Below are 115,343 nucleotides of genomic sequence, written 5' to 3'. Positions count from 1 at the left end.
CGGGCTTTTCCGACCGCACGGCCCACCAGCGACGGGTGGACAATGCGATGGCCGAGCCGAGAGCGGCACCGGCGATGACGTCCGTCGGCCAATGCACCCCGACGTGGACCCGGGAATAACACACCGCGGCCGCGACTGGTGCCAGCAGCGCGCCCGCCACCGGGGATTCGATCGCCACCGCCGTGACGAACGCAGCCGCCGACGCCGAATGCCCGGAGGGAAACGACGACGACACCGGCGGAGCCAGGACCTGGCGCAGGACGGGAACCGATTCGGAATCGGGACGAGTCCGCGGGAACAGCGGTTTGAGCAGCCCGTTCGCCACCGAGCTCGCACCCGCCAGCGCCACGAGACCCCGAACGCCGCCGCGTCGGGCCGGGCCACCTGCAGCCACGAGAAGTGCGGCCGCGCCGAGCCACAGACGACCGTGGTCGGCGGCGTTACTCAGTGCGCGCAGGCCGCCGTCAGCTCTGCTCTGCCGCAGGGCGGCACTTCGAGCGACCAGGGACAGATCCCACGCATGAACGGTCGTCGAGATCGAGGTGCGCGTGGAAGTCATGACGCCCAGCCTAGGCACGTGCGACGGCATCCTCACGGACGGACGACATCGGGGCGCTCCGACACATCGTTTCGAGGGTTGCGTTGTAGTGTCGAAGTGTGCAGCGACGAATTATGGGCATCGAGACAGAGTTCGGTGTCACATGTACTTTCCACGGACATCGACGGCTGAGTCCGGACGAAGTGGCTCGCTATCTGTTTCGCCGAGTCGTCTCGTGGGGTCGCAGCTCGAATGTGTTCCTTCGCAACGGTGCCCGCCTGTACCTCGACGTGGGCTCGCACCCCGAGTACGCCACCGCCGAGTGCGACAGTCTGTTGCAGTTGGTCACCCATGACCGCGCCGGCGAGCGGGTCTTGGAAGACCTGCTCATAGACGCCGAGCAGCGCCTGGCAGAAGAGGGCATCGGGGGCGATATCTATCTGTTCAAGAACAACACCGACTCGGCGGGAAACTCCTACGGCTGCCACGAGAACTTCCTCGTCCAGCGTGCCGGTGAGTTCTCCCGAATCTCGGACGTGCTGCTGCCGTTCCTGGTCACGCGCCAGTTGATCTGTGGCGCAGGCAAGGTACTCCAGACGCCGAAGGCTGCGACGTTCTGCCTGTCGCAGCGCGCCGAGCACATCTGGGAAGGCGTCTCCTCGGCAACCACTCGTTCCCGGCCGATCATCAACACTCGCGACGAACCGCACGCCGACGCCGAGAAGTACCGCCGCCTGCACGTCATCGTGGGCGACTCGAACATGGCCGAGACGTCGACGATGCTCAAGGTCGGAACGGCAGCCCTCGTTCTCGAAATGATTGAGGCGGGTGTGTCCTTCCGAGATTTCGCATTGGACAATCCGATTCGCGCCATCCGCGAGGTCAGTCACGATCTCACCGGACGGCGTCCCGTTCGACTGGCCGGGGGACGACAGGCCAGCGCCCTCGACATTCAGCGCGAGTACTACGCACGAGCCGTCGAGCACCTCAAGACGCGCGAGCCGAACACTCAGGTGGAACAGGTCGTCGACCTGTGGGGACGAACGCTCGACGCCATCGAGACCCAGGATTTCGCGAAGGTGGACACCGAGATCGACTGGGTCATCAAGCGCAAACTGTTCCAGCGTTACCAAGACCGGTACTCGATGGAGCTGTCCGATCCCAAGATCGCTCAGTTGGACCTGGCTTACCACGACATCAAGCGCGGCCGGGGAGTGTTCGACCTGTTGCAGCGCAAAGGGTTGGCCAAGCGCGTCACCGAGGACGAACAGATCGACGAGGCCGTGGACCTGCCGCCCCAGACCACCCGAGCCAAGCTGCGCGGAGAATTCATCACGGCCGCCCAGGAGGCAGGTCGCGACTTCACGGTCGACTGGGTGCACCTCAAGCTCAACGATCAGGCTCAGCGAACCGTGCTCTGCAAGGATCCGTTCCGCTCGGTCGACGAGCGAGTGGAGAGGCTGATCGCGTCGATGTAGTGCCCGACGCAGTCGGGTCGTTACCGCTGCGGCCACCCACGAGCAACTAGGCTCGACTGTCGTGGCCACCACCAAAGTCGAACGCCTGATGAATCTGGTCATCTGTCTGCTGTCGACACGTCAGTTCCTCACCGCGGAGTGGATCCGCGAGAGCGTTGCCGGATACGACGACTCCACCAGCCACGAAGCGTTCAGCAGGATGTTCGAGCGGGACAAGAACGAACTGCGTGACCTCGGTGTCCCGTTGGAGACCGGTACCGCCACCAGATTCGGTGGCGTCGAGGGCTATCGCATCAACCGCGATGCCTACGAACTGCCCGACATCGACCTCACCAGCGAGGAATCGGCCGCCGTCGCGGTCGCCGTCAAGCTGTGGGAGTCGCCCGAACTCACCTCCGCGGCACAGAGTGCGTTGCTCAAACTCCGAGCCGCGGGAATTCAGGTCGACCAGAACGAGTCCGCCGCGTCGGTGACCGCGGTTCCCGCACGCACTCGCGGCTCCGAACCTGCGCTGGGTGCCTTGCTGGCCGCGATCGACGACGGCAAGTCGGTGCGGTTCCAACACCGCCCGTCGTTGACCGAGCCGTTCACCACCAGAACCGTCCAGCCCTGGGGTGTCGTGACGTTTCGCGGTCGCTGGTATCTGGTGGGACACGACGTGGACCGCAACGACACCCGCACGTTTCGCCTCTCCCGAATCGGCGACGAGGTCAAGTCGTTCGGCACCCCGCAGAGCGTCCGCAGGCCCGACGGCGTCGATCTGCAGGACATCGTCCGTCGAGTCGCGGGTACGTCCTCGGTATCGGGCACGGCCCTGGTATGGCTGCACGACGGAAGGGCGCTGGAATTGCGCAGGATGGGAACGGTGGTCGGCGTGCAGAGCCTCGGTACCCGCAGCGGCACTGTCGTCGAGGTGCCCGTGCGGTCCTGGGATTGGATCTCGCGGTTGATCGCAGGTCACGGAGCGGATGCGGTGGTACTCGAACCCGCCGAGCTGCGCGCAGACGTGATCTCGACCCTGCAGACAGCGGCCGACGTGGAGAACGAGCGATGAGCGCGCGACTGTCGGTTCGGCTGGCCAGGTTGCTCAACATGGTGCCGTTCTTCATGGCGAATCCCGGGTTGAGCGCCGAGGAGGCCGCGCGGGAGCTGGGGGTGTCGACGGCGACGCTGATGGCCGATCTCAATCAGCTCTGGATGTGCGGTCTACCCGGCTACGGCCCGGGTGATCTGATCGATCTGTCGTTCTCCGAGGAGAGCATCGACGTGACGTTCTCGGCCGGGATCGATCGACCGCTACGCCTGACGTCGACCGAGGCGACGGCTCTGTTGGTTGCGCTTCGATCTCTGACGTCGATGCCCGGCATGGTCGACCCGTCCGCCGCTCAGCGAGCGATCGCGAAGATCGAGACCGCAGCAGGCTCGGCGGCGGCCAACGTGCCACTTTCGTCCGATCACGACGGAGCAGGTGCAGAGGAGGGGCCGGTCTCGAGTACCGTCCGATCTGCCCTGCGTCACCGGCACGCGTTGGAACTGACCTACTACTCCGCGTCGCGGGATGTCGTCACCGAGCGAACCGTCGACCCGATCAGGACGGTGGTCGTCGACGACCACAGCTACGTGCAGGCGTGGTGCCGAAGCGCCGAGGGAGTTCGACTGTTCCGGTTCGACCGCATCGACTCGGCCACCGAGCTCGACGAACCGGCCGCGCCGCCGGAATCGGTGCAGGACGAGGACGCCTTCGAGATCTTCAACGACGATCCCTCGCTGTCGCAGGCGCGGCTGAAGGTGTCGCCTACCTTCACCTGGATCCTGGACTACTACCCGATGACACAGGTCGCTGCGGATGCGGACGGGTCGATAGTGGTCACGATGCGGTTCGCGACGCTGCAGTGGATGACTCGGTTGACGTTGGGCTTCGGCGGCGGCGTCACGGTACTGGCACCTGAATCCTTGGTGAACTCCGTCCGCGACCGAGCGCGTTCGGCCCTGGATGCGTACGCCGAGCTCGACGCCACCGGCGCGGACGGCACCGTCGCCACATGAACGCGGGGCAAACCCGCGGCCGCCGCTGCCGGAGGCGGTACCCGCGGTCGGGTACGCTCGATTCATCTGATCTGTAGGAGGTTCGCATGGGATTCACCAGTCCCTGGCACTGGGCCATCGTTGCGGTGGTCGTCATCATTCTGTTCGGTTCCAAGAAGCTGCCCGAGGCTGCTCGCGGACTCGGCCGGTCGTTGCGCATCTTCAAGAGCGAGGTGAAGGAGATGCAGAACGACGGCAAGTCGGACGCCGACACTGCGACGGCACAGCAGCCGACCGCTCCCGCACAGCTGCCCTCGCCTGCGCCCGTCGTGCAGCCGAACAGCGAGACCCAGCACGACGCCAAGTCTGCCTGAGCGCACGGCCGCTCAGCACACCTTCGGTGCCAAGTGGCACCGAAGGTTCACTGCTGTCGGTGACGGCCCTCCGCCGCCGTCCGACCGAAGAAGGCTGACCGTAGAACACCATGCGCATTCCGTTCGATCCGCGGCGTAGCAAGCGCCGAGTCAATCCCGACGGCACCATGTCGTTGGTCGATCACCTGTACGAGCTGCGAACCCGGCTCCTGTGGTCGTTGGTAGCAGTTGCAGTGACGACTGCTTTCGGGTTCTTCTGGTACTCGCACACCATCTTCGGCGTCGAGAGCCTCGGCGACCTCCTACGGGGTCCCTACTGCACGCTCGATCCCAGCCTTCGCGCGAATCTGAGCAACGACGACCAATGTCGTCTGTTGGCGACCGGACCGTTCGATCAGTTCCTGTTGCGATTCAAGGTCGCGTTCACCGCCGGTGTCGTGCTGGCCTGCCCCATCTGGCTGTATCAGATCTGGGCCTTCATCACTCCCGGCCTGTACGCCAACGAACGTCGACACGCGGTGTCGTTCGTCTCCGCAGCGGCAGCGCTGTTCGTCGCCGGAGCCGTCCTGGCCTACTTCGTGGTCGCCAAAGGCCTGCACTTCCTGCTCTCCATCGGTGACAACGTGCAGATCACTGCCCTGAGCGGCGATCAGTACTTCGGATTCCTGATCAACCTCCTCATCATCTTCGGCGTCAGTTTCGAGATTCCGTTGCTGGTCGTCGCCCTGAATTTTGTCGGCGTACTCACCTACGAGCGACTCAAGGCATGGCGTCGAGGTCTCATCTTCGGGCTGTTCGTCTTCGCGGCCATCGCAACTCCGGGGCAGGACCCGTTCTCGATGCTGGCCTTGGCCTTGGCGTTGACGGTTCTCTTCGAGATGGCAGTGCAGATTGCGCGGATTCACGACAAGCGTAAGTTGCGCAAGAGAAGAGACGAATGGGGTGATGTGTCAGATGACGAAGCAACACGTATCGAAGGCGCAAGTACGATCGAGTCCCCACACGCTGTCGCTCCGACACCGCCGCCCAGCGGATTCGGTGCTGCGACCCGCACCCAGTCACAGTACGACGACACCATCTGATTCCGGCCGCTTCGTTGGGACCAGCGCATGACGGAGACTACGGCGGACGTCCAGCTGAGTCCGAAACCTACTCAGCTGCAACGCTTCTCGGCCGAACTCGGTTTCCCGCTCGATCGGTTCCAGGTCGATGCATGTACTGCTCTGGAGAACGGCCACGGCGTTCTGGTCTGTGCCCCCACCGGTGCCGGCAAGACCGTCATCGGCGAGTTCGCGGTGCACCTGGCGCTCGCCGCGGGACGTAAGTGCTTCTACACCACCCCGATCAAGGCGCTGAGCAACCAGAAGTTCGCCGAGCTGACCGCGCGGTACGGGCGCGACACGGTCGGGCTGCTGACCGGAGACTCGTCGATCAACCCCGATGCCCCCATCGTCATCATGACGACCGAAGTGCTGCGCAACATGCTCTACGCATCATCGGACGCGTTGCGGGGCCTCTCGCACGTCGTCATGGACGAGGTGCACTACCTGGCCGACCGTTTCCGAGGCGCGGTGTGGGAAGAGGTCATCCTGCACCTGTCCGACGACGTTCGACTGGTCAGCCTGTCGGCAACGGTGAGCAACGCCGAGGAGTTCGGTGCCTGGATGAGCACGGTTCGCGGTGACACCTCCGTCGTGGTGGACGAGAACCGCCCGGTGCCCCTCTCGCAGCACATCATGGTGGGCCGCCGATTGTTCGATCTGTTCGACACGCGAGCCCAGTCTGCCGACGGCAGCCAGAAGATCGTCGTCGATCGGGAACTCGTCCGGCACGTCAAACAGCGTCAGTCCCTCGACTCGATGGACCGCTGGCACGCTCCACACAGCAGAGGCCGCGGCGGTCGGTCAGGCGGCGGCGGTCGAGGTGGCGGCCATGGCAGTGGCGCGAACAACCGCCCGCTGGCCCGTCCCGATGTGATAGCCAAGCTCGACGAAGAGGGTCTGCTCCCTGCGATCACCTTCATCTTCAGCCGCGCCGGGTGCGACGGCGCTCTGACCCAGTGCATGCGTTCGCGGCTGGTGCTGACCACGCCCGAGCAGGCGGAGGAGATTCGGTACATCGTCGAGAAGCACACCTCGGAGCTGCCGCGCGAGGACCTGGAGGTTCTGGGTTTCTGGGAGTGGCGCGACGCACTCGAGCGCGGATTCGCCGCCCATCACGCCGGGATGTTGCCGGTCTTCCGGCACACCGTCGAGGAGTTGTTCGTCAAGGGCCTGGTCCGGGCGGTGTTCGCCACCGAGACGTTGGCTCTCGGGATCAACATGCCTGCCCGAACCGTCGTGCTCGAGAAGCTGGTCAAGTTCAACGGTGAGACACACGCCGAGTTGACGCCGGGGGAGTACACCCAGCTGACCGGCCGGGCCGGACGCCGCGGCATCGATGTCGAAGGACATGCCGTCGTGCTGTGGCAGCCGGGCACGGAGCCGACCGAGGTCGCGGGTCTGGCGTCGACCCGTACGTTCCCGCTGCGCAGTTCGTTCGCGCCGGCGTACAACATGTCGATCAACCTGATCGAGCAGTTCGGTGCAGCCGATTCACGTCTGTTGCTCGAAAGGTCGTTCGCACAGTTCCAGGCCGACCGCTCCGTCGTCGGGATGGTTCGCGGTATCGAGAAGAACATGCAGACGCTGGAGGCGCTCGGTGCACGCCTCGGCGGCCCCGACGGGGAGTACTTCGAGTATGCGCGGCTGCGCGAACGACTGAAGGACCGCGAGAAGACCCTCGAACGCCAGAACAGATCCGATCGGCGAGACAAGGCAGTCGATTCGCTGCGCGCACTGCGCCGCGGCGATGTGATCTCGGTGCCGACCGGTCGCCGCAGCGGCCTTGCCGTGGTTCTCGAGCCCGATGACGACCGAGCCGATCCGCGTCCGCTCGTACTGACCGAGGACAAGTGGGCCGGCCGACTCTCGGCAGCGGACTTCCCTTCTCCTGCCACACCTCTGGGCACCATGCGGCTGCCCCGTTTTGTCGACCATCGCACGGCGAAGACCAGGCGAGACCTCGCAACCGCCCTGGTGACGCGCGGAATCTCGCAGCCGTCGGACCGCATCCGACGCAAATCGACCGCAGCGGACGACAAGGAACTGGCCACCCTTCGACGAGCCATCCGATCGCATCCGGTGCACGCGCGCCCCGACCGCGACGAGCTCGGCCGCACCGGTGAGCGATACAACCGGTTGGCGCGAGAGACCGAAACGATGCGGCAGAAGGTATCGGCGACGACGAACTCCCTCGCCCGGACCTTCGACCGCATCCTGGCCTTGCTCGCCGACCGCGGCTACGTGACGGCAGGCAAGGATCCGAAGGTGACCGACGACGGCGCGCGGCTGAGTCGGATCTATTCCGAGTCCGATCTGCTGGTCGCCGAGTGCTTGCGCGGCGGCCTGTGGCAGGGCCTTTCTCCGGCGGAGCTGGCGGCCGTGGTCTCGGCTGTGGTCTACGAGTCCAGGTCGGAGGGTGACATCACTCCGCACGGTCCGACGGGTCCGATTCGACACGCGCTGACCGAGACCGTGCGGGTGTGGCACGAGCTGCGGTCCGACGAAGTTCGGCACAAGCTTCCCCCGACGAGAGAACCCGACATGGGCTTCGTGAAGGCGATCTACAAGTGGGCGTCGAACCATTCGTTGGTCGATGCTCTCGTCACAGCGGGTGACAACGGCAAAGCACTCTCGGGTGGAGACTTCGTGCGTTGGTGTCGGCAGGTGATCGACCTGTTGGATCAGGTTCGGCTCGCTGCCCCGGAGCCGGAACTGTCGCGAACTGCGGCGCGGGCGATCGCAGCTCTCCGCCGCGGCGTGGTCGCGGTCGATGCCGCATGACGGGACCGAATCCGACTGCCGGGTCGGTACAGCGGCGAGTCGTACGGGCGGGTTACTGTACCCCCGACGAATCCGAATTTTCAGTGGAGGCGAGATGAGCGGCCCATACGGTCCGAACGATCCGGACAACAGCTGGTCGCGCAAGCCCGATCAGCAGGACGGCGCCGCGAAAGACACGCCGGAGACGCAGCCTGGTGGTTCTTCGGCCGAGTCACAGACTCCGACGCCTTCGGCGTGGGGTCAGTACGGACAGCCGCCGGCCGCGCCCTACGGCGAACCCGGCCAGACGGCGTACGGGCAGAGCCCACAGCAGCCCGGCGGCCAGTACCCTCAGGGCCAATACCCTCAGGGGCAGTACCCCCAAGGGCAATACCCTCAGGGCCAATACCCCCAAGGCCAATACCCACCCGCCGGCTATCCGCAGGGGCAGTACCCCCAGGCCCCGAACGCGCAGGGCGGCTATCCCCAGGGACAGAACCCCACCGCGCAGTACCCCGCCGGTCAGCAGTACGGCGCACCCTATCCCGGTGCCGGCGCGCCTGCATCGGGCAATGCGGCATACCAGAACCCCTACGCACCACAGCAATTCGGTAGTGGGCAATACGGGCCAGGGCAATACGGTCAGCAACCACAGCAGCCTTGGAATCCCAACCCGCAATATCCGAATCAGCAGGGGCCCGGGCAGCCCGGGGCCAAGTCGAAGACGCCCCTGATCATCGCTGGTGCCGTGGTCGCGGTGATCGCGGTGATCGCTGTGGTGTCGTTCTTCGCGTTCGGACGCACGACCACCCTCGATACTGCGGCGGCAGAGGAGGGCATTCGCACGGTCGTCACCGAGTCCTACGGTGCGTCCGACGTCTCCGGTGTGTCCTGTCCCCAGGACATCGAGGTCAAGGCCCGGACCAGTGTCGATTGCACCCTGACGGTCGACGGTGCTTTCAAGACGGTGACGTTGACCTTCCTCGACGACGACGCCAACTACGAGGTCTCTCTACCCAAGTAGACCCGTTTCGGTCACTCGGTCAGGTCGTCGACGCCGTGGCCGCCATCGCAGCGACGAGGCGGGCCACGGCGTTCTCGATACCGAGGGTCTCTGCGAGCGTGTTCAGCGCGTCGAGATCGGCGGGCTCGGCCGGAATCTCGTCGGACTTCGACAGGACCACATCGGCGTCGGTGACAACCCGGACGACGGGCAGCGCCGCGTCCAGGTAGTCGCCGGCATTGGCCAGCTTCGCTCGGATGCCCTTGGCCATGTCCGACGACGGGTCGAGTGCCGCAGCGCGCAACGCAGCGACGGATTCGTAGGTCATCATCAGGCTCGATGCCGTCTTCTCCCCGATACCTTTGACGCCGGGCAGGCCGTCGGAGGCATCGCCGCGCAGCAAGGCGAGTTCCGCGTACGCCGCACCCGCTCGATGAAGCGGCACCCCGTAGCGCTCGGAAACCAGTGCGGGATCGAACAATTCGGCTTTGGCCAGCCCACGTCCCACGTACAGAACGCGCACCTCGTTCGGCTCGTCGGCGGCAACCTGAAGCAGGTCTCTGTCTCCACTGACCACGACCACGGGGTCCTGACGCTCGCGCGCGGCCAGGGTCCCCAGCACGTCGTCGGCTTCGAGACCGTCTGCGCCCGCGGTCGCGATCCCCAATGCGGCGAGCACATCCATGATCATGTCCACCTGCGGTGTCAGCGTTTCCGGAACTTCTTCGCTCTCGGCGACCTCCGGGGCAGCCTCGGCCACACGGTGCGCCTTGTAGGACGGCACGAGATCGACGCGGAACTGTGGCCGCCAGTCCAGATCGAGACACACGGCCAGTCGGCTGGGTTCGGTGCGCGCGATCAACGCCGAGATCATGTCGAGGAAGCCGCGAACGGCATTGACGGGTCGCCCGTCTGGGGCCGTAATCGACTCGGGCAGTGCGTAGTAAGCCCTGAACCACAGGCTCGCACCGTCGAGGAGCAGCAACGGAGACTTTCCGGGGGCGGTCATGGCGCTCATCTTGCCGTACGGCATTAGCCTGAAGGTATGAGTGTCGATTCTTCGGTCAGTTCCTCACGTTTCTCCAGCGATGTCTATGCGTCCAGGCTCGCCCGCGCGGCTCGCCTGACGTCGGAAGCGGGCTTGGATGCCCTGTTGATCACGCCGGGTCCGGATCTGCGGTACCTGATCGGCTCGAAGGCCAGCTCGTTCGAGCGTCTCATCGCTCTGGTGGTTCCGGCGGACGGCAGCACCCCCACGGTCGTCGTTCCGCGGCTCGAGCTCGCCGCGCTGGGTGATTCCGCGGCTCAAGAGCTGTCTCTGACGCTCGTCGACTGGGTCGACGGTGTGGATCCGTACGCACTGGTGTCGGCCGCTGTTCCCGGCGGAACGAGAACAGCCGTCGCCGACGCAATGCCCGCCCTGCATTTCGTGCCGCTGGCCGGTGTCTTCGGCACGGTCCCTGTACTGGCCACGGACGTGCTGCGCGAACTTCGTATGGTCAAGGATGCAGCCGAGATCGACGCGTTGCGGCGCGCCGGTCACGCCATCGACCGCGTGCACGCCCGGATGGGTGAATGGCTTCGAGTAGGCCGCACGGAAGCTCAGATCGCGTCGGACATCGCGGCCGCGATCGTCGAAGAAGGCCACACAGCACCGGAATTCATCATCGTCGGATCCGGGCCTCACGGTGCCGATCCGCATCACGAGGTATCCGATCGAGTCGTCGAGGCGGGCGACATCGTGGTGATCGACATCGGGGGACCCGTCGCACCGGGATACAACTCCGACTCGACCCGGACCTACAGTCTCGGCGAGCCGCAGGCGGAGATCGCCGAGCAGTACGCGGTACTGGAGCGGGCCCAGCAGGCAGCTGTCGATGCGGTGGTGCCCGGTGTCACGGCGCAGTCCATCGATGCGGCCGCCCGCGACGTCCTGGTCGACGCCGGTCTGGGGGAGGCGTTCCTCCACCGCACCGGTCACGGAATCGGCCTGTCGGTACACGAGGAGCCGTACATCGTTGCGGGTAACGACATCACGCTGACCGAAGGGATGGCGTTCAGCATCGAGCCGGGAATCTACTTCCGCGGACGGTGGGGTGCACGCATCGAGGACATCGTCGTGGTCACCGCAGACGGGTGCGAGTCGGTCAACCTCAGGCCGCACGGTCTGGCCGTCCTGCCGGTGTGACGCCACCGGACGAGACCGACTTCGTCTCGATCGTTCGATCCAATCCCGCTGTCGGCGAGATTCTTCGACGCGCACCGCAGCTCGGGCTGCCCGGGTGGTATCTGACGGCGGGTGGCCTCTTCCAGACGGTGTGGAATCACCTGGCCGGTCGGGATCTTCGTGCGGGTATCCGGGACTACGACTTTTTCTACTTCGACGACTCCGATCTGTCCTACGAAGCGGAGAACGAGGTGATCGAGTCCGCGGCCTCGGTGTTCGCCGACCTCGGTGTGGACGTCGAAGTACGCAACGAGGCGCGCGTACACCTGTGGTACGAGCAGCATTTCGGCTCTGCGATCGCGCCGTACCGAAGTACCGAGGATGCGATCGATCATTTCGTCTCCACCACGTGCTGCTTCGGCATCACCACCGACGAGGGCGGAACGGACGTCGTGTACGCACCGCACGGATTCGACGATCTCTTCGCGGGAATCGTGCGGCCGAACCCGCGGTTACCGATGCAGCACGTGTACGAGGCGAAGGCTGCTCGGTGGATCACCGAATGGCCGAACCTGACCGTCCTACCCTGGGCGTGAGGGTCGAGGAGGTGGCTCTCGTCAGCGATTCAGCAGCGAACGGCTACCCAGCACGCGCTGCACCTGTATCTCGATGACGACCCGGGTGGGGTTCTCCCTGGGTACGCGGTAGCGCTGCGCATAGCGGTTCTCCGCATCGACGACCGATTCACGGTCGTTTCGCACCGACGCGGGCCCCTCCAACGTCAGCCAGCGGGCGCCGTCGATCTGAGTGACCGCGGCGTAGGCGCCGCGACCGGCGTTGATCGCCTTCTGCGACACGTCGTTGGTGATGACCCGAGCACATCGGGATTCGGCATCGTAGGTGAAGCCGACGGCGACGACGTGCGGAGTTCCGTCGGGTCGCAGTGTCGTCAGAGTGGCCAGGTGCCGCTCGGCAAGGAATTCGAATGCGTCGTCGGCGAGGGCAGTCGCGTCTGCGGGGATTGCGGCCATGCCCCGACTGTAGTGAATACGATTTCATCGGCAAGACTGGTCGGCGTGAGCAGACGAGGAGAACCCGCGGCCGGAACGCTGTTGCTGTTGGGCGGTCGCAGCGAGATCGGACTCGAGGTCGCTACCCGACTCGCGTCGGGGCGCACCGTCGTACTGGCCGCTCGGCGCAGCACCGACCTCGATGCCCAGCAACGACGAGTGCAGCAGGCGGGCGCGGACGCCGTCCACACCGTCGAGTTCGACGCGAACGCGATGGACACTCACGCCGAGCTTCTCGGCCGGGTTGCCGAGCGACACGGTCCTATCGGGATCGTGGTGCTGGCGTTCGGGATCCTCGGGGATCAAGCGCGTGCCGAGGACGACGCGCAGCACGCTCTCGACGTCATCACCACCGACTTCCTGGCTCAGGTTTCGGTGCTGACACACGCCTCGAAACTGCTGCGAGCACAGGGGAGTGGCGACCTGGTCGTGTTCTCGTCGGTCGCGGGCGTTCGAGTGCGACGCGCCAACTACGTGTACGGATCCGCGAAGGCCGGTCTCGACGGGTTCGCCAGCGGACTGAGTGACTCACTGCACGGCAGCGGGGTGCATCTCCTGCTCGCACGTCCCGGATTCGTCATCGGTTCCATGACCGAGGGGATGACACCGGCACCCATGTCGAGTACGCCGGATCAGGTCGCCGAAAGCGTCGTCGCGGCGCTGCGCAAGCGTCGGGCCAGCGTGTGGATACCTGGGACTCTGCGACCGGTGTTCTTCGCCATGCGTCTACTGCCGCAATGGCTCTGGCGCAGAATGCCGCGCTGATGGTGGCACCCGAGCCCGCTCCGATCGTGGTCGTGGGAATCGGAGCGGACGGTTGGGACGGACTGTCTCTCGGTTCCCGCACGGCCGTCGAGCAAGCAGATGTGGTGTTCGGCTCCGCTCGCCAGGTCGCGGGGGTACGGGAGCACTGCACCGAGACCAGGACATGGCCCAGTCCGTTGGTGCCGAATCTGCGGCCGATGATCGACGCCTGCGCAGGTTCTCGCGTGTGCGTGCTGGCCAGCGGGGATCCGATGTTCCATGGCATCGGAGTGACGCTGGCGCGGGAGTTCGGTGCCGAGCGCTTGAGGGTGCATCCGGCCCCGTCCTCGGTGTCGTTGGCGTGTGCCCGGTTGGGCTGGGCGCTCCACCACACCACGACGGTGTCACTGGTGAACAGTCCGGCCGAGACGGTGTTGCCCGAATTGGCCGACGGTCGTCGGATACTGGTGTTGAGCCGGGGCAGCAGCACGCCGGGTGAGATCGCGGTGGTGCTGTCCGCCAACGGTTTCGGAGCGAGCGAGATGACGGTCCTCGAACAGCTCGGCGGACCGGCCGAGCGCATCGTCGGCGGGATTGCGCGAGAGTCGACGTTCGAGAGCGTCGACCCACTCAATGTCGTTGCACTGCTGTGCGTCCGAGATCCCGACGCTGCCCGCCACACCCGCATTCCCGGCCTGGCCGATTCCGCGTACACCGGGGACGGTCAGATGACCAAGCGGGAAGTTCGAGCACTGACACTCAGCGCGTTGGCGCCAGGGCCCGGAGAGCTGTTGTGGGACATCGGGGGCGGATCGGGAACAATTGCCATCGAATGGATGCGGACCGACGAATCCTGTCGTGCAGTGACGTTCGAGAGTTCGCAGGCGCGCCGTGAGCAGATCGAGACCAATGCACTGCATCTGGGAGTTCCGAGCCTCGTGGTGCACGGCGGTGCCCCGGAGAGTTTCGCGGTGGTCGCGGACGCAGACCCGGCACCGGATGCGGTGTTCATCGGTGGTGGGTTGACCGGCGCCGACATGCTCGAAGCGTGTTGGGCCGCGGTGCGCACCGGCGGACGAGTGGTAGCCAATTCGGTGACCGCCGAATCGGATTCGTTGTTGCTGACCGCTGCCGCGAAGTACGGCGGAGAGCTCCGCAGGTTCCAGATCTATCGTGGTGAACCGCTGGGCGCGTTCACGACGTGGAGACCGCAGCTGCCGGTCACACAATGGAGTGCGACCAAACGGTGAAAGTCCTGATTCTCGGTGGTACGACGGAGTCGCGGGCACTCGCGGCCGCTCTGGGCACGGTGCAGGGGATCGAGACGATCACCTCGCTGGCCGGCCGGGTCGCCGAGCCGATACTGCCCGTCGGGCCGACGCGAATCGGCGGCTTCGGGGGTCCGGATGCCCTTGCAGTGTGGCTGCGAGACAACACGATCGACGTGGTGGTGGACGCGACACACCCGTTCGCCTCCACCATCGCAGCGCACGCCGAACAGGCCACTCGGGCAGCGTCGGTCGCGCTCCTGGTGCTGACGCGGCCACCGTGGACCGCGGGGGAGGGTGATCGATGGACCTCGGTTGCCTCGTTGCCCGACGCGGCGTCGGCGATCACCCCCGGCAGCCGGGTGTTCCTCACGACAGGAAGGCAGGGTGTTCACCATTTCGCGAGTGTCGATCACTCGTGGTTTCTGGTCAGGGCGATCGACCCTCCGACCGGTCCGGTGCCGCCGCACATGTCACTGCAACTGAGCCGTGGGCCCTTCGACGTCCACCACGAGTCGATGATGCTCGCAGACAACCGAATCGACCTGTTGATCACCAAGAACAGCGGCGGCGACATGACGCGAGCCAAACTCGATGCGGCACGTGCAGCCTCGATCCCGGTGCTGATGGTCGACCGTCCAGCATCACCTACTGCGGCACCGACCGTGCACGCGGTCGCCGCGGCCGTGGACTGGTTGACGAATCGCTATGCGCTGCCTGCTGATGGGTAGCGCCTGGAGGTGAACACCTTCGGCCCGCTTCCCGTCTCCACCACCGTCGTCATCGACGATCCGATGATGAGCAGGCACCGCATGTCGATCGACTCCGGGTCGAGTTCGCCGAGCGTCACGGTACGAACGGATTCCTGCGGGCTGCCCACTGCGCGTCCGATGACCACGGGGGTGTGCGGCGAACGGTGCTCGAGCAGAAGCTCTTTCATTGCCGCAACCTGCCAGGTCCGTGACTTGGACGCCGGGTTGTAGATCGCGATCGCCATGTCGGCTCCGGCGACAGCCGAGAGCCGCGCTGCGACGACGTCCCAGGGCTTGAGGCGGTCGGAGAGGGAGACGACCGCGTAGTCGTGACCCAGTGGTGCACCCACTCGACTGGCGACGGCGTTGGCGGCCGTCATTCCGGGCACCACCCGCACCGGTACCGAGTTCCACTGCTGCTCGGCTGCCACTTCGATCACGGCGGTGGCCATCGCGAACACACCCGGATCGCCCGAGGAGACCACCGCTACGCGTCGGCCCTGCTTGGCGAGATCGAGTGCGAACGCCGCTCGTTCGGACTCGACCTTGTTGTCACTGGCGTGCCGAATCTGCCCGGGCCTCCGCGGTACCCGATCGATGTAGGTGACATAGCCGACCAGATCGGTGGCGGCGGCGAGTTCGGCGCGCACCTCGTCGGTCGTCCATGCGTAGTCGCCGGGGCCGAGGCCGACGACGACCACTTCTCCGGTGCCGATGGGTGTTTCGGCTCGGTTGGACGGGCTCGGCACGACGATCATCGAGAAGTACGGCACGTTGTCGGCATCGGCGGCGTCGAGTATTCGCTGCTGGGGCGTGCTGGCGCGTTCCACGTAGCGCGCCTCGTCGAGGCGGCCGGAACGCTCGAGTGCCTCGAGCACCGTCGGGTAGGTCCGGCCCAGTTTCATGATGACGGCCGCGTCGGTGCCGCGCAGTCGACGCGTGAGTTCGTCTGCGGGCAGTGTGCCGGGAAGCACGGTGAACACTTCGTCTCGCTCCACGAGCGGAGTTGCCAGCGCGGCCGAGGCCGCGCTGACAGACGTCACGCCGGGCACGACCTCGACCTCGAAGCGGTCGGCCAACCGTTTGTGCATGTGCATGTAGGAGCTGTAGAACAGCGGATCGCCCTCGGCGAGAAGTACTACGGAGCGTCCGGCGTCCAGATGGGTTGCCAGCCGTGCGGCAGCGGATTCGTAGAACTCGTCGATCGCACCCTGATATCCGCCGGGATGCGCCGTGGCCTCTGTGGTCACCGGATAGACGAGATGTTCCTCGATCTGCCCGTCCCGCATGTACCCGGCCGCCAGTCCGCGGGAGATGCTGCGACCGTGCTGTGCACTGTGGAAAGCAACCACATCGGCCTCGGCGATCACGCGAGCGGCCTTGACGGTCAACAATTCCGGATCGCCGGGACCGACGCCGACTCCCCACAGTTTTCCGGTGCCGGTCATTCTTGTTCGCTCGCAATGGCATTGACCGCGGCGACGGTGATGGGGCTGCCACCACGTCTGCCTCGAACGACCAGGTACTCCACGCCGAGGTCGGCAGCGATCAGATCTTCCTTGGACTCCGCTGCTCCGATGAAACCGACCGGGCCGCCGACGATGGCCGCAGGCTTCGGCGCTCCGGCAGCCAGCATTTCCATGAGGTGAAAGAGCGCCGTCGGTGCGTTTCCGATAGCGACGACGGCACCGTCGAGCTTGTCGCCCCACAACTCCAGCGCCGCAGCGGTTCTCGTGGTGCCCATCCTTTTCGCCAAATCCGGTACCCGAGGATCGGACAGCGTGCACAGCACCTCGTTGTCGGCGGGCAGTCGGCGACGAGTGATGCCTGCGGCGACCATGTTGGCGTCGCACAGAATCGGCGCGCCCGCGTTCAGTGCCGCGCGAGCGGAGGTCACGACTGCTGGGGTGTACCCGATGGTCTCGGTCAGATCGATCTCTCCGACCGCGTGAATCATGCGCACGACGACCTGTGCAACGTCCGGTGCGAATCGAGACAGATCTGCTTCGGCTCGGATGGTCGCGAACGATTGTCGGTAGATCTCCGCGCCGTCGCGGACGTAGTCGTGCATGCGTTTCACGATAGGGGAGAGGGACCCCTCAGCAGAAAGCCGGTCTTACCTGCGGCCGAGGCACCCACTCAGGACACGCGGTAGCCGATTCCTGTCGCGATGACGTCGGTCACTTCGCCCTTGGGTCGTCCGCACCGCCGTTCGCACCCGGACCAGTGTTGCCGCTCGTCGGGCGGAGTCATCCGGGCATCGACGGCCGCGGAGAGGTCGGCTCGTACGTCGGCCAACGACTTCTCGCACCCCGGCGATCCGGTGCACGAGCTGACGCGAATCCACGGTGATCCCGCGTCGAAGATCAGTCCCATCGGGGCGAGTACGCGGACGACCTGTTCGGCCGGTTCCTCGTCCAGATCACACACGATCAGCGATCGCCACGGAGTCATGATCAGCGGGCGGTCGATGGCCGCGAGGAACTCGGCGAGCCGCGCTCCGAGCACGCCGTTCGCCAATCCCGCAGCCAGCGCCACCAGGCCGTCGTCCTGGTCGAGCCATCCGATCGGTGGCACCTCCACGGGCGCGGGCATCGACACCACGGGGCCGGCCGAGAGCCCGAGGCGGTCGACGATCCGGGCCGGTCCGTCGTCCAATTCGGCCACCCGCCACTGGGACTGCCGCAGCTCCACGAAGGCACCTGCGCAGTCCAGCAGCGTCGACACGACGCGGTCGCGGTCCACGCGAACGCCGCTGTCCCGGCCCGCCAACAGCACCGCGTAGGCCCCGTCGGACTGGGCGTAGGCACCGAAATCCGGTTCCAGTCCGCACAGGTCGCCTCGGCCGTCGTCGAGAGCGAACAGCGTCCTACCCGGCAGGTTTGCCAGATCGGGTCGCGCACGCAGGCCCTCGTCCAGCCCACCGACCAGGGCACGCACATCGGTGAGACCGCCCACCCGGCCCGACAGTGGGGAGGCGAGGATGTTGCGCACTCGCTCGTGAGTCGACGACGGAAGCAGCCCTGCATCGGCCAACCTGGTCGCGAAGTCGTCCGGGTCCGACACCGCGCGGACCTGGATGTTGCCCCGCGAGGTCAGCTCCAACGTGCCGTCACCCAACTCCGCGGCGGCCTGTGCCAACACCTGCATCTGCCCCGGCAGCAAAACCCCGCCCGGCAGGCGGACCCGCGCCAGCGGACCGTCCGCGGCCAGATGCGTCGTCAGCGCTCCGGGGCAGCCGTCGGGCACCGACCTCTCTGGCGAACTCATGGTCACCAGGCTACAAGCGCAACGGGTGGCCCGATTCCACGCTCGCCCCGGTAGCATTCGATGTCCACGGCTCCGGCCGAGAGGAAACCGGCGAGAATCCGGTACGGTCGCGCCACTGTGACGGCCTTCGATCCTTCGGGTCGGGGCTGGAGTCAGACCCTCTCGCCGACGAGTCGAAGAGCAGTTTTCACCGATTTTCAGGGGCGCGAAACCCCCGAGGAGGGCGTTACCCGTGTTCTTGTTGCTGTCCACGTCGGACACCGATCTGCTCAGCGCCCGTGCCAGCGGAGCAGACTTCACCTGGGGCAACCCTTCCCGGCTGCTCGCCGAGGACATCCCGGCGATGGCCGAGTCGGCCGAGTTGATCATCGTGCGCATCCTGGGCTCGCGACGGTCGTGGGAGTCGGGCATCGAAGCGGTTCTGGCGACCGGGCTGCCGGTCGTCGTGCTCGGCGGTGAACAGACACCCGACGCGGACCTGATGGAGATCTCGACGGTGCCCGCCAACGTTGCCGCGCAGGCGCACAACTACTTGGCCGAGGGCGGATCCGACAATCTCGAGCAGCTCTACAACTTCCTCTCCGACACCGTGTTGCTGACCGGCCACGGTTTCGACGCTCCGCGGCACATGCCGACATGGGGCCACCTCGAACGATCGTCCGCTCCGCACTCCGCGGGTCCGACGGTGGCGATCCTGTACTACCGCGCCCAGCATCTGGCCGGAAACACCAGGTACATCGATGCCCTCGCCACTGCAGTGGAGAACGCCGGAGCCACCGCGCTCCCGATCTACTGCGCCTCACTGCGCACGGCCGAACCCGACCTGCTCGACACTCTGAAGTCGGCGGACGCCCTGATCGTGACCGTGCTGGCCGCAGGTGGCACCAAACCGGCCGGAGCGTCGGCCGGAGGCGACGACGAGGCCTGGGACGTCGCCGAGCTGGCCGCACTCGACGTACCGATCCTGCAGGGTCTGTGTCTGACGAGTTCTCGCGCGACGTGGGCCGAGAACGACGACGGACTCTCCCCATTGGACGTGGCAACGCAGGTCGCCGTCCCGGAGTTCGACGGCCGACTCATCACGGTCCCGTTCTCGTTCAAGGAGATCGACGACGACGGCTTGACCACGTACGTCCCGGACCACGAGCGTGCCGCTCGGGTGGCAGGCATCGCAGTACGGCACGCGCGGCTGCGGCACATTCCGGCTGCCGATCGCCGTATCGCCCTGATGTTCTCGGCCTACCCCACCAAGCATGCGCGGATCGGAAACGCCGTCGGCCTCGATACTCCGGCGAGCGCGATCGCGTTGATGTCGGACATGCGCACCGCCGGCTACGACCTCGGACCGCTCGACGGCCCGGATTCGGTGCCGGGTCTGGCTGCTCGCGACGGTGACGCCCTCATCCATGCGCTCATTGCCCGTGGCGGCCAGGATCCCAACTGGCTCACCGATGCCCAGCTCGAGGGCAATCCCATTCGCATCTCGGCCGCGCAGTACGGCCGATGGTTCGAGCAGCTGCCCGCGGATCTGCGCGACGGCGTGATCGAGCATTGGGGCCCGGCACCGGGTGATCTCTACGTGGATCGGTCTGCCGATCCGGACGGTGAGATCGTCATCGCTGCAATGCAATTCGGCAACGTGGTGATCATGGTGCAACCACCGCGCGGATTCGGCGAGAAGCCGGTTGCGATCTATCACGACCCGGACCTGCCGCCGAGCCATCACTATCTGGCGGCCTACCGGTGGATCTCGGCCACGCAGGCCGACGGCGGCTTCGGCGCGGACGCCATGGTGCACCTGGGCAAGCACGGCAACCTGGAATGGCTGCCGGGCAAGACACTCGGTATGTCCGCTTCCTGCGGAACCGATGCGGCACTGGGAGACCTGCCGTTGATCTACCCGTTCCTCGTCAACGATCCAGGTGAGGGCACGCAGGCCAAGCGGAGAGCGCACGCCACTCTCGTGGATCACCTGATTCCGCCGATGGCGCGCGCGGAGAGCTACGGCGACATCTCCCGGCTCGAGCAACTACTCGACGAGCACGCCAACATCTCGGCACTGGACCCGGCAAAGCTGCCCGCGATCCGACAGCAGATCTGGACGCTGATGACGGCAGCGCAGATGCACAAGGACCTCGGGCTCGAGGAGCGCCCCGACGAAGAAGTGTTCGACGACATGCTGCTGAACGTCGACGGGTGGCTGTGCGAGATCAAGGACGTACAGATCCGCGACGGACTGCACATCCTGGGCCAGGAACCCGTCGGAGACGCCGAGGTCGAGCTGGTGCTCGCGATGCTCCGAGCCCGGCAGATGTGGGGCGGAGAGCAGACTGTCCCCGGCCTGCGAGAAGCACTGGGACTCAGCGAGGACGGCGACGAGGACCGTACCCGCGTCGACGCTGTGGAGGCCGTGGCCCACGGGTTGGTCGCTGCGATGCAGGCAGCGCAGTGGGATCCCGCCGCGGCCGCGCAAGTGGCGGGTGAGCACGGCGGCGTGGTCACACAGATTCTCGAGTTCGCCGCAGCCGAGGTCGTTCCGCGTCTGCGCGGGACCTCACGCGAGATCGCCCAGGTGCTGCACGCGCTCGACGGCGGTTTCATCGCGGCGGGTCCGAGCGGTTCACCGTTGCGCGGACTCATCAACGTGCTGCCCACCGGCCGCAACTTCTACTCCGTCGATCCGAAGGCCGTGCCCTCGAAGTTGGCGTGGGAGACCGGGCAGGCGATGGCGGAGTCGCTGCTCGCTCGCTACCGCCAGGATCACGGCGAGTGGCCGAAATCCGTCGGGCTGTCGGTGTGGGGTACGTCGGCCATGCGGACCTCCGGCGACGACATCGCCGAAGTGTTCGCGCTGCTCGGAGTCTCTCCGGTGTGGGACGAGGCGTCGCGAAGGGTGACGCGACTCGAGGTGATCGACCTCGTCGAGCTCGGCCGTCCCCGCATCGACGTGACGGTCCGCATCAGCGGCTTCTTTCGCGACGCGTTTCCCCATGTACTGGCCCTGCTCGACGATGCGGTCCGGATGGTCGCCGCGTTGGACGAGCTGGACGAGCAGAACTACGTGCGAGCGCATGCGCAGGCCGATCTTGCCGAGCACGGCGACGAACGACGTTCCACGACGCGGATTTTCGGATCGAAGCCGGGTACCTACGGCGCCGGGTTGCTTCAGCTGATCGACAGCAAGACCTGGCGCAGCGACGACGACCTGGCGCAGGTCTACACCACCTGGGGCGGATTCGCGTACGGACGTGGTCTCGACGGCGTTCCGGCCTCGGACGACATGCGCACCGCCTACAAGCGCATTGCCGTCGCCGCCAAGAACACCGACACGCGTGAGCACGACATCGCCGATTCGGACGACTACTTCCAGTACCACGGCGGCATGGTCGCAACCGTGCGTGCGTTGACCGGAAAATCGCCCGAGGCCTACATCGGTGACAGCACACGGCCGGAATCGGTTCGCACGCGCACACTGTCGGAAGAGACCGCGCGGGTGTTCCGCGCCCGGGTGGTGAACCCGCGGTGGCTCGAGGCCATGCGCAGGCACGGCTACAAAGGCGCGTTCGAGATGGCGGCGACCGTGGACTACCTGTTCGGTTACGACGCGACGACCGACGTGGTGCAGGACTGGATGTACGAGAAGCTGGCCGAGACGTACGTGCTCGATGAGCAGAACAAGAAGTTCATGCAACAGTCCAATCCGTGGGCCCTGCACGGTATCGCGGAGCGGCTGCTCGAAGCGGCCGAGCGAAAGATGTGGGCCGAGCCGAACAAGCAGGTTCTCGACGGCTTGCGCCAGGTGTATCTGGAAACCGAGGGCGAGCTCGAAGGGGAGTAGCGACGTACTCTGAGCGGTATGGCTGCCACCTTCGAAGACATTGCCAAGGGCAAGTACGTACTGCTGACGACGTTCAAGAAGGACGGCACCGGGGTGCCGACCCCGCTGTGGGGTGCTCTCGACGGGGATCGGCTGCTGGTGTGGACGGTGGCCGATTCGTGGAAGGTCAAGCGGATTCGCCGCAACCCGGCAGTCACCCTGGCACCGTGCGACATGCGCGGTAACCCCCAGGGCGATGCGGTCGACGCACGGGCCGAGATACTCGACGCGGCCCAGACGGAGAAGGCACGTGCAGCCATCGCGTCGAAGTACGGCATTCTCGGATGGCTCACCGTCAAGGGCAGCGTGCTCCGCCGGGGCAAGAGTGGTTCCGTCGGGCTGGCGATCACCGCCGCCTGAGAAGAACTCGGCACCATCGCTCGTATGCGCAGTTCCGAATGCTTCGTGAGGCAGCTTCCCCTGCTGCCGGAATGGAGCACCACGTGCCTATCGCAGTGACCGATTACAACCATGTTCGCCTCACCGTCAGCGACATCGACCGGTCCCGGTCGTTCTACGACTCGGTGTTCGGTTTCGACGTCGCCTACGCCTGGGATCCCGACGCGGACGAAGAGACCAAGAAGGCCCTCTGGTTCCTCTTCGGTGGAGTCATCTACAAATTCGGCGGCGGCCTGCTCGGTCTGCGCCCGGTCGCACCGAACGACGACACGTTCGCCGAAGACCGTTGCGGGCTCGATCACCTCAGCTTCACCGTCGACACCCGTGCAGCGCTGGAAGACGCCGTGAAGACGCTCGACGAGTTGGGCATCGCACACGAGGGCATCAAGGACGCAGGGCCCGGCATGTCCATCGTCGAGTTCAGGGATCCGGACAATATCGCTCTCGAGCTCACCGGACCCGACAAGTAGTTCGGACCGGCCTTACTGGGCGGCGCTGACCGACGACATGTGAAAGTCGGGAATGCGCAGCGGCGGCATAGCCGTGCGAGTGAACCAGTCCTTCCACTCGCGCGGCAGTGTCGCCTCCGTTGCGCCCGCCTCGGTGACGCGGCGTAGCAAATCCAGCGGGCTCTCGTTGAAGCGAAAATTGTTCACCGCACCGGTGATTCGACCGTTCTCGATGGCATAGACGCCGTCCCTGGTCAGCCCGGTGAGCAGCAGCGATGTCGGATCGACCTCACGGATGTACCAGAGCGTCGTCAGGAGCAGCCCGCGTTCTGTGTCGGCAACCATCTGATCGAGGCCGACGTCCGTGCCGCCCGTCAGAACGAGGTTCTCGCCCGGGACCGCGACGGGAGCTCCGAACTTCTGCGCCGATGCACGTGGGTACGAGAGGGCGGATACCGATCCGTCGCGGATCCAGTCGACGCGCTCGATGTCCATACCGTTGTCGAACACCGACACCGAATCACTCGACGACCCGGCCACCACGAACGGCGCGTACTCGAGTCCGGATGCGTGTGGATCGGAGAACAGGGTGAGCGGCAGGTCGGTGAGTTTCTCGCCCACTCGCGTTCCACCTGCCCGCGAGAGTGCGGTGCGGCCTTCCTGCGCTCCGCGGCCTTCCATGGTCCACATCAGGTAGATCATCAGGTCGGCCACCGCCGACGGGGGCAGCAGAGTCTGATAGCGACCGGCGGGAAGTTCGACGGTGTTCCGGGCCCAGCCGAGTCGGGTGGACAGCTCCGCCAACATCGCCTCGGCCGACACGTCCTGGAAGTCGGTGGTTCCGGTGCCCACCCAGGCGCTCGCCCCGGAGCGCTTGCCGTTGATCTCGACCGATCCGGTGGGCTGCGTGAAGGTACGACGCACACCGGTCGAGGTTCCGAGCCAGACGTTGTCGACGGTGTGCTGCGCGAATCCGTACAACGTGTCCTCGCCGTCGAAACCGACGTTCAATTCCCTTGCCAGCGAGCCGAACACGTCGATCGACGTGTGTTGTGCTCGGCGGTCCCAGTCTCGCGGGTCCGAGGCCGACTCTCGAGGCAGCAAGGGCATCGCGTCGTCGGCGGGTTCAGCCGATCGCGCGGCCGCTTCGCTCGCACGTACCACGGCCTCGATGTCGTCCGGATCGACGCTCGTCGAAGACACGGTGCCGACTCGAACGGTGTCGGCCTCTCGCACGATCGAGATCACCTCCCAGCGCCGGGAGGTGGCAATTCCGTTGGTGGTCATGGAGTTTCCGGCCCACCGCAGTGTTGCGTCGCTGGAGTCGGTGACGATCACGATGGTGTCGTCGACACTCGCGCAGGCGAGTGCACGTTCGATCACGAGCTGCGGCGCGATCATCGACCTGCCTCCGATCGGGTGTTGAGGACGTTGACGCCGCGGAACAACGCGACGGGGCAGCCGTGACTGACGGCGGCCACCTGGCCGGGTTGGGCCTTGCCGCAGTTGAATGCGCCGCCGAGTCGCCACGTGGACGGCCCGCCGAGCAGTTCCATCGAGCCCCAGAATTCGGTGGTCGTCGCCTGGTACGCCACGTCACGCACCTGGCCGTCGAGCACGCCGTTGCGGATTCTGTAGAAGCGTTGACCGGTGAACTGGAAGTTGTAGCGTTGCATGTCGATCGACCAGGATTTGTCGCCGACGACGTAGATGCCGTCCTCCACCTCCCCGATGACGTCGGCGGTCGATCGATCGGTCTCGGGGTCGGCCTGCAGCGACACGTTCGCCATCCGCTGGATCGGTACGTGATGCGGAGAATCGGCGTACGAGCACCCGTTGGACCGCTCGAGACCGAGTTTCGGGGCGAACACTCGATCGAGTTGGTACCCGACGAGTGTCCCGTCGCGTACCAGGTCCCATCTCTGCGACGCGACTCCGTCGTCGTCCCAGCCGATGCTGGCCAGGCCGTTGATCTCGGTCCGGTCGGCGGTGACGTGCATGATGGGCGATCCGTAGCGCAACGTCCCCAACTGGTCCGGGGTCGCGAACGAAGTGCCGGCGTAGGCGGCCTCGTAGCCGATGGCACGGTCGTATTCCGTTGCGTGCCCGATCGACTCGTGAATGGTGAGCCACAGGTTGGTCGGATCGATGACGAGATCGGTAGGTCCTGCCACGACGGACGGTGCCTTCACCTTCTCGGCCAGCCACTCGGGGATCCGGGCCAGCTCGTCGGCCCAGTCCCACGTGCTGTGCTCACCCAGGTACTCCCAACCTCGTCCGACGGGTGGCGCGAGGGTGCGCATGGTCTCGAATGCACCAGCGGATCGATCAACCGTGGTGGCCTCGAACTGGGGATGCAGTCGCACCCGCTGCTGCGTGATGCTGCTACCGGCCAGATCCGCGTAGAACGACTGCTCCTTGACCTGCAGAACCGAGGCGGTGACGTGATCGACGCCGTCCGACGCCGCCAGCCGGGACGAATACTCCGCCAGCAGTGCCACCTTCTCGGCGGTGGGTACCTCGAACGGGTCGATGTCGTACTCCGACACCCACGTCGCATTCGAGTACACCGGCTCGGAGGCGAGTTCGACGCGTTCGCGATTGAGCGTGCGCAGCGCTGTGGCCACCTCGACCGCACTGCGGGCCGTGGCTGCGGCTGCGTCGGTGCCGAGTTCGGCGTGCGATGCGAAACCCCAGGTGCCGTCGACCACGACCCGCACGGCGAGGCCGATCTCACCGGCGTCGATTGCGGATTGAACGGAGCCGTCGCGCAGCGATATGGACTGAGTCGTCAAGCGCTGCACGCGAACATCGGCGTGCGTTGCCCCGGCCGAGCGGGCGGCGCTCAGGGCGGCGTCCGCGAGGGCCTGCAGGGGCAGAGCAAGGAAGTCGGCGTCGACCGATCGATCCGATTGTCTCGTCACGCCTGAAGACGCTAGCCGAATTGTTGCCATCCGAGTCGGATCACCATGCCCACGACCACGACGAGCAGGACGATTCTCACGAATCCGGCACCGCGCGCGACCGCTGTCCTCGACCCGAGGACGGCACCGAACACGTTGCACACCGCCATGGCTGCTCCGAGCTGCCAGTAGACACTGCCGGTGACGGCGAAGAAGGTGAGGGCACCGACGTTGGACCCGACGTTGATCACCTTGGCCATCGCGGCGCTGCGAACGAACTCGGTTCCGAGCATCGTGGCGAAGACGATGATCAGGAACGTTCCGGTACCGGGCCCGAGAATGCCGTCGTAGAAGCCGATTCCGGCGGCTGCGCACCCGATGACGATCAGAACTTTGCGATGGGTGGGCGGCGACGATGCCGCGCTCAGACCGATGGTCGGACGGCAGGTGACCAGTACGGCCACACCCACGAGAACGACCATGATGATCGGGATGAACAGCTCGCGGTCGATCAACGACACCGCAGCTGCGCCTGCCGCCGAAGCCACGGCGGCGAGGACGCCGGCCGGAATCAGCACCGCCCAGTCGAGCGAGACCTTCCGCGCGAAGGTGACGACGGCGGCGACGGTACCGAATACGGCCGTCGCCTTGTTCGTCGCCAGTGCTGCCTGCTGCGTGAGCTGAGGTGCCACGAGAAGAATCGCCGGCAGCAAGATGAGGCCACCTCCGCCCACCACTGCGTCGACCCAACCGGCGGTCGTGGCAGCGACCATCAGCAATCCCCAGTCGGCAGCAGTCATACGGCAAACTCAATCACATGCGTCGATTCAGTCTGTGGCTCCGTGGGCAGCCGTTCGTGGCCGATGCCCTGCTGGCGGTCGGGCTGTTCGTCGTCGACATTCTGGTGTTCGTCAGCTCGGTCGACGGTCTGAACGGACCGTTGTTCCTGGTCTTCTCGGTCGTGCTGACGATTCCCGTCGCGTGGCGGCGGCGTCTGCCTCGCTCGATCGCAGCACTCACTCTCGTCACCACACTCGGCTCCGACATAGCGGGCAGCCTCGTGGGCGATGCCTACAACGGTCACCCGGCCGCCCTGGCGCTACCGATCATGCTCTACACGCTGGTTGCGTACGTCGGTCGAGTTCAGGGCGGCATCTATGCCGCCGCCCTCGCTGCGTACACCGCCGCGAACCTGTACCTGTTCACCCAACCGGTGATCACGACGCTGTTGTTCAGCGCGCTGATGTATGCGCTGTAGTGGGTTGCGGCGGAATTTCTCGGTGCCCGCAGGGCATACGACGAAGCGACGCAGGCCCGTCTCGTCGTGGCCGAGTACGACAGGGATCGCCGTGCCGAAGAGGCCGTGATCACCGAGCGCACGCGTATCGCGCGCGAACTGCACGACGTCATCGCCCACAGCGTCAGTGTCATGGTGGTCCAGGCCGACGGCGCCTCGTACGCCATCAGGCGCAACCCCGATCGCGCGGAGCAGGCCGTTGCCAACATCTCCGCCACGGGCCGATCGGCGCTGGCGGAGTTACGTCGAACGGTCGCATTGTTGCGGACGTCTCCCGATTCGGACGACATGCCCCAGTACGGGACCGCAGGCCTGGCCCGTGTCGTCGAGATGATGGGTCGCGCCGGCTTGAACGTCGAGCTCGAACAGACGGGAAACCTGGACGACATCAGCCCGGCGATCAGCCTCGGAGTGCACCGGTTGGTCCAGGAATCGCTGACCAATGTCCTACGGCACGCCGGACATGCGCCGCGCGCGGTCGTGAAAGTGGTTCGCGCAGAAGAGGAGGTGAGCGTCGAGATTTCCGACAACGGCACCGGCTCCGGCACCCCGACGTCGGCGGACGGCGGTGGACACGGATTGCTCGGGATGCGCGAGCGAGTAGCGGTGCTTCGAGGCACCCTGCACGCGGGTCGGACGCCACACGGCAATTGGCTCGTGCGGGCAACGCTGCCGATCGAGTGAGGGTTAGGTTGGGTCGGTGCCGATCACCGTTGTCGTCGTGGACGACCAGGAACTCATGCGCATGGGATTGAACATGGTGCTCGAGGCGCAGGACGACATCGAGGTGGTGGGGGAGGCCTCCGACGGGGCCGGTGCCGTCGAGGCCGTGGCCAGACTGGAACCGGCAGTGGTGCTGATGGACGTCCGCATGCCCGGCGTCGACGGCGTGGCCGCCACCCGCACCATCACCGAATCGGGTTCGGACGCCAAGGTTCTGGTGATGACGACCTTCGATCTCGACGAGCACGTCCTCGGTGCGCTCAGGGCGGGGGCCAGTGGATTCCTGCTCAAGGACACTCCACCGGAGGACCTGGTCTCCGCGATTCGCAGCGTGGCTGCAGGCGATGCCGTCGTCTCACCGAAGGTCACCAAGCGTTTGCTCTCGAGGTTCGTCGCACAGACTCCGTCGACCACCGATGCCTCTGTTCTCGACTCACTCACCGGCCGTGAACGCGAGGTGCTGGTGCACTTGGCGACCGGCTTGTCCAATGCCGAGATAGCGGCCGTTCTGCATCTGTCCGAGGCGACGGTCAAGACCCATATCGGTCGAATCCTGACGAAGTTGGACATCCGCGATCGAGTCCAGGCGGTCGTGCTGGCGTACGAAACCGGCCTCGTCCGACCGGGTTCCTGAGAATTTCCCGGCAAACCGGTCACCCGGGAGCGATTTCGATGCCCCGCGCGTTGTACCGGTGAAGCGAAGAAAGGAACGTCATGCTCGCTCTGTTCGTACTCTATGTCGTGGTCGAGGTCGCAGCGCTGGTCGCCGTGGGAAGCGCACTCGGTGTGCTCTGGACCGTCGTACTGCTGATCGGCGGATCGCTGGTCGGGTCGTTGCTGGTGCGATCGCAGGGCAGACGTGTGCTGGACGGTCTGCAGCGGGCATCCCGAGGCGAGCGATCGGCCGGTGGTGCCGTGGCCGATGGCGCCCTCTTCGCCGCGGGGTCGGTCGCAATGTTCGTGCCGGGACTGGTGACCACGGTGATCGGGTTGCTGTTGTTGATCCCGCCGACCAGGTGGCTGCTGCGCCCGGCAGTGATGTGGGCCGCCGCACGCTGGTTGCCGCAGGTTGCGACCGCGACCCGGCGCATGCGCCCCACCGTCATCGACGGTGAGATCCTCGACGATCATGTCGACGACGCCAGCCGAGCACCGAATGCATCCGGTTCTGCATTGATCCTCGAGGGACAGGTGATCGAGGCCGATCGATTCGATCCCGCCGCCGGGGATTTCCGGAAGCCACACCGGTAGGGGCAGACTGGTCGTTCGTGACCACCGAATTGTTCTGCGGCGGACGGATCTACAGTCCGATGGCGTCGGACGCCACCGCCATGGCCGTGACCGATGGAATCGTCAGTTGGATCGGTGAGGATCGCACCGGGCGAGCGCTCCATCCAGGAGTCCGCGTCACCGACCTGGCGGGGGCCTTCGTGGCACCGGCGTTCGTCGACACTCACGTGCACGTCACCGATCTGGGTCTGTCGTCGATCGGACTCGATCTGTCCGGCTGTACCTCGCTCGAACACTGCATGCGGGTGCTCGCCGAGCACGCATCGTCGTCCTCGGACGCACTGATCTGGGGACACGGCTGGGACGAGAGCTCGTGGCCCGAACATCGCGCACCGTCGACGGTCGACCTCGACGCGGCAGCGCCGGGACGCCCGGTGTACCTCACACGCATCGATTCGCATTCGGCTGCCGTCTCGACGCCGTTGCGCGTCGCCGCGACCGGAATGGAATCCGCCACCGGCTTCTCCGGGCAGTCCCCTCTCACAGCTGCCGCGCACCACCTCGCGCGGCTGACGGCGCGGTCGATGATCACGCCCGGTACCCGGGATCGGGCTCGAACGGCTGCGCTCGACAGCGCTGCGGCGCAGGGAATCGTCGCAGTCCACGAATGTGCCGGTCCGATCGTGTCGGGTATCGACGACTTCCGTGAACTGATGGCCACCGAACACGGTGTGGAGGTTCGCGGATACTGGGGCGAGCTGGTCGAGACGGCCGAGCAGGCGCGGCAGCTGCTCGGCGAGACCGGCGCTCATGGGCTGGCCGGTGACATCTTCGTCGACGGCTCGCTGGGATCGCGGACCGCGTGGTTGTCGTCGCCGTATGCGGACGACTCCGGATCGGGCGTGCCGTACGAGGACGTCGATGCGATCGCTGCACACATCTCGGCGTGCACGTCCGCCGGAGTTCAGGCGGGGTTCCACGTCATCGGTGACGCTGCGATCTCGGCTGCCGTCACCGCATTCGAGCGGGTGGTGACCGAGCTGGGAACTCCAGCCGTCGCCGCGTGCGGGCATCGGCTCGAACATCTGGCAATGGTCACGCCCGAGCAGGCCGACAAACTGGCCTCGTGGGGGGTGATAGCCAGCATGCAACCGATGTTCGACGCCCTGTGGGGCGGTTCGGGAGGGTTGTATTCGGCACGGCTCGGCGCAGACCGTGCATCGGCGCTCCATCCGTTCGCGCGCTTGGCATCGGCGGGGGTGGCGCTGGCATTCGGTTCGGATGCGCCGGTCACCCGACTCGATCCCTGGGCGACGGTCAGAGCCGCGGTCAATCACCACACGCCGGGCAGTGCCATCTCGCCTCGGGCCGCTTTCTCGGCCGGTACCCGCGGAGCCTGGCGAGCGGGCGGAGTTCGCGACGGATTGGCGGGGACGTTGGTGCCGGGAGCGCCCGCGTCCTTCGCGGTGTGGGAGGTCGACGAACTCGTCGTCCGAGCACCCAAGGACAGCGTGCAACGATGGTCGACGGACCCACGCGCAGGAGTATCTCCCTTGCCCGGTCTGGACCCGTCGTCCACGAGCCCACAGTGCTCGATGACCGTGCACCGCGGACAGGTCATCCATGAGAACTGAGTCCGCTTCGGGTGTCGGGACGGTGGCCTCGTCAGCGGAGCGGCTGCGCCGGACCGCGATGTCGACGGCGCTATCCGTCGCCGGTGGCGCACTGATATTCGCGAGCTTCCCTCCGCGAACCCTGTGGTTTCTGGCCCCGCTGGGTATCGCGCTGCTGGTCCTCGTCCTGACCGGCTTCGGCGGCCGGAGGTCGGTATCGCTGAAAGGGGGATTCGGCTACGGCTGTGCCGCCGGACTCGGATTCTTCGTTCCGCTCCTCCCGTGGATCGGTGTGTACGTAGGACCGATGCCGTGGCTGGCGCTCGCCGCCGCCGAGTCCGTCTTCGTCGGCTTGTTCGGAGTGCTCGGTGTGTTGTCGGCACGGAGCGCATGGTGGCCGCTGTCGATGGCATTGGCCTGGAGCCTGACCGAATGGCTCAGATCCAGTGTTCCCTTCGGTGGCTTTCCGTGGGGCAGATTGGCATTCGGACAACCCGAGGGCTGGTTGCTTCCCTTGGCGAGCGTCGGCGGTGCACCGTTGCTCAGTTTCGGTGTGGCACTGACCGGAACCGGAACGGCGGCGCTGCTGGTCGCGGGCAGTCGACGAGACGGAGCGCGTTCGTTCCTCGGACCGGTCGCCGCAACGACGATCGCGTCCATCGTGGCGCTGGGGTTGCTACCGACGCTGCACGGCAACGACGCGCCGGAGGGCGACGAACGGACAGTGACGATCGCGGCCGTCCAGGGAAGCGTTCCGCGGCTGGGTCTGGATTTCAACGCACAGCGCCGCGCGGTGTTGGACAATCACGTCCGAGAGACCATGACATTGGCCGCCGACGTCGAGGCCGGCAGGCAACCTGCCCCGGATCTCGTCGTGTGGCCCGAGAACGCGTCCGATATCGATCCGTTGAGAAATACCGACGCTGCGACTCTCATCACACAGGCGTCGGTGGCTGTGGGGGCCCCGATTCTCGTCGGCACCGTACTCGTCAATGCCGATGGTACGAACACGAATTCGGTGATTGCGTGGAACGGTACGGACGGGCCCGGTGAGCGGCACGACAAGAAGATAATTCAACCGTTCGGCGAATACTTGCCATTCCGAAGTTTTTTTCGATTGTTTTCGGAATATGCCGACCGAGCGGGTTATTTCGTCCCCGGTAGCGGAAACGGAGTGGTGCACGCTGGGGGAATAGCGGCCGGAATAGCAACGTGCTACGAAGTCGCATTCGATCGCGCACTCGAGGAATCGGTCCGGTCGGGCGCGGAGTTCATCGCCATACCCACCAACAACGCGACCTTCGGCGACACCGAAATGACCTACCAACAACTGGCGATGTCCAGAGTGCGAGCCGTCGAGCACGGACGAACGGTTGTGGTGGCCGCTACGAGTGGCGTCAGCGCAATCGTGTCGCCCGACGGTGACGTCCTTCAGCAGACGCCGCTCTTCAGCCCGGACGTGCTGGTGTCCAGTGTTGTACTGCGACAATCCCTGACCGTCGCGACTCGAATCGGCTTCGGATCGGAACTGATGCTGTGTCTGGCAGCTGTCGGAGCGCTCGGCGCGACGCTTCTGACCGGACGTCGCCGCTCCGACTCCTGAAACAAACGCCGAGTCGGTAAACAGTGGGTTTATCGCATCGCCGAGTCGGATACGAACGAAATAATGCCGAGCGATGTGTCGTGCGGAGTCATTCGTTCGACCGAATAGCATCCGCTCGGGTAGCACTCTCGGTCACTTCTGTAACAGGCTGGAGGCAGTGATCGATGGTTCTTATGATTACTGCACAAAAGAACCGTGCCGATGTTGTATCTTTGTAAGCCGTTGGGGTGCTCGACACGGAATTTTCAGGTCGGCTTTCAGCGGATGACCGACGGTTTCGCGTTGGTATGTGAGCGCAGTATCGACGCCGACATTGTCGAACGTGTCGTACGCCTGGCGGGGAGGGGAGTTCATGTCGTACAGGACGATGAATTCGAGAGTCACCACACACTCGTTCACTGAACTCACGGTTTGTTCCATTCGGTAGAACCGGGTTCTCTCCCTGTTTCAATCCGGTCGCCCGATCGCGCCGAATTGATACAGAGCCATATCACCACCGAACGTGTGTGAATCGACACGAACGCAGACCAGAACGGAAGCCAGAATTGCTCAATCGCGCGCACAGGCCGCCGCGGCTCGACAGTCCGAACCGAACCGAGGGCTCCGGGTCGATCCACCCGACGTCGGCCTTCGCCGCCGTGACCGTGCCGCCGAAGGGCAAGTGAATGCGCGCAGCAATTACCGGTGGGTCTCAGACGCCCCCGACCGGCCCCGGCTTCGAAAACGGATTCCCGCTGTCGTCCGCTCAGCGTGGCATGTGGTTCGCTCAGCAACTGGCCCCTGACGTCCCGGTCTGTATCGCACAGTATGTAGACCTCCGCGGCAACCTCGACATCGCCGTTCTCCAGGATGCGACGGCTCTCGCGGCGCACGAATTCCAATCTGCGTACCTGAGACTGGCCGAGGTGGACGGCGAGCCCGTCCAGATGGTCGATCACTCCATCGACCAGTCGGTGCACTACCTGGATCTGCGCGGCGAAGACGATCCCATGAGCTCGGCGCTGCAGTGGATCGACGAGAACTACGTCCAGCCCGTCGACATGGAACACGATCCCCTCGTCGAGAGCTGGATCATTCAGGTCGAGGACGATCGCAACCTCTGGTACAGCAAGATCCACCACGTCGCGCTCGACGGCTACGGTGCCATGACGCTCGTCAACCGAACCGCTGCGCTGTACACCGCGGCCGTCGAACACGTCGAGCCTGCCCCGAACAAGGCGGCCGAGCTACGCCGACTCTACGAGCTCGATCAGGAATACCGGACGTCGTCCCGCTTCGAGTCCGACAAGGAGTACTGGACGGCTCGCGCCGCGGACATCCACGACGGAGCGTCTCTGTCCAACACTGCCGGTCGCACGATCGCCGCCAGCAAGCTGCGCAGCGTCGCTCTACCCGAGGATGTCGTCACCGAGCTCGAGGCATCCGACGCGACCAAGGGCGGAACCGCTGCTGCGGTGTTCATCGCCGCCTTCGGCTGCTACCTCTCGCGGATGACCGGGCGAGAAGACGTCTCGGTCAACATCCCGGTGTCCGCGCGCACCACCGCACTGCTTCGCCGGTCCGGTGGAATGCTCGTCAACGTCGCACCCATTCCGATCCACGTCCCCCAGGACGCTACCGTCGGCGAGCTGGTACAGCAGGTACAGCTCGAACTGATGGGAGCCCTGCGACATCAGCGCTTCAGCATCGAGGACATTCGGCGCGAGTTGGCGGCCTCGGGAAGCGACAAACAGCTGTCCGGCCCGATGGTCAACATGATGCTGTTCCATCAGCAGATCAACCTCGGGTCCATCGTCGGCGAGTTCAACATCGTCACCTCGGGCCCGGTCGAGGATCTTCTGGTCAACGTGTACCAGAGCGGTTCTCCGGCCAGGACATTCGTCGATTTCAGGGCCAACCCCAACCGGTACGACGACGACGACCTCACTGCACACCATTCGAGCTTCGTCGACATGGTGGAATCCTTCATCGCGGCCGGGCCCGATGTCGCAGTCCTCGACGTACATCCGGCCAGCGCACGCGAAGGCCAACGCCGGCGACGCGCCGCAGCCGATCTCGCCTACTGGACCGACCGGCTCTCCGACGCCCCGGATCTTCTCGATCTTCCGATCGACCGCTCGCGGCCCTCGAGCATCGGCCATGTTCGCGCATCCCACGAGGTGACGATCGGATCCGAATCGTGGTCCGCGGTGGCTCGACTGGCGGCCGACCGTTCCACCACTCCGTTCGTGGTATTCGAATCCGCTCTCGCCGTACTGCTTTCGCGGCTGGCTAACACCGACGACGTGTCGATCGCCGTGCCTGCGGGTGACGGCAACACCGTGGTGCTGCGGACGCGACCCGACGTTCGGCACTCGTTCGCCGAGTTCGTCGATGCGTCCGAAACCGACTTCGATGCGGCGATGGCGCACGGCGATACTTCCTTCGACGCCGTCGCCGCGGCCCTCGGTCTGCCCCGATCGGAAGCACACAGCCCCCTTGCTCAGGTTGCGCTCCGGTTCGGTCCTTCCGCACTGCCGCGTGACGGCGTCGGTATGGATCTGGTCGTTACCGTCGACGAATCCGACACTCACGCTGTCGTTTTCGACTACGCCACAGAACTGTTCGGTGACGCGAGCGTGGCTCAACTCGCCCGCCGCCTCGTACGGATTCTCGACGCTCTGACCACCGAACCGGACCTGCGAATCGGTGACGCGGACATGTTGTCCGCTGCCGAACGCGCTCGCCTGGCTCCGGTTCGTGGTCCGCGGTCTGTGGTGGGTGTGGTGTTGCCGGAGTTGTTGGCTGGTGCGGTGGGTGTTGCTGGTGTCGGTGGTGTTGCGGTGGTGTCGGGGTCGCGGTCTGTTTCGTATGGTGAGTTGGATGCGGCGTCGTCGCGGTTGGCGCGGATGTTGATGTCGTGTGGGGTGGGTCCGGGCTCGTTCGTGGCGTTGGCGTTGTCGCGGTCGGTGGAGTCTGTGGTGGCGGTGTGGGCGGTGGCGAAGGCCGGTGGTGCGTTCTTGCCGGTGGATCCGAATTATCCGGTGGATCGGATCGAGCACATGTTGGTCGATTCGGGTGCTGTGGTGGGTGTGACGTTGGGTGCCGATGTGGGTGCGCTGTCGGGTGTGGGTGGGGTGTCGTGGGTGGTGCTCGATGATGCGGATGTGGTGGCGGATCTGGCGTTTCGGTCGTCTGCTCCGGTGTTGGATGCGGAGCGCTCGGGTGTGTTGCGGCTCGATGATGCGGCGTATCTGATTTATACGTCGGGTTCGACGGGTGTGCCCAAGGGTGTGGTGGTCACTCATCGTGGTGTGGGGAACTTGGCTGCCGAGGAGCGGGTGCGGTTCGGTGTGGGGCCGTCGTCTCGGGTGTTGGCGTTTGCGTCGCCGAGTTTCGATGCGTCGATTCTCGAGTTCGTGTTGGCGTTCTCGGGTGGGGCGACGATGGTGATTGCGCCGCCGTTGGTGTTCGGTGGGGTGGAGTTGGCGTCGTTGTTGGCGCAGGAGCGGGTCTCGCATGCGTTCGTCACGCCTGCGGCGTTGGCGTCGGTGGATCCGGTGGGGTTGGAGTCGGTCGAGGTCGTGGTGACCGGCGGTGATGTGTGTGCGCCGGAGTTGGTGGCGCGGTGGGCGCCGGGTCGGCGGATGTTCAATGCGTACGGTCCGACGGAGGCGACGATTTTCTCGTCGATTTCGTCGGCGTTGGTGGTGGGGGAGTCGGTCGATATCGGTTCTCCGACGATCGGTTTCGCGGAGGTGGTGTTGGATTCGCGGTTGAATCCGGTGCCGGTGGGTGTGGTGGGTGAGTTGTATCTGGCGGGTCCGGCGTTGGCTCGTGGGTATCACGCGCGGTTGGGTTTGACGGCGGATCGGTTCGTGGCCAATCCGTTCGGTGGTGCGGGTTCGCGGATGTATCGCACCGGTGATGTGGTGCGGTGGAATGCCTCGGGTGCGTTGGAGTATGTGGGGCGTAGCGATTTTCAGGTGAAGGTGCGTGGTTTCCGGATCGAGTTGGGTGAGATCGATTCGGTGTTGGCTGCGGTGTCGGGTGTCGATTTCGTGGTGACCATCGGGCGTGAGAGTGCTGCCGGCAGTACGGTGTTGGTCTCGTATGTGTTGCCGGTGGCGGGTACGGTCGTCGAGGTCGATGCGTTGCGTGAGCATGCCGGTTCGATGCTGCCTGCGCACATGGTGCCGTCGGCGTTCGTGATGTTGGAGTCGATTCCTCTCACTCCGGCAGGCAAACTCGACCGCACCGCACTCCCCGAACCCGAACTCGGTTCACAGGGTGCATTCGAGGCCCCGGAAACGGAATACGAGGCCGTGGTGGCGACCGTGTTCTGCGACGTTCTCGAGGTCGATCGAGTCGGCGTGACCGACAGCTTCTTCGATCTCGGTGGAAACTCCCTCGTGGCAACGCGTTTGATCGCGCGGGTCAACTCGGCTCTCGGAACCGACCTGAAGGTGCTGGATCTGTTCGAGGCGTCGACGGTTCGAGCTCTGTCGGAACGTGCCGAAGCCAAGGGCGCGTCGCTGCATCGCCGTCCCGCGCTCGTCCCTGTCGACCGGCCCGATTCGATTCCGCTGTCTCTCGCACAGCAGCGGATGTGGTTCATCAACCAGTTCGATGTGTCCTCGCCCGCGTACAACATCCCGCTCACCGTGCGCCTGACGGGTCGCCTGGACGTCGATGCGATGGCAGCAGCCGTCGGCGACGTCCTGTCGCGGCACGAGTCGCTGCGCACGGTGTTCCCGACGGTGGGTGACCTACCGAATCAGGTGATCGCGCCGATCGAGGACGTCACCGGATCGAAGCTCCCCCTCGACGTGGTCGACGTCGACTCCGCATCGGTCGACGCGCTCGTCCACCGTGCTGCGACAACAGGTTTCGACGTCACGGTCGATCTTCCCTTCCGCGCGGTGCTGTACCGGACCGGCCAGGAGAGCTTCGTACTCTCCATCGTCGTCCACCACATTGCGGCAGACGGTGCGTCGATGGCACCGCTGGCCCGAGACGTGATGGTCGCCTACGGCGCCCGATCCGCGGGTTCGGCTCCGGTGTGGGAGCCACTCGCCGTCCAGTACGCGGACTTCGCGCTGTGGCAGCACGCCGTTCTGGGCGACGAGAGCGACTCCACCTCGGTGGCGTCGCGGCAGATCGAATTCTGGCAGTCGGCTCTGGCAGATCTGCCGGATGTGCTGCCGATGCCTCTCGATCGCCCGCGCCCCACCCGGCAGTCGATGCGCGGCAGTGTCACCCCGTTCACGATTCCCGGCGACGTTGCCGCTCGGTTGAGTTCGGTTGCCGCCGAACAGGACTCGACGCTGTTCATGGTCGTCCACTCCGCGCTCGCGTTGCTGCTCGCGCGCCTGAGCGGCACTCAGGACATCGCTATCGGTACTCCGATCGCCGGTCGCGGCGACGCGGCCCTCGACGACCTCGTGGGCATGTTCGTCGGGACTCTCGTACTGCGAACACAGGTCGAGCCTCGAGCAACATTCGCCGAACTGCTCGCCGACACCCGTAGCTCCGACCTCGCCGCCTTCGACAACAACGACATCCCGTTCGAGCGTCTGGTCGATGTACTCGATCCGGTGAGGTCGACCGACCATTCACCGCTGTTCCAGGTTCTCCTCGAGTTCCAGAACAATGCAGCGGTCACGTTGGAGCTACCCGATCTCACCGTTCGGTTCGAGGAGGTCGGCACCGACACAGCAAAATTCGATCTACAGCTGCGCGTGGACCAGGAGCCGGTGGACGGGTCCGGTGCACTGTCGGCTTCGTTCACCTACGCCACAGATCTGTTCGACCCCGAGACCATCGACCGGTTCGTGGATCGGTTCCTGCGGATCGTGTCGACCATCGGCACCTCGACGGACGTACGCACAGGCGACATCGACATCCTGTCCGCCGCGGAGCGGGAGCTCGTCCTGTTCGAGTGGAACGACACTGCACGTCTGATCGAACCTCCGGTCCACCAGCAGGTTCCGGCCGGGGACGTCGACATGACGCTCAGCAGCCTCTTCGATCGACAGGTGCAGCGCAGTCCGTACTCGACCGCACTCGTGTTCGAGGACGAGCACATCACCTATCTCGAATTGGACGAACGAGCGAATCAGCTCGCGCGACACCTCATCTCGCTCGGCGTCACACCCGAATCCCATGTCGGCCTCGCGATCCGACGGTCGATCGACCTGCTCGTCGGCATGTACGCGATCGTCAAGGCCGGTGGTGCGTACGTGCCGATCGACCCGGACCATCCGGTCGAGCGCTCGTCCTACGTCCTCTCCAGCGCTCAGCCGGTGTGCATCCTGACCACCAGCCGCGACTGGATCAACATCCCGGTCGCAACTCCGGTCCTCGCCGTCGACCTGCTCGACGTGTCCGATCGCGACCACTCCGCGGTCACCGATTCGGACCGTTCGGGAAGACTGCACGGCTCGAACACCGCATACGTCATCTACACCTCCGGTTCGACCGGTCGGCCCAAGGGTGTCGCCGTCACGCACGCAGCCATCGTCAACCGGTTGCTGTGGATGCAGCACGAGTATCACCTCGAGCCTGCGGACACCGTTCTGCAGAAGACACCGGCCACGTTCGACGTCTCGGTGTGGGAGTTCTTCTGGCCCTTGCAGGTCGGTGCCAAGCTCGTCGTGGCCGAACCCGACGGACACCGCGATCCCGTGTACCTGTCCCGCATCATCGCAGACGAGCACATCACCACGGCGCACTTCGTACCGTCGATGCTCGCGGTGTTCGCGGCAGGGGCGCGGGCTGCGGAATGTGTCTCGCTTCGACTGGTGTTCTGCAGCGGCGAGGCGCTTCCGCCTGCCACCGCCGCGCAGTTCGCACAGTTCTCCCTCGCGGAACTGCACAACCTCTACGGTCCGACCGAAGCGGCAGTCGACGTCAGCTACTACCACGTCACCGGGCGCGACGCCGTCTCGATCCCCATCGGCGCACCGGTGTGGAACACCCGCTTGTACGTGCTCGACGCCTCGTTGCGACCGGCTCCGATCGGTGCTCCCGGCGAGCTGTATCTCGCCGGCGTGCAACTCGCTCGTGGGTACGTCGGTCGCGGCGATCTCACAGCGGATCGCTTCGTCGCGGATCCGTTCGGCGAGCCGGGCGAGAGGCTCTATCGCACGGGCGATCTGGTGCGCTGGCGTGCCGACGGCGAACTCGAGTACATCGGCCGAACGGACTTCCAGGTCAAGCTGCGCGGACTCCGCATCGAACTCCCCGAGATCGAGTCGGTTCTCCTTCGATCCGAGTCGGTCGCCCAGGCGATCGCGTTGGTGCACAAGGACCCGAACACCGGTGAGACCCTCGTGGCCTACGTGGTCGGAGCGCACGGCTACGCCGTCGACCCCACCTCTCTGACCGCCGAGGCCGCGCGCCGCCTCCCGGGGTACATGGTGCCCTCACACGTGGTGGTACTCGACTCGCTCCCGGTCAACGCCAGCGGCAAACTCGACCGCAAGGCATTGCCTGCGCCCGAATTCACCGTCGCCGCGTCGGAGTTCTTCGGCCCCGAGAACCCGGTCGAAGAGATCGTCGCCGGTATCTTCGGCGATCTGCTCGGTATCGCTCAGGTCAGCGTCACGTCGAGCTTCTTCGAGATCGGTGGCAACTCGTTGATCGCGATGCGGTTGGTCGCGCGAATCAACGCCGCACTCGGAACCGATATCAGCATCAGGGATCTGTTCGACGCGCCCACCGTGCGCGCGTTGTCGGCAGGCATCGACATCGGCGAGCACGACGCTGCAGCCGCGCCAGGGCTGGTCCCGCAGGAGCGACCGGATGTGGTGCCGCTGTCGCTGGCACAGCAGCGGATGTGGTTCATCAATCAGTACGACACCGAGTCGGCTGCCTACAACGTCGCGTTCGCCATGCGCTTGAACGGTGTGCTCGATGTCGACGCGATGCACTCGGCCATCGGTGACGTGTTGAGCCGGCACGAGTCGCTACGCACGATGTTCCCGCTGACCGACGACGTTCCCGTGCAGTCGATCCTCGACGTGGCAACGGCACAGCCGGATCTGACTCCGATTCTCGCGGACGACGAGCGTCACGTCTCGGAGCTGATCGCCGACGTCGCTGGCTCGGGCTTCGACGTGGTGGCGGATGTTCCGCTGCGAGTCCGCCTGGTTCGGGTGCGCGAGAACGAGCACGTGCTCGTGATGGTGGTGCACCACATCTCCTCTGACGGTTTCTCGAGCGCCCCGCTCGCCCGCGACCTGATGGTGTCCTACAGTGCCCGCGCCGCAGGGCACGCACCGAGCCAGGAACCGTTGCCGGTGCAGTATGCCGATTACGCGCTGTGGCAGCGCCGGTTCCTCGGCGCGGAGTCCGATCCCGAGTCGTTGATGGCCAAGCAGCTCACCTACTGGGTCGACACACTGTCGGGCAGCCCCGAGGTCCTGACGTTGCCGACCGATCGCCCGCGTCCCGCAGTGGCATCCCTGCGCGGCGAGAGCGTCACGTTCGAGATCGACGCGTCGGTTCACGCTCGCCTTGCTGCTGTTGCCGCCGAGCACAATTCGAGCTCGTTCATGATCGTGCACGCAGCTCTGGCCGTCCTTCTGGCGCGACTGTCCGGTACCGAGGACATCTCTGTCGGAACGCCGATCTCGGGCCGAGGAGACGCGGCACTCGACGAACTCGTCGGCATGTTCGTCAACACGCTCGTACTGCGTACCCAGGTGCCCGGTTCGACACGGTTCGAGGACCTGCTCTCGGACGTTCGCTCCGTCGACCTGGCCGCGTTCACTCATTCGGATGTCCCGTTCGAGCGAGTGGTCGATGCGGTCGATCCCGCGAGATCGACTGCCCATGCACCGTTGTTCCAGGTGATGCTCGAGTTCCAGCAGACCGACCGACCGACGGTGACGTTGCCCGGACTGTCGATCGAGAGCATCGAGCTACCCAACGACATTTCCAACTTCGACCTGCAGTTGACGATCTCGGAACAATTCGACAGGTCCGGAGCACCGGCCGGCATCGAAGCCGGATTCCGTTACGCCACAGAACTGTTCGACGCAGATACCGTCCGCGTTCTCTCCGATCGCCTCGTCCGAATCCTCGACGCGGTGACGGCCACGCCGTCCATCCGAGTCGGTGACATCGAAATTCTGTCTGCCAACGAGTACGACTCGCTGGCTCCGGTTCGTGGTCCGCGGTCTGTGGTGGGTGTGGTGTTGCCGGAGTTGTTGGCTGGTGCGGTGGGTGTTGCTGGTGTCGGTGGTGTTGCGGTGGTGTCGGGGTCGCGGTCTGTTTCGTATGGTGAGTTGGATGCGGCGTCGTCGCGGTTGGCGCGGATGTTGATGTCGTGTGGGGTGGGTCCGGGCTCGTTCGTGGCGTTGGCGTTGTCGCGGTCGGTGGAGTCTGTGGTGGCGGTGTGGGCGGTGGCGAAGGCCGGTGGTGCGTTCTTGCCGGTGGATCCGAATTATCCGGTGGATCGGATCGAGCACATGTTGGTCGATTCGGGTGCTGTGGTGGGTGTGACGTTGGGTGCCGATGTGGGTGCGCTGTCGGGTGTGGGTGGGGTGTCGTGGGTGGTGCTCGATGATGCGGATGTGGTGGCGGATCTGGCGTTTCGGTCGTCTGCTCCGGTGTTGGATGCGGAGCGCTCGGGTGTGTTGCGGCTCGATGATGCGGCGTATCTGATTTATACGTCGGGTTCGACGGGTGTGCCCAAGGGTGTGGTGGTCACTCATCGTGGTGTGGGGAACTTGGCTGCCGAGGAGCGGGTGCGGTTCGGTGTGGGGCCGTCGTCTCGGGTGTTGGCGTTTGCGTCGCCGAGTTTCGATGCGTCGATTCTCGAGTTCGTGTTGGCGTTCTCGGGTGGGGCGACGATGGTGATTGCGCCGCCGTTGGTGTTCGGTGGGGTGGAGTTGGCGTCGTTGTTGGCGCAGGAGCGGGTCTCGCATGCGTTCGTCACGCCTGCGGCGTTGGCGTCGGTGGATCCGGTGGGGTTGGAGTCGGTCGAGGTCGTGGTGACCGGCGGTGATGTGTGTGCGCCGGAGTTGGTGGCGCGGTGGGCGCCGGGTCGGCGGATGTTCAATGCGTACGGTCCGACGGAGGCGACGATTTTCTCGTCGATTTCGTCGGCGTTGGTGGTGGGGGAGTCGGTCGATATCGGTTCTCCGACGATCGGTTTCGCGGAGGTGGTGTTGGATTCGCGGTTGAATCCGGTGCCGGTGGGTGTGGTGGGTGAGTTGTATCTGGCGGGTCCGGCGTTGGCTCGTGGGTATCACGCGCGGTTGGGTTTGACGGCGGATCGGTTCGTGGCCAATCCGTTCGGTGGTGCGGGTTCGCGGATGTATCGCACCGGTGATGTGGTGCGGTGGAATGCCTCGGGTGCGTTGGAGTATGTGGGGCGTAGCGATTTTCAGGTGAAGGTGCGTGGTTTCCGGATCGAGTTGGGTGAGATCGATTCGGTGTTGGCTGCGGTGTCGGGTGTCGATTTCGTGGTGACCATCGGGCGTGAGAGTGCTGCCGGCAGTACGGTGTTGGTCTCGTATGTGTTGCCGGTGGCGGGTACGGTCGTCGAGGTCGATGCGTTGCGTGAGCATGCCGGTTCGATGCTGCCTGCGCACATGGTGCCGTCGGCGTTCGTGATGTTGGAGTCGATTCCTCTCACTCCGGCAGGCAAACTCGACCGCACCGCACTCCCCGAACCGGATTGGTCCGCTCAGGTCACGGCCGGTCGCGATGCGGACAATGCGGTCGAGAAGACGTTGGCCGGATTGTTCGCCGAGGTTCTTCGCCTGGACCGCGTCGGCGTCGACGATTCGTTCTTCGCCCTCGGCGGCGACAGCATCATGTCGATTCAGCTGGTCTCGCGCGCCAAGGCGGCCGGACTGTCCCTGTCGCCACGAGATGTGTTCGAGCACAAGACCGTTGCGGCTCTGGCCGAGGTGGTCGCGTCCGCGGACGGCACCGCACCTCTCGTGCTGGAGGAGTTGCCCGGTGGCGGTGTCGGCGACGTACCGCTGACTCCGATCGTGGCATGGATGCTCGATCGGACGGCAGTCCTCGACAAGCACACGCAGACGGCGGTTCTCACTCTTCCGGTCGACATCGAGCTGGAGGTGCTCGAGGCCACCGTCCAGACGGTCCTCGATCATCACGACATGCTCCGCGGCGTATTGCACCGCGGCGAGCACCCCACGATGGAGGTCCTGCCCGTCGGATCGGTCTCGGCGAACTCGGTGGTGCACCGCGTGACGTCGACAACCGTTCGCGGAGAGGGATTCTCGCAGCAGGCCACGGTCGAGGCAGAAGCAGCAGTCGGCCGGCTGGCTCCCGATTCCGGTGTGATGATCCAGATGGTGTGGTTCGACGCCGGCTCCGAGGGGAGCCGTCTGCTCGTCGTCGCCCACCACCTGGTCATCGACGGCGTGTCCTGGCGAATCCTGGTTCCGGACCTGGCGTCGGCATGGGCCCAGATCATCGGCGGAAACACGCCCGAGCTGGCTCCGGTCGGCACCTCCATGCGTCGTTGGTCGCACGGTTTGCGTGAGGTCACCGCCACCCGCGGCGACGAGCTGGCGATCTGGCGCGATGTTCTGGCACAACCGGATCCGCTCATCGGATCGCGAGCACTCGATCGCGAGATCGACGTGTACGGCACAGTGGACAAGGTCGAGTTGTCGCTGTCCACCGACGTCACCGAGGGTCTGCTGACGGCACTGCCAGACGCGTTCCACGGCAGCGTCAACGACGGCCTGCTCGCCGCTCTCGCGCTCGCCACGGCGGTGTGGCGACGTGGTCGGGGAGTGGCCGTGGACGACGCGTTGATCTCGCTGGAGGGTCACGGCCGCGAGGACCACGTGGTACCCGGTGCCGATCTCGGCCGGACCATCGGTTGGTTCACCACGATCTACCCGCTTCGGTTGACCCTTGCCGGTCTGGACCTGGACGATGCCCTCGCCGGCGGTGTCGACGCAGCGCGTCTGATCAAGTCGGTCAAGGAACAGTTGCTGGCAGTTCCCGACCACGGCATCGGGTACGGCATGCTTCGCTACCTGGACGAGGACGGTGCCGCTGCTCTGCGCGACTTCCCCGCTCCCCAGATCAGTTTCAACTACCTCGGGCGCTACAGCACCGATGTTCCGGACGAGCTTCGCGGACACGGCTGGCTGCCGGTCGACGACTCCGGTGTCGGCGATTCGCAGGACCACGATCTACCGGTCGCAGCAGTGCTCGACATCAATGCCGTCACCACCGCGACGCCGACCGGCCCGCGGTTGGAGGCGACGTTCGCTTTCCCCACCGGTGTGCTCGACGCCGACGAGGTCGGCGAACTGGCCGAGTTGTGGCGTCAGGCTCTGACCGCGCTGACACAGCTCGCCCAGCGACCGGGGGCAGGTGGCTTCACGCCGTCCGATCTCGATCTGGTGCGGCTCGATCAGAGTTCCATCGACGACCTCGAACGGGTCTATCCCACGCTGGACGACATCTGGTCCATGACGCCCCTGCAGGCCGGATTGTTGTTCCACGCCGAGCTGTCGGATCAGTCCGTGGACGCCTACATCGTCCAACTCGTGTTGGAGTTGCGCGGTAGCGTCGACGAGGCGCGATTCCGGCGTGCTGCTCGGGCGCTCCTGCGTAGACACGCGAACCTGCGAACAGCTTTCGTGCACAACAACGACGGCGAGTCCATCCAGATCGTTCACCACGACGTGGACGCTCCGTGGTCGTCGATCGACCTGACCGAACTGGACGTCGAAGATCGAGCCGTCGAGCTCGATCGCATCGAACACGACGACCGTGCCACCCGATTCAACATGGCGCAAGCACCTCTGTTGCGTTTCATGCTCATCACCGTGGCACCGGGCGAATGGCGTCTGGTGATGACCAACCACCACATCTTGCTCGACGGTTGGTCCACGCCGCTGCTGCTCAAGGACCTGCTGACGCTCTACGTCGTCGACGGCGACGACACCGTGCTCCCGCGGGTTCCCGCCTACCGCGACTACCTGTCGTGGCTGGCCAAGCGCGACCGCTCGTCGGCACTGGAAGCGTGGACGAACGCGCTCGCAGGGTTGTCCGAGCCGACGCTCCTGACGCCGGTGGAGAGCCGACGCCAGGAGTCGACGTTGGCCGGGCGTTCGTTGGTCTCGCTCGACGTGGAGCAGACGAACCGCCTGCGCAGCGTCGCTCGTGCCCGTGGCGTCACGATGAACTCCATGGTCCAGGCGTCGTGGGCCCTGGTCCTCGGCACTCTGACCGGACGCTCCGACGTCGTGTTCGGTGCCACGGTGTCCGGACGCCCGCCTGAGGTCTCCGACATCGAGTCGATGGTCGGTCTGTTCATCAACACTCTGCCGGTGCGGATCGTGCTCGATCCTTCGGAGACACTCGGTGAGTACCTCGAGCGGGTGCAGGCCGAACAGGCCGCTCTGCTCGATCACCACTACCTCGGCCTCACCGACATTCAGCGAGCGGTGGGACCTTCCGTCGCCTTCGACACCCTGACGGTGTTCGAGTCGTACCCGATGGACCGCGCGGGATTGTCGGCGGAGACCGACCTCGCCGGAATGCAGGTGCACGACGTGCACGACGGCAGCGATACAGCGCAGTATCCGCTGACGCTGGTCGCCATGGTCGACGATCGGCTGCACATCGAGGCCAAGTACCTACCGGAGTTGTTCGAGCACAGCGTCGTCGCGGCGACGGTCGACAGAATCGTGCGGGTTCTGGAAGCCATTGCCACCGACACCGGTCGACGTGTCGGATCGCTGTCGCTGCTGTCCGAGGAAGAACTTCGCCGGGTGGCACCGGTTCGGGGACCGGCATCGTCCGATGCTCGGATGCTTCCCGATATCTTCACCGACGCCGCAGCCGCGAACCCGCACGGCACCGCTCTGTGGAGCGCCGGCCGCACCGTCGACTATGCCGAACTCGACGCGCAATCATCAGCTCTCGCAAGAACATTGATCGCTCGCGGTGCCGGCCCGGAAACTGTCGTTGCGCTGGCTCTGCCACGGTCCGTCGAATCCGTACTCGCCATCTGGGCAGTCGCCAAGACCGGGGCGGCATTCCTGCCGATCGATCCGAGCTACCCGCGCGATCGCGTCGAACACATGCTCGTCGACTCGAACGCGTCGATCGGTCTGACCCTGTCCGAGCACGTGGCCGCGGTCTCGGATCTCGGCTCTGCTCAGTGGACCGTGCTCGACCACGAGGACACGCGTGCCGAACTCGCCTGTCACACGACCGCGCCGGTTCGCGACGGCGACCGTATTCGCCCGATGCACATCGATCAGGTCGCGTACCTGATCTACACCTCGGGTTCGACGGGTGTTCCCAAGGGCGTCACCGTCACCCATCGTGGGTTGGCAAATCTGGCCGAGGAGGAGCGGACTCGTTTCGAGGTGACCCCGGACGCTCGGGTTCTCGCGTTCGCGTCCCCGAGCTTCGATGCCTCGATACTCGAACTGCTCATGGTGTTCTCCGGTGCCGCGACCATGGTCATCGCGCCGACGTCGGTCTACGGTGGCACCGAGTTGGCCGAACTGCTCGCAGCACAGCGCGTCACGCATGCGTTCGTCACGCCCGCCGCGCTGGCATCGGTGGATCCGGCCGGGCTGACCGAGTTGGCCGTGGTCGCAACCGGTGGCGACGTGTGTCCGCCCGAGCTCGTGGCCCGCTGGGCACCGGGCCGTCGTATGTTCAACGCGTACGGTCCCACCGAGGCGACGATCTTCTCGTCCATCAGTGATCGACTGCACGTCGATTCCGCCATCGACATCGGTTCGCCGACAATCGGTTTCAGTGAGGTCGTTCTCGACGCACGATTGCATCCCGTCCCGGTCGGAGTTGCGGGCGAGCTCTATCTCGCCGGGCCGGCACTGGCACGTGGTTACCATTACCGCTTCGGGCTGACCGCAGACCGTTTCGTCGCGAATCCCTTCGACGAGAACGGTGCCAGGATGTACCGCACCGGCGACGTGGTGCGGTGGACCGAGTCGGGAACGCTCGAGTACGTCGGTCGCAGCGACTTCCAGGTCAAGGTGCGCGGTTTCCGCATCGAACTGGGCGAGATCGACGCCGTACTGACCGACGATCCGACCGTCGAGTTCGCGACCACGGTGGGTGTCGACGGCCCGACGGGCAACACCATTCTGGTCGCCTACGTTCTTCCGAGATCCGGCGAGCAGGTCGACGCGGCAGCTCTGCGCACGCACGTGTCGAGTTCACTACCGACTCATATGATTCCGACGGCCTTCGTCGCACTGGAGTCGATTCCGTTGACACCGGCCGGCAAGCTGGATCGCAACGCACTGCCTGCACCGGATCTTCATCTCGGGGGCGACTCGCGCGCACCGCGCAACGACACCGAGCAGATCATTGCCGACATCTTCGGCGAGGTACTGGGGATCGACGGCGTCGGAATCGATTCGAGCTTCTTCGATCTGGGTGGCGACTCGCTCAGTGCCACCAGACTCACCGCCCGCGTCAACTCTGCCCTCGACACCACGATCACCGTCCGCGCATTGTTCGAGGCGCCCACCGTCGAGTCACTTGCGGTGCGGGTGCACAGCAACCCGGTCGGCACCCTGCGCCGTCCCGCACTCGTGGCGAAGCCGCGACCGGATTCGATTCCGTTGTCGCTCGCGCAGCAACGAATGTGGTTCATCAATCAGTTCGACGTGACCTCGGCGGCGTACAACATCCCGCTCGCGGTGAGACTGACGGGTCGACTCGACATCGCTGCGATGAGCGCGGCCGTCGGGGACGTCCTGGAACGTCACGAGTCGCTGCGCACGGTGTTCCCCACCCACGGGGAGCGCCCCGAGCAGAAGATCCTCGACGTTCGGACGGCGAGGACCGAACTCGCCGTCGTCGATCTGGACGCCACCGAGTTCGTTGCGGCCATCTCGGCCGCTGCCGCAACAGGATTCGACGTGTCGACCGACCTACCGTTCCGCGCGGCCCTGTACCGGGTGGCACCGGACGAGTTCGTACTCTCGATCGTCGTGCACCATATCGCCGCCGACGGCGCGTCCATGGCACCCTTGGCACGAGACGTCATGGTCGCCTACGGTTCCCGCGCAGCGGCCGGCGCTCCGATGTGGGCACCGCTCGACGTCCAGTACGCGGACTTCGCGATCTGGCAACGCACCGTCCTCGGCGACGAGTCCGACCCCTCGTCCATTGCCGCGCAACAGTTGGACTTCTGGAAGACAGCCCTGGCGGATCTTCCCGACGTGCTGCCGTTGCCGCTCGATCACCCGCGGCCCGCTCGGCAGTCCATGCGCGGCAACAGTGTTCGGTTCGAGATCGGCCGCACCACTCATGCCGAACTTGTCGACCTCGCACGCGCCAACGAGGCGACCGTCTTCATGGCCGTCCACGCGGCATGGTCGATCCTGATGGCACGCATCAGCGGCACCGAGGACATCGCGGTCGGTACTCCGATCGCCGGACGAGGTGACGCCGCACTCGACGATCTGGTCGGCATGTTCGTCGGCACCCTGGTTCTGCGCACGGAGGTGGCACCGCAGCTCTCGTTCACCGATCTGCTTCGAGCCACTCGCACGGCCGATCTGGCGGCGTTCGAGAACACCGATGTTCCGTTCGAGCGGTTGGTCGACGTTCTCGACCCGACCCGTTCGACCGACCGTTCGCCGTTGTTCCAGGTGCTACTCGAATTCCAGAACAACACGTCCGCGACGCTCGAACTGCCGGAGCTCACGGTCGAGGCAGTCGACATCGACGCGCACGTTGCGAAGTTCGATCTGCAACTGACCGTCGCCGAGGAGTTCGACGAGTCCGGTGCACCGGCCGGAATGACCGCCGCGATCACCTACGCGGTCGACCTGTTCGAGGAATCGTCCGTCGACGAGTTCTCGGCGCGGTTCGGCGCGGTGCTCACCGCCGTGACGGCCGATCCGGAGCGCGCCGTCGGCGACATCGATCTCCTGCTCCCGGGCGAGCTCGACGCCATGACGGGCGAGTGGAATCACGCGGGCCTCGTGGCATCCGATGCAACGTTGTTCGATCGATTCGCCACTACTGCAGCGCGATTCCCCGATTCGCGCGCAGTCGTCTTCGGAGATCGCACGCTGACCTACGCCGAGTTGGACGACCGGTCGAATCGACTCGCACGACTCCTCGTCCAGCGCGGTGTGACCTCGGAATCGCTCGTGGCGGTCGCGATGCCGCGCAACGAGGAGCTCATCGTCGCGCTGCTCGCGGTGATCAAGTCCGGTGGCGGCTACCTTCCGATCGACGTGTCCTACCCAGCGGATCGGCAGGCGTTCATGCTCGAGGATGCCTCGCCGGTCTGTGTGATCTCCACGGTCGCCGACAGTGCGGCAGTACCTGCCTCGGATCTCGATGTCCTCGAGATCGATTCGCCCGAACTGATCGCCGAACTGGACGGCATGTCGGGTGCGCCGCTGACCGATGCGGACCGCTCGGGTGGCACCAGTGCCGACTCGATCGCGTACGTCATCTACACCTCGGGCAGCACCGGTCGACCCAAGGGTGTGCAGATCGCGCACCGCAACGTGGCGACGCTGTTCGCCAACACCGCTGATCTCTTCGATTTCGACGATCGCGACGTCTGGACGATGTTCCACTCGTATGCGTTCGACTTCTCGGTGTGGGAGCTGTGGGGACCGCTGCTGCACGGTGGAACGCTCGTCGTCGTCGACTACTACACGGCGCGCTCCCCGGAGCTGTTCCGCGAGTTGCTGGCACGCGAGAAGGTCACGGTGCTCAACCAGACACCGACGGCGTTCTACCAGTTCGCGGAAGCGGATCGAGTGGCCACCGAAAGCCTCGCCGGCACCGCGGACTCCGACCTGTCGTTGCGCTACGTGATCTTCGGCGGCGAGGCACTCGATCTCGGTCAGTTGGCTCGCTGGTACGCCCGACACGACGAGTCCGCGCCGACTCTGGTCAACATGTACGGCATCACCGAGACGACGGTCCACGTGAGCCACCTGGCCCTGACCGAGCAGTTCGCGGCGTCGGCCTCGGCCAGCGTCATCGGTCAGGCGATCCCCGCACTGCGCGTCGCCGTGCTCGACACGCGTCTGAATCCGGTTCCGCCGGGTGTGACCGGTGAAATGTACGTCTCCGGGGCACAGCTCTCTCGCGGCTACCTGGGCCGGGCCGGCCTGTCGGCCACCCGTTTCGTCGCCGATCCGGCCGGAGAAGCCGGTGCCCGCATGTACCGCACCGGCGACACTGCGCGGTGGAATCGCGACGGGGCACTCGAGTACCTGGGCCGCAGTGACATGCAGGTACAGCTGCACGGCTTCCGCATCGAACTCGGCGAGATCGAGAGTGCGCTGCTCGCATTCGACGGTGTCGCCGCTTCCGTGGTCTCGGTTCGAGACGACGGATTCGGTGATCGACTGATCGGATACGTCGTCGCCGAAGCGGGTCGAACACTCGATCACTCCGCCGTTCTCGAATTCGTCGGACACTCACTGACGTCGTACATGGTTCCGGCTGCGTTGGTCGTGCTGGACGAGCTGCCGCTGACCGCCAACGGAAAGCTCGATCGCCGAGCACTGCCGGCTCCGGACTTCTCCGCCAACGTGACCGAAAGCCGTTTGCCGGCAACCGAAGTCGAGTCGATCCTCGCCGGGTTGTTCGCCGATGTCCTAGGCCTCGACACCGTCGGCGTCGACGACTCGTTCTTCGCTCTCGGCGGCGACAGCATCATGTCCATCCAGCTGGTCTCACGCGCCAAGGCGGCCGGTCTGGTCCTGGCTCCGCGCGACATCTTCGAGCGCAAGACCGTCGCGGCGTTGGCCGAGGTCGTTGTTCTCGGGGGCGACGTCGTCGTACTGGAAGAACTCGACGGTGGGGGAGTCGGCTCGCTGCCTCTCACACCCGTCGTTCGCTGGATGTTGGACCGCAGCACCGACTTCGGTCGCTACACCCAGACTGCCCTGCTTCAGCTTCCGGTCGGTATCGAGAGCGAGACTCTCGAGCGCACCGTCCAGGCCGTGCTCGATCGTCACGACATGCTCCGGTCGAGGCTGTTCGAGGATGCGGACGGCATCTGGCACGAGGACGTATCTCCGATCGGGACCGTGTCCGCCGCGTCGGTCATCCATGCCGTCTCGGTCGATTCCGTGGACGGTGCCGAGTTCTCCTCCCGCGCCGCAACCGAACTCGACGCCGCAGCGGATCGACTGGTCCCCGCCGACGGGGTCATGGTCCAGATGGTGTGGTTCCAGGGCCCGAACGGGTCCGGCCGACTGCTCGTCGTCGCGCACCACCTCGTCATCGACGGCGTGTCCTGGCGCATCCTCGTTCCCGATCTGGCCACGGCTTGGAGCCAGATCGTCGCGGGCGACGAGCCTGTGCTGGCACCGATCGGCACGTCGATGCGACGGTGGTCCACCGGATTGACCGAGGTCACCGCGAGCCGCGCCGACGAGCTCGGGTTGTGGCAGCGGATTCTCAGCGGCGACGATCCGACGATCGGTTCGCGACCACTGGACAAGAGCGTCGATGTCGACGCCACCGTTCAGCGCATTCGCACATCGCTTCCGGTCGAGGTCACCGAGCGTCTGCTGACCACGGTGCCGAATGTCTTCCGGGGCAGCGTCAACGACGGCCTCCTGGCCGGGTTGGCTCTCGCGCTCACGGCATGGCGTCGTGAACGGGGAGCCGCTGTCCGCAGTGCGCTGATCACGCTCGAAGGCCATGGCCGTGAAGACGCCGTGGTTCCCGGAGCCGATCTCGGCAGAACCGTCGGCTGGTTCACCACGATCTTCCCGGTGCGACTCGACCTCGGTTCGGTGGACATCGCCGACGCGTTGTCGGGTGGAGACTCTGCCGGTGCACTGATCAAGGCCGTCAAGGAACAGCTGTTGGAGATTCCCGATCACGGAATCGGTTACGGCATGTTGCGGTACCTCGATTCCGCTGGGACCGAGGCGCTGTCCGACTTCGCCGCTCCACAGGTCAGCTTCAACTACCTCGGGCGATTCTCGACCGGATCGTCCGAGGGTATGGAAGACGTGGGCTGGATTCCGGTCGCCGACGCCGAACTGGGCGATGCGCAGAACCCGGACATGCCCGTACCTGCCGCGCTGGACATCAACGCCGTGACCACCTCGACACCCGACGGTCCGCAGCTCGACGCCACCTTCGCGTTCCCGGCCGGGATCCTGGGTGCGGACGAGGTCGATCGGTTGATCGAACTGTGGACGCAAGCACTGACCGCGATCACCGAGCACGCCTCGGCCGAGGGTGCGGGCGGCTTCACCCCGTCCGACCTCGAGCTGGTGGACATCGATCAGCGCTCCATCGAGGTGCTCGAGAAGCGGTTCCCCGACCTCGACGACGTGTGGTCGATGTCGCCACTGCAGGCCGGTCTGCTCTTCCATGCGCGCCTCGCAGGCGAGGTCGGCAGCGACAGCGCAGGCGTCGATGCCTACATGGTGCAGCTCGGTCTCGAGCTGCGTGGCGTCGTCGATGCCGAGCGGATGCAAGCAGCTGTGAACAAGCTCGTCTCTCGTCATCCGAACTTGCGGGCAGCCTTCGTACACAACAGCACCGGCGAATCGCTGCAGGTCGTGCAGAGTTCGGTCACAGTGCCGTGGTCCCAGGTCGATCTGCGCGGTGAGGCCGACGTCGAGGCTGCGCTCGAGGCCGTCCTCGCAGCCGATCGCGGTGTGCGGTTCGAGATGGACTCTGCGCCGCTCCTTCGATTCACGCTGATCACCCTCGCCGACGATCACTGGCGACTGCTGCTGACCAATCACCACATCCTGTTCGACGGATGGTCGACACCGCTGGTCGTCAAGGAACTGATCACCCTCTACGTCACCGAGTCCGACGACTCGATGCTCCCGCGTGTGCCCGCCTACCGGGACTACCTCGCGTGGATGCGGCAACGCGACGTCGCGATCTCCACTGCGCAGTGGGTCAGTGCGATGGCCGGTGTCGAGGAGCCGACGCTACTGGTCACCGGTGATCGAGGTCGCCAGTTGTCCACCGTCTCGAGCGAGACCGAGCGGTCGTTGTCGATAGAGACCACAGCGGCTCTGCGCGATTTCGCGGCGCGACGCGGGTCCACTCTGAACACCCTCGTTCAGACCGCGTGGGGCATCGTGCTCGCCACTCTGACCGGACGCGAGGACGTCGTCTTCGGCGCCACGGTGTCGGGTCGGCCGCCTGAGGTCTCCGGTATCGAGGGCATGATCGGGCTCTTCATCAACACGCTGCCCGTTCGAGTCACTCTCGATCGAAGCGAAACACTCGGAGCCTTGGTCGATCGCGTCCAGGCCGAGCAGGCGTCACTGCTGGACCACCATTACCTCGGTCTGACCGACATCCAGCGCGCGGCCGGTGCCGGCGTCGCATTCGACACCTTGACGGTGTTCGAGTCGTACCCGGTCGATCGCGCCGGAGCTTCTGCGGCAACAGATTTCGCAGGCATGCAGGTGACGGACATCCTCGGCACCGACGCCGCGCACTACCCGCTGACTCTGGTGTCGTCGGTCGACGAGCGCCTCAACCTCAAGGCCAAGTACCTGCCCGAGCTGTTCGAGCTCGAGGACGTGCACGCGATCGTCGATCGAGTCGAGCGGGTACTCGACGCGGTCCTTGCCGACGAACAGCAGCCACTGGCTCGACTCCGGCTGCTGGCCGATGCCGAGTTCGCCTCTCTGGCTCCGGTGTTCGGACTCGAGGGCCGGTCGGCGCGGTTGTTGCCGGAGATCTTCTCCGACGCAGCTGCCGTCGATCCTGACGCCATCGCAGTCCGCAGCGTCGACGGCGAGTTGACGTACCGAGAGCTGGACCGACAGTCGAACCGGCTCGCGCGCATTCTGCTCGGCCACGGTGTGCGCCCCGAGACGTTCGTAGCGCTCGGGATCGCTCGCTCCATCGAGTCGGTGCTGACGGTCTGGGCCGTCGCGAAGTCCGGAGCCGCCTTCGTACCGGTCGATCCGAACTACCCCGCCGATCGCATCGAACACATGCTGGCCGACTCCGGCGCAACGTTCGGTGTCACCACCCGCGCTCATCTCGACGGTCTGCCGTCGACCGTCCCGTGGATCGTTCTCGACGACCTCGGCACGGACGGTCCGAACGCGGTGAGCGACGAGCCCATCGCGGAGGACGAACGCCATGGTCGCGTCACCCTCTCGAGTGCCGCGTACACGATCTACACGTCGGGTTCGACCGGAGTTCCCAAGGGGGTCGTGGTCACCCACACCGGCCTCGACAACTTCGCGACCGAGCAGCGCGAGCGCTACCGGGTCACGAAGGACTCACGCACACTGCATGTTTCGTCGCCCAGTTTCGACGCGTCCGTGCTCGAGTACCTGCTCGCGTTCGGCGTCGGAGCCACGATGGTGATCGTTCCGCCCACGGTGTACGGCGGAGCCGAGCTGGCATCGTTGCTGGCCGAGGAATCGGTCACTCACGGCTTCATCACCCCGTCCGCCCTCGCCTCGGTCGATCCGGCCGGTCTCGACACGTTCGCCGATGTCGTCGTCGGCGGCGAGGCCGTCCCGGCCGAGTTGGTCACCAAGTGGGCTCCCGGTCGCAACCTGTTCAACGGCTACGGACCGACCGAGGCCACCATCATGTCCAACATCAGCGCACCGATGGTCGCCGGCGAGCCGGTCTCGATCGGCGGGCCGGTGCGGGGTGTGTACGAGGTGGTCCTCGACTCGCGGCTGCAGCCGGTTCCCATCGGGGTTGCAGGTGAGCTGTATCTCGCGGGCGTCGGACTGGCCCGCGGTTACCACGATCGGATGGGGCTGACGGCCGAGCGATTCGTCGCCGACCCGTTCGGCGCTCCCGGCGCCCGGATGTACCGCACCGGAGATGTGGTGCGCTGGTCGGCCGATCTGACCATCGAGTACGTCGGTCGAAGCGACTCGCAGGTCAAGGTCCGCGGCTTCCGCATCGAACTCGGGGAGATCGACGCCGCACTCTCCGCGCATCCGGCGGTGGATTTTGCAGCCACCTTCGGAACTCCGGGGCCGAACGGTGCCACTGTGCTCGTGGCGTACGTACGCCTGACGGGAGACAGCCCAGCAGAGACGGTCGATGCTTTCGACACGGCGGTTCTGCGCGATCATCTCGCCGCCGCACTGCCGTCGCACATGGTGCCCAGCGCCATCGTCGTGCTCGAGTCGATTCCGCTCACTCCGGTGGGCAAGCTCGATCGCGCCGCACTGCCCGTACCCGAGTTCGGCTCGGCCACCTCGTACCGAGAGCCGAGCACGCCTGCCGAGCTGACGGTCGCTGCGGTCTTCGCCGAGATTCTCGAGGTGAATCGAGTCGGTGCAGACGATGGCTTCTTCGAGCTCGGTGGCGACTCGCTCAGTGCAACGCGGGTGATCGCTCGCGTCAACGCCGAGTTCGGCACCTCGATCGGTGTGCGCACGATCTTCGAGACCCCGACGGTGTCGGGATTGGCAAGCGCGGTCGGCACGTCCGACACTCGCGCGCAGCGCCCGGCTCTCGTTGCGGCGGCGCGTCCGGAGCACATTCCGCTCTCGCTCGCCCAGCAGCGTATGTGGTTCATCAACCAGTTCGACACCTCGTCGGCCGCGTACAACGTGCCGCTGGTCGTCAAACTGACCGGGCGGCTCGACACTGCTGCGCTGGCCGACGCGGTGGTCGATGTTCTGGGACGCCACGAGTCTCTGCGCACGACCTTCCCCGACGGCCCGGAGTTCCCGGTGCAGCTCGTGCACCCGGCCGCCGATGTCGCGCCTGTGGTCGAATCCGAACGGATCGATGCCGCTGTTCTGACCGACCGCGTCGCTCTGTTGGCAGGTCGAGGATTCGACGTGACCACCGAAATTCCGGTACACGTCGCGCTGTTCGAGGTGCTCGATACCCACGTCGACGCATCCCAGGATCCCGTCTTCGTGCTCGCCATGGTGGTGCATCACATCGCTGCCGACGGTGCCTCGATGGCACCTCTCGCTCGCGACGTCGTGCTCGCGTACTCGGCGCGCAGCGCAGGTATGGCACCGAACTGGCAGCCGCTGCCCGTCCAGTACGCCGACTACACGATCTGGCAACGGTCGCTGCTCGGAGACGAGCAGGACGCGTCGAGCGTGGCAGCGGCTCAGCTCGAGCACTGGTCCACTGCGCTCGCGGGTCTTCCCGATCTGTTGCCGTTGCCGACGGACCGGCCGAGGCCTACCACTCAGGACTTCCGCGGTGGCCGAGTTCGCTTCACCGTCGATGCCGACATCCATCGGGCCCTCGTCGACATCACTCGCGAACAGAACGTCAGCATGTTCATGGTTCTGCACGCCGCGTTCGCCGTCGTTCTGGCTCGTTTGAGCGGTACCGACGACATCGCGATCACCACCCCGGTGGCCGGGCGCGGTGACGCTGCACTCGACGACCTCGTGGGCATGTTCGTCAACACGCTCGTGCTGCGCAGTCGGGTCGACGAGTCCGCTTCGTTCGACGACCTGCTGAACCAGGTCAAGGCACACGATCTCGACGCATTCGATCACACCGAAATGCCCTTCGAGAGAATCGTCGAGGTTCTCAATCCCACTCGTTCGACGGCATACGCTCCGCTCTCGCAGGTTGCGCTGTCGTTCCAGAACAACGAGAAGGCCTCGGTCGAGCTTCCGGACCTACGCGTGGAGGGCTTCGACTTCGACGTTCCCGTGGCCAAGCAGGATCTGCAGTTGCTGCTGTCCGAGACCTTCGACGAGGACGGGCGTCCGTCCGGCTTCGAGGCCGCGTTCGACTACGCCACATCGCTGTTCGACGCGGCCAGCGTCGAGGCCATCGCGGCGCGACTGATTCGAGTTCTCGATGCCGTCGGACGCGACCGACACACGGTGGTCGGAGACATCGAAATTCTGGGCGCCGACGAGCTGCGCGAGTTGGTGCCGGCGCGAGGAAACGCGGACGCGGCAGTCCGGACGTGGCCGGAGTTGCTCGCGGCGGCCGTCGCGCTCGACCCGTACGCAGTCGCCGTCACCTACCGAGGCATCAGCCTGTCGTACGCCGATCTCGACAGCTGGTCCAACCGAATCGCTCGAATGCTGATCGACTACGGCGTCGGTCCCGAGACGTTCGTCGCGTTGGCGCTGCCTCGATCGATCGAGTCGGTGCTGTCGGTGTGGGCTGTGGCCAAGACCGGTGCCGCCTTCCTGCCCGTCGATCCGAACTACCCGGCGGACCGAATCGCGCACATGCTCGAAGATTCCCGTGCCGCAATGGGTCTGACCGACATCGACAGCAGAGAATCGCTGCCCGACACCGTTCCGTGGCTGGTGCTGGACGATCCGGAAATTTCCGCGGAGTTGTCTCGCTATCCGGCAGACGCGGTGACCGACGTCGAGCGCACGGCGACCCTGCACATCGACCACCCCGCCTACCTGATCTACACCTCGGGTTCGACCGGTCGCCCGAAGGGCGTTGCAGTGCGGCACCGTGGCTTGGCCAACCTCCAGGCCGAGGTGCTCGAGCGATTCCGCCCCACTCGGGATTCGCGTGTGTCACACATCGCGTCGCCGAGTTTCGACGCATCGATCTACGAGCTGACGATGGCGTTCGGCGTCGGTGCCACCGTCGTGATCGTGCCGCCGGGAGTCTTCGGCGGCGGCGACTTGGCCGACCTGCTCGAATCCGAACACGTCACCCATGCGTTCCTGACTCCCGCGGCGCTGTCGTCGATCGACGAGTCACGTCTGGGCAGCGTTCGGGTCCTTGCCGTCGGAGGTGAGGCATGCACTCCGGAGTTGGTGGCGAAATGGGCACCGGGCCGCAAGATGTTCAACGGCTACGGTCCGACCGAGACCACCATCCAGGCAAGTGTCGGTGGACCGCTGGTGCCCGGTGGCGCAGTGGACGTCGGCAGGCCTGGAACCGGTTTCCGGTTCCAGGTGCTCGACGCACGACTGCGGCCGGTTCCGGCCGGAGTGTCGGGCGAGCTCTACATCGCCGGCCCCGGTACCGCCCGCGGATACCTCGGTCGTTTCGGGCTGACCTCCGAGCGCTTCGTCGCCGATCCGTTCGGCACTCCGGGCGATCGGATGTATCGAACCGGTGACGTCGTGCGCTGGGGAAGTGCAGGGGCCGTCGAGTTCGTCGGCCGCAGTGACTTCCAGGTCAAGGTGCGCGGTTTCCGTATCGAACTCGGTGAGATCGACTCCGCCCTCACCGAGCACGACCAGGTCGGGTTCGCCGCCACGATCGGGCACACGGCGGCGTCCGGTGACACAGTTCTCGTGTCCTACGTCCTCGCGGCCGACGGCGAATCGGTCGACACCGAAGCACTTCGCGATCGCGTCGCCAAAATGCTTCCACGGCATATGGTTCCGTCGGCGATCATCGAGCTCGACGACATTCCGCTCACTCCTGTGGGCAAGCTCGATCGGCGGGCACTGCCGGTTCCGGAACTGACGACGTCGACAACGCCGTACCGGGCACCGACGACCGATGTGGAAGCTGCTATCGCCGATGCGTTCGCTCAGGTTCTCGGGGTCGATCGGGTCGGCATGGACGACAACTTCTTCGAGCTGGGCGGAACGTCGCTGGTGGCCACGAAGATCGTGCCCGCCATCGAGAACGCCATCGGAGTCCGGGTCCCACTGCAAGCGCTGTTCGTCGATCCGACACCGGCAGGGCTGGCCGCACGCGTCGCCGCAGATGCCGACGCCGGGGGCGCGGATCTCGACTCGGTGTTCGGAGTCGTGATTCCGCTGCGCGGTACCGGGTCCAAGGCCCCGTTGTTCTGCGTCCACCCGGGAATCGGGTTGTCGTGGGGATACGCCGGTCTCGTCTCACAGCTGAGCGACGAGCGTCCCGTGTACGGCCTGCAGCTGCCGAGCATCGTGGAAGGGTCGACCTTCGGATCCATTCGCGATCTCGCACACCGCTACGCCGACGAGATTCGTGCCGTCCAGCCGGTGGGGCCCTACCACCTTCTCGGGTGGTCGCTCGGCGGCTCGCTCGCTCATGCGATAGCCGTGGAACTGCGCAGCACCGGCAGCGATGTTCGGACGCTCGCTCTGCTGGACAGCTACGTCGACGGCCACGACGGCGAACCGGACGGGGGAGCGTTGAGCGTCGAGAATCTGCTTGCGGGATTGGGGCTCGACCTGACGGCACAACCGTCGTCCGAGCCGTTGACCTACGAACGGGGCGTCGAACTACTCGACGAGTCGTTGGGGCAGACGACCGGTATTTCTGCCGACCATCTCCGACGTATCAATGCGGGATTCGAGAACTCGACTCGAATAATGGCCGAATTCGTCCCGGACGTCTTCGACGGAGATGTTTTGTTCTTCTCCGCAACTAAGGGTGCGAGCGATGGAATTGTTCGATCCCCGCAAGAATGGCGGCCGTATGTGACAGGAGATATCGTCATCCACGATGTCGACGTTTTCCACAACGAGATGACCAATGCGGACGCTGCCACGGTGATCGGGCCGGTCGTCGATTCGCATCTCGGTAATACACCCGAATAACGATTGGTGTGTTCTTCACATCGAAGGGCAGATCTACGAATACCATCGGCATTCGACACGAATGCCGTCGAATACGAATCACAACCACCAGGGGACAGAAGTGAAACTGATCAGAACAGCAACGGTAGCGGTGGCGTTGACCGCTGCGGTGGCCACCGGTGCAGGCCATGCTGTGGCAGACCCGTCGTCGGACCCGGTGAACTACGAGACGTCGGTCAACCCCGACGGAACGGTCACCACCGTCCTCGATGCCGGACTGTTCCGGGTCGATGCCACGAGCGAGACCGTGTCCATCATCGACCAGGCCGGCGCCACGGTTGCATCTGTTCCGCTGGAGTACACCATCAACGGCACCGTCTATTCGATCGCACCGCTGATCGGTGCCGAGGGCCGCGAACTGACGTTGACTCCGCAGACGGTTCCCGTCGCCGAGGTCGCAGGTCCGCGGACCAAGCAGCAGGCATTCGACAACATGGTCAATCAGCTCGCCATCGGCTGGAACAACGGCGGCGGTGTCGGCACGGCGATCGGCGCAGGCCTCGGTTTCGCCATCGGCTGTGTGTCGATCTTCCCGAACTTCATCTCCGGGTGCATCATCGGAACCGTCATCGGTACGGTGGCCGGCGCAGTCATCGGCACCAGCAACGGAAACCCGCAGGCCCAGCCTGCTGTGTTCGAATACTTCACCACTCCGTAAGGCAGGACGGCCTCGAGCCGAAGGATCTACGAACAGCGGGTGGAGCGCGTGTGCTCTACCCGCTGTTCGCGGTTCGCCCGGTCAGCGCTCGGCGCATCGATACAGCCTTGACCATCGTCTCCTCGAATTCCTCGTCGGGATCCGACAGTGCCACGATTGCGCCACCCACCCCGTAGGTCACTTCGTGCTCGGTGGCCACGATCGTGCGAATGACGATCGAGAAGTCCGCGGTGCCGGTGATCGAGAAGTAACCGATGGCACCCGAGTACACCCCCCGCGGTCCGTCTTCGAGCTTGTCGATGATCGCCATCGTGCGGATCTTCGGTGCTCCCGTCATCGATCCACCCGGAAACGCAGCACGGATACAGTCCGCCGCGGACGCGTCGTCGCGCAGGCGACCACGAACGGTCGAGACCAATTGGTGTACCGGAGCGTAGGTTTCGACATCGAACAGCTTGGGAACGTGTACCGACCCCGGCACGCACACCTGGGCGAGGTCGTTGCGCACCAGGTCCACGATCATCAGGTTCTCGGCCTTGTCCTTCTCGTTCGCGACGAGGTCCGCCTTGAGTGCGTTGTCGTCCTCCGCTGTGGCCCCGCGGGGACGCGTTCCCTTGATCGGTTTGGACTCGACGATGCGGTCGGCGTCGATGCGCAAGAAGCGTTCCGGAGACGCACTCAACACGGACAGCTCGGGGAACTTCAGCAGCGCACTGTACGGAGTGGGGTTGATCTCGCGCATGTACGAGTAAGTGGCGGTTGCGTCGATGGAACCGGCTACGGTCGCCGTGTTGGTCAAGCAGACCTCGTACGTCTCACCGGAGCGAATCTCGGCAAGGCACTGGGAAATCAGATCCAGATAGTGGGCACGGTCGTGGCGCAGTCGGGGCTCGAGCGACCGATCGGCTCCGAGTAGGGGAGTGCCGGTCGCAGGCGCACCCGCACGGTCGACCGAGGTGGCCTTTCGGGACAGGCCACGCAGGGTGTCGGTGACCGAGTCGAACCACTGCGCCAACACAGGATCCCCGGGGGTGGTGGCCAACCCCATCAGATAGAGGGTGCCTGCCTCGTGGTCGAACACCAGCGCGCGATCTGCGAAGACCATCGATGCGTCGGGAGTCGCAGCTGTGTGAACCAGCTGCCCACCGGTGTCCGCCTTGAGTTCGTAACCCAGGTACCCCACGTAGCCGAGCCCGAAAGCAAACGGTAAGTCGTGCCGAGGGGGAGTGGCCCGCTCTCGCAATCGGTCGTCGATGTAGTCGAAGAATGTCGAGTGGATGAGCTCGGTCGTACCGTCGGCACCCTGCACGGTCACCGTCGTCTCAGCAACCGAATAGGTCACGTACTCAGCGTGGGGACCCGAGCAGTCGCCCATGACGGTGAACCTGCAGTCGGGTTCGAGAGCCGCGCTGCCGTCCAGCCAGAAACTCTTCGAGCCGTCCGCGAAGAGGGCTTCGAATACCTGCTCGGAATCGAAAGCCTCGTCGAGCGAACGTGTCTCGATGGTGAACATCGAATCCTGAGTACGCGCAGCACTCGATGCACTCGATTGTGCCAGTGTCAGATCGCGGAAGTTGGCGAGAAGTTCACGGCCGTATTCGGTACTGATCGACTCGGGATGGAACTGAACTCCCCACATGGGCTTGCTGCGGTGCCGAACTGCCATGACCAGTCCGTCGGGCGTCCATGCGACTTCCTCGAAGTCGGCAGGGGTACGGGTCACGACGAGCGAGTGGTACCGCACAACCGAGTACGGCGACGGAATCCCGGCGAACAGATCCACACCGGTATGAGTGATGTCGGTGATCCTGCCGTGCATCGGCGCCGGCGCGAGATCCACGGTGCCACCGAACAGATGACACAGACCCTGATGCCCGAGGCACACGCCGAGTATCGGTAGACCGGACTCGTTGATCACTCGGGCACTGATCCCGAAGTCCTGCTCCAGATCCGGGCGCCCGGGACCGGGCGAGATCACGACATTGTCGTAGGCATCGAAATCCAGTGACGTCCATTCGACGTCGTTCTTGACCACCGTCGGCGGCCGACCGTTCACCTCGGCCAGAAGGCTGTACAGGTTGTAGGTGAACGAATCGTAATTGTCCACCAGGAGCGTATGGATCGTCATCGGGGTGCTTCTACCGTTCACTGTCGAGGCCGGGCGGCGGAGAATCGATGATCGAATCCTCGACGCGACATGCCTCTGCAATCATCGATCGGTACAGATCTTCGAGAAAGTCGGGAGACAAACCGTTGGCCGATGCGAAGTCTCTCGCTCGCTCGGTCACCAGCCCGACGCGGCCCGGTTGCATCATCGGAATCGCGTGTTCACGTTTTACGTGTGCAACACGTACACACACATCGATGCGATCTCGAATTGCAGCGCGAAGAACTTCGTCGATTCCGTCCAACTCGCGCCTCAACTCCGCAAGCTTTTGCTCGCCGACCGCACGATGACCTTCCGATTCCGCTTCGGAGGCCGCCGTACGCAAAGCGTCGGTCGAGCGCTGATCAGAATCCTGGCTCACGAGTTGTTGCCCCCTGATTTATCGACTCCGGTGCTGCTGTTTATCGGTATTCTCCGACAACCGTTACGGCGACCGTTCACGAATCGTCCACCTATGTGACAACCGATACTCGATGATGTCACCTCGGACTGTCACGCCGCCACTCGATCGTAATTGGAATCCCTGCTCAGGCGACAATGAATGCAACAAAGCGTGCGAAAACATCTAATGGGTTCGAAATACATAAAAAAACTGCACCGCCGGATTGTTTCCAATCAGGCGGTGCAGTGAGCAACGACAATCATGCGCCGCGGCGCTTCACCTTCAGCAGGTCCAAGCGCTCCTTGAGAAGTTCCTCGAGCTCGTCGACCGAACGACGCTCGAGCAGCATGTCCCAGTGGGTACGGGGAGGCTTGACCTTCTTGGCCTCCGGCGCGGTGCCCTCGATCAGCGACCCTTCCAACCCGTTGCGGCATGCCCACGTTCCGGGGATCTCGGCATCGTCGGCGAACGGTACGTCGAACTCCTCGCCGTTGTCGCACCGGTAGCGCGCAACGCGGCGGGGAGCCAGGTCGTGATCACGGTCGGTCTCGTAGCTGACCGCTCCCAGTCGGCTACCTCGAAGTACACGATCTGCCATGGTGAAGTCCTCTCCATCGATAGTAGGTACGTGCGTCGAAGCCATCCGTCGACATCGAACTACACCGTCTACCCACTGATCTACAACGTCGCCGCGCGCCGGTTCGTTCCCGGGCCGATGAGCCCCGGTGCGGTCCCATCGGCGCAGCTTATCGAGCGATCTTACCTCGCGACCGCAGTAGGCTGAACGACCATGTCCGCCAGAACCCGCCGCGACCAGACCTGCGCCTGGTGTGGGCGCCCGGTCGCCGACACCGGAACCGGCCGCAAGCGGCGGTACTGCCGTCAATCGTGCCGTCAACGCGCCTACGAGCAGCGCAGCGCAATCAAGGGAACGTCGATTCCCGACGACGCCGTCGTGCTGACCGCCGAGGAGGTGTCGGCGGCGGCCGACCGAGCGTTCGAGGTTCGGTGTGCCGCCGAGGATGTCGGCACGGCGGTGGCGGAAGGGGCCGACGCCGCGGAACTGCACCGACTGTGTGCCGAACTGTTGGCCAAGGCGCACGACGCAGAGCGGCTGCGCTGAACTGCGGTTCCCGTCTCGTTCACCGACTCCATGGACAATGGTCGTACCGTCCGTGCGACTGCGCGGACGGTACGACCTAGTGAGGAGCTCCATGGCGTTCTGGGATCAACTCAAGTCCAAGGCACAGGAATTGAACGGCCAGCTGCAGACCAAGACCAGCCAGTTCAAGAACAAGGAATTCGCCAACGGCAGCATGGCCATGTGTGCCCTGATCGCGGCGGCGGACGGCACCATCGATCCTGCCGAGCGCCAGAAAACGGCATCCCTGATCGCCGGCAACGAGGCCCTGCGGGTGTTCGAGCCCGACGAGCTTCGGCAGAAGTTCGACTGGTACTGCGACAAGCTGCAAGGAGACTTCGACTTCGGGAAGGTCGAGGCGACAGCGACGATCGGCAAGTTGAAGTCGAAGCCCGACCAGGCACGAGCCGTCATCCAGATCGGCATCATCATCGGCGGCGCGGACGGGCATTTCGACGATCACGAGAAGGCTGCCGTACGCAATGCGTGCTTCGCAGTCGGAATCGATCCGGCCGAGTTCGAGCTCTGAGACCTTCCGCACGGAGGGACCGGTAGCTCGATCGTGCTCACGGCGATCGACGAAGTCATCTGACGACTTCGTCGATCGCCGTTCTCGTCGGTACTCGTGCGCTGTGAAATACCCGCAATGCCGGGATACTGGGGGCACTCCGACGGCATGTGCCGATGTCGTCGATCCGTTGGAGATCCGGTTGCAGCCCACCAGCAAAGGGACCGTGCATGACAATTGCCGCGATCTACCTCGTCATCGCCTTCGGTTTGGGCGGACTTGCCATGGTGGTACGGCTACCTCCCCTGGTCGGGTTTCTCGCTGCCGGTTTCGTCATCAATGCGCTCGATGTCGGTGAGGTGCCCCAGCTCGAGCTCATCGCCGATCTGGGCGTGACGCTGCTGTTGTTCGCTATCGGCCTCAAGCTCGACGTTCGTATTCTTCTGCGCCGGGAGGTGTGGCTGACGACCTCGGTGCATCTGGTGGCGAGCATCGTGGTCGGTACCACCGTGCTGTGGCTCGCCGCCGTCGCCGGATTGGCCATGTTGTCCGGCCAGAGCCTGACGACGATAGCGTTGCTCGCCTTTGCGATGTCGTTCTCGAGCACAGTGTTCGTGGTCAAAGTTCTCGAAGAGCGAGGGGAGTCGCACGCCCTCTACGGGCGCGTGGCGATCGGTGTCCTGGTCATGCAGGACATCGTTGCCGTGGTTTTCCTCACGATCACCAGCGGTTCACTACCGAGCCCATGGGCGGTGACGCTGGTACTGCTGTGGCCGGTGACGCGGATCCTTCGGAGAATATGGAGCGGACTGGGCCACGGCGAGATGCAATCGCTGTTCGGCATCGTGATGGCGCTGGTCCCGGGTTACGCATTGTTCTCCGCCCTCGGACTCAAAGGGGACCTGGGCGCGCTGGTCATCGGTGTGTTGCTGGCATCGCATCCGGCCTCGTCCGAACTGTCACGATCGCTGTTCCACATCAAGGAACTGCTCCTGGTCGGCTTCTTCGTCTCGATCGGTCTGTCCGGGTTGCCGGACCTACCCAGTCTTGGCGTCGCCCTGCTCATGGTGCTCCTGCTGCCACTCAAATCCGTCCTGTACCTGGGCTTGTTCGCCATGATGAAGTTGCGATATCGGACCGCGCTCCTCGCCGGACTGAGCCTGATGAACTACTCCGAGTTCGGTCTGATCGTCGTTTCGGTAGGTGTGACGACCGGCCTCCTCGCACCGGCATGGCTGGTCGAAATGTCGATCGCCGTAGCTCTGAGTTTTGTCGCGTCGGCTCTGGTGAACGGCCGTGGACACCTGATGGTCGAGAAGATCGCGACACGTCTGCCCGAGCAGGACGAGCAGAGCCTGCATCCCGAGGAGCGATCCGGCGACGCCGGCGACGCCGAGGTCGTCGTGATCGGCATGGGTCGTGTCGGATTCGCGGCCTATCAGCGACTCACCGATCACTACCGTCTCGATGTGGTGGGAGTCGACTACGACGGGCCTCGTATTCGCCGCCTCGCCGATCAAGGACTGCGAGTCATCGAGGGGGACGCAACCGATCTCGATTTCTGGAATCAACTGCGGCATTCCGAGTCGGTCCGCATTGCCGTGCTCGCGATGCCACGTCACGGTGCCAACGTCACAGCACTCGCCTGTCTGCGCGAATCCGGATTCAGTGGAACGGTCGCAGCCGTGGCTCGCTACGACGACGAAGTGCAGTGGGCCAAGGAGCACGGCGTGGACATCGCGTTCAACGTCTACGCAGGTGCGGGATTGGAGTTGGCGGATCAGGTGGGTGCTACGCCCCCCGATCCCGTCGGCGACGAATTCGACCCCGCTCTCGGAACGCCCGAAACCGAGAAGTTTCCCAGATCTACAACGGAACCGGTACCTCTCGAGGAGCGTCCGTGACCGACGCGCGTGACCACCCAACGCCGAGTGGAAGGCGCAGGCCAGGGGAGAGACACCTGCTCACGCCGGCCAGCGACTGCGTTTCGCGCGATACATCTCCGAGTCCGCGATGCGCAGTACGTCGTGCGCAGACTGCCGAACATTGCTGTCCGCGTCGATGTGTACGGCCGCCGACCCGACGCTGACGGTGAGTCCGGACAACATCCGGGCCTGTGTCAGGCTCGCTACGAGGTCATCGGTTCGAGCAGCGAGGTCGGCACGCCGACCGACGGCGATGCATGCGAACTCGTCACCGCCCAATCGTGCAACGATCCAGCGGTTTGCGGCCAACGCTCGCAGATGCTGGGCAACGTCGACGAGGACGGCGTCGCCGGTGTGGTGTCCGTAGTTGTCGTTGACACGCTTCATCCCGTCGACGTCGGCGGCAACGGCGCATATCACCCTGGGTTCGACATCCGACGTCGCCATGGCGGTGGCAGCAACCGCGGCGAACAGTCCGCGACGGTTGTGCAGACCGGTCAGCGGATCGACCAGCGATTCTCTTGCACGAGAACGGAGTTCGCTCACGTACACCACCAAGACCAGTGGAGAGGCGAATATCAACAACATGGTCAAGCTGTGTGCGGCGACGACCCAGCCGCTGGCGATGTCGGCCTGGACCGTGCGTACGGCCACGACGGACAGAATGGCCGTAGCGAAAAGCATATGTATGGCGCAGGGGAGTGGCGGCACCGCTATTACGGCCAGCATCGTGACTACAGCGAACAAGACCGTTCCGCCCATTGCCGTCAACGCCGTGTCTTTCATCACCAGACTGACCGCGATGGATATATCCGAATACACGATGAACGCGCTCAGCAGACGCCGGCCGGGCCATCTGCCGAACACCCAACGCAGCGCGACCGGAAACGCGGTCAGACTGATGGCGACCACCGCATACACTCGCCAACCGCTGTACTCCTCGGACGGTGCGCTGAGCAATCCGATGAGCCCGATCGAGAACGTACCCAAGCCGACGATCAATCGAATGAGGCGAGTTCGAGTCGCGTCCAGATCCAACAACTCCGACACCGACGTGTCCTCGCGTGGGCGTGACGCATTTCGACCCGAGGCCGAGCTGAACGGACGAACGGCAAACATCGAGTGACCTTCGGCTGGTTTTTGCCCCGAGCAACAATTCCTCGGAGCGTAACAGGAACGGGTGATTCGACCAGTCGATCGGCCAGTACTGACCACAACGACTGTTTGTGCCTCGAGCGATTATCGCCGATGTCAGGTGGCAACAAATGGCAGTTCCGCTCCATCACATCGAATCGTCACAGTGACGATTCGATGTGATGGAGCTGGACCTGAAGTCGACCCCAGGAGGCGACCAGAAAAGGGCCGCCCGGGTTACGTCGATACCGAGCATTCCATCGATTCGCGGCGAGCAGCCGCCTGCTGGGCAACTCCACGGATGACGGCCGGAGGCCACTCGAGAAAGCGGATTGCCGATGGACAGGCGACAAGGACCTACCCGGAATGTATCAGCGCACGCGAGATGACCTGCCGACCATCGACACGGCCTCCGAGCTGCGGCCATATTTTGCCGATAATCAACATTATGTCAACTGGCTGAAACGCGCCCCCTGTCCGGATACCGGTATGCACCCCGATAAACTTGCGGGATCGAAGCGACTAGAGATCGGAGCGACTCCGAACTCGACTCGAAACTCGAAGTTGCTCGCTTGCAACGACTCCCACGTATCCGACGACCGCATCGATGCATGCTGGTCATGGAGTACTGCCGCTGCACCGCATCGCCTCCGAAGTCCGAGGCTTGCCCGTAACTGCTCATCAGGATCGGCCACAATGACTTAATTCGCCGAGAAGCACTGAGAAACAGGCACTTCGGTGCGTCACTCCGTCGTTGCACACCAGCCCGTGAGCGGATACGTGCCGTTCGGCGATAAGCATGTGACACTCGGACCGAGGGCCATGGGCAGCGCCTTCCGTCTGCAATACCCGCAACGCGCTGAGCCGACCTTACGGTCGGACAATCGTATGTGCGTGATATTCACGGACGAACTCTGCACGGTTACGTACACCTACCCTCGAGAAGATTCGGCTGACGTGTTTTTTCGCGGTGTCGAGGGTGAAGCCGAGTTCGAGTGCCAGTTCGTCGTTCGTGCGACCTTCGGCGACGAGCGCTGCTATCTGTTGCTGACGCGTCGTCAGCCTGTCCAGCCACACGCGCTGCTCATCCGAAGGCATGGTTCGTGCAATGCAGGTCAACTGACGTGCTACGAGCCGGAGAACGTGAAGATCGGTTTCGTCCGGTTCCATGTCAGCGGAGTCGAAGATGCCGACGAGCGCGTGGCCGTTGTTCGGTAAATTCAGATGCATTGCAGAAACGCTGTGCAGCTTGTGCCTGTACAGGAATTCGCTGAGATAACTTTTCGTGGAGTCCGGTATGCGACCGATCTGGGTGTGGCTGAGTACCGATCCGCCCACGAGCGCTTTGGCCGAGGCAGGCAGACGAAAGATATCCTTGTCCCTCCACCGTTCGTGATACTCCTCCAAAATCGCAGTCGTTCTGCCCTGCGTCACCGCCTTCGCATCGTCGAATATGTCCGCGTATGTCGCACCCTGCAAGAATGTGGTGTTGGCATATCCGAACATCTCGCCCAAGGACTCGACGAGCCTCACCTTGAATTCCGACAAACTGCGAGCGTCCTGGCACACCTCGAGCAGCTCGAATACGGCTTTGTACTGCCACGCGGACACCTCTGGAGGTGTCGACGCGGTCGGTGATCGACCAGAATCGCTCACAGATCTGTACATGTCGTTCGCCGCTCACGATCTCGTTACCGATAGTCCGTTTTCAGATTACGTCGCAGCACTATCGGTAGGCGGGAATTCGCCACTTTCATCGGGTCGACAGCGCTGCGACCGCGTCGCCATTGCGCAGCTGACGCTTGAGTAACTTTCCTGAACTGTTGCGCGGGAGTTCGTCGACGAAGACGACCATCTTGGGCAGTTTGAACGACGCGAGCTCGGTTCGCCCGTGCGTGATCAGTTCTGTTTCATCGACCGTCATTCCAGGCTTACGGACCACGAATGCAGTCACGGCCTCGATCCAACGCGGGTGCGGCATGCCGATCACTGCAACCTCGGCGACAGCAGGATGTCCGTAAAGCACGTCCTCGACCTCGCGCGAGGCGACCAGCACACCGCCGGTGTTGATGACGTCCTTGATCCGGTCGACGATGGTCACGTAACCCTCTTCGTCGCGGCGCGCCAGATCGCCCGAACGGAACCACCCATCGTGAAACGCCTCGGCCGTCGCTTCGGGTTTGTTCCAGTAGCCGTCGCACAGCTGAGGTGAGCGATAGAGGATCTCTCCCATCTCCCCCGCTGCCACGTCCTCGAACTGCGCGTCGACCACGCGAAGCTCGACGAACATGACCGACCGACCACACGAGAGCGGGCGCTCCGCGTGCTCGTCGGGCCGCAGAACAGTCGCCATCGGCCCGATCTCGGACTGACCGAAGCAGTTGTACAGACCTGCCTTCGGGCAATGAGAACGTAGTCGTTCGAGGGCGACGGCAGGCATGATCGACGCTCCGTAGAACGCCTTCCTCAGCGTCGGCAGGCCGCACGCCTCGAAGGTGGGGTGATTGACCAGGGGTACCCACACAGTGGGCGCGAGGAACACTGCGGTGAGCTCGTGCGTCGTCATCTGTTCGATGATCGCCGGAATGCTGGGCACCGTGATGATGTGGTTGGTGGCACCGACCGCCAGATACGGAAGAAGAAAGACGTGCATCCCAGCCGAATGGTACAGCGGCATCGCGTGCAAGGGGCGGTCGAATTCGTTGCAGTCCAGTGCCAGGATGCTCGACATGTACTCGTGTGTCAGCGCGCGATGAGACATGATCGCGCCCTTGGGCTTCGACGTTGTGCCCGAGGTGTAGAGAAGCTGCACCGTGTCGGTGTCGGCGGCATCACCTACGAAAGCCGATTCGGCCGAATCGATGGTCTCGAGACCGGTCAGAAAGGAAGCACCTTCGCCGTGAAGTGTGCGTACCGTCGCCTTCGGATCCATCTCGGAGAGTCTGTCCATCAGGTCCATGTCCACCAGGACGAGTGAGGCCTCGCAGTCGTCGAAGAGGTATAACAATTCTGCTCCCGCAAGGCCTGAGTTGATCGGAACGTGAACCAGACCGGCCCTGGAACATCCGAGAAATGCGATGAGGTACGCATCCGAGTTGTGTCCCAGAGTGGCCACACGATCACCGCGCGAGAGGCCTCGAGCCAACAACCACGTTGCGGCTCGGGACACCGCTTCGTCCAACTCGCCGTATGTCCATTGTCGGTCACCGAAGACAACCGCAATTCTCGACTCGAACCTCACCGCGCTCCGATGAAGGACGGAATCGACGGTGTTGGCACGGGGTGAGATGGTAATCAACTGTCCACCTTCGACTTTCGTGTTGTTCTAGGGGGAGAAGGAAACTGGGAGAACCGGCGGCAACAGGTGCCCCATCCGGTCCGCCTTGGAACGCAAGTAGCGGACGTTGCTGTCGGTCACCGACACGATCACCGGCGTTCGGTGGACCACGTCGACACCGGCTTGTCGCAGCGCGGCGAGCTTGTCGGGGTTGTTGGTCAACAGATCCACGGACCCAACACCGAGATCTTCGAGAATCTCGGCCGCCGCATCGTAGCGCCGGGCATCGGCAGGCAGACCCTGTGCGAGATTCGCCTCGACGGTGTCCAACCCATCGGAGTCCTGCAGCTCGTACGCCCTGAGCTTTGCGGCCAACCCGATTCCGCGGCCCTCGTGCCCACGCAGGTAGACGATCACCCCGCGGCCACGCTCGATGATCTCGGCTAGCGAAAGATCGAGCTGGGCACCGCAGTCGCATCGCTCCGAGCCGAAGATGTCACCCGTTGCACATTCGCTGTGAACCCGTACCGCCACAGCAGCCTCACCACCGGTCACCTCACCCAGCACGAGAGCGATGTGTTCGGCGCCGTATCGGTGGCGCGATCGGTAGCTGAGAATATCGAACACACTGCCGCGCAATGGGATCCGCGCACGACCGCACAGGCTCGCAGGATTGTTCCTGCGATACGAAGCGAGATCGTCGATCGACACGACGGGCAATCCGTGGGCGCGGGCGAATTCCTCCGCACCCTCTCCTGCGAGCATCCTCCGCTTGTCCTCGGTGACCAGTTCGCAGATCACCGCGACGGGCCGAAGCCCAGCAGCCAGACACAGGTCGACTGCCGCCTCGGTGTGACCTCGCCTTTCCAGAACTCCACCCGGTTTCGCCAGGAGTGGCAGGACATGCCCCGGTCGATTCAAGTCGCTTCCGACGGTATCCGGATGAGCCAATGCACGAAGAGTGGCGGCGCGATCCCCCGCGCTGATGCCCGTGGTGGTGGACCTGGCTGCATCGACGCTGACCAGGAACGCCGTGCCGAGTAGTTCGGTATTGATCTGCGTCATCCGAGGCAGACCCAACCTCGACTGCGTCTCCGAATCGATTGGCGCACAGATGAAACCGGACGTGTGCTGCAGGAAGAACGCAATGGCGTCCTCGCTGGCGAACTCCGCCGCCATCACCAGGTCGGCTTCGTTCTCGCGATCGGCATCGTCGAGTACGACGACAATGCCGCCGGACCGGATGGTCGAGACCGCCAGAGAGATCGAGTCGAGTGTCATGACACCCTCTTCACGTGGGCCAGAATCGACCGCCCGTCGTCACCGGTCCAGCCGTGTTCTCGGGCATATCGCCACATAACCTCGAATCCTTTCCTCCAGTCGGGATCTTCGCTCGGGCAAACCCGCTCGAGCTCGCGGGCATCTATGAATGCCTGTCCCTCACGTATGAATCCCAGGCCCGACGCAACCAGAGCATCGGAGAGTTCTGCGTCGCTCCAGTTCTCCAACAGGCGGACATCGAACTCGTCGAAAACGTACGCGTCTTGCACCACGACGCCGGTGCGTGCGACCTCAACGAACATCGGCGTCGCCGACGATGGCAAGAGCTGCATGCGTTCCGAACTCGCGGCGGTGGTACGTCAGAGGGCGAACGCTGTCCTGGTCAACACCGTTCACGAGGCCCATAACGATCGCGTGATCTCCACCCTGCGTGAAGGAGGTGACCGTACACGCGACCCATGTCGAGATACCTGCGATACGCGGCAGCCCGTCGACCAGCGTCCAATCGATGCTGTCGAACTTTCCGTGGCCTCGTCCCGCGCAGGCCAGTGCGACCGCATGCTGTTCGGCGGCAAGGAAATTGATGCCGAACGTTCCCGACCTGCGAATGATGCGCAACAGTTCCGACTCGCTGTCGAGAGAGACAGCCATCATCGGGGGATCGAGTGACAACGACATCACCGCGCTCACGGTTGTCCCGTGTGGGCGAGAACCTTCCATCGCAGATACCACTGTCACCGGAGTACAGACCGAGGCCATCGCGCTCCTGAAAGCGACAGGATCGAGGTCCGGGTCGGCAGCACGGCTCATGACGACTTCGCCGCCAGCTCGTCCTGATACTTCTGAGTCATGTGGGCGACCGCGTCGAGCTGGGACTGCGTGTGCACCGCACGGCCCTTCTTCGCCAGTTCCGCCGCCTGCAAGGTCGCGTTCGCCTGTCCTTGGAAGTGCGGGAACACACGCTGAGCGAAGAGCTCGGCCGAACGTCGGCTGTCCTGCGGGTTGGCCCAATCGTGACTCATCATCAGCATCGAGCCGAATCCCCCGGACTGATCCCACAACCTCTGGACCTGAGCTCTAGCCTGTTCGGGAGTACCGATGACACCGATGCCGGCCTCGTTGATGAAGTCGATCATCTCCTTGATGTTTCCGCCCTGTACGGCCATCTGGGGGAATGCAGCGACGTGCTGAAAGTACTCGAACCATCCCTGAATTCCGTACTCCACTTGTCGGTACGCCTCTTCCTGTGTCTCGGCGATGTGGAATGGGCCGGCCAGGCTCCACTTCGAGCGGTCGACGGTATTGCCGGTGGCGGCGGCCCGCTCTTCGAGAACGTTCCAGTGATGCGCCAGAGCATTGAAACCATCGGCGGTCAAGGTCGCACCGATCGACAGCAAGCCCAGCCCGTGCATACCCGCAAGACGAGGCCCGGTCGGCGACGCCAGCGCCGCCACTGCGATGTCGACTCCCCCGTCGGAAAAGGGTGCCAGTTGAAGCCGGGCGTCGAACAGTTCGTGTGTCCTCGTCTTGGCGCTGACCGTCTCGCCGCGAAGCAGTCGGACGACGATGTCGAGGTTCTCCTGTAGGAGTTCTCTCGTGTCGGTCGGATCGAGTCCGATCATGGCCGAGTCGGTGGGCAACGAGCCGGGTCCGACACCGAAGATCACTCGGCCGCGGGTGATGTGGTCGAGCATCATGATCCGATCGGCTGCCCACAGTGGATTGTGGTAGGACAACGACAGGACGCCGGTGCCGAGGCGGATCCGACTGGTCCGCTGGGAGGCAGCAGCAATCATGATCTCGGGTGAGGAAATGATCTCGCTGCCGGCCGAGTGGTGTTCTCCGAACCAGGCCTCGTCGTATCCGAGTTCCTCGAGATGCTCGACGAACTTGAGGTCGCGCTCGAGTGCAGCCGTCGGATTCTCTCCCGGCGTGTGAAAGGGGGCGATGAAATAGCCGAACCGCAACTTGCTCATGTGGACTCCTTGTCGATAGCCGAACATTCGTGACTGGAGTCACAAAGCTAGACCAGGCATCGAGATCTCCACAGTCCACGAAAGTGGACAGCGTTCGCGGGTTCCGGAGTCCACTTTGGTGCACTATGTGACGCACGCCATGCCGCCTACGGTAACTGCACCCGACGGAAAGGAAAATCGATGCGGGCATGGGTTTACAACGGCAACAAAGACATTCGCTTGGAGGAGCTTCCGGAGCCGATACCGGGACCGGGCGAAGTGAGTGTACGAATCGCGTACAACGGTATTTGCGGCACAGACCTACACGAGTATTTCCACGGCCCGCACTTCGTGCCCATGGATTCCGCGCACCCAGTGACCGGGCATCGAGGCCCGGTCACGATGGGGCATGAAGCATCCGGAACCATCCAGGCGGTCGGAGTAGGCATCGTTGACCTCGAAGTCGGCCAGCGTATCGTCCTCGAGCCGGTGGTCCGCCAGCCGAACGACGAGTCCAGATACAACCTCGGGGGAGCCTTCTACGGAATCATGGCCCCTGGCTTCCTGGCGGACTCGGCTGTGGTGCCACGGTCGGCGATTCACGTCCTTCCGGACAGCGTGGGTCTCGCGGAAGGAGCGCTGACCGAGCCGCTCGCAGTCGCGTGGCACGCGGCAGCAAAAACTGGGCTCGAGGCCGGTTCGAGCTCGGTAGTTTTCGGCGGCGGACCGATCGGAATCGGATCGATCCTGAGCCTGCGAGCGCGCGGCGTCACTCGTGTGGCCGCGGTCGAACCGTCTCCCACACGACGTGCACTGTTGGAAAGCCTCGGCGCGCAGACGTTCGACCCCACCGCCGCCGACTACAGGGACTCTCTCGCCGAGTTCGTCGGCGACGGCGTGGACGCGTGCATCGATGCCGCAGGCGTGGGAGGGGCTGTGCACGACGGACTTCGCGTCCTCGGACCCGAGGGACGCCTCGTCGTCGTCGCCGTACACGCTGAGCCGGTCAGTTTCGACATGAACGAGCTGCTGTTGTCGGAGAAGTCCATCGTCACCTCGATGGGCTATCGAAACGACTTCCCACACGTGCTCGAACACCTCGCGGCCGGCAAACTGCCCACCGACGCTTGGGTGGAGAAAGTCCCTTTCGAGGATTTGATCGAAAGAGGAATAGATCGCCTCGCGACCGGTGACGCAGTCAAAATTCTTGTCGAGGTCTCCGGGGGCTGAAGTACGGGTGCGATCACCGCGCGCTGTGTTCGCCTCACCGACTCGACTCCACATCGTCTTCGCATTTGTAGTCACCACACCGTCCGCTCGGAACGAGCGGACGCCGCCGAAAGGAAGTCTCGATCATGCAACGCTTCGCAAACAAAGTCGCCCTCGTCACCGGAGCAGCCTCCGGCATCGGTGCTGTTGTCGCTGAATCCTTTGTCGCAGAGGGTGGCTCGGTTGTGCTGTTCGACCTCGACGCAGCCGGCCTCGACGCCATGAGGGACAAGCTCGGGCCTGCGAGCATCTCCGTTGTCGGCGACGTCACGTCCGACGACGAGGTCGCAGATGCTGTTCACACTGCAGTGAAGACCTTCGGCGCAGTGCACACCGCCTTCAACGTCGCGGGAGCGGTGCGGCTCGGAAAGATCGTCGACATCGATCCAGCAGACTGGCAGTTCACCGTTGACGTGGTCCTCAAGGGGACATTCTTGACCACGCGACACGCCGCACGTGCGATGGAGCAGACCGGTGGCGGATCGATCGTCAACGTGTCTTCCCTCAATGCCCACGTTCCACTCATCGGCGGAAGTGCCTACGCCGCAGCCAAGGCAGCGGTGGAGAGCTTCACCAAGGGATCAGCGCTCGAGCTGGCTTCCGCAGGAATCAGGGTCAACGCCGTTCTTCCCGGCTTGGTCGCCACACCGATGACCGAGGACATACTCGCGGTGGAGGCCGTGGCGCAGGACTACTACCGGCGTATTCCGGTCCGCCGAGCTGCTGAGCCGTCGGAGATCGCCGACAGCTGCCTCTACCTGGCAAGTGATCAGGCCAGCTACGTCAACGGGACGAGTCTGGTCGTCGACGGCGGGTGGGAAATCACCAATTACCCAGACCTCAGCGCACTCCTGTGACCGGACCCTCCCACCGAAGGACATACCGATGAGCCCGAATCCACCGACACTCGAGGCCCGACGCATTGCGGTCGGCGAGGTCGATCTGAGCGTTGTCGACGTAGGCGAAGGTCCGGCCGTCCTGCTGCTGCATGGGTTTCCGGACCGTGCGTCGATGTGGGAACACCAAATACGAGGCCTGGCAGCAGCCGGATACAGGGTCATCGCACCGGATCTACGAGGGTTCGGCGACAGTGACCGCCCCGTCGGCATCGATTCGTACACCGCGCCGAAGATCCTCGGCGATATTCTCGGTCTGCTGGACGCCCTCGGGATCGAGGACGTACACGTCGGTGCTCATGACTGGGGTGCCCTGGTCGGGTGGGTTCTCGCGGGAAGCGTGCCGTCTCGGGTCCGTTCGCTGACGGCCTTCTCTGTGGGGCATCCCCGGGCAATCGCAGGTGCGGGATTCGGCCAGAAGCAACTGTCGTGGTACATCCTCTGGTGGCAGACTGTGGGCGTCGCGGAAAATCAACTCCCCGAGGAAGATTGGAAGTGGTACCGCAACTGGGCATACGACGGGGCAGCGCGAGGCTCGGACAAGGACCTGGACCGGCAACTCCGCGATCTCGAACGACCAGGCGCCTTGACCGCCGGTTTGAACTGGTACCGCGCCAATCTCACCCCTGCCGAGTTCGCCCAGACCGACTGGGTGACACTGAGGGATCTCCCTCCGATCGTCTGCCCGGTGCTCGGCATCTGGAGTGATCGTGAGATGGCATTGACCGAGCGACAGATGACCGATTCGGCGCGATATGTCGCCGGACCATGGCAATACGAGAGAATTTCCGACGTCGGACACTGGATTCCAGCGCACGCACCCGAATCGGCCACTCGACTGCTGATCGAGCACATCGACAGCGTCCACAAGGGAGCCACACTCTGAAGCTCGGCCGGTATCACGCTTCGGGGTGAGCGGATGCGCGATCGACTGCCAATCATGCTCTGACGCTGGATGATTCGACGCTGTTTCCCGCGGCATCGATCGCGCATCCCACCTCCGATTTCGCGGAGGAATACCGGACAGGCTCAGCCATATTCGCGCTGCTCGACAGATTCTCCATCGGCGGCAGCGACCCACCCACCAATGGTGACCGGCGCGGCCCCTGCACGCACGCGCGGCGGCACGGCTGAGGTCACTGTCATCGACCGATTCCGACCGAAGGAACAGCTATGAACGACAGACGATTCCACGGAATCACCGCCGTGATGTCCGGAGGTAGCCGCGGCATAGGTCTCGCGATCGCCACCGAACTCGCCCGAGGAGGAGCGAATCTGGTTCTGCTGGCAAAAACCGACAGCCCTGACCCCCGCCTACCCGGAACCATCCATACCGCCGTCGAGCAGATCCGAGCCGCGGGCGGCAACGCCGTCGGCGTCGTCGGGGACGTCCGCAACGACGAGGACGTCACACGCGCCGCACGAACCGCAGCCGAGACTTTCGGAGGCATCGACATCTGCATCAACAACGCGAGCGTGCTCAACCTCTTGGGGACCGAAGACCTATCCCTGAAACGGTTCGACCTGATTCAACAAGTCAACGTGCGTGGCACGTTCGCCCTCACTCGAGCCTGCCTACCGCACCTGAAGAAATCCTCCTCAGCGCACGTACTCACTCTTTCTCCACCGCTCAACATCTCGGACCACTGGCTCGGAAAACATCCCGCGTACACCCTCGGCAAGTATGGAATGACACTTCTTGCATTGGGTTTCGCGGCCGAATTCGCCGACGACGGTATTGCGAGCAACTGCTTGTGGCCCGAAACCACCATCGCCACCGCAGCGGTGAAAAATCTCCTCGGCGGCGAAGAACGAACCGCGCACGCGCGCAACCCCCAGGTAATGGCAGATGCCGCTGCCGCCGTGCTCTCCCACACCCCGGGACACCGAACAGGACGCACGCTGATCGACGTCGATGTACTCGCGGAAGCCGGGATCACCGATCTCACTCCCTACGGCGGAATCGAACCGCTGGACTACGACATCTTCGTCGACCCGCGCTGATTCACGTACTCGTTGCCTGCAACGGCATCCTCGACAGAAAGCAGGAGCATGAAGATCGACAACACTGTTTCTCTGGTGACCGGCGGGGCATCCGGCCTGGGCTTGGCAACAGCCGGGTAACGCGGCCTCGAAGGGCGGCATCGTCTCCATGGCCCTGCCCATCGCGCGCGAGTTCGCCCGCCACCAGATTCAGGGTCACCACCATTGCTCCAGATTTTGCCCGAGGATGCACGAGCGTCACTCGGGGCGCAGGTTCCCCACCCATCCCGCCTCGGCGATCCCGACGAATTCGGAATCGACAAAGCAGGAATCGCACACATACGCTTCACGTCACCCGGTGCCTCGAACGCACTCCATCCGGAGCTCGCAGCGGCGTTCGAGTCTCGTCGACGCCGTCACCGTGGACCGAACTTCTGTGCCGGCGGGGACGTCATGAGTATGGCGATCGCTCATGACAAGAGAGTGTTCCTGTCCGAGCTTGCAGGGAAGGTCCACCGCGCCCTGGTCACGCTGGAATCGCTCCCCCTCCCTGCCGTTGCCGCAGTGCAGGGCGCAGCAGCCGGAGCCGGACTGGGACTGGTTCTTGCTGCGGACTTTGTCGTCGCCGGCAGATCCAGAAGTTTCGCAGCGGCGTACGCCGCGGTCGGTCTGTCACCGGATTGTGGTGTTTCGGCATTGCTTCCGCGAATCGTAGGCACTCGGCGTGCTGCGCAGATGCTGCTGACGGGCAGAGCGCTATCCGGTGTGGAGGCACTCGATTGAGGCCTGATCACCGATCTCGTGGACGACGAGCACATCGAGACGCGTACAACCGAACTCGCCCTCATCCTCGCGACGGGTGCCTTTCCCGCGATCGGACAGACTCGAAGACTTATCCGCGCATCGTTGCTCGGTCCCACGTCGACCAACTGGAGGACGAGGCAAGGACGATCGCATCCGTTGGCACCTCGGACTGTGCCATCGAACGGATATCGAAGTTCGGCGAACGTCGTCGGCCCGCCGGCTCCTGAGAGACCTGATCCGAGTCGACATGTCGCAGCAGTCGTTCGACACCGGGATCATGATTCAATCGCTCTCGGAAGCACTCCCCGGACCTGCCGGTACGGATCGCAGGAAACACCGCGCAGCCTCGAGCCGATCGGCGTCGTAGTCTTCCCACTTCGCTGCAGGCACATCCTGACGCCCGACCTCGACGAAACTGCGTTTGGCGAAGAACTCCGCGGCCTCACTGCTGACGGTGACCGCGAAGAGATTCGCGATACCCCTCGTGCGGCAGACCTCCAACAATCCGTCCATCAGCAGGCCACCTGCTCCCAGTCCGGAGAATTCGGCGACTGTGATCAAACCCGACACTTCGCCGAATCCCGTTCCGGCGTAGCGGTCCACCTCGAGTCCGACGATACCGGCGAGGTGCCCGGTGCGCAGCACTCGCGCACCGAGCCCTCCGACAGCCATCCTGGCAATCTCGATCCGACTGCGTTGCTTGAGAACCCCTTCTCGCACTCCCTGTGCGACCAATGCCTCGATTGCCGGGAAATCGTCCACCTGCAGCGAGGCCAGATGAAGGTAGCGCCCTTGGGTCAGGACGGTCCCCCGACCGTCGAATGTGAACAGCTCGAATTCGAGATCCTCGGCACGGCAGAGGTTTACGCTGTATGCACCGCCTGCAAGTGCTGCCTCGGCCGCGGGCGGGAAATCGTCGAGCCCACGCTCGGACAGGTGTGCGACCAGACGCTCGCGGTGCAGGTCGATGTCGGCGAAGCTTCGACGAGGATTGCCCCAACCCCCGCCCGGATCGGTCAGGACCATCTTCGACGCGCGCACGCTCGCAGACACGGTGCCGGCAGTGCGCGCGACAGCGGCCGCCTCCGCCCCGATCACGACATACTCCGAGTCCGCGATGGCCAGCCACAGACGGGCGACGGACTCGTCGTCCCAGACAGTCGCACCGGCCAAGGCCACACCACCGACTGCAGCGGTGACTTCCGAAACGTAGTCGACCGAAACCACGAAAATGAACCGCGTATCGCCAGTGCCGAACTCCCCGACGGTTCGTTCCACTGCGTCCAGCGCTGCGCTGCTCAGCACGGGAAGGGCGATCACGATCGTGACCCCGCGGAACTCCTCGATGAAGAAATCGCGCTCGGAAACAGGCACCCCGCTGGACGTCGTTTCGATCGTCGCCTCGCGCGGGACCGCTGCCCGCGGCCGCAATTTACGTGGGTTGGCGCGCAGATCGTAGTTCGTCATGATGGGTCCCAGTGTGGACTGTCGGCCCACACCCCGCAACGTCCGAATCAGTAGGTGTAGTTGATATCTCGGGAGAACGTGAATCCGCCCACAGGTGCGGTGCAGGCAACGATGTCGTCGGCCCCGGATCGGCATACCACGCCCTCGACCGACAGCACCTGGCCGAACTCGAGCACCGGTGCGTTCGCATCCACATAGATGCCCTGCGTAGTGCACATGCTTTCCGAACCTGCGGCGGTCACGCGAACAGCGACCTTGTCGTTCTCGGCATTCGAGCATTGCGGTCCCTCGAAGGGATTCCTGCCGTCCGCGGCCTGACATCCCACTCGCCCCTCGGGACCGTCGGCATCCCAGATGCCGCAGGAGATGTTGCCCGTCGGCGAAATGAAGTTGTATTTATCACTCCCCGTCCGGAACATCACGGGATCGACGTTGCCTGGTTCGTCTCCCGACGGCTGCACGATCGCACCGCCACCACCCGGCACCAGGTCCGCTGCTTCCTCCGGGGTTCGCATCGGCGGAACGACTACCGATTCCTGTGGGGATTCGGCCTCGAGCTGAGTCGGCGGCTCGGCCACAACCGACGACTCGGTGGTCGTCCCAGCGGACATACGCGTCGTGTCCGGCGTGGCACTGGTGTCCGAATCGCCACTTGCACAACCACCTAGGGCCAACCCGCACACAGTCGCGACCAGAACAACGGACTTCCGAGCAATTCCCACGTTTCCTCTTTCCTCTTTCGAGTCGATACCAAGACGTCGTGGTGTCGGCGCACGCGTGGTCAGTGAACCGACACCAGAGTTCCCCGCCTGCCGGAAGCCGGTTCGATCGACATCATTCAGCGGGCCGGCACTTCGAAGGTGGGACTCGGTGCATGCGCGGCACTCGTTCTGAAGGTAACCGTGAGCGGCCCCTCCCCTGTCTCGATGTCCAGGTAAGGGTTTGCCACATTGGGGCCCATGAACCGCCAGCTCGCCACCCGCTGCTCGGCGGTTCCGCTGAGTCCGGTGTCGTGGTTACGCCAATCCGCATAGATGCTCAGATAGCACTCGTAGTCGGCTGATCCAGCCCATGCCGGGCTGTACAGGTGGGTGGTGAAATTCGCACGAATCTCGTTGGGCGCGTAGCCGCTCTGGACATTCACATCGACGGTGCCGCCGAAACATTGGGGAACCTCGGCGAGCGTATGGATCCGTTGTTGCGGCGAGAAGTACCTCTCCTGGGCACCGGCCTGTGCGGCGCTGGTTCCGATCACGGCTGCGAGCGCGCTGGCGAGGACGAGTGAACGAGTGACGACCGGGTGCTTCTTCATGACCCTCCATGGATGTGCGCTGTGTACTTTCAGGATTCAACGTAACACTTGCCTATGCGGAAAGTGTTAGAGTTGCCAATATGGAAAGCCATCAGTCACCGGACAACGCACGCGATCTGCTGGGTGCACTTCACGCCGATCGCGTCTCTCTCGCAGATCGTCTCGCCGCACCGTTCTGGTTCTACCCGGCCTTCGCCGCATTGACCGCCTTGTACGTAGGCACACCGGCGTTGCCGGACGGCAACGTGAGTGCGGCATTCGCCGCCGTCCCGGTTGCGGCAGCAGCAACGTTGGCTCTGCTCTACCCCCGCATATCCGGGGTGCGGCCGGCGGCAGTGGGCCTGATGGGATGGTCTGTTCTCGTGGGACTCCTGGTCGGCGTGCTCGGTTTGTTGAGCATGTCCTATGGCGTGGTGGCGTCTCTGTCTGCGTGGTGGGTGCTTCTGCCGCAGGCCGTGTGCTTCGCCATCGTGCTGTTCGGGGGCCGTCTGTTCGACAGCGTGTACCGAACCCATCTACACGCCGGAGGCATCCGGCAACTCACAGGTCGCCGGACCAGGAGTAGCTGGTCGTGACCGAATCTCCCGGCGCTGGCCCGAGATTCGACGCCGTCATCCATGCTCCGATCCGTTTGCGCGTCTGCGGAATTCTGCGCCGAACCGACGAGATCGACTTCGCGGTCATACGCGACACACTCGAGATCAGCGACGCGTCGCTGTCGAAACACCTCAAAGCACTCTCCGACGCGGGCTATGTCTCGATGAAGAAAACTGCGTCGCTGTCACGTTCGGACTCACGGAGATTGACCTGGGTGAAGCTGACAAGCGCCGGACGGGAAGCGTTCGACTCCCATATCGCCGAACTCCATGTCATCGCCCACGGCCACCCGGAACCAACGCCGTCGCGACCACCCCTCGTGACGTGGAGTCCGACCTTCGGTGCCACACCCGAATTGGGCTGAACTGCATGTCACCGGGCGATATTTTCGCCACCCAGCATCCCGAACCAGCCGCCGCTCCACTCGCCCTGATGCGCTGTCCACCTGTGTGACATCGGTTCCGATCCACCCTGCACTCTCGTACACGCGAATTGCGCGGTCGTTGTCATCGATCACCCATAGTTCCAGAGTCGCGCAATCGACAGTGCGCGCATGAGTCTCGACGCTGCGCAACAACTGCGTGGCAATTCCTTCGCCCCACATCGCCGGATCCACAGCCAGGTAGAAGATCTCCAAGATACGACCGCGCGGGGCAAAGAGGACGAAACCGACTGTCCGAAAATCCGTTTCGGCGACCAGAATTGCCGCACCGGCGACGTCGAGTCTGCGTCTGATCCCCGCGACTGCCGATGACAGGTTGCACGGTGTCCGGCGCCTATCGCGAACGGCCGTCGAGCTCGTCCAGATCGATGCCACCGCGTGCAAGTCGTCGAGATCTCCGGCAACGATGACGGGCCTACCGGAACGATTCATGCGGCCGGCACGATCGTGTCGATTCTCGAGCGCTCGCACACCGCCATCAGCTCACCGTAGCTGCCCGAGGATGGAGTCGACGCGATGTCCTGCCCCCCCGAGCCCATCGATCCCACCGTCCGAGCGTCCCGGCTGCGGGCTTGGTCGTTCACCCTCACGCACGGGCAGTTCCTACCCAAATGTGTTGTAGTGCTCGCTGAATCGACCTTTCCGTTCGACGCTTTCGCCTACCCACATCAGTCGACAGCCATGTTCCGACCACGCCCGACTGGGCCGACATGCGGGCCTCGGAGACGTCACCGACATGATTCGCCGCGTGGGGTCGGCAGCACGACGACGGAATCGACCTCCACGCCCCCGCGCTGTGCGCTCTCATCGAGAAACTCGCCGAATCATGAACAGCTACAACCACTCCGGGTCCGACATCACACATCGATTCCTCGGTCGCGTTCGCGTCGAGGATCGGCCGGCGGTGTGGTGACCGTTCCGACGTCCAACAGCTCCGAGGAAACGACTCGACGACCGCGCCGTCCACCAGGTTCGCAGCGCTGACGAACCCGGCCGATGCGCCGACACCGAAGGGTGCGGTGGTCCCATCGAGCATGATCGCCCGGCCTACGGCAGCTCCTGACCGCTACATTCGGCCGGTCGAGGTGACGATGGCGGGCGATGTGGCACACTTCGTCGCTCGACATCCCCTCCACGCACGACAACAGGCAGACCAGGGCTGTTACCCGGCGGGTACTATTCGGGCACAAGGACCGCGAACGCCGAATAACATGGGCCCGGTGCCGCTCGTATCCCGAGTGAAACGGATCGGAGGGCCGATGTTCGATCTCCCGGACGATCCGGTGAGTCTTCGATCCTTCCTGGAACGTTCTCCGGACTTCGTTGCACTGTCCGACGTCACGGGAAAGATCCTGTACATCAATCCGGCAGGTTCGGAACTGATCGGCGTCGACGACGTGGCAGATATCGGCCAAGTCTCCGCCTTGGATCTGCTGACTTCCGACGGACTCGATCTGACCGACGACATCGCCGCCGGTCTGCTCTCCGAGGGCAAGTGGGAGGGCTACTGCGAGCTGCGTCATCAGGTGACCGGTACCGGCATGCCGGTCGTGGTCTCTTCCTATGTGATCAGTCGCGCCGATGGTGGCCCCGACGTGGTCGCATCCACCATTCGGCACCGACACACGGTGGAGCAGCGCAGTGCCAGGATGGCGGCCGACGCAGTCATTGCCGGTCGTCACGCGCTCGAGCAGAAGGCTCTCGCCGATCTGAGTCGATTCGCCGTCGTCGCCGAGCTACCCAGATTGCTCACTGCAGCAACCGACACCGCCGCCACCCTGATCGGCGTGGGAAACTCCGCCATCGCCCATCTCGAGCACCCGACCGACCCGTACCTGACCATGGACGCCGCCAGCGGTGCACTCGGCATGCGTCAGGACATTCCGTCCGGGGACGGTTCTCTGGTGGGATTCGTCCTGACTCTCTCGGAGCCTGTCGTCTGCAGCGACAGCCACGCCGAGAAGCGTTTTCGCACCGACACGATGATCTCACTCGGCCTCCGCAGCGGCGTCGGAGTTCCCATCCTCACCGCCGCCGGAAGAGCATGGGGAGTTCTCTCCATCCACAGCGTCGAGGCCCGTCTCTACCGCGACGAAGAAGTATCGTTTCTCAGCTCGGTGGCCGGCATCGTATCCGCGGCGATTCGACGCATCGATCTCGAGCTCCAGCTGCGACGACGTAGTACACACGACGCCCTGACCGGTCTGCCCAACCGTACCCTCGCATACGAGGTCATCGAATCGGCGTTGGACCGCGCGAGACAACAGTCCGGCACCGTAGCACTGCTTCTGCTCGACATCGACGACTTCAAGATCATCAACGACAGCCTCGGACACGACGCCGGAGACAGGGCGTTGGTCAAATTCGTCGAACGGCTCGCTTCGGCGATCCGAGACGCCGACACCATCGCACGCCTGGGCGGGGACGAATTCTTGATCGTCTGCGAAGGTGTGGACAGCGTTGCTCATGCGGAGGAGCTCGCACGTCACATCTCGAGTTCCATCGCCGTTCCCTTCTCCGCCGAGGACGTGCCCATCCCTCTGAGCGCCAGCATCGGTATTGCGGTGTCCGAACCGAATTCGACTCGGCACGAGCTGATCCACCGCGCCGACTTGGCCATGTACCGCGCGAAGGACAGTGGGACCGGCGGGCATGCGGTGTTCGATCCCACCGATCTCTACGACGCCGATCGCATCAGGTCACTGTCGATCGATCTGCGAACGGCGCTGCGCGCCGACGAACTCACTCTCGCCTATCAACCGTTGGTGGACATCGCCACACGGAAAATCGTTGCCGTCGAGGCACTCGCCCGCTGGAATCACCGAGAACTCGGACCCATCGAACCGAGCGAATTCGTCGGCGTCGCTGAAAGAACAGGTCTTGCAACACCATTGGGCGCATGGGCGCTGCGTACCGCATGCACGGCCGCAGCGCGGTGGAGAACGTTCTCCGACATCGTGGTTCGCGTCAACGTCAGCGCGCTTCAACTCCGCGATCCCGACTTTCCCACCCAGGTCGCTTCCGTGCTGGCAGAAACGGGACTGCCGGCCTTCGCGCTCGGACTCGAGGTCACCGAAACCGTGTGGGTCGCGGACACCGAGCGGGTCGCCGATACCGTCTCTGCCCTGCACGCCATGGGTGTGGCACTCCTGCTCGACGATATGGGTAAAGGCCACAGCTCCATGTCGTATCTCGACCGCTACCCGATGTTCGAGTGCTTCAAGATCGACAAGTCGTACATTGCCCGGCTGCCGTCCCCTCGGGCTCGCGCGATCGTCTCGGCCATCGTATCGCTCGCCCGCGCATTCGACGTCACCGTGGTCGGCGAGGGCGTCGAAACCGAGGAGCAACTCGAAGCACTGGCCGCCACCGGCTGCGATTTCGCGCAGGGGTACCTCTTGGGTCGGCCGGTCGGTGCCGGTGCCATCGCTGATCTACTTCTCGGCGATCGATGAATTTCGATAAAAAGGACACACTCGCCGGTCGAGTAACCGGACTCCCCCACAATCGAGCTCTCGCATCGGTGCGCGCCGACCGAGCTGCTCGAATGTCGTTGTTGCCCTTTGCGCAGCGCCTCTTGATCGAGGCTGTCGAGGGATGCGGAATTCGGCATTGGGCACGTGTCGAGGAATGGGACGGCGTGGGTCGCACGACGATCACCGACCTCGGCGGCGAACGATACGTCATAGGTGTCGACACCGTTCTACAGACTCTTCGGGAACACCTCGACGACCATCCGGGACTGAAGCCGAACGATATCGACAGTTACTTCGCCGACGAGGCAGTGCAACTGCTCCTGTTCGGCGACGTGATCTATCGACTCGAACTTCACCGCGGCAGGGGGCTGACGGCCTGATCCGATGTCGGCTCAGTGATTGCGTCGCTTTGTTTTCACCGGTGCGGGATGGGTTCCGAAAGGAACTGTCCCCTCTTTCCCCTTTCAATGTATAGCGCACCCCGGGGCTTGCGGCAAGACCCCGTGCAGGGCTCAGAATGGCTCGCTGCAGCCACGTAGCAATCGATCGGAGTCCTGTGAAACAAGTACACCCGAGTGTTTTCGACCTACCCGACAATCTCGCACACAAGGGCGACCCAGCATCGATCGGCCCTGATGAGCAACACTTTTCAGCAGTCCAGTCGAGTATCGAGAAGTCTCGTCTCGATACGGCGGAGCGGCTGGAGACCGCGCAGAAGTCGTCGGGCCGAATGGGCCGGGAGGTGATGGAACGGGACTTCGAGATACATCGCTTGGGCGGCCGTCTCCGTTCACTCCGTCGATACGGTGTCGATCTGTGCCTGGGTCGCATCGTGACCATCGACACGGACGAGCCGGTGTACATCGGACGACTCGGACTGCTGGGAACCGCGGGCGATCAACTCCTCGTCGACTGGCGCTCCCCCGCAGCCGAACCCTTCTTCGGTGCTACTCACGCCAATCCCATGGGGCTGCGAAGCCGTCGTCGATATCGGTGGACGAACGGCACCATCTCCGACTACTGGGACGAGGTGTTCGACCTGACCGGACCGATCACCGAAACTGCACTGGACGATCAGTCCGCCTTCATCGCCAGTCTGGGTTCGGCACGTTCACCGCGAATGCGTGACGTGCTCGGCACCGTTCAAGCAGATCAGGACGCGATCATTCGTGCGGACTCCCACGGCGCGCTGGTCGTGGACGGTGGTCCTGGAACCGGGAAAACCGTTGTCGCTCTGCATCGCACCGCGTATCTGCTGTACACGCAGTCGCGTCTAGGACACAGTCGCGGCGGCGTGCTCGTCGTCGGCCCACACGAGCCGTACCTCGCCTACGTCTCCGACGTCCTACCGAGTCTGGGCGAGGACGGTGTGCAGACCTGCACCCTCCGGGATCTCGTCGCCGAGGGATCGAACGCGGCCGAGGAGACGGATCCTGTTGTGGCGCAACTGAAGGCGACCGCCAACATGGCGGTGGCGATCGAGGCGGCCGTTGCGTTCTACGAGCAGCCGCCGACTCGGACCATGATCGTGGAGACCGAATGGGCCGATCTGACATTGACTGCGGCCGATTGGGCCGAGGCGTTCGAGGCACCTGAGCCCGGCACTCCGCACAACGAGGCTCGTGAACAGGTCTGGGACCTGCTGCTCACGATTCTGACCGACCGCCACGACGGCGACGAGACCCCGAACGACATACGAAAGTCTCTGCAGAACAACAATTATCTACGTGCAGAGCTGGAACGATCCTGGACGATCATCGACGCTGCCGACCTCGTCGCAGACCTGTGGAGCGTGCCGGCGTACCTTCGCTCGTGCGCACCCTGGCTCGGCACCGAGGACGTCCGCGCGCTCCAACGCCCAGATCCGACCCGATGGACGGAGTCCGATCTGCCGCTGCTCGACGCCGCCCGGATGCGGCTGGGAGATCCCGAGCATGCGCGCCGCACTCGGCGTCGGGAGATAGCCGCAACTGCGGAGCGCGTGCGGATGGACCGCGTCGTCGACGAACTCATGGCCGCCGACGACGACGAGATGATGGCCGCGCAGTTGCGGCAGGACGGGATTCGCGATGCGCTCGTCGATTCGGCGGGTTTCGAGGAGATCCCGTCGGATCCCTTGGTGGGGCCGTTCGCACACGTCGTCGTCGACGAGGCGCAGGAGTTGACCGACGCGCAGTGGCAGATGGTCCTGCGCCGGTGCCCGTCGGGCAGCATCACCATCGTCGGCGATCGCGCGCAAGCGCGGCTGGGATTCGCCGAGTCCTGGCGCGAACGGCTTGCACGTGTGGGACTCGACCGGGTGGAGATCTCCACTCTCGGCGTCAATTACCGCACCCCGCTGGAAGTGATGACCGAGGCCGAGCCGGCGATCCGCGCGGCGCTGCCGGACGCCAATGTTCCGGTCTCCATCCGCAGCACCGGTGTGCCCGTCGAGTACGGTGACGCGGCAGATCTGTCGTCGATCCTCGATCGCTGGCTGGAGTCGAACGTCGACGGAATCGCCTGCGTCATCGGTGATCCCACGTTTGCTCCGTCGGGTCGCATCCGCTCGCTGACACCGCAGTCGACGAAGGGACTCGAATTCGATCTGGTCGTCCTGATCGACCCGGATTCGTTCGGATCAGGAATCGCCGGTGCCGTCGACAAGTATGTGGCGATGACGCGAGCGACCGGTCATCTGGTCGTCCTGACCACTCATCGCGAGGCCGCACCGAGGACGTCGAGCACGGCATGAATTGCCGGGCTGGCGTCGGCGCTGCGCCGCCACGCGGCCTCCACCTCACGAACGGGAGCTCGCTCGAGCGGTACCGCGACGAGATCGGCACCGAGCAACGGACGCGCGAGGCGAGGCACGAGAGCGAGGACATCGTCCGCTTCGACCAACGCGAGTTGCGTGGAGAAGTCGTCCACGAGATGGCGAACGTCGACCTCGGCGGACGTCTCGGCGAACAGCCGCCGAAACCACTGGTGGCACACCGTTCCGGCCGGGCTCGTCACCCACGGGTACCGAGCGAGTTCGGCAGGGGTCAACGCGATGTCGGGTCGGGCGAGGGGGTGGGTTCGCTTCATGATCACGTCGCCGAAATCCGTGTGAATCCGTTGCCGAACGACCGAGGGCGGAGCGGGCGCGGATACTCCGTCTGCGTCGTGCACGAGCGCCAGGTCTGCAGTCCCGGCAGACACGCTGTGCAGCGCGCGGTCGGGATCCTCCTCGCTGATGTGCACTGTCAGGTCGGGATACCGTCGATTCAGCTCGATCAGTGCGGGTGCCAGCAAACCACGAACCGCGGTCGAGAAGCCGACCAACCGAACGACACCACGTGCCACGCCCTCGTCTGCGGATCGAGCCGCCTCGACACACCGCTCGAGAGCGTCGAACACCTCCCCCGCCGACTCGACCACCGCCCGACCTGCGGGGGTGAGCACGACTCCCCGACCGGCCTGGGCCAGTACCGGGGTGCCGATCTGCCGTTCGAGTCGTTTGATCTGCTGGGAGATCGCCGAGGAGGTGTAGCCGAGCTCGTCGGCGGCGCGCGCGAGGGTGCCCAGAGCTGCCACAGCGCGCAGGGCGTGCAGGGCACTCAGGTCGATCATGAAGCAACAGTACGCAGTATTGCGGAAAATACCTCGCTGGACCTTATATATCGAGCGGTCCACACTCGAACCATGACCACCACTCCGTCGCCGGCCTCGACGATCTTCGGCACGAACCTCGTCGCTGTGGCGACCCCCATGCACCCCGATGGATCGGTCGACAGGTCCGGCGTCGATGCCCTTCTCGCGCACCTGTCGGCGACACGATGCGACGGCGTCGTCATCGCCGGGACAACCGGTGAAGCACCGACCCTGGCAGTCCACGAGATCTCTCGGCTGATCGCCCGCGCCCGCAGGCATCGCGATCACGCTCTTCGCGTGATCGCGGGAATAGGCACCAACGACACCTCCGCGGGGATCGAGATGGCGCGGTCCGCGGCCGCAGCCGGCGCCGACGCACTGTTGATCACCGCTCCCTACTATTCGCGCCCCACTCAGGCCGGCATCGTGGAGCACATCGTCGCCATCGCCGAGGCAGGTGGGCTGCCCGTCATGGTGTACGACGTCCCGGCGCGCACAGGTGTGGCCGTCGAGGCACCGACGCTCGTCGAGCTCTCCCGCCACCCCCTCATCGGTGCGGTCAAGGACGCGAAGGGTGATCTGTACGAGGCCATGACCGTCATGTCCTCGACGGACCTCGCCTACTACTGCGGAATCGACGAACTCGCGCTCCCCTACCTCGCCTCCGGTGCAACAGGATTGGTCAGCGTCACCGGCAACGTGGTGGCCGACCGCTACGCCGAGCTGATCGCGGCAGTCCGAACCGGCAACCTCGACAGGGCGAACGCAATACAGCGATCGCTCCTGCCGTTGACCGACGCCGTCATGCGCACGACGCAGGGAGCCATCATGGCCAAGGCCGCGCTCGTCAGGATCGGCGTCATCTCCGACGCGACCGTGCGACGCCCACTCCTCGAGTCCTCGGCGGCCGACCTGAGACGACTCGACGCCGCGCTGAACGCCACCGGAATCGATCAGGAATCGAGAAGCGTGCACGTTCCGGTACGACTAGCCTGACTGCTCATGGCGACGAAGAAGGTCACGCAGGGCTCGGCACCGCATGCTGCCGACAGCCACGATTTGATTCGTGTACAGGGGGCTCGGCAGAACAATCTTCAGGACATCGATGTGGAGCTGCCCAAGCGGCGACTGACCGTGTTCACCGGCGTCTCCGGCTCGGGAAAGAGCTCGCTGGTCTTCAGTACCATTGCTGCCGAATCACAGCGCATGATCAACGAGACCTACAGTGCCTTCGTTCAAGGATTCATGCCCACGCTCGGCCGCCCGGATGTCGACGTCATGGACGGACTCACCACCGCCATCATCGTCGATCAGCAGCGCATGGGCGCCAATCCGAATTCCACCGTCGGCACCGCAACCGATGCCAACGCCATGCTGCGGATTCTGTTCAGCCGAATCGGAAAGCCGTACATCGGCTCCGCACAGGCCTTTTCGTTCAACGTCGCGTCGGTGTCCGGTGCAGGCGCGTACAAGGTGGACAAGGGCGGCAGGCAGACCACCGAGAAGAAGTCGTTCTCCGTGACCGGTGGCATGTGTCCGCGCTGTGAGGGCAGAGGCTCCGTCAGCGACTTCGATCTCACCGCTCTCTACGACGCGAGCAAGTCGCTCAACGAGAGCGCGATCACCATCCCCGGCTACAGCATGGAAGGCTGGTACGGCCGAATATTTCGCGGCTGTGGGTACTTCGACCCGGACAAGCCCATCTCGAAGTACACCAAGAAGGAACTCGACGACCTGCTCTATCGCGAGCCGACGAAGATCAAGGTCGAGGGCATCAATCTGACCTATTCGGGGCTCGTGCCTCAGATTCAGAAGTCGTTCCTGTCCAAGGACGTCGACGCCATGCAGCCCCACATCCGCGCGTTCGTCGAACGCGCGATCACCTTCACCACCTGCCCGGACTGCCTCGGAACCAGGCTCAACGAAGGTGCTCGGTCGTCGAAGATCAAGGGTGTCAACATCGCCGACGCATGTGCGATGCAGATCAGCGACCTGGCGAAGTGGGTGGGCGGCCTGAAGGAGCCGTCGGTGGCGCCGCTGCTGACCACACTCGGCGAGACCCTCGACTCGTTCGTGGAGATCGGGCTCGGCTACCTGAGCCTGGATCGTCCGTCGGGAACGTTGTCCGGTGGAGAGGCTCAGCGCACCAAGATGATTCGCCATCTCGGATCGTCGTTGACCGATGTGACGTACGTGTTCGACGAGCCGACCACCGGTCTGCACCCCCACGACATCGAGCGGATGAACAATCTGCTGCTTCAGTTGCGGGACAAGGGAAACACCGTTCTGGTGGTGGAGCACAAGCCCGAGACGATCTCCATCGCAGACCACGTCGTCGATCTGGGTCCCGGTGCAGGAAGTGCAGGCGGGCACGTCTGTTTCGAGGGCACCGTCGACGGATTGCGGCAGAGCGACACCGTTACCGGGCGGCACTTCGACGATCGGGCATCACTGAAGAAATCGGTGCGCGAGTTCTCCGAAGTGCTCGAAATTCGCGGCGCGGACTCCCACAATCTGCGCGACGTCGACGTCGACGTTCCACTCGGTGTTCTGGTTGTCGTCACCGGCGTCGCCGGCTCGGGCAAGAGTTCGCTCATTCACGGATCGCTCTCGGGGACAGACGATGTGGTGTCGGTCGATCAGGGAGCCATACGTGGATCGCGGCGAAGCAATCCCGCGACGTACACCGGGTTGCTCGAACCGATCCGGAAGGCGTTCGCCAAGGAGAATGCCGTCAAACCTGCGCTGTTCAGCTCCAATTCGGAGGGTGCGTGCCCGACGTGCAACGGCGCGGGCGTCATCTACAGCGACCTCGCGATGATGGCCGGGGTGGCCACGACGTGCGAGGAGTGCGAGGGCAAGCGATTCCAAGCATCGGTACTCGAGTACCACTACGGCGGCCGCAACATCGACGAGGTGTTGTCGATGTCGGTCGCCGAGGCCGAGGAGTTCTTCTCCGACGGTGCGGCCAAACTGCTGCCGGCGCACAAGATTCTGCAGCGATTGAACGACGTCGGGCTGGGCTACCTGAAGATCGGGCAACCGTTGACCACACTGTCGGGTGGAGAACGCCAACGCCTCAAGCTGGCGACGCACATGGCCGACAAAGGCGGGATCTACGTGCTCGACGAACCCACCACAGGACTGCATCTCGCCGATGTGGACAAGCTCCTCGGGCTGCTGGACCGGCTGGTCGACTCGGGCAAGTCGGTGATCGTCATCGAGCATCATCAAGCCGTCATGGCCCACGCCGACTGGATCATCGATCTCGGTCCCGGTGCCGGGCACGACGGCGGCCTGGTCGTGTTCGAAGGAACGCCGTCCGATCTGGTGGCGGACGGTTCGACCCTGACCGGACGACACCTGGCTGCGTACGTCGGGAGCTGACGTGCAACCGAACACGAGAACAAGGGAGATGCCGTGACCACCCTGCCTCACCGGACCGCAACCGCACTCGTGATCGTCGACGTGCAGAACGACGTGATGGTCGGGGTCCACGAGAGGCAGCGCGTCGTCGACAACATCGTGGCCCTGGTGTCGCGCGCACGGGAGACGAGCACGCCGGTGATCTGGGTGCAGCACTCCGCAGAGAAGGAGCTGCGCTTCGGGACGGACGGATGGAAGATTCTCGACGCTCTGCCCGTGGTTCCGGGCGATCCGATCGTCCACAAGAAACACGGAGACGCCTTCGAGGACACGACTCTGGCGGAGGAACTGGCCGCCGCCGAAGCCGGGCACGTCGTGGTCGCCGGCGCACAGACAGATTTCTGTGTGCGATCCACTCTGCACGGAGCACTGGTACGCGGGTACGATGTGACGCTGGTGAGCGACGCACACACGACGGAGAATCTGACCGAGTGGGGCGCGCCGCCACCTGCACAGGTCATCGCGCACACGAACATGTACTGGAACAACCAGACCGCGCCCGGCCGCACCGCCGTGGCCGTCGTCACCGAGAAGGTCACCTTCGGCCGACCGATACCCTGAACCCTCCATGGTGACCTTGCTGCTCGCGCTCGTCGGATTCGCGATACTCGATTCTCTGGACGTCTTGCTGATCGGCATCACCGCTGCCATCGCAGTGCACTCGAGAACCAACCGCAGGTCTCCTTTCCGAGCCGGGCTTGCGTTCGTCGGCGGAGTCTTCACGGCGACGACCACGTTCGGCATCCTCACCGTTCTCGGCATCGACTTCTTCACCGATCTGTTCGACATCACCATCACTCCCACGCTCCGGTATCGCACCGAGCTCGTGGTCGGGCTGGTCCTGATCACGCTCGGTGCACTGCGCACCACCGAGCGCCGCCCACCGGCATGGGCAGCCCGAGCCGGTTCGAGCATTCCCGTCGTCGCCCTGACCGGACTCACCATCGGTCTGGTGCAGGGCCCGACGGCAGTGCCGTATCTCGCCGGGCTGACGATGCTCTCGACCTACGATCCCCGTCCGACGTGGTGGCCGGTCATCGTCGTCGCCTACTGCCTGATCGGGCTGCTCCCGCCCATCCTCGTTCTGATTCTGGCGTCGAGGAAGAGTCGTCGTTCCCGGCGGGCGTTCACCGCGACCGTGCGGGCGCTGACGCGGTACGGCCCGCCGACGGTGCGCGTCATCTTCGTTGTGCTCGGTGTCGCACTCGTCGCCGACGCGCTCGTTCATGCCCGAGACCTCCTGTAGGTCGTCGCCGTAAGCTTCTGCGCATGGCACTCGATCACGGCGATCCCGGTGACGCCCCGTCCGTTCCCCCTCCCCTGGCCCCGGTCGTCGACGACCGTCGTCCCTCCGCGGCCGAGGAAGCGCGCACGATCGCTGCGTCCACCAACACCGCAACTCTCGCGAGCCTGACCGCGGACGGTGATCCCTGGGCTTCCTTCGTCACGTACGGATTGCTCGACGGCGCTCCGGTTCTGTGTGTCTCGCGGATGGCCGAGCACGGACGCAACCTCGCGGGCGATCAACGGATGAGCCTGTCGATCGTGGCACCGCAGTCGCAGACCGATCCACTGGCATCGGGCCGTATCACGCTGGCGGGCGTGGTCGAGCGGCCGGCGGCGGACGAGTTGGCCGCAGCACGCGCCGCGCATCTCGACGGCGTCCCGGCGGCGAAGTACTACCTGGACTACAGCGACTTCACGCTCTGGGTCATGCGCGTGCATCGGGTCCGGTGGGTCGGCGGATACGGCCGGATGGATTCTGCAACCGCCGAAGCGTATTCCCAGGCCACGCCCGATCCGGTGTCGCCGACCTCCGCGTACGCGATCGAGCACCTCAACGCCGACCACTCGGCGTCGCTGACCGCGATGGCCCGCGAACTGGGCGGCTTTCCCGACGCCACGTCGGCCGAGTGCACGGCCGCGGACCGCTACGGACTGGATCTGAAGGTGCTCACTCCGCGCGGAATCGCGTACACCAGGGTCGGTTATGCGACTCCGATCGACTCGGCTGCCGAACTGCGGGCCGCGACCGTGGAACTGGCGAAGCGCGCAGCAGCCGGCCGATAGGTGTGCACTGCCACCACAGACACGACGACCTTGTCGAGACGTCGCGATGGATGGCGACTACCGTTGACCACACACCGCAATCGTTAGGGAGCAGGCAATGAGCATCCAACCGCTCGAATCGAAGCGTCACCGCGTCGTCGTCATCGGTTCCGGGTTCGGAGGTCTGTTCGGCGTCAAGGCGCTCAAGAAAGCCGACGTCGACATCACCCTCGTCGCCAAGACGACACACCACCTTTTCCAGCCGCTCCTCTATCAGGTCGCGACGGGCATCCTGTCCGTCGGCGAGATCGCGCCCACCACCCGCGTCATCCTGCGCAAGCAGAAGAACGCCGAGGTGCTGCTCGGAGACGTGCTGAACATCGATCTCGAGGCCAAGACGGTGACGTCCAAGCTCCTCGAGCGCATCACCGTCACTCCGTTCGACAGCCTGATCGTCGCGGCAGGCGCACAGCAGTCCTACTTCGGCAACGATCACTTCGCCGAGTTCGCGCCCGGCATGAAGACCATCGACGATGCACTCGAACTGCGCGGACGCATCCTCGGCGCGTTCGAGCAGGCCGAACTCTCCGACGATCAAGAGGAGAAGGACCGCCTCATGACCTTCGTGGTCGTCGGCGCGGGACCCACCGGTGTCGAGCTCGCCGGGCAGATCGCCGAGCTCGCCGATCGCACGCTCGACGGAGCCTTCCGCAACATCGATCCGCGCGACGCTCGCGTCATCCTGCTCGACGCCGCGCCCGCCGTACTGCCGCCGATGGGCGAGAAGCTCGGCCGCAAGGCCGCCGAACGGCTCGAGAAGCTCGGCGTGGAAATCCAACTCAACGCGATGGTCACCGACGTCGACAACGACGGATTGACCGTCAAGGAGAAGGACGGCACGACCCGGCGCATCGAGGCGCAGTGCAAGGTCTGGTCCGCAGGCGTGCAGGGCAGCCCCCTCGGCAAGCAGCTCGCAGATCAGTCCGGATCGGAAACCGATCGCGCCGGACGCGTGCTGGTCGAACCGGACCTCACCGTCAAGGGCCACCCGAACGTGTTCGTTGTCGGCGACCTGATGTCGGTCAAGGACGTTCCGGGCATGGCGCAGGGCGCCATTCAGGGAGCGACCTACGCTGCCAAGCTGATCAAGGCGTCGGTCAAGGGCCAGGACGATCCCGCCCAGCGAGCCCCGTTCAAGTACTTCGACAAGGGTTCGATGGCAACGGTGTCGCGATTCAACGCGGTCGCCAAGGTCGGCAAACTCGAATTCGGCGGATTCATCGCCTGGCTCATGTGGCTCGCTCTGCACCTGTACTACCTCGTGGGCTACCGCAGCCGCATCACGACCGTCATCTCGTGGTTCGTGACGTTCCTCGGCAAGGGCCGTGCACAGATGGCGTCGACCGAGCAGCAGGTGTTCGCGCGCCTCGCCATCGAGCAACTCAACTCCCTCGAACGCTCGGGTGCCGTAGACGCGGCCGCCGCGGATTCGGAGCAGGAACGCGAGAAGGCCGCGGGCTGATCGGCCCCGCGCCGGGGCTTCACCACCGAAACCGACTCCGACACAACGCATCGGCCGACGGGACTCCGTCGGCCGACGCGTTCGTTGTTCGATCTACCGGTGTCACACCCCTGATCAGCTGGGCTGAAGGCGCCGCCCCACCGAGGTACTCAGCGAGCCGCCACCGGCCAGCGCCAGCCGGACGGTCCCGTCGGCGAGATCGACCTCGGACGCCCGGGTATCGGGATAGCTCAGCGTGCTGGACATCGACAGCGGTGCCGACAACGCGTCGTGCGCAACCGATCCCGCGCCCAGTTCCACTCGATGGCGAAGCAACGGACTGCCCCCGACATCACATCGCATAGCACTGCTCCAGTGCCCCGACGCTTCCTCGAAGCGGCCGATCTGCGTACGCTCGCGCAGCCACAGGGTCGAATCCTGCTCCAGCGCAACGGTGTTGACCACCGAATGCGAGGCGTCGGAGACGACGACCATCGGTTCGGGATCGAAGACCAGCGACGCACCTGCACCGACCTCGAAGTGCCACTGCGCGGAGGAGTGACGATGCAGCCCACCGGGCATCGCCAACGAGGCTGCGACGCTACGCACCTCCAGGCGCGCGCCGGCCGCCACCGAGATTCTGACCACGATGGTGTCACCGCCGAGAGGAGTTGCCGCCGTTCCGATCAGGTGAACCGTGTCCGGTCCCGTCTGGCGGCCGGCGAGTCCGCCCACCGAGGTGATGCGTGGGCTGCGGCTGCGGCTCGCGTCGATGCAGAGCTCGGTGTGCATCGACGCTCAGTGCGTGTGGGCATGCGCGTCGGCGTCGGCGATCACCTTCAGCTGCTCCCGCACCCACTCGAGCACCATGGTCGCCGCCGGATCGTCGGTGAGGGAGATCAGTGCAGTCGGTCGTCCCTCGCGCACCTGTGCCGCGTCCCGCTCCATGACACCGAGGTCGGCACCGACGTACGGGGCGAGGTCCGTCTTGTTGACGACCAACAGGTCGGAGAACGTCACACCGGGACCGCCTTTGCGCGGCACCTTGTCTCCCCCGGCCACGTCGACGACGAAGATCTGTACGTCGATCAGACCGGACGAGAACGTCGCCGTCAGATTGTCGCCACCGGATTCCACCAGAATCAGATCGAGGGGCGGGTTGTTCTCGATCAGATCGTCGATGGCGTCGAGATTGGCCGTGATGTCGTCTCGAATCGCGGTGTGCGGGCAGCCACCGGTCTGCACCGCCGTGATGCGCTCGTCGGGCAACACCGCGTGCCGACGCAGGAAGTCCGCATCCTCGGTGGTGTAGATGTCGTTGGTGAGTACCGCCAGTGAGAGTTCGTCGCGCAGCTCGCGGCACAGCGCAGCCACCAACGCCGTCTTTCCGGAACCGACGGGTCCACCGATCCCGACGCGCAGCGCATCGCCTGCCACCCGTGCGCGCTTGGGCCGATCCAAACCGTGGTCGTGGGGCTCACCGTCGATCAGGTGCGGGGGCATGTCGAACTCCTTGTCACTAGAGAAAAATGGAACCGTATTCAGGATACGAACAACGGCCGATCGCGGACGGCGTGGGCTTCGGCGAACATGTCCAGCAACGGATCCGACAACTCCATCAGCTCGGGCAGGCACCGGCACACCGCGGCGGTCACGTCGTCGCAGAACTCGCCCAACCGGATGGTGCACGCCGCGACCTCTGCCGGATCGAGCGCGAGCAGACGCTGCGCGGCGATCGCCGACCCGGTCATGGTGATGTACACCTGTACCGCGGCCGTGTCGGCAACCGACAGGCCCGCCGCGAGTCCGACGTGCCCAGCGGCAACGGCCAGGTGCGGCCTCCGCCCGATCGACGCCCAATCATGATGCGGCCAGGCAGATTTGGCCAACCGAAGCAATCCACGGCCCTGGGCACGAGAGGCAGACCTGGCAGCCGGGGACGGGGTTCGGGCGTCGGATTCGGCATCGGCCTCGTCCGTGCTCGACGACCCGTGCACCAGTGATGCGGCAATGGACGCCGTCGTTGCCCCGGAGGTTCGGATACGGCGTCGCAGAAACGCCTCGAGCGTCGTGATGTCTCGAACGAAGCCCGACGCGATGGCTTCTTCGACTCCCCCGGAGTGCACGTGGCCACCGGTGGGCAGGCGTGAATCGGCAAGCGAGAGAAGCGTCGTCACCTGTAGTCGGGCATCGGGCATCAGAAGAGGAAGTATCGCTGGGCCATCGGCAGTTCGGTTGCCGGCTGCTCCGTCCACACGTCACCGTCGATACGGACCGTGAAGGTATCGGGATCGACTCGGATGTCGGGCAGAGCGTCGTTGAGTGCCATGTCCGACTTCCTGACACCGCGCACGTTCTTGACCGGAACCAACCGACGATCGCAGTTCAGACGCCCGGCGAGGCCATCCTCGATCGCCTGCGGGGCAACGAAATGCAGCGACGTCGCGGCCGCTGCCTTCGGCGACGCCCCGAACATCGGACGTGGCAGTTCGGGTTGTGGGGTCGGGATGGACGCGTTGGCATCGCCCATGGCAGCCCAGGCGATCATGCCGCCCTTGACGACCATGTGGGGACGCACCCCGAAGAATGCCGGATCCCACAGCACCAGGTCGGCGAGTTTGCCCGGCTCGATCGAACCGATCTCGTCGTCGAGGCCGTGTGCGACGGCCGGGCAGATGGTGTACTTGGCGACGTAGCGCATCACTCGGTTGTTGTCGGCTCCGTTGTCACCTGCCAGGAAGCCGCGACGAGACTTCATCACGTGTGCCGTCTGCCAGGTGCGCAGAACCACCTCGCCTATCCGGCCCATCGCCTGAGCGTCGCTGCCGATCATCGAGATCGCACCCATGTCGTGCAGCAGATCCTCGGCCGCGATGGTCGACGGCCGAATTCGACTCTCGGCGAAGGCCAGATCCTCCGGAATCGATGGACTGAGGTGGTGGCACACCATGAGCATGTCGAGATGCTCGTCCAGGGTGTTGACGGTGTGCGGACGCGTCGGGTTGGTCGAGCTGGGGAGGACGTGCGGCTGTGCCGCCACGGTGATGATGTCGGGTGCGTGCCCGCCGCCAGCACCCTCGGTGTGATAAGCGTGGATTCCGCGTCCCTTGATCGCACCGAGGGTGGTCTCGACGAATCCGGCCTCGTTGAGGGTGTCCGAGTGCAGTGCCGCCTGAACGCCTGCGTCCTCGCACACTCGCAGGCACGCGTCGATCGCGGCCGGGGTGGATCCCCAGTCCTCGTGCAGTTTGAATCCCGATGCGCCGGCGCGCAATTGCTCCCACATCGAGTCGGGATTGACAGTGTTGCCCTTGCCGAGGAGCACGATGTTCATCGGCCAGTCGTCCAGCGACTCGAGCATCCGGGACAGGTGCCATGCGCCCGGGGTGACGGTGGTGGCCTTGCTCCCTTCGGCGGGGCCGGTACCGCCGGCGATCACGGTGGTGATGCCGCCGCCGAGAGCCTCCTCCTTGATCTGCGGGCAGATCAGGTGGACGTGACAGTCGATGCCGCCTGCCGTGACGATCTTCCCGTTGCCCGCGATGATCTCGGTGGACGGGCCGATGACGAGATCGGGATGCACCCCGGTCATGGTGTCGGGATTGCCTGCCTTGCCCAGTGCCACGATGCGTCCGTCGCGAATACCGAGATCGGCCTTGATGATTCCCCAGTAGTCGACCACGACGACCCCGGTGATCACGGTGTCGGGCGCACCGTCGGCGCGGGTTGCCCTGGACTGACCCATCGACTCTCGAATGACCTTGCCGCCGCCGAAGACGGCCTCCTCACCGGCGTTGCCGGGTCCGCCACTGCGGTCCTCGGTGACCTCGATCAGAAGATCGGTGTCTGCCAAGCGGATTCGATCACCCGTGGTGGGGCCGAACAACTGGGCGTATCGACTGCGACTCATGCGCGCCATCAGCTGTCCAACTTTCCGGGAGGTGTCATGCTCAATCCGTGTACCTCGCGCGTGCCACCGAGGGGCACGAGCCGAATCGTCTGTTCGATGCCGGGCTCGAAACGCACCGCCGTGCCCGCAGGGATGTCGAGGCGACAACCGTGCGCCCGTTCGCGGTCGAACTGCAGAGCTGCATTCGACTGCGGGAAATGCACGTGGCTGCCCACCTGCACCGGCCGATCTCCCGCGTTGACGACGGTCATGGAGATCACCTCGGCGCCTTCGTTGATCTCGATGTCGCCTGCGACGGTGATGATCTCGCCCGGAATCAGGTGACCGTCACCGCGCTTGGGCGAGATCGGCTCGTGCACCGTGATCAGCTTCGTACCGTCGGGGAAGGTCGCCTCGACCATGACCTCGGGAAGCAACTCGGGCACACCGTCGAGCACGTCGTCGGCATCGAGAACCTCGCGACCCGAGGACATCAGGTCTGCGACCGATCGGCCGTCGCGGGCCCCCTCGAGGAGGTGATCGGTGATGACCGCGATCGCCTCAGGGTGATTGAGTCTGAGGCCGCGTGCCTGGCGACGCCGAGCGAGTTCGGCCGCGTAGCTGACGAGCAGTCGGTCCTGCTCGTGCGGAGACAACCGCATTGGAGTTCTCCGTCCCGATCGGTGATGGTGCCCGGCAATTCTGACACGCTTGCGACCTACTGGCAGCGGAGCGCGCCGACGCACCTCATCCGAGAGGCACTGTCACCGATCGATCGAGCAGCCCCCGCAGCACGTCTCGGTCGATGCCGGCAGACACGTTCTGCAGCTCGGCGATGCCGAACGCGCCCGAATCCAGGCCCCGCACCAGAACACCTGCCAACGCCTGAGCCGTCGCCGGCTCGTCCATCACCTCACCACCCTGGCGATCGAGGTAGCTGCCCAGCCGAGCAGCAGCGACCGGCATGGCCTGACGGAAGAAGCCGAATGTCGCCGACCATCGCGTCACCAGGTGGCCGGGATGCATGTCCCAACCCTGATAGAAGCCGCGCTCGAGGGATCTGGTGACCAGCTCGAAGTGTCGACGAGCGGATGCCGCCACCTGCGTCGGATCGCCCGTCGGCACCACCTGGGTCGAACCGTCGCACACCCACACCCCGGTCTGTGCCGCTGCCACCAACATGACGTTCTTCGCATGGTCTGCCACCGGATGCGCGAGTGATTGCTGCGCAGAGGTGATTCCGCAGGCGGCGCTGTAGTCGTAGGTCCCGTAGTGCAGGGAGGTGCAGCGGCCGTCCGCCCTGGTGATCGCCCGCGCGAGAGTCGCCGTGCCGTCGGCCCCGATCACCGCCTGTGGGCTCTCGATCTGCAGCTCGAAGCGAAGGGCTCGATCGGGCAGGCCGTGCGCACGCTCGAGTTCCTCGCACAAGGCGACCACAGCGGCTACCTGCTCGACGGCACGGAGCTTGGGTACGGTGAACACGAAGCCGTCGGGCACTCCCCCGGCTCCGTCCAGGACCAGCTCGAGGGTGCGGATTCCACGCCGACGCTCATGTGCGGCAAGCCCTTTGGCGCGAATTCCGAGCCACGTCGGACCGGCCGGGTCGTCGGCAAGGGTGGCCAGGGCAGCCCCGACCGTGGTCGCGTGGCGGTCCTCGACGGCATCGGATCGCCATCCGTAACCGTCCTCGAAATCGAATCTGAGGTCCTGGATGGGCGCACGGCCGAGCCGGTCGCGCACGAGGGGCAGTGCGTTCTGGGTGTCGAGTCCGGCGAACGCCTCGGGGTGGGCGTCCAGGATTGCCAGGGCGGCGGCACCCCATTCGGCCGGCACAGCCGCCGACGCATCCGCGGCCGACACATAGACGGTGTGAGAGGGCTGGCCACCGACTCGGTCACCTGGATAGTGCTGCGCGAGTTCGTCGTCGATGGGACCGAAGAGTGATTCGAGGCGATCGAACGCGTCGGCAGTCAGTCCCGTTGCGCCCGACCGGAAGGAAGAGTCGGCGCTGTCGCTGTGTCCCGTCATGGGCATCACTGTCCCAGATGCGCGGTGTTTTCGATATTCGCCAGCCGGACCTTGCCCTGAGCAACCAGGCGTCCACTCTCGTCCGTCATGTCGACCTGCCAGAGCTGCTGGGTGCGGCCCCGATGAATCGGATGTCCGTGCGCGGTCAGGGTTCCCGACCGAGACGCGCGCAGGAAGTCGGTGTTGTTGTTGGTGCCGACCACGTGTCCCCGGGAGCCGAACCAGGCCGATCCACCGATACTCGCCACCGACTCGACCACCGAGCACAGCACGCCCCCGTGCATGATTCCCGCCGGTTGATGAAGCTGCGGGGTGACGGTCCATTCCGCGCGTACCTTGTCGCCGGAGACCTCGAGGTATCGGAGGCCGACGGCCCCGTCGAACCCTCCTGCACACAATTCGGTGAGCTGTTCCGGCGTCATCGTGTCGAAGGAGGTCTCCCCCGTGGTGCCGTTCGAGTCCGTCATTGCTGTGCCTTCCGGTTGCGTCGAGAGTGTGGCCGACTCGGCTGTCGACTCCCGTTCAGAGATACACGACGATCGACCCACAAAAATCGGTGGGCCTCTCGTTCTTCGAAGAACGAGAGACCCACCGTGGCAAGGACCGGGAGTCACTGCAGCCCTCAGGACTCCGGCGCGGTCCGTTGGTACGAAGTCAGCATAGGCAAACCTTAGTTGTGGCGCAAGGCCTTCACGATGCCCGCAGTCTCGCTCGCCCCGGAACCCCGACGCGTGATCGCACGGGAGCACCGGCGGCGACCATGGCGTCGAGCAGCATCTGACCCCGGCGCGCACCTGCCGATGCGCTCGCCCCCGCCAGAATCGGCACATACGTCGAGGCCCCGAGGATGGCGTCACCCACCAGAGCCCAGAAGACACGCGCATCCAGCGGTGCGCGGTCGGCGATCGCCCGGAACACCGCGCCGAGCGACGTCGTGCATCGATGCGCAGTCCAGACCAACAGAGCCTGTTCACACGGAAGTGTGACCGTGCCGGGCTCACCCGCAGCGGAATCCTCGGGCAGCACTCGCAGGATCGGCGATGCCACTCCAGCCCAATCGATCCCGCCGTCACTGTCCATGTGGATCCACAGATTGTCGATGCCCGGATCCCAGGCGCGTGCCTCCAGAACCAGCAACGCGGCCACTCGTCCGACGACGGCGTGAATGAGGGCCGTTGCGACCTGCACTGCCGCAGCCTCGGGAACATCGAGATCCTCGAGCGATCGTCGATACATCTGCTCGACGCGACCGTCGTCGAGACCCACCGCCAACTGCCACCAACGGCGTTTGCCCTCGTTCGCCATCGCTGCCACCGCGTACATCCGCGGGTAATCGGGGTTGAGTGCACGCAGGGTCGCGCACGAGTCGGCCAACAGCGCCGCCCCGCCGGATCGACTCGAGAATCGATGCACATCGGCCCAGCCCATGTATGACGCTGTTGCAACTGACACCTGATCGCTCCTTAGGTTCTCGGCGGGTGCACGCGTCGCACCCCTACCCACTGAATGTAGGTTAGCCTAACCAGATCGTAAAGCGGGTCAGGCACCGCTACCCTTACCTCACCTCACATGTCGAGGAAGGGTTCCGTAACCTAAACCGAGTCCCTTCGAAAACAGCGAGGAGTCACGAGCACTGTGACAACAGCTCCGCTACTCGGCCCCCACGGCGCACGCCGGTCTTCCGACGAGCCGTACGGGACCGAAGACGTGCCCACCGGGCCGCCGCCGCGTAGCTCCCGCATCGCTGCAGCCGCGATCGACGCACTGATCGTGCTGGTCCCTCTGTTCGTCGGCTGGTCGATCGTCGACGCTCTTCGTGACGACAACGGCGGCGGCCAGGCGGACCGAATCGTGTTCGGCACCATCGCGGTGGGCGTCGCCGTAGCCCTGTTCGTCTGGAATCGCGGCTACCGCGACGGCAACGAAGGCCAGAGCACCGGCCGCCGCTGGATGGGTCTGACACTGCGTGACAGCGCCACGCACGGTCCCATCGGTGTTCGCCGTGCCCTCCGGCGCCAGTTCGGGATCGACGCTTCGTCGTCCGAGATCGTTCGAGACAAGACCGCGGCAGCGGAGGGATTCGAGCCGATTCCCAAGGACGGTTCGGTCGCCGCGATTCGGCGCCGAAGATTGCTCGGCTTGGCCGTCCTGGTCGCAGCTCTCGTAGCCGGAATACTGGCCAGCATCGCCATCGGCGCGCGACCACTGACCTTCGCCGAAATCGCCCACGCCCTGCTGAATTCGACGGGCACCGACACCGACATCATCGTGCGCACGCTGCGAGTTCCCCGCACGGTGCTCGCGTTGGTCGTAGGAATTGCGCTCGGCATCGCAGGCGCTCTCATCCAGGGGCACACCCGCAATCCGTTGGCCGACGCCAGCCTGCTCGGCCTCAATTCCGGGGCGGCGTTCTTCGTCGTCATGGCCATCTACCTGTTCCGGTTCACCTCACCGAGTCAGTACCTGTGGTTCGCGTTCGCCGGTTCGGCGGTGGCGAGCATCGTGGTGTTCGGCCTGTCGTCGATCGGGTCCGGCAGATCGAGTCCGGTCAATCTCGCCCTGGCCGGAGCCGGCGTCGCATTCTTTCTCTCGGCCATGACCAACGCCGTCGTACTGCTCGATCAGACCAGCTTGGACGGCTACCGCTTCTGGGTGGTCGGATCCGTTGCAGGACGCGGTCTCGACGTACTGTGGCAGGTTCTGCCGTTCCTGGTGATCGGTGTCCTCATAGCGTTGGCGAGCACACCCGGCCTCAACGTCATGAGCCTCGGCGAGGACGTCGCACGATCGCTCGGGACCAACATCGCGGTCACCCGCACCGTCGGCATCCTCGCCATCACCCTGCTCACCGGCGCAGCGACCGCAGCATGCGGGCCCATTGCGTTCGTCGGCCTCGTCGTGCCGCACATCGCCCGCGCGGTGACCGGTCCCGACTACCGCTGGCTCGTGCCCTATGCCGGTCTCATGGGCGGCGTGATGCTCATGATCGCCGACGTCATCGGACGAGTCGTGGTGCGCCCGGGCGAGCTTCAGGTCGGCATCGTTCTGGCACTGATCGGAGCGCCGTTCTTCATCGCTCTCGTCCGACGCCGGAAGTTGGTCGGCCTGTGACCGCCGACCTGAAGTCCCCCACACCGACGCCCGGCCGGGGTGGCGTTCGCACCCGGCCGGCGTTCCGCTTCGGTCCGATCTCGATGGTCCGACGCCCACTGATGGTCCTGACGACCGTCCTCCTGGCTGCGGCACTGGTGCTGGTCATGTGCGTGAACATCGGCCGAGGCGACTTCCCGCTGTCGATCGCGCAGGTACTCGACGTACTGCTCGGCGGCGGTTCGAGGATCGAACGATTCATCGTGATGGACCTGCGATTGCCCCGATCACTGACCGGGCTCCTCGTCGGGGCCGCCCTCGGCATATCCGGCGCGATCACGCAGTCGATATCCCGCAACGCCCTCGCCAGCCCCGACATCCTGGGCATCACCGCCGGTTCCAGTGCCGCGGCAGTCGCACTGATCGTGCTCGGCGGTGGCGGCAGTTTCAGCGGGCTGCTCGCCACCCTCGGCCTTCCTCTCGCGGCACTGATCGGCGGGCTGCTCACCGCGATCGCGATCTATACCCTCGCCTGGCGCAAGGGCGTCGACGGGTTCCGCCTCATTCTGGTCGGAATCGCCGTCAACGCGATGCTCACCGCGGTGATCGGCTGGCTGCTGATCAGCGCCGACATCAACGATGTTTCCCGTGCCCAGGTCTGGCTCAACGGGTCGCTCAACGGAGCCGATTGGGGCGCGGTCTGGCCGGTGGCCATCGCAGTCGTCCTCGTCGGCGGCGGAACCGTCGTCGCGACGTTCACACTGGGTGCCCTGCGGCTCGGCGACGACAACGCACGATCGCTCGGTGTTCGCCTGCAACACAGTCAGGCCATGATGCTGCTCGCTGCAGTCGCACTCGCCGCGATCGCGACCGCCGCCGCGGGGCCCATCGGATTCGTCGCGCTCGCCGCTCCTCAGATCGCGCTGAGGGTGCTGCGAACGCCCGGCCCGCCGATCATCGCGTCGGCACTGCTCGGTGGATTGCTCGTCGTGGCAAGCGATCTGATCGCGCGCACGATTCTGCCGGTGGAGCTTCCGGTCGGCATCGTCACCTCGGCCCTCGGCGGACCGTTCCTGCTCTACCTACTCGTTCGCAGTAATCGAAAGGCCTCCGTATGACAACCAGCCACACCTCGCGTCTGATCGCGAACGATCTGAGCCTCGGTTACGGCGACCGCGTCATCGTCGAGCACCTCGATCTCGAGATCCACACCGGGGTCATCACCACGGTCATCGGACCCAACGGCTGTGGAAAGTCGACGCTGCTGCGTTCGCTCGGCCGTCTGCTCAAGCCCAAGGCCGGCAGCGTGATGCTCGACGGTCGGGCCATCTCTTCGATGAAGACCAAAGAAGTGGCACGCACCCTCGGGATGCTGCCTCAGGCACCGACCGCTCCCGAAGGACTGACCGTCGCAGATCTCGTGTCACGAGGTCGTCACCCGCACCAGTCGTGGATCAGGCAGTGGAGCTCCGACGACGAGGCCGAGGTGGCGAACGCACTCGAACTGACCGGGGTCGGTGACCTCGCCGACCGACCCGTCGACGAACTGTCCGGTGGCCAACGGCAACGCGCGTGGATCTCGATGGCGCTGGCCCAGGGCACCGACATCCTTCTGCTCGACGAGCCGACCACCTACCTCGATCTGGCGCACTCCATCGAGGTCCTGGATCTCGTCGACCGCCTGCACGACGAACTGGGCCGCACCATCGTCATGGTCCTGCACGATCTGAATCTGGCGATTCGCTACAGCGACCGGTTGATCGTGATGAAGCAGGGCCGGATCGTCACGTCCGGCAGGCCACAGGACGTCATCTCCGAGGAACTACTCCTCGACGTGTTCGGCCTCGAAGCCGCCGTGATCGACGATCCGATGTCCGATCGTCCCCTCATCGTTCCGATCGGCACCCGGCACGTGTACGGGTCGGTCGGTGGACCCGTACGGTCCGAGAGCCACACCACCGCAGGTGCTTCCACCGAGCGGTAGCGCGCAGTCTCACCGCTCGATCATCGTGCGCACCAGCTTGACACCCTGACCGATCGACACGTCCGGCAGATATGCCCGGCCGATCGCATTGCCGATGCTGGGCAGTGCGGCCGGATCCGCAAAGGTCATGTGCATCGGCTCGTAGCGAGGCTGGAACTTCGACTTGAACGCCAGTAGGGAACGGAATCCGTAGACGGGTTCGAGCGTGCGTCCGAGAACGTCCAGCAGCCGCTCGAGCAGCCCCGACAGCGTCGACTGCTCGACACTGGAGACGTGTTCGGGTTGCTTCTCGTCGACCTTGGCCAGGGGTGCGCCCGAGAGACTGAGGAATCGGGCCCCCTCCTGCTCGAGCAGCAGAGCGGCCGATGCGATGAGGAACTCCATCGTGGGCCGGAAGCCCTCGGATCTGCGTCTCATGAAGTCGAGCGTCCATCCGACGATGACGCCGTCCTCGTACACCGGCATCCACGAGGTCACGCCGTGCACGGTCCGGTGCTCGTCGACGGCGATCAGGCACCGCACGTTCTCGTCGTCGACCTCCTCGAGACCGCCGAGGGTGAAGCCCATCTCGGGCATGCCCTTGTCCGCGACCCATTCCTCCGAGATCGCAGTGATCTGGTCCGTGATCGCCAGCGGAGCAGAAGGAAAACGAATCCACTCGGCGACGACGCCGGCCTTCTTCGCTCTGTTCAGTGCAGTCCGCACGTCCTGGAATCGCTTGCCGGTGAACGCAATTCCGTCCAGGTCGAGAACCGTTTCCTCACCGACCTGGATTCCACCCCAACCGAGGGAGTCGGTGATGCGGCGGACCTCGGGAGTGACCGAGTAGAAGCACGGGATCCAGCCGTTCTCGGACGCGAACTCGGCGAAGTCGACGACGTTGTCCCGCAGGGACTCCCGCGGACCGACGGGATCGCCGGTGGTCAGTGCCACGCCGGAGATGACCCGGTAGGCGACGTAGCTGCGACCGTCCGGACCGAACCAGTACTTGTTGCCGCGCCAGGTCGTCATCCACGACAGAGCAGACCCACTGCTCGACATGAGCAATCCACGAGCGCGTTCGGTGGCGTCGGTCTCGGTGCCGTACACCGGGGTGAGGAACGTGCTGGCGGCGAGCACGCAGACCACCACCCAGAACACCACGCCGGTCCACTCGAAGAGCAGGGTCGTCGGCGTGCTCTGCGGTAACAGGGCGGGCTCGAGCCACTGCAGGTAGACCGGGGGAACCAGTCGTTGCGGGAAGTCCACCAGCAATCCGCCGAAGGACGGTGAATCGGCGAAGCCGTCGCGGGCCAGATATCCACCGATCGAGTAGATCAGGGCGAGTCCGACCGCCACTCCGACCACCGAGGCCGCCCATCGACGGTAGGTACCCGAAGGTGCCGAGACGTCGAAGAACTTGCGCGTGACGATCAGGACCAGCAACACGATCAGTGGCAGCAGGAACGGCACCGCAGTGCGGTACGCCGTCGGCGATTCCAATCCGTAGAACAGGGACTGGTCGTCACCGGACTCGAGGAACCGGATTGCGAAGTTGGCCACCGACAGTGCGAGCAGAATTCCCTGCGAGACCACCGCCATCGCCCACGCGAAACGCCTGCCTCGACGCAGGCCGTCACTGACCACGAGCAGGAACAGGGACGGCATGATGCTCAGGATCGTCGGTCCGACTCCGCCGAGTCTGAGATCGAGCAGACCACGACGGCATTCGACCGGATCGGTGGTCGCGTCGGCGCAGATTTCGCGCACCTCGGCCGCCGTGTACGGAACCCCCCGCACCACATCACGAAGTACAGCGAACGGCCCGACGGCATTGGGACTCAGGGCGGCCAGCACCGGGCCGAGGGCGCTCGCGGCGACGATCAGCGCAACCAGCACCCGGCCTTCGCGTTGGGTACCCGCCAATCGAGGGCCCCGTGCCGATCGGCCGACGATCCACGGGCCCACGATCAGACCGATCACCGCCGCAGCGAGCCGAACGACATCCTGCAGGTGTCCACCGAACAGTGCCAACGTCACCAGCAGGGCCAGTACACCGACGCGGATTCGCCTGCGCCACAACGTATCCATTCGCGAGGTCGCGACCAGGACCACACCGAAGATCCAGGTCGTCGGGCCCACAGCGGTTCCGACGTGCAACCGGAATCCCCAGTCCGCGTCGAAGGTCTTGGCCAGGACCGCGAGACCGAGGCCGAACAGCGAACCGGCCACCTGCGTCACGAACGCGGCGACGGCGAAGCGACGCGATCCGATACGCCGCTCGATCGGTGCGGCGGCGAGCAGCACCCCGACCGTGGCCACCACACAACCGGCGATGTCGGGTGCCGCCAGACCCGAGGTGAGCGGGGTCCACAGGTGCCAGTGCTCGAACGGCATGATGCCCACAGCGAAGTACTTGTCCATCTCGCCCCGGTTGTCCACGACCGCAGCAACGATCCCCATCACCCAGACCACGGCGAGCAAAGCGAAACTGACCGGTGCTCCCACGGCACCGAACACGATGAGCGCCCACACCCGCCGCAGCTGGCGCATCACGGCAGACGCAGCCGATCTCAGTGACTCGGCGCGCTGGGACATCCACGACGGTTCGGCGGGTGTGGGTGGTTCGGCGTCCGCCGCGGACGGTCGTTCCGGATCGGTCACGTTCACGAAATCAACCCTGTTCTCGTTGCCAGCCACGGCAGCTCGCGTCGGAGCCCCTCCGACCACACCGCGAAGCTGTGTCCGCCCGGAACCTCCACGTACTGCACATCCATTCCGGCAGCCTTCGCCGCGTTGTACATCTCTTGCTGACCGGGTTTGTAGTCGTTGTCGTCCGACCCCACGACGAAAATTCCGGCCGAATCGGGGTACTGACGCGATTTCAGCAGGTCGAGTGGGTTCACGGCAGCAAACGCTGCCGGATTTCCGCCGAAGGCCTCCCGGACGGTGCGATCCCTGTCTCCGAGACTGGGCTCGGTCTGACCCGACAGGTCGAGGAAGGTGGGATAGACGTCAGGATGGTTTGTCGCCATCTGGATGGAACACGTTCCGCCGTAGGACAGTCCACCGATCGCCCAGTGTCGTCGATCCGGATCGACCTGAAGAGAACTGTCGATCCAGTCGGGTACGTCGCGCGAGAGGTACGTGTCGACGTTGCCCAGCGGTGAGTCGACGCACAGCGGGTTGTCGATCGGCGAACCGGTGCCGTCGGCCACGACCACAACGGGCGCGAGGCCGGCGTGGTCGCGGGCGAAGTCGTCCATCGTCTCGGCGAGCTTGCCGCCGTTGAGCCAGTCCTCCGGGTCGCCCGGCTGCCCAGCGAGGAGTACGAGTACCGGCAGCAGCGGACGTGGATCGGAGAAATAGGCAGGGGGAAGGTATATCTGCGCGTCGCGGGCAGAGAAGTTCGACGCCGTGGCCGGGATGGCAGCCGAGGTGATCCGTCCTGCAGACGGCATTCCTGCCGGTGAGGTCCATACGGAATCGAGCGGCGTTCCGGTGACGGTCCGAGAAACCGCCGCAGGCACGTCGGAGAACTGAATGCGGCTCGCGGATTCGACCCCCAGTGCAGTACCCACGGTCGGATACGCCTCGAACTTCAGGTTGATGTTCAGCGCCGAGACTGCGACAACGAGCACGGCCGCGACGACCGACGCTAACGTACCCACAACTCCGTGCGCCGCGACCGAACGTGGGGTCACCGCGAACAGGGACGCGAGGCCGACCCCGATCCAGACGTAGATGGACGTCTCGATCGGATCCGGGAGTGGTCGCCACACCTTTTCGACGATCAGGTAACCGATCACGGTGACCACGACGGCCGCCGTTGCCGCAATCGGGAGCCCACGCGTCATGTACCGACGCGAGCGGGAGACGAGCAGCCACACACCGCCGAGTACTCCGGCGACGACAACGATGACAGGCAACGGTCCGTCGATCAAAGAAAGGGAATCGAACCAATCCACGTGAGAGCTCCGCTCGTCTGACGGATTCGGACCGAGATGCGGCACGAACTACCGTCAGAATATTCGTCCGCGACACCGCGTCGATGGTGACCCGCCGAAATCCGGCAGCGGCGACTATGACCGAACGCACACCGCCTCGGCGGTCGGTACTACCACGAGTAGTACGCATCCGCGTCGGAGTAGCCGTAGACTCGGACGAATGGCTGGTCTTGGTGAACTAGAGCGCGCAGTGATGGACCATCTGTGGGAGTCGTCGGATCCCCAGACCGTTCGACAGGTCCACGAGGCACTTGCGACGCATCGCGAACTCGCGTACACGACGGTGATGACGGTGCTGCAGCGACTCGCGAAGAAGAAGCTGGTCGTGCAGCAACGCGACGACAGAGCGCACCGCTACGCACCGTTGCACGGCCGCGACGAGCTGGTCGCGAGCCTCATGGTCGACGCACTGTCGCAGGCACCGGCATCGGGTGGACGCGCAGCGGCACTCGTGCACTTCGTCGGTCAGGTGGGGGCCGACGAAGCCGCCGCCCTCCGTGAGGCGCTGGCCGCGTTGGAAGTGGCACAATCGACATCGAAGTCCCCTTCGGCTGGAGATGGCCGTCCGACGGACTGACGCTCGCGGCAGTAAGTGAGGACATGAACTCGACGACTGCGCTGGTATTCGCAGTACTCGCGCTGATCCTGGCTGGGCCGGTTCCGGCAGTGCTCGCGCGCGCGAGCTGGCCGTACCGGTCACCACGCGCGGCGCTCGTGCTGTGGCAGGCGATCGCTCTCGCAGCGGTGCTCTCGGCTTTCAGCTCCGGTCTCGCGATCGGCGGTCTGCTGCTGGTCCCAGGACCGGATGGTCGCCCCACCACGGCACCCACCGACGAGATCGACGCGCTCGGTCTCCCCCTGTGGATCCTCTACGTCGTCGTCCTCGCCATCACGCTGGGTATCGGTGCCAAGCTCATGTTCTCGGTCGTTCGGGTAGCGGTCAGAACCCGTCGTCGACGATCCAGGCATCGCGTGCTCGTCGATCTTCTCGATCGAAGCGACTTGGGCGAGAACCCTTTTCGTGGTCTTCGCGATGCAGATATTCGCGTACTCGACGCGGCCGAACCGATCGCGTACTGCCTACCCGGTCTGCGTCAGCGGGTGGTTCTCAGCCGGGGAACGTTGGCCAGCCTTTCCGAGGCGGAGATCACCGCCATCCTCAGTCACGAGCGGTCACACCTGCGCGCCCGCCACGACCTGGTCCTCGAAGCGTTCACCGCCGTCAACGAAGCGTTCCCACGGATCGTCCGCAGCAAGTCGGCACTCGGCAGTGTGCAGCTGCTGGTCGAGCTGCTCGCAGACGACTCGGCAGTCAAGGTCACCGGGCCCACTCCGTTGGCCAGGGCACTCGTCACGTGCGCCGGGTCCACCGCACCGCGTGGCGCGATGGCGGCCGGAGGTCCGCACACCCTCATCCGTGTTCAGCGCTTGAGCGGCCCAGGCAGCGATGTGCGCATCGCCGCGGCCGCCTACGCGGCGGCCGTCGTGATCCTCGTTCTTCCGACGATCTACGTGGCCATGCCGTGGCTGGAGGAACTGAGCAAGCTCGTCGGGTGAGTCCGTACGCGATCGGGGTCGCACAGGTCACATCGACTCGACTCGAACAATTCGCGCTGCGTCCCGTACAGTAGAGACCGGTCGCCATCGCGACCTAGCAATCGAAATGGCACAAACAGCCCCACTTTATGCAGTTCTCATCTGCATTCTGATGGCCAGGTGACAGTGCCCTGGCTCGTATCAATGTGTTCTGGCTGTTTTTCGTGTTTCCCGGTTCTTCGGGTGCTCTCAGCTTCGGGCTTATTGGCGTGCCCGTAATCCGGAGAGGCTTTACTGCGTGACCCACGCTGTTTCCAACACACCCGTTTCCACCACTTCCGACACCACGGCAGTCCCGACGCCCGCAGCGGCACCGGCCTTCACCTTCGCCGATCTCGGACTGCCCGAGGCAGTCGTCGCCGCATTGGCGCGCAACTCGATCACCGTGCCCTCCCCCATTCAGGAGAAGGCACTTCCCGACGCTATCGCCGGTAAGAACGTCCTCGGTCGTGCGCAGACCGGCTCGGGCAAGACCCTTGCCTTCGGCCTGCCGATCCTGCAGCGCCTGTCGCTGCACACCGACCGCCCGGCTGCCAAGCGCCCGCGTTCGCTCGTGCTGGTCCCCACCCGCGAGCTCGCGTTCCAGGTCGTCGAATCCCTCGCTCCCTATGCCAATGCCCAGGGTCTGCGAGTCATGCCCGCCGTCGGCGGCACCCCGTTCAACAAGCAGGTCGAGCAGCTCCGCCGCGGAGTCGATGTCCTCGTCGCCACCCCGGGTCGCCTCGCCGATCACCTCCGTCAGGGCACCTGCATCCTGGACTCCATCGAGATCACCGCGCTCGACGAGGCCGATCAGATGGCCGACATGGGCTTCCTGCCCGAGGTACGTGCCGTCCTCGCCGACACTCCGGCAGACGGACAGCGCATGCTGTTCTCGGCCACCCTCGACCGTGAGGTTCAGTCGCTGGTACGCCAGTTCCTGCCCGATCACGTCGAGCACTCCACCCAGGACGGCAAGGCCAGCGTCCGGACCATGGATCACTACGTGCTCATGGTCGACCGGGGTCAGAAGGATCTGGTTCTCTCCGAGATCGGTGCCCGCGAAGGCGGCCGCACCATCATGTTCGCGCGTACCAAGCTGGGCTGCGACGGAATCACCGATCGCCTGCGCGCGCTCGGTATCGCCGCGGAGTCACTGCACGGCGGCAAGGCACAGAATCAGCGCACCCGCGTTCTCGAGCGCTTCAAGAACGGCCGCACCCCCGTCCTCGTCGCCACCGACGTTGCCGCTCGCGGCATCCACGTCGACGGCATCGACCTGGTCGTCCACGTCGATCCGCCCGCAGACCACAAGGATTACCTGCACCGCGCAGGACGCACGGCGCGTGCAGGCGAGAAGGGCACCGTCGTCGCGATCGTGCTCCCCAACCAGCGTCGTCAGGT

At 64.8% G+C, this 115,343-nt stretch carries 80 protein-coding genes and 2 pseudogenes (2 of these 82 running past the window's edge); 47 read left to right on the top strand and 35 right to left on the bottom strand.

Annotated features, from left to right (window positions below; genetic code table 11):
- Positions 1–559, bottom strand: partial view of a bifunctional phosphatase PAP2/diacylglycerol kinase family protein gene (locus CH295_RS22070; RefSeq protein ID WP_037190002.1) — the 5' end (the start) only. Its footprint begins 911 nt before the window's first position; 559 of the gene's 1,470 nt are visible here — the first part of the coding sequence; its start codon is at positions 557–559; its stop codon lies beyond the left edge, outside the window.
- A gap of 98 nt (positions 560–657) precedes the next feature.
- On the opposite strand from CH295_RS22070, the gene pafA reads away from it, so the two are divergent.
- The 7 genes from pafA to CH295_RS22035 all read left to right on the top strand — a co-directional run bounded on the left by pafA (position 658) and on the right by CH295_RS22035 (position 9,302).
- Positions 658–2,016: a Pup--protein ligase gene (pafA, locus tag CH295_RS22065; protein WP_170944814.1), complete on the top strand. Its 1,359-nt coding sequence runs from the start codon at positions 658–660 to the stop codon at positions 2,014–2,016.
- Between the two features lie 61 nt (positions 2,017–2,077).
- Entirely contained in the window at positions 2,078–3,070 is a 993-nt protein-coding gene (locus CH295_RS22060; protein ID WP_094741949.1) for a helix-turn-helix transcriptional regulator, read from the top strand.
- Complete coding sequence (locus tag CH295_RS22055; protein WP_094741948.1) at positions 3,067–4,062, top strand: helix-turn-helix transcriptional regulator; 996 nt, start codon at positions 3,067–3,069, stop codon at positions 4,060–4,062. Before CH295_RS22060 ends, CH295_RS22055 begins: the two co-directional genes overlap by 4 nt.
- Before the next feature lie 86 nt (positions 4,063–4,148).
- On the top strand, positions 4,149–4,415 hold the full coding sequence (gene tatA, locus CH295_RS22050; protein WP_037189301.1) for a Sec-independent protein translocase subunit TatA: 267 nt from the start codon (positions 4,149–4,151) through the stop codon (positions 4,413–4,415).
- 110 nt (positions 4,416–4,525) lie between these two features.
- The gene (tatC, locus tag CH295_RS22045) at positions 4,526–5,497 is read left to right on the top strand and encodes a twin-arginine translocase subunit TatC (RefSeq protein WP_037189300.1); all 972 of its coding nucleotides are present in this window, start codon (positions 4,526–4,528) and stop codon (positions 5,495–5,497) included.
- A gap of 27 nt (positions 5,498–5,524) precedes the next feature.
- Complete coding sequence (locus tag CH295_RS22040; RefSeq protein ID WP_052047487.1) at positions 5,525–8,299, top strand: DEAD/DEAH box helicase; 2,775 nt, start codon at positions 5,525–5,527, stop codon at positions 8,297–8,299.
- A 94-nt stretch (positions 8,300–8,393) separates the two neighbouring features.
- Positions 8,394–9,302 (top strand): DUF4333 domain-containing protein, encoded by a 909-nt coding sequence (locus CH295_RS22035; RefSeq protein ID WP_094741947.1) that lies wholly within the window; start codon positions 8,394–8,396, stop codon positions 9,300–9,302.
- A 19-nt stretch (positions 9,303–9,321) separates the two neighbouring features.
- Here the strand turns inward: CH295_RS22035 and CH295_RS22030 are convergent, their stop codons facing one another.
- Positions 9,322–10,299: a 5'-3' exonuclease gene (locus CH295_RS22030; RefSeq protein WP_094742176.1), complete on the bottom strand. Its 978-nt coding sequence runs from the start codon at positions 10,297–10,299 to the stop codon at positions 9,322–9,324.
- A 27-nt stretch (positions 10,300–10,326) separates the two neighbouring features.
- On the opposite strand from CH295_RS22030, the gene CH295_RS22025 reads away from it, so the two are divergent.
- Together CH295_RS22025 and CH295_RS22020 are read left to right on the top strand one after the other, a co-directional pair.
- Positions 10,327–11,469 (top strand): M24 family metallopeptidase, encoded by a 1,143-nt coding sequence (locus tag CH295_RS22025; RefSeq protein WP_094741946.1) that lies wholly within the window; start codon positions 10,327–10,329, stop codon positions 11,467–11,469.
- Positions 11,466–12,044: a nucleotidyltransferase family protein gene (locus CH295_RS22020; protein ID WP_037189298.1), complete on the top strand. Its 579-nt coding sequence runs from the start codon at positions 11,466–11,468 to the stop codon at positions 12,042–12,044. The genes CH295_RS22025 and CH295_RS22020 overlap by 4 nt, the downstream gene beginning before the upstream one ends.
- 21 nt (positions 12,045–12,065) lie before the next feature.
- Here CH295_RS22020 and CH295_RS22015 read toward each other — a convergent pair whose 3' ends face one another.
- Complete coding sequence (locus CH295_RS22015; protein ID WP_037189297.1) at positions 12,066–12,479, bottom strand: TIGR03618 family F420-dependent PPOX class oxidoreductase; 414 nt, start codon at positions 12,477–12,479, stop codon at positions 12,066–12,068.
- Positions 12,480–12,524: 45 nt separating this feature from the next.
- Between CH295_RS22015 and dprE2 the strand changes: the two genes are divergently transcribed.
- The 3 genes from dprE2 to CH295_RS22000 are packed head-to-tail and all read left to right on the top strand — an operon-like array spanning position 12,525 to position 15,261.
- Entirely contained in the window at positions 12,525–13,283 is a 759-nt protein-coding gene (gene dprE2, locus CH295_RS22010; protein WP_094741945.1) for a decaprenylphospho-beta-D-erythro-pentofuranosid-2-ulose 2-reductase, read from the top strand.
- A complete protein-coding gene (cbiE, locus tag CH295_RS22005) occupies positions 13,256–14,512 on the top strand; it encodes a precorrin-6y C5,15-methyltransferase (decarboxylating) subunit CbiE (protein WP_252342140.1) in 1,257 nt (418 codons plus the stop codon). The genes dprE2 and cbiE overlap by 28 nt, the downstream gene beginning before the upstream one ends.
- Positions 14,491–15,261 (top strand): cobalt-precorrin-6A reductase, encoded by a 771-nt coding sequence (locus CH295_RS22000; RefSeq protein WP_094741944.1) that lies wholly within the window; start codon positions 14,491–14,493, stop codon positions 15,259–15,261. Before cbiE ends, CH295_RS22000 begins: the two co-directional genes overlap by 22 nt.
- On the opposite strand, the gene cobJ is transcribed toward CH295_RS22000, so the two are convergent.
- The 3 genes from cobJ to cobG form a co-directional block, all read right to left on the bottom strand.
- Complete coding sequence (cobJ, locus tag CH295_RS21995) at positions 15,237–16,730, bottom strand: precorrin-3B C(17)-methyltransferase (RefSeq protein WP_094741943.1); 1,494 nt, start codon at positions 16,728–16,730, stop codon at positions 15,237–15,239. The genes CH295_RS22000 and cobJ overlap by 25 nt on opposite strands.
- A complete protein-coding gene (locus CH295_RS21990; RefSeq protein ID WP_037189293.1) occupies positions 16,727–17,353 on the bottom strand; it encodes a precorrin-8X methylmutase in 627 nt (208 codons plus the stop codon). Before CH295_RS21990 ends, cobJ begins: the two co-directional genes overlap by 4 nt.
- A 68-nt stretch (positions 17,354–17,421) precedes the next feature.
- Positions 17,422–18,552 carry a precorrin-3B synthase gene (cobG, locus tag CH295_RS21985; protein ID WP_094742174.1) on the bottom strand — a complete coding sequence of 377 codons (1,131 nt, stop codon included), beginning with the start codon at positions 18,550–18,552 and terminating at the stop codon, positions 17,422–17,424.
- Positions 18,553–18,784: 232 nt separating this feature from the next.
- On the opposite strand from cobG, the gene cobN reads away from it, so the two are divergent.
- The 3 genes from cobN (at position 18,785) to CH295_RS21970 (ending at position 23,298) form a co-directional block, all read left to right on the top strand.
- Positions 18,785–22,390 carry a cobaltochelatase subunit CobN gene (gene cobN, locus CH295_RS21980; protein ID WP_094741942.1) on the top strand — a complete coding sequence of 1,202 codons (3,606 nt, stop codon included), beginning with the start codon at positions 18,785–18,787 and terminating at the stop codon, positions 22,388–22,390.
- A gap of 18 nt (positions 22,391–22,408) precedes the next feature.
- Positions 22,409–22,789: a PPOX class F420-dependent oxidoreductase gene (locus CH295_RS21975; protein ID WP_094634411.1), complete on the top strand. Its 381-nt coding sequence runs from the start codon at positions 22,409–22,411 to the stop codon at positions 22,787–22,789.
- 83 nt (positions 22,790–22,872) lie between these two features.
- Complete coding sequence (locus tag CH295_RS21970; RefSeq protein WP_037189993.1) at positions 22,873–23,298, top strand: VOC family protein; 426 nt, start codon at positions 22,873–22,875, stop codon at positions 23,296–23,298.
- A gap of 12 nt (positions 23,299–23,310) precedes the next feature.
- Here CH295_RS21970 and CH295_RS21965 read toward each other — a convergent pair whose 3' ends face one another.
- Genes CH295_RS21965 through CH295_RS21955 form a run of 3 tightly spaced genes read right to left on the bottom strand, consistent with a single transcriptional unit; the run spans position 23,311 to position 26,980 of the window.
- Positions 23,311–24,678, bottom strand: a complete 1,368-nt coding sequence (locus tag CH295_RS21965; RefSeq protein ID WP_094741941.1) for a metallopeptidase TldD-related protein — start codon at positions 24,676–24,678, stop codon at positions 23,311–23,313.
- The gene (locus tag CH295_RS21960) at positions 24,675–26,231 is read right to left on the bottom strand and encodes a TldD/PmbA family protein (protein ID WP_094634413.1); all 1,557 of its coding nucleotides are present in this window, start codon (positions 26,229–26,231) and stop codon (positions 24,675–24,677) included. Before CH295_RS21960 ends, CH295_RS21965 begins: the two co-directional genes overlap by 4 nt.
- On the bottom strand, positions 26,213–26,980 hold the full coding sequence (locus CH295_RS21955; RefSeq protein WP_094634414.1) for a TSUP family transporter: 768 nt from the start codon (positions 26,978–26,980) through the stop codon (positions 26,213–26,215). The genes CH295_RS21960 and CH295_RS21955 overlap by 19 nt, the downstream gene beginning before the upstream one ends.
- Before the next feature lie 17 nt (positions 26,981–26,997).
- Here CH295_RS21955 and CH295_RS21950 point away from each other — a divergent pair.
- The 7 genes and pseudogenes from CH295_RS21950 to CH295_RS21920 all read left to right on the top strand — a co-directional run bounded on the left by CH295_RS21950 (position 26,998) and on the right by CH295_RS21920 (position 60,780).
- Positions 26,998–28,161 (top strand): annotated as a pseudogene (locus CH295_RS21950) (sensor histidine kinase).
- Between the two features lie 16 nt (positions 28,162–28,177).
- Entirely contained in the window at positions 28,178–28,834 is a 657-nt protein-coding gene (locus CH295_RS21945; RefSeq protein ID WP_094741940.1) for a response regulator, read from the top strand.
- Positions 28,835–28,914: 80 nt separating this feature from the next.
- Positions 28,915–29,451 (top strand): FxsA family protein, encoded by a 537-nt coding sequence (locus tag CH295_RS21940; RefSeq protein WP_037189285.1) that lies wholly within the window; start codon positions 28,915–28,917, stop codon positions 29,449–29,451.
- Positions 29,452–29,510: 59 nt separating this feature from the next.
- Positions 29,511–31,064 (top strand): amidohydrolase, encoded by a 1,554-nt coding sequence (locus CH295_RS21935; protein ID WP_094742173.1) that lies wholly within the window; start codon positions 29,511–29,513, stop codon positions 31,062–31,064.
- On the top strand, positions 31,054–32,646 hold the full coding sequence (lnt, locus tag CH295_RS21930) for an apolipoprotein N-acyltransferase (RefSeq protein ID WP_502694524.1): 1,593 nt from the start codon (positions 31,054–31,056) through the stop codon (positions 32,644–32,646). Before CH295_RS21935 ends, lnt begins: the two co-directional genes overlap by 11 nt.
- 665 nt (positions 32,647–33,311) lie before the next feature.
- Positions 33,312–60,083: a non-ribosomal peptide synthetase gene (locus CH295_RS21925; RefSeq protein ID WP_094741938.1), complete on the top strand. Its 26,772-nt coding sequence runs from the start codon at positions 33,312–33,314 to the stop codon at positions 60,081–60,083.
- Positions 60,084–60,183: 100 nt separating this feature from the next.
- Entirely contained in the window at positions 60,184–60,780 is a 597-nt protein-coding gene (locus tag CH295_RS21920; RefSeq protein WP_037189282.1) for a DUF8020 domain-containing protein, read from the top strand.
- A gap of 55 nt (positions 60,781–60,835) precedes the next feature.
- On the opposite strand, the gene pabB is transcribed toward CH295_RS21920, so the two are convergent.
- From pabB to CH295_RS21905, 3 genes are all read right to left on the bottom strand, one after another.
- Positions 60,836–62,908: an aminodeoxychorismate synthase component I gene (gene pabB / locus CH295_RS21915; RefSeq protein WP_037189281.1), complete on the bottom strand. Its 2,073-nt coding sequence runs from the start codon at positions 62,906–62,908 to the stop codon at positions 60,836–60,838.
- Positions 62,909–62,918: 10 nt separating this feature from the next.
- A complete protein-coding gene (locus CH295_RS21910) occupies positions 62,919–63,308 on the bottom strand; it encodes a chorismate mutase family protein (protein ID WP_230596206.1) in 390 nt (129 codons plus the stop codon).
- Positions 63,309–63,588: 280 nt separating this feature from the next.
- On the bottom strand, positions 63,589–63,927 hold the full coding sequence (locus CH295_RS21905; protein ID WP_027497120.1) for an RNA polymerase-binding protein RbpA: 339 nt from the start codon (positions 63,925–63,927) through the stop codon (positions 63,589–63,591).
- 192 nt (positions 63,928–64,119) lie between these two features.
- On the opposite strand from CH295_RS21905, the gene CH295_RS21900 reads away from it, so the two are divergent.
- The 3 genes from CH295_RS21900 (at position 64,120) to CH295_RS21890 (ending at position 66,882) form a co-directional block, all read left to right on the top strand.
- The gene (locus CH295_RS21900) at positions 64,120–64,452 is read left to right on the top strand and encodes a hypothetical protein (RefSeq protein WP_037189280.1); all 333 of its coding nucleotides are present in this window, start codon (positions 64,120–64,122) and stop codon (positions 64,450–64,452) included.
- 91 nt (positions 64,453–64,543) lie between these two features.
- Positions 64,544–64,999 (top strand): tellurite resistance TerB family protein, encoded by a 456-nt coding sequence (locus CH295_RS21895; protein WP_032398482.1) that lies wholly within the window; start codon positions 64,544–64,546, stop codon positions 64,997–64,999.
- A 209-nt stretch (positions 65,000–65,208) separates the two neighbouring features.
- A complete protein-coding gene (locus CH295_RS21890) occupies positions 65,209–66,882 on the top strand; it encodes a cation:proton antiporter domain-containing protein (protein WP_252342138.1) in 1,674 nt (557 codons plus the stop codon).
- Between the two features lie 60 nt (positions 66,883–66,942).
- Here CH295_RS21890 and CH295_RS21885 read toward each other — a convergent pair whose 3' ends face one another.
- The 7 genes from CH295_RS21885 to CH295_RS21855 all read right to left on the bottom strand — a co-directional run bounded on the left by CH295_RS21885 (position 66,943) and on the right by CH295_RS21855 (position 74,571).
- The gene (locus CH295_RS21885) at positions 66,943–68,022 is read right to left on the bottom strand and encodes a GGDEF domain-containing protein (RefSeq protein WP_094741937.1); all 1,080 of its coding nucleotides are present in this window, start codon (positions 68,020–68,022) and stop codon (positions 66,943–66,945) included.
- An 885-nt stretch (positions 68,023–68,907) separates the two neighbouring features.
- Complete coding sequence (locus tag CH295_RS21880) at positions 68,908–69,648, bottom strand: helix-turn-helix transcriptional regulator (protein ID WP_170946020.1); 741 nt, start codon at positions 69,646–69,648, stop codon at positions 68,908–68,910.
- Positions 69,649–69,790: 142 nt separating this feature from the next.
- Positions 69,791–71,332, bottom strand: a complete 1,542-nt coding sequence (locus tag CH295_RS21875; RefSeq protein ID WP_094742172.1) for a fatty acyl-CoA synthetase — start codon at positions 71,330–71,332, stop codon at positions 69,791–69,793.
- Between the two features lie 30 nt (positions 71,333–71,362).
- Positions 71,363–72,595 (bottom strand): 3,4-dihydroxy-2-butanone-4-phosphate synthase, encoded by a 1,233-nt coding sequence (gene ribB / locus CH295_RS21870; RefSeq protein WP_094741935.1) that lies wholly within the window; start codon positions 72,593–72,595, stop codon positions 71,363–71,365.
- Positions 72,592–72,897: a hypothetical protein gene (locus CH295_RS21865; RefSeq protein WP_094741934.1), complete on the bottom strand. Its 306-nt coding sequence runs from the start codon at positions 72,895–72,897 to the stop codon at positions 72,592–72,594. The genes ribB and CH295_RS21865 overlap by 4 nt, the downstream gene beginning before the upstream one ends.
- Complete coding sequence (locus tag CH295_RS21860) at positions 72,887–73,405, bottom strand: flavin reductase family protein (protein ID WP_094741933.1); 519 nt, start codon at positions 73,403–73,405, stop codon at positions 72,887–72,889. The genes CH295_RS21865 and CH295_RS21860 overlap by 11 nt, the downstream gene beginning before the upstream one ends.
- On the bottom strand, positions 73,402–74,571 hold the full coding sequence (locus CH295_RS21855; protein WP_094741932.1) for an LLM class flavin-dependent oxidoreductase: 1,170 nt from the start codon (positions 74,569–74,571) through the stop codon (positions 73,402–73,404). The genes CH295_RS21860 and CH295_RS21855 overlap by 4 nt, the downstream gene beginning before the upstream one ends.
- A gap of 180 nt (positions 74,572–74,751) precedes the next feature.
- Here CH295_RS21855 and CH295_RS21850 point away from each other — a divergent pair, with 180 nt between their 5' ends.
- The 5 genes from CH295_RS21850 to CH295_RS21825 all read left to right on the top strand — a co-directional run bounded on the left by CH295_RS21850 (position 74,752) and on the right by CH295_RS21825 (position 79,481).
- Positions 74,752–75,780 (top strand): zinc-binding dehydrogenase, encoded by a 1,029-nt coding sequence (locus CH295_RS21850; RefSeq protein ID WP_094741931.1) that lies wholly within the window; start codon positions 74,752–74,754, stop codon positions 75,778–75,780.
- A gap of 125 nt (positions 75,781–75,905) precedes the next feature.
- The gene (locus CH295_RS21845; protein WP_094741930.1) at positions 75,906–76,676 is read left to right on the top strand and encodes an SDR family NAD(P)-dependent oxidoreductase; all 771 of its coding nucleotides are present in this window, start codon (positions 75,906–75,908) and stop codon (positions 76,674–76,676) included.
- A gap of 28 nt (positions 76,677–76,704) precedes the next feature.
- A complete protein-coding gene (locus CH295_RS21840; RefSeq protein ID WP_094741929.1) occupies positions 76,705–77,601 on the top strand; it encodes an alpha/beta fold hydrolase in 897 nt (298 codons plus the stop codon).
- Positions 77,602–77,888: 287 nt separating this feature from the next.
- A complete protein-coding gene (locus CH295_RS21835; RefSeq protein WP_094741928.1) occupies positions 77,889–78,719 on the top strand; it encodes an SDR family oxidoreductase in 831 nt (276 codons plus the stop codon).
- Between the two features lie 204 nt (positions 78,720–78,923).
- The gene (locus tag CH295_RS21825; protein ID WP_353955482.1) at positions 78,924–79,481 is read left to right on the top strand and encodes an enoyl-CoA hydratase/isomerase family protein; all 558 of its coding nucleotides are present in this window, start codon (positions 78,924–78,926) and stop codon (positions 79,479–79,481) included.
- A 303-nt stretch (positions 79,482–79,784) separates the two neighbouring features.
- Here CH295_RS21825 and CH295_RS21820 read toward each other — a convergent pair whose 3' ends face one another.
- The 3 genes from CH295_RS21820 to CH295_RS21810 all read right to left on the bottom strand — a co-directional run bounded on the left by CH295_RS21820 (position 79,785) and on the right by CH295_RS21810 (position 82,281).
- Positions 79,785–80,969, bottom strand: coding sequence for a GNAT family N-acetyltransferase (locus CH295_RS21820; protein ID WP_094742171.1), 1,185 nt, complete (start codon positions 80,967–80,969; stop codon positions 79,785–79,787).
- Between the two features lie 47 nt (positions 80,970–81,016).
- Positions 81,017–81,580 carry a hypothetical protein gene (locus CH295_RS21815; RefSeq protein ID WP_094741927.1) on the bottom strand — a complete coding sequence of 188 codons (564 nt, stop codon included), beginning with the start codon at positions 81,578–81,580 and terminating at the stop codon, positions 81,017–81,019.
- 227 nt (positions 81,581–81,807) lie between these two features.
- Positions 81,808–82,281, bottom strand: coding sequence for a hypothetical protein (locus tag CH295_RS21810; RefSeq protein WP_094741926.1), 474 nt, complete (start codon positions 82,279–82,281; stop codon positions 81,808–81,810).
- Between the two features lie 80 nt (positions 82,282–82,361).
- Here CH295_RS21810 and CH295_RS21805 point away from each other — a divergent pair, with 80 nt between their 5' ends.
- Together CH295_RS21805 and CH295_RS21800 are read left to right on the top strand one after the other, a co-directional pair.
- Positions 82,362–82,856 (top strand): hypothetical protein, encoded by a 495-nt coding sequence (locus CH295_RS21805; protein WP_094634422.1) that lies wholly within the window; start codon positions 82,362–82,364, stop codon positions 82,854–82,856.
- Complete coding sequence (locus tag CH295_RS21800) at positions 82,853–83,242, top strand: transcriptional regulator (RefSeq protein WP_052047483.1); 390 nt, start codon at positions 82,853–82,855, stop codon at positions 83,240–83,242. Before CH295_RS21805 ends, CH295_RS21800 begins: the two co-directional genes overlap by 4 nt.
- A 138-nt stretch (positions 83,243–83,380) precedes the next feature.
- Here CH295_RS21800 and CH295_RS28535 read toward each other — a convergent pair.
- Both CH295_RS28535 and CH295_RS27915 read right to left on the bottom strand, forming a co-directional pair.
- Positions 83,381–83,752: pseudogene (locus CH295_RS28535) on the bottom strand (GNAT family N-acetyltransferase); the annotation flags it as partial.
- Positions 83,749–83,910 (bottom strand): hypothetical protein, encoded by a 162-nt coding sequence (locus CH295_RS27915; RefSeq protein ID WP_170946019.1) that lies wholly within the window; start codon positions 83,908–83,910, stop codon positions 83,749–83,751. The pseudogene CH295_RS28535 and the gene CH295_RS27915, both read right to left, overlap by 4 nt.
- A 669-nt stretch (positions 83,911–84,579) precedes the next feature.
- Here CH295_RS27915 and CH295_RS21790 point away from each other — a divergent pair.
- The 3 genes from CH295_RS21790 to helR all read left to right on the top strand — a co-directional run bounded on the left by CH295_RS21790 (position 84,580) and on the right by helR (position 89,530).
- A complete protein-coding gene (locus tag CH295_RS21790) occupies positions 84,580–86,775 on the top strand; it encodes a sensor domain-containing protein (protein WP_094634424.1) in 2,196 nt (731 codons plus the stop codon).
- Positions 86,772–87,176, top strand: coding sequence for a hypothetical protein (locus tag CH295_RS21785; RefSeq protein WP_141217069.1), 405 nt, complete (start codon positions 86,772–86,774; stop codon positions 87,174–87,176). Before CH295_RS21790 ends, CH295_RS21785 begins: the two co-directional genes overlap by 4 nt.
- 137 nt (positions 87,177–87,313) lie before the next feature.
- Positions 87,314–89,530 (top strand): RNA polymerase recycling motor ATPase HelR, encoded by a 2,217-nt coding sequence (gene helR, locus CH295_RS21780; protein ID WP_170946018.1) that lies wholly within the window; start codon positions 87,314–87,316, stop codon positions 89,528–89,530.
- On the opposite strand, the gene CH295_RS21775 is transcribed toward helR, so the two are convergent.
- Positions 89,491–90,390, bottom strand: coding sequence for a LysR family transcriptional regulator (locus tag CH295_RS21775; RefSeq protein ID WP_094741922.1), 900 nt, complete (start codon positions 90,388–90,390; stop codon positions 89,491–89,493). The genes helR and CH295_RS21775 overlap by 40 nt on opposite strands.
- A 72-nt stretch (positions 90,391–90,462) precedes the next feature.
- Here CH295_RS21775 and dapA point away from each other — a divergent pair, with 72 nt between their 5' ends.
- The 6 genes from dapA (at position 90,463) to CH295_RS21745 (ending at position 97,408) form a co-directional block, all read left to right on the top strand.
- Complete coding sequence (gene dapA, locus CH295_RS21770; protein ID WP_094741921.1) at positions 90,463–91,407, top strand: 4-hydroxy-tetrahydrodipicolinate synthase; 945 nt, start codon at positions 90,463–90,465, stop codon at positions 91,405–91,407.
- Between the two features lie 6 nt (positions 91,408–91,413).
- The gene (locus CH295_RS21765) at positions 91,414–93,798 is read left to right on the top strand and encodes an ATP-binding cassette domain-containing protein (protein ID WP_094741920.1); all 2,385 of its coding nucleotides are present in this window, start codon (positions 91,414–91,416) and stop codon (positions 93,796–93,798) included.
- Between the two features lie 33 nt (positions 93,799–93,831).
- Positions 93,832–94,398, top strand: a complete 567-nt coding sequence (locus CH295_RS21760) for an isochorismatase family protein (protein WP_094741919.1) — start codon at positions 93,832–93,834, stop codon at positions 94,396–94,398.
- A 7-nt stretch (positions 94,399–94,405) separates the two neighbouring features.
- Entirely contained in the window at positions 94,406–95,083 is a 678-nt protein-coding gene (locus tag CH295_RS21755; protein WP_094741918.1) for a GAP family protein, read from the top strand.
- Between the two features lie 23 nt (positions 95,084–95,106).
- Positions 95,107–95,907 carry a HugZ family pyridoxamine 5'-phosphate oxidase gene (locus CH295_RS21750; RefSeq protein ID WP_094741917.1) on the top strand — a complete coding sequence of 267 codons (801 nt, stop codon included), beginning with the start codon at positions 95,107–95,109 and terminating at the stop codon, positions 95,905–95,907.
- A gap of 97 nt (positions 95,908–96,004) precedes the next feature.
- Positions 96,005–97,408, top strand: a complete 1,404-nt coding sequence (locus tag CH295_RS21745) for an NAD(P)/FAD-dependent oxidoreductase (protein ID WP_037189268.1) — start codon at positions 96,005–96,007, stop codon at positions 97,406–97,408.
- 114 nt (positions 97,409–97,522) lie between these two features.
- Here the strand turns inward: CH295_RS21745 and CH295_RS21740 are convergent, their stop codons facing one another.
- The 8 genes from CH295_RS21740 to CH295_RS21705 form a co-directional block, all read right to left on the bottom strand.
- Entirely contained in the window at positions 97,523–98,179 is a 657-nt protein-coding gene (locus CH295_RS21740) for an urease accessory protein UreD (protein ID WP_094741916.1), read from the bottom strand.
- A 6-nt stretch (positions 98,180–98,185) separates the two neighbouring features.
- On the bottom strand, positions 98,186–98,890 hold the full coding sequence (gene ureG / locus CH295_RS21735; RefSeq protein ID WP_094641747.1) for an urease accessory protein UreG: 705 nt from the start codon (positions 98,888–98,890) through the stop codon (positions 98,186–98,188).
- Between the two features lie 38 nt (positions 98,891–98,928).
- The gene (locus CH295_RS21730; protein ID WP_037189265.1) at positions 98,929–99,585 is read right to left on the bottom strand and encodes an urease accessory protein UreF; all 657 of its coding nucleotides are present in this window, start codon (positions 99,583–99,585) and stop codon (positions 98,929–98,931) included.
- The gene (locus CH295_RS21725; protein WP_094657184.1) at positions 99,585–101,306 is read right to left on the bottom strand and encodes an urease subunit alpha; all 1,722 of its coding nucleotides are present in this window, start codon (positions 101,304–101,306) and stop codon (positions 99,585–99,587) included. Before CH295_RS21725 ends, CH295_RS21730 begins: the two co-directional genes overlap by 1 nt.
- Entirely contained in the window at positions 101,306–101,938 is a 633-nt protein-coding gene (locus CH295_RS21720) for an urease subunit gamma (RefSeq protein WP_094634434.1), read from the bottom strand. The genes CH295_RS21725 and CH295_RS21720 overlap by 1 nt, the downstream gene beginning before the upstream one ends.
- Before the next feature lie 85 nt (positions 101,939–102,023).
- Entirely contained in the window at positions 102,024–103,304 is a 1,281-nt protein-coding gene (locus CH295_RS21715; protein WP_141217068.1) for a DUF6986 family protein, read from the bottom strand.
- Between the two features lie 5 nt (positions 103,305–103,309).
- Entirely contained in the window at positions 103,310–103,726 is a 417-nt protein-coding gene (locus CH295_RS21710) for a PaaI family thioesterase (RefSeq protein ID WP_037189975.1), read from the bottom strand.
- Between the two features lie 268 nt (positions 103,727–103,994).
- On the bottom strand, positions 103,995–104,732 hold the full coding sequence (locus tag CH295_RS21705; protein WP_371828430.1) for a hypothetical protein: 738 nt from the start codon (positions 104,730–104,732) through the stop codon (positions 103,995–103,997).
- Positions 104,733–104,939: 207 nt separating this feature from the next.
- Between CH295_RS21705 and CH295_RS21700 the strand changes: the two genes are divergently transcribed.
- The 3 genes from CH295_RS21700 to CH295_RS21690 all read left to right on the top strand — a co-directional run bounded on the left by CH295_RS21700 (position 104,940) and on the right by CH295_RS21690 (position 108,378).
- Entirely contained in the window at positions 104,940–106,415 is a 1,476-nt protein-coding gene (locus tag CH295_RS21700; RefSeq protein ID WP_094741915.1) for a FecCD family ABC transporter permease, read from the top strand.
- A gap of 83 nt (positions 106,416–106,498) precedes the next feature.
- The gene (locus tag CH295_RS21695; protein ID WP_230596235.1) at positions 106,499–107,512 is read left to right on the top strand and encodes a FecCD family ABC transporter permease; all 1,014 of its coding nucleotides are present in this window, start codon (positions 106,499–106,501) and stop codon (positions 107,510–107,512) included.
- Positions 107,509–108,378 (top strand): ABC transporter ATP-binding protein, encoded by an 870-nt coding sequence (locus CH295_RS21690; RefSeq protein WP_037189260.1) that lies wholly within the window; start codon positions 107,509–107,511, stop codon positions 108,376–108,378. The genes CH295_RS21695 and CH295_RS21690 overlap by 4 nt, the downstream gene beginning before the upstream one ends.
- A gap of 9 nt (positions 108,379–108,387) precedes the next feature.
- On the opposite strand, the gene CH295_RS21685 is transcribed toward CH295_RS21690, so the two are convergent.
- Positions 108,388–110,955: a bifunctional lysylphosphatidylglycerol flippase/synthetase MprF gene (locus tag CH295_RS21685; RefSeq protein WP_502694538.1), complete on the bottom strand. Its 2,568-nt coding sequence runs from the start codon at positions 110,953–110,955 to the stop codon at positions 108,388–108,390.
- A gap of 68 nt (positions 110,956–111,023) precedes the next feature.
- A complete protein-coding gene (locus CH295_RS21680; RefSeq protein WP_094742169.1) occupies positions 111,024–112,325 on the bottom strand; it encodes an alpha/beta hydrolase in 1,302 nt (433 codons plus the stop codon).
- Positions 112,326–112,524: 199 nt separating this feature from the next.
- Here CH295_RS21680 and CH295_RS21675 point away from each other — a divergent pair, with 199 nt between their 5' ends.
- The 3 genes from CH295_RS21675 to CH295_RS21665 all read left to right on the top strand — a co-directional run.
- Positions 112,525–112,941: a BlaI/MecI/CopY family transcriptional regulator gene (locus CH295_RS21675; RefSeq protein ID WP_032398122.1), complete on the top strand. Its 417-nt coding sequence runs from the start codon at positions 112,525–112,527 to the stop codon at positions 112,939–112,941.
- Between the two features lie 23 nt (positions 112,942–112,964).
- Positions 112,965–113,921: a M56 family metallopeptidase gene (locus CH295_RS21670; protein ID WP_037189259.1), complete on the top strand. Its 957-nt coding sequence runs from the start codon at positions 112,965–112,967 to the stop codon at positions 113,919–113,921.
- Between the two features lie 277 nt (positions 113,922–114,198).
- On the top strand, positions 114,199–115,343 hold the 5' portion of the coding sequence (locus tag CH295_RS21665) for a DEAD/DEAH box helicase (RefSeq protein WP_037189258.1). Its footprint extends 577 nt past the window's final position; the window shows 1,145 of its 1,722 coding nt (coding positions 1–1,145); it begins with the start codon at positions 114,199–114,201; its stop codon lies beyond the right edge, outside the window.

The sequence above is a fragment of the Rhodococcus sp. 14-2483-1-2 genome, from assembly GCF_002259405.1.
GTDB lineage: Bacteria > Actinomycetota > Actinomycetes > Mycobacteriales > Mycobacteriaceae > Rhodococcoides.
The sequence above is the reverse complement of the archived record's forward strand: the minus strand, read 5'-3'. Positions and strand labels throughout refer to the sequence as shown.

Coding starts and splice junctions, on each gene's coding strand:
- CH295_RS22055 (WP_094741948.1), top strand. CDS start 3,067: ATGAGCGCGCGACTGTCGGTTCGGCTGGCCAGGTTGCTCAACATGGTG.
- tatA (WP_037189301.1), top strand. CDS start 4,149: ATGGGATTCACCAGTCCCTGGCACTGGGCCATCGTTGCGGTGGTCGTC.
- tatC (WP_037189300.1), top strand. CDS start 4,526: ATGCGCATTCCGTTCGATCCGCGGCGTAGCAAGCGCCGAGTCAATCCC.
- CH295_RS22040 (WP_052047487.1), top strand. CDS start 5,525: ATGACGGAGACTACGGCGGACGTCCAGCTGAGTCCGAAACCTACTCAG.
- CH295_RS22035 (WP_094741947.1), top strand. CDS start 8,394: ATGAGCGGCCCATACGGTCCGAACGATCCGGACAACAGCTGGTCGCGC.
- CH295_RS22030 (WP_094742176.1), bottom strand. CDS start 10,299: ATGAGCGCCATGACCGCCCCCGGAAAGTCTCCGTTGCTGCTCCTCGAC.
- CH295_RS22025 (WP_094741946.1), top strand. CDS start 10,327: ATGAGTGTCGATTCTTCGGTCAGTTCCTCACGTTTCTCCAGCGATGTC.
- CH295_RS22015 (WP_037189297.1), bottom strand. CDS start 12,479: ATGGCCGCAATCCCCGCAGACGCGACTGCCCTCGCCGACGACGCATTC.
- cbiE (WP_252342140.1), top strand. CDS start 13,256: ATGGCTCTGGCGCAGAATGCCGCGCTGATGGTGGCACCCGAGCCCGCT.
- CH295_RS22000 (WP_094741944.1), top strand. CDS start 14,491: ATGGAGTGCGACCAAACGGTGAAAGTCCTGATTCTCGGTGGTACGACG.
- cobJ (WP_094741943.1), bottom strand. CDS start 16,730: ATGACCGGCACCGGAAAACTGTGGGGAGTCGGCGTCGGTCCCGGCGAT.
- CH295_RS21990 (WP_037189293.1), bottom strand. CDS start 17,353: ATGCACGACTACGTCCGCGACGGCGCGGAGATCTACCGACAATCGTTC.
- cobG (WP_094742174.1), bottom strand. CDS start 18,552: ATGAGTTCGCCAGAGAGGTCGGTGCCCGACGGCTGCCCCGGAGCGCTG.
- CH295_RS21975 (WP_094634411.1), top strand. CDS start 22,409: ATGGCTGCCACCTTCGAAGACATTGCCAAGGGCAAGTACGTACTGCTG.
- CH295_RS21965 (WP_094741941.1), bottom strand. CDS start 24,678: ATGATCGCGCCGCAGCTCGTGATCGAACGTGCACTCGCCTGCGCGAGT.
- CH295_RS21960 (WP_094634413.1), bottom strand. CDS start 26,231: ATGGCAACAATTCGGCTAGCGTCTTCAGGCGTGACGAGACAATCGGAT.
- CH295_RS21955 (WP_094634414.1), bottom strand. CDS start 26,980: ATGACTGCTGCCGACTGGGGATTGCTGATGGTCGCTGCCACGACCGCC.
- CH295_RS21940 (WP_037189285.1), top strand. CDS start 28,915: ATGCTCGCTCTGTTCGTACTCTATGTCGTGGTCGAGGTCGCAGCGCTG.
- CH295_RS21935 (WP_094742173.1), top strand. CDS start 29,511: ATGGCGTCGGACGCCACCGCCATGGCCGTGACCGATGGAATCGTCAGT.
- lnt (WP_502694524.1), top strand. CDS start 31,054: ATGAGAACTGAGTCCGCTTCGGGTGTCGGGACGGTGGCCTCGTCAGCG.
- CH295_RS21925 (WP_094741938.1), top strand. CDS start 33,312: ATGCGCGCAGCAATTACCGGTGGGTCTCAGACGCCCCCGACCGGCCCC.
- pabB (WP_037189281.1), bottom strand. CDS start 62,908: ATGACGATCCATACGCTCCTGGTGGACAATTACGATTCGTTCACCTAC.
- CH295_RS21905 (WP_027497120.1), bottom strand. CDS start 63,927: ATGGCAGATCGTGTACTTCGAGGTAGCCGACTGGGAGCGGTCAGCTAC.
- CH295_RS21900 (WP_037189280.1), top strand. CDS start 64,120: ATGTCCGCCAGAACCCGCCGCGACCAGACCTGCGCCTGGTGTGGGCGC.
- CH295_RS21895 (WP_032398482.1), top strand. CDS start 64,544: ATGGCGTTCTGGGATCAACTCAAGTCCAAGGCACAGGAATTGAACGGC.
- CH295_RS21890 (WP_252342138.1), top strand. CDS start 65,209: ATGACAATTGCCGCGATCTACCTCGTCATCGCCTTCGGTTTGGGCGGA.
- CH295_RS21885 (WP_094741937.1), bottom strand. CDS start 68,022: ATGTTTGCCGTTCGTCCGTTCAGCTCGGCCTCGGGTCGAAATGCGTCA.
- ribB (WP_094741935.1), bottom strand. CDS start 72,595: ATGACACTCGACTCGATCTCTCTGGCGGTCTCGACCATCCGGTCCGGC.
- CH295_RS21865 (WP_094741934.1), bottom strand. CDS start 72,897: ATGTTCGTTGAGGTCGCACGCACCGGCGTCGTGGTGCAAGACGCGTAC.
- CH295_RS21860 (WP_094741933.1), bottom strand. CDS start 73,405: ATGAGCCGTGCTGCCGACCCGGACCTCGATCCTGTCGCTTTCAGGAGC.
- CH295_RS21855 (WP_094741932.1), bottom strand. CDS start 74,571: ATGAGCAAGTTGCGGTTCGGCTATTTCATCGCCCCCTTTCACACGCCG.
- CH295_RS21850 (WP_094741931.1), top strand. CDS start 74,752: ATGCGGGCATGGGTTTACAACGGCAACAAAGACATTCGCTTGGAGGAG.
- CH295_RS21845 (WP_094741930.1), top strand. CDS start 75,906: ATGCAACGCTTCGCAAACAAAGTCGCCCTCGTCACCGGAGCAGCCTCC.
- CH295_RS21840 (WP_094741929.1), top strand. CDS start 76,705: ATGAGCCCGAATCCACCGACACTCGAGGCCCGACGCATTGCGGTCGGC.
- CH295_RS21835 (WP_094741928.1), top strand. CDS start 77,889: ATGAACGACAGACGATTCCACGGAATCACCGCCGTGATGTCCGGAGGT.
- CH295_RS21820 (WP_094742171.1), bottom strand. CDS start 80,969: ATGACGAACTACGATCTGCGCGCCAACCCACGTAAATTGCGGCCGCGG.
- CH295_RS21815 (WP_094741927.1), bottom strand. CDS start 81,580: ATGTCCGCTGGGACGACCACCGAGTCGTCGGTTGTGGCCGAGCCGCCG.
- CH295_RS21810 (WP_094741926.1), bottom strand. CDS start 82,281: ATGAAGAAGCACCCGGTCGTCACTCGTTCACTCGTCCTCGCCAGCGCG.
- CH295_RS21805 (WP_094634422.1), top strand. CDS start 82,362: ATGGAAAGCCATCAGTCACCGGACAACGCACGCGATCTGCTGGGTGCA.
- CH295_RS21790 (WP_094634424.1), top strand. CDS start 84,580: ATGTTCGATCTCCCGGACGATCCGGTGAGTCTTCGATCCTTCCTGGAA.
- CH295_RS21785 (WP_141217069.1), top strand. CDS start 86,772: ATGAATTTCGATAAAAAGGACACACTCGCCGGTCGAGTAACCGGACTC.
- helR (WP_170946018.1), top strand. CDS start 87,314: ATGGCTCGCTGCAGCCACGTAGCAATCGATCGGAGTCCTGTGAAACAA.
- CH295_RS21775 (WP_094741922.1), bottom strand. CDS start 90,390: ATGATCGACCTGAGTGCCCTGCACGCCCTGCGCGCTGTGGCAGCTCTG.
- dapA (WP_094741921.1), top strand. CDS start 90,463: ATGACCACCACTCCGTCGCCGGCCTCGACGATCTTCGGCACGAACCTC.
- CH295_RS21765 (WP_094741920.1), top strand. CDS start 91,414: ATGGCGACGAAGAAGGTCACGCAGGGCTCGGCACCGCATGCTGCCGAC.
- CH295_RS21755 (WP_094741918.1), top strand. CDS start 94,406: ATGGTGACCTTGCTGCTCGCGCTCGTCGGATTCGCGATACTCGATTCT.
- CH295_RS21750 (WP_094741917.1), top strand. CDS start 95,107: ATGGCACTCGATCACGGCGATCCCGGTGACGCCCCGTCCGTTCCCCCT.
- CH295_RS21745 (WP_037189268.1), top strand. CDS start 96,005: ATGAGCATCCAACCGCTCGAATCGAAGCGTCACCGCGTCGTCGTCATC.
- CH295_RS21740 (WP_094741916.1), bottom strand. CDS start 98,179: ATGCACACCGAGCTCTGCATCGACGCGAGCCGCAGCCGCAGCCCACGC.
- ureG (WP_094641747.1), bottom strand. CDS start 98,890: ATGCCCCCGCACCTGATCGACGGTGAGCCCCACGACCACGGTTTGGAT.
- CH295_RS21730 (WP_037189265.1), bottom strand. CDS start 99,585: ATGCCCGATGCCCGACTACAGGTGACGACGCTTCTCTCGCTTGCCGAT.
- CH295_RS21725 (WP_094657184.1), bottom strand. CDS start 101,306: ATGGCGCGCATGAGTCGCAGTCGATACGCCCAGTTGTTCGGCCCCACC.
- CH295_RS21720 (WP_094634434.1), bottom strand. CDS start 101,938: ATGCGGTTGTCTCCGCACGAGCAGGACCGACTGCTCGTCAGCTACGCG.
- CH295_RS21715 (WP_141217068.1), bottom strand. CDS start 103,304: ATGACGGGACACAGCGACAGCGCCGACTCTTCCTTCCGGTCGGGCGCA.
- CH295_RS21710 (WP_037189975.1), bottom strand. CDS start 103,726: ATGACGCCGGAACAGCTCACCGAATTGTGTGCAGGAGGGTTCGACGGG.
- CH295_RS21705 (WP_371828430.1), bottom strand. CDS start 104,732: ATGGGCTGGGCCGATGTGCATCGATTCTCGAGTCGATCCGGCGGGGCG.
- CH295_RS21695 (WP_230596235.1), top strand. CDS start 106,499: ATGGTCCGACGCCCACTGATGGTCCTGACGACCGTCCTCCTGGCTGCG.
- CH295_RS21690 (WP_037189260.1), top strand. CDS start 107,509: ATGACAACCAGCCACACCTCGCGTCTGATCGCGAACGATCTGAGCCTC.
- CH295_RS21685 (WP_502694538.1), bottom strand. CDS start 110,955: ATGTCCCAGCGCGCCGAGTCACTGAGATCGGCTGCGTCTGCCGTGATG.
- CH295_RS21675 (WP_032398122.1), top strand. CDS start 112,525: ATGGCTGGTCTTGGTGAACTAGAGCGCGCAGTGATGGACCATCTGTGG.
- CH295_RS21670 (WP_037189259.1), top strand. CDS start 112,965: ATGAACTCGACGACTGCGCTGGTATTCGCAGTACTCGCGCTGATCCTG.